At 71.4% G+C, this 111,947-nt stretch carries 77 protein-coding genes and 7 pseudogenes (1 of these 84 cut by a window edge); 35 read left to right on the plus strand and 49 right to left on the minus strand.

What is annotated here, in order from left to right:
- From DCW30_RS04210 to DCW30_RS04225, 4 genes are all read left to right on the plus strand, one after another.
- A protein-coding gene (locus tag DCW30_RS04210; protein WP_076681695.1) for a response regulator transcription factor crosses the window boundary here: on the plus strand, positions 1-585 show its 3' portion. Its footprint begins 105 nt before the window's first position; only the last 585 of its 690 coding nucleotides appear in the window; its start codon lies beyond the left edge, outside the window; its stop codon occupies positions 583-585.
- Between the two features lie 150 nt (positions 586-735).
- The gene (locus tag DCW30_RS04215; RefSeq protein ID WP_237283269.1) at positions 736-2,085 is read left to right on the plus strand and encodes an ATP-grasp domain-containing protein; all 1,350 of its coding nucleotides are present in this window, start codon (positions 736-738) and stop codon (positions 2,083-2,085) included.
- A gap of 94 nt (positions 2,086-2,179) precedes the next feature.
- A complete protein-coding gene (locus DCW30_RS04220; RefSeq protein WP_198501365.1) occupies positions 2,180-3,010 on the plus strand; it encodes a transketolase in 831 nt (276 codons plus the stop codon).
- Positions 3,007-3,996 (plus strand): transketolase family protein, encoded by a 990-nt coding sequence (locus DCW30_RS04225; RefSeq protein WP_076681698.1) that lies wholly within the window; start codon positions 3,007-3,009, stop codon positions 3,994-3,996. The genes DCW30_RS04220 and DCW30_RS04225 overlap by 4 nt, the downstream gene beginning before the upstream one ends.
- Before the next feature lie 75 nt (positions 3,997-4,071).
- Here the strand turns inward: DCW30_RS04225 and DCW30_RS04230 are convergent, their stop codons facing one another.
- From DCW30_RS04230 to DCW30_RS04250, 5 genes are all read right to left on the minus strand, one after another.
- Positions 4,072-5,331 carry an MFS transporter gene (locus DCW30_RS04230; protein ID WP_076681701.1) on the minus strand — a complete coding sequence of 420 codons (1,260 nt, stop codon included), beginning with the start codon at positions 5,329-5,331 and terminating at the stop codon, positions 4,072-4,074.
- Entirely contained in the window at positions 5,328-5,531 is a 204-nt protein-coding gene (locus tag DCW30_RS04235; protein WP_062771008.1) for an MbtH family protein, read from the minus strand. Before DCW30_RS04235 ends, DCW30_RS04230 begins: the two co-directional genes overlap by 4 nt.
- 25 nt (positions 5,532-5,556) lie before the next feature.
- Positions 5,557-6,747 carry a cytochrome P450 gene (locus DCW30_RS04240; protein WP_076681705.1) on the minus strand — a complete coding sequence of 397 codons (1,191 nt, stop codon included), beginning with the start codon at positions 6,745-6,747 and terminating at the stop codon, positions 5,557-5,559.
- A 65-nt stretch (positions 6,748-6,812) separates the two neighbouring features.
- Positions 6,813-16,136, minus strand: a complete 9,324-nt coding sequence (locus DCW30_RS04245; RefSeq protein WP_076681707.1) for a non-ribosomal peptide synthetase — start codon at positions 16,134-16,136, stop codon at positions 6,813-6,815.
- A 554-nt stretch (positions 16,137-16,690) separates the two neighbouring features.
- Complete coding sequence (locus tag DCW30_RS04250) at positions 16,691-17,410, minus strand: hypothetical protein (protein WP_062771005.1); 720 nt, start codon at positions 17,408-17,410, stop codon at positions 16,691-16,693.
- A gap of 646 nt (positions 17,411-18,056) precedes the next feature.
- On the opposite strand from DCW30_RS04250, the gene ccrA reads away from it, so the two are divergent.
- The 11 genes from ccrA to DCW30_RS04305 all read left to right on the plus strand — a co-directional run bounded on the left by ccrA (position 18,057) and on the right by DCW30_RS04305 (position 47,079).
- Positions 18,057-19,397 (plus strand): crotonyl-CoA carboxylase/reductase, encoded by a 1,341-nt coding sequence (gene ccrA / locus DCW30_RS04255; RefSeq protein ID WP_062771004.1) that lies wholly within the window; start codon positions 18,057-18,059, stop codon positions 19,395-19,397.
- A 358-nt stretch (positions 19,398-19,755) separates the two neighbouring features.
- Complete coding sequence (locus tag DCW30_RS04260) at positions 19,756-28,374, plus strand: type I polyketide synthase (RefSeq protein WP_261340870.1); 8,619 nt, start codon at positions 19,756-19,758, stop codon at positions 28,372-28,374.
- Positions 28,371-31,658, plus strand: coding sequence for a type I polyketide synthase (locus DCW30_RS04265; protein ID WP_076681713.1), 3,288 nt, complete (start codon positions 28,371-28,373; stop codon positions 31,656-31,658). The genes DCW30_RS04260 and DCW30_RS04265 overlap by 4 nt, the downstream gene beginning before the upstream one ends.
- Entirely contained in the window at positions 31,655-34,981 is a 3,327-nt protein-coding gene (locus DCW30_RS04270) for a non-ribosomal peptide synthetase (RefSeq protein WP_076681716.1), read from the plus strand. Before DCW30_RS04265 ends, DCW30_RS04270 begins: the two co-directional genes overlap by 4 nt.
- A 5-nt stretch (positions 34,982-34,986) precedes the next feature.
- Positions 34,987-40,698 (plus strand): type I polyketide synthase, encoded by a 5,712-nt coding sequence (locus DCW30_RS04275; RefSeq protein WP_103557568.1) that lies wholly within the window; start codon positions 34,987-34,989, stop codon positions 40,696-40,698.
- Positions 40,695-41,462 (plus strand): 3-oxoacyl-ACP reductase FabG, encoded by a 768-nt coding sequence (gene fabG / locus DCW30_RS04280; RefSeq protein WP_076681720.1) that lies wholly within the window; start codon positions 40,695-40,697, stop codon positions 41,460-41,462. The genes DCW30_RS04275 and fabG overlap by 4 nt, the downstream gene beginning before the upstream one ends.
- A 49-nt stretch (positions 41,463-41,511) precedes the next feature.
- Positions 41,512-42,300, plus strand: coding sequence for a thioesterase II family protein (locus tag DCW30_RS04285; protein ID WP_076681723.1), 789 nt, complete (start codon positions 41,512-41,514; stop codon positions 42,298-42,300).
- Between the two features lie 74 nt (positions 42,301-42,374).
- The gene (locus tag DCW30_RS04290) at positions 42,375-43,346 is read left to right on the plus strand and encodes a beta-ketoacyl-ACP synthase III (RefSeq protein ID WP_062770997.1); all 972 of its coding nucleotides are present in this window, start codon (positions 42,375-42,377) and stop codon (positions 43,344-43,346) included.
- A 57-nt stretch (positions 43,347-43,403) separates the two neighbouring features.
- A complete protein-coding gene (locus tag DCW30_RS04295; RefSeq protein ID WP_076681726.1) occupies positions 43,404-44,630 on the plus strand; it encodes a thiolase family protein in 1,227 nt (408 codons plus the stop codon).
- A complete protein-coding gene (locus tag DCW30_RS04300) occupies positions 44,631-46,187 on the plus strand; it encodes a class I adenylate-forming enzyme family protein (protein ID WP_076681729.1) in 1,557 nt (518 codons plus the stop codon). It begins immediately after the preceding gene.
- Positions 46,188-46,227: 40 nt separating this feature from the next.
- Positions 46,228-47,079, plus strand: a complete 852-nt coding sequence (locus DCW30_RS04305) for an SDR family NAD(P)-dependent oxidoreductase (RefSeq protein ID WP_062770994.1) — start codon at positions 46,228-46,230, stop codon at positions 47,077-47,079.
- Here the strand turns inward: DCW30_RS04305 and DCW30_RS04310 are convergent.
- From DCW30_RS04310 to DCW30_RS04340, 7 genes are all read right to left on the minus strand, one after another.
- Positions 47,074-48,057, minus strand: coding sequence for a ScbA/BarX family gamma-butyrolactone biosynthesis protein (locus DCW30_RS04310; RefSeq protein ID WP_079249791.1), 984 nt, complete (start codon positions 48,055-48,057; stop codon positions 47,074-47,076). The two genes, DCW30_RS04305 and DCW30_RS04310, sit on opposite strands and share 6 nt — an antisense overlap.
- Before the next feature lie 132 nt (positions 48,058-48,189).
- Positions 48,190-48,804: a ScbR family autoregulator-binding transcription factor gene (locus DCW30_RS04315; protein WP_076681733.1), complete on the minus strand. Its 615-nt coding sequence runs from the start codon at positions 48,802-48,804 to the stop codon at positions 48,190-48,192.
- A 207-nt stretch (positions 48,805-49,011) separates the two neighbouring features.
- Positions 49,012-49,680: a ScbR family autoregulator-binding transcription factor gene (locus tag DCW30_RS04320; protein WP_335755795.1), complete on the minus strand. Its 669-nt coding sequence runs from the start codon at positions 49,678-49,680 to the stop codon at positions 49,012-49,014.
- 123 nt (positions 49,681-49,803) lie between these two features.
- Positions 49,804-50,892: a ParB/RepB/Spo0J family partition protein gene (locus DCW30_RS04325; protein ID WP_232626522.1), complete on the minus strand. Its 1,089-nt coding sequence runs from the start codon at positions 50,890-50,892 to the stop codon at positions 49,804-49,806.
- Between the two features lie 101 nt (positions 50,893-50,993).
- The gene (locus DCW30_RS04330; RefSeq protein ID WP_076681742.1) at positions 50,994-52,616 is read right to left on the minus strand and encodes an AfsR/SARP family transcriptional regulator; all 1,623 of its coding nucleotides are present in this window, start codon (positions 52,614-52,616) and stop codon (positions 50,994-50,996) included.
- Between the two features lie 443 nt (positions 52,617-53,059).
- Positions 53,060-53,662, minus strand: coding sequence for a response regulator transcription factor (locus tag DCW30_RS04335; protein WP_062770989.1), 603 nt, complete (start codon positions 53,660-53,662; stop codon positions 53,060-53,062).
- A gap of 301 nt (positions 53,663-53,963) precedes the next feature.
- Complete coding sequence (locus tag DCW30_RS04340; protein ID WP_062770988.1) at positions 53,964-55,412, minus strand: MFS transporter; 1,449 nt, start codon at positions 55,410-55,412, stop codon at positions 53,964-53,966.
- Positions 55,413-55,587: 175 nt separating this feature from the next.
- Between DCW30_RS04340 and DCW30_RS04345 the strand changes: the two genes are divergently transcribed.
- From DCW30_RS04345 to DCW30_RS04375, 7 genes are all read left to right on the plus strand, one after another.
- Positions 55,588-56,235, plus strand: coding sequence for a TetR/AcrR family transcriptional regulator (locus DCW30_RS04345; RefSeq protein ID WP_076681746.1), 648 nt, complete (start codon positions 55,588-55,590; stop codon positions 56,233-56,235).
- Positions 56,236-56,454: 219 nt separating this feature from the next.
- Positions 56,455-58,035 carry an acyl-CoA carboxylase subunit beta gene (locus DCW30_RS04350; protein WP_076681749.1) on the plus strand — a complete coding sequence of 527 codons (1,581 nt, stop codon included), beginning with the start codon at positions 56,455-56,457 and terminating at the stop codon, positions 58,033-58,035.
- Between the two features lie 200 nt (positions 58,036-58,235).
- Positions 58,236-59,303 (plus strand): ketoacyl-ACP synthase III family protein, encoded by a 1,068-nt coding sequence (locus tag DCW30_RS04355; RefSeq protein ID WP_063802716.1) that lies wholly within the window; start codon positions 58,236-58,238, stop codon positions 59,301-59,303.
- A gap of 8 nt (positions 59,304-59,311) precedes the next feature.
- Positions 59,312-60,307, plus strand: a complete 996-nt coding sequence (locus DCW30_RS04360; protein ID WP_237283270.1) for a 3-oxoacyl-ACP synthase III family protein — start codon at positions 59,312-59,314, stop codon at positions 60,305-60,307.
- Positions 60,308-60,332: 25 nt separating this feature from the next.
- On the plus strand, positions 60,333-61,367 hold the full coding sequence (locus DCW30_RS04365) for an aldo/keto reductase (protein ID WP_062770983.1): 1,035 nt from the start codon (positions 60,333-60,335) through the stop codon (positions 61,365-61,367).
- Between the two features lie 21 nt (positions 61,368-61,388).
- Entirely contained in the window at positions 61,389-62,318 is a 930-nt protein-coding gene (locus DCW30_RS04370) for an alpha/beta hydrolase (protein ID WP_076681754.1), read from the plus strand.
- 54 nt (positions 62,319-62,372) lie between these two features.
- Complete coding sequence (locus tag DCW30_RS04375) at positions 62,373-64,145, plus strand: fatty acyl-AMP ligase (RefSeq protein ID WP_237283271.1); 1,773 nt, start codon at positions 62,373-62,375, stop codon at positions 64,143-64,145.
- A 61-nt stretch (positions 64,146-64,206) separates the two neighbouring features.
- Here the strand turns inward: DCW30_RS04375 and DCW30_RS04380 are convergent, their stop codons facing one another.
- The 18 genes from DCW30_RS04380 to DCW30_RS04460 form a co-directional block, all read right to left on the minus strand.
- Entirely contained in the window at positions 64,207-65,172 is a 966-nt protein-coding gene (locus tag DCW30_RS04380) for a chlorinating enzyme (protein ID WP_076681762.1), read from the minus strand.
- A gap of 91 nt (positions 65,173-65,263) precedes the next feature.
- Positions 65,264-66,901: a pyridoxal-dependent decarboxylase gene (locus tag DCW30_RS04385; protein WP_076681765.1), complete on the minus strand. Its 1,638-nt coding sequence runs from the start codon at positions 66,899-66,901 to the stop codon at positions 65,264-65,266.
- A gap of 44 nt (positions 66,902-66,945) precedes the next feature.
- Positions 66,946-68,454 (minus strand): APC family permease, encoded by a 1,509-nt coding sequence (locus DCW30_RS04390; RefSeq protein WP_076681768.1) that lies wholly within the window; start codon positions 68,452-68,454, stop codon positions 66,946-66,948.
- Between the two features lie 111 nt (positions 68,455-68,565).
- Positions 68,566-69,069 carry a 4'-phosphopantetheinyl transferase superfamily protein gene (locus DCW30_RS04395; protein ID WP_076681771.1) on the minus strand — a complete coding sequence of 168 codons (504 nt, stop codon included), beginning with the start codon at positions 69,067-69,069 and terminating at the stop codon, positions 68,566-68,568.
- 73 nt (positions 69,070-69,142) lie between these two features.
- Complete coding sequence (locus tag DCW30_RS04400) at positions 69,143-69,400, minus strand: acyl carrier protein (protein WP_076681775.1); 258 nt, start codon at positions 69,398-69,400, stop codon at positions 69,143-69,145.
- The gene (locus tag DCW30_RS04405) at positions 69,393-70,265 is read right to left on the minus strand and encodes an alpha/beta fold hydrolase (RefSeq protein WP_076681778.1); all 873 of its coding nucleotides are present in this window, start codon (positions 70,263-70,265) and stop codon (positions 69,393-69,395) included. The genes DCW30_RS04400 and DCW30_RS04405 overlap by 8 nt, the downstream gene beginning before the upstream one ends.
- Complete coding sequence (locus DCW30_RS04410; RefSeq protein WP_076681781.1) at positions 70,255-71,256, minus strand: NAD(P)H-dependent flavin oxidoreductase; 1,002 nt, start codon at positions 71,254-71,256, stop codon at positions 70,255-70,257. The genes DCW30_RS04405 and DCW30_RS04410 overlap by 11 nt, the downstream gene beginning before the upstream one ends.
- The gene (locus DCW30_RS04415; protein WP_076681784.1) at positions 71,256-72,086 is read right to left on the minus strand and encodes a class-II aminoacyl-tRNA synthetase family protein; all 831 of its coding nucleotides are present in this window, start codon (positions 72,084-72,086) and stop codon (positions 71,256-71,258) included. Before DCW30_RS04415 ends, DCW30_RS04410 begins: the two co-directional genes overlap by 1 nt.
- Positions 72,080-72,325 (minus strand): acyl carrier protein, encoded by a 246-nt coding sequence (locus DCW30_RS04420; protein WP_232626526.1) that lies wholly within the window; start codon positions 72,323-72,325, stop codon positions 72,080-72,082. The genes DCW30_RS04415 and DCW30_RS04420 overlap by 7 nt, the downstream gene beginning before the upstream one ends.
- The gene (locus DCW30_RS04425) at positions 72,325-73,203 is read right to left on the minus strand and encodes a diiron oxygenase (RefSeq protein ID WP_076681788.1); all 879 of its coding nucleotides are present in this window, start codon (positions 73,201-73,203) and stop codon (positions 72,325-72,327) included. The genes DCW30_RS04420 and DCW30_RS04425 overlap by 1 nt, the downstream gene beginning before the upstream one ends.
- A gap of 42 nt (positions 73,204-73,245) precedes the next feature.
- Entirely contained in the window at positions 73,246-74,106 is an 861-nt protein-coding gene (locus DCW30_RS04430) for a hypothetical protein (protein WP_076681791.1), read from the minus strand.
- A gap of 675 nt (positions 74,107-74,781) precedes the next feature.
- The gene (locus tag DCW30_RS04435; RefSeq protein ID WP_076681794.1) at positions 74,782-75,612 is read right to left on the minus strand and encodes an AfsR/SARP family transcriptional regulator; all 831 of its coding nucleotides are present in this window, start codon (positions 75,610-75,612) and stop codon (positions 74,782-74,784) included.
- Positions 75,613-75,902: 290 nt separating this feature from the next.
- Positions 75,903-76,508 carry a ScbR family autoregulator-binding transcription factor gene (locus DCW30_RS04440; protein ID WP_076681797.1) on the minus strand — a complete coding sequence of 202 codons (606 nt, stop codon included), beginning with the start codon at positions 76,506-76,508 and terminating at the stop codon, positions 75,903-75,905.
- A 229-nt stretch (positions 76,509-76,737) separates the two neighbouring features.
- Entirely contained in the window at positions 76,738-78,213 is a 1,476-nt protein-coding gene (locus tag DCW30_RS04445) for an FAD-dependent monooxygenase (RefSeq protein WP_076681800.1), read from the minus strand.
- Positions 78,186-78,311, minus strand: coding sequence for a hypothetical protein (locus tag DCW30_RS37880; protein WP_257788557.1), 126 nt, complete (start codon positions 78,309-78,311; stop codon positions 78,186-78,188). The genes DCW30_RS04445 and DCW30_RS37880 overlap by 28 nt, the downstream gene beginning before the upstream one ends.
- Positions 78,308-79,153: an NAD(P)H-binding protein gene (locus DCW30_RS04450; RefSeq protein ID WP_076681804.1), complete on the minus strand. Its 846-nt coding sequence runs from the start codon at positions 79,151-79,153 to the stop codon at positions 78,308-78,310. Before DCW30_RS04450 ends, DCW30_RS37880 begins: the two co-directional genes overlap by 4 nt.
- Entirely contained in the window at positions 79,150-80,394 is a 1,245-nt protein-coding gene (locus DCW30_RS04455) for a cytochrome P450 family protein (protein ID WP_076681807.1), read from the minus strand. The genes DCW30_RS04450 and DCW30_RS04455 overlap by 4 nt, the downstream gene beginning before the upstream one ends.
- 114 nt (positions 80,395-80,508) lie before the next feature.
- Positions 80,509-81,207: a ScbR family autoregulator-binding transcription factor gene (locus DCW30_RS04460; RefSeq protein WP_076681810.1), complete on the minus strand. Its 699-nt coding sequence runs from the start codon at positions 81,205-81,207 to the stop codon at positions 80,509-80,511.
- Between the two features lie 367 nt (positions 81,208-81,574).
- Here DCW30_RS04460 and DCW30_RS04465 point away from each other — a divergent pair, with 367 nt between their 5' ends.
- The gene (locus DCW30_RS04465) at positions 81,575-82,531 is read left to right on the plus strand and encodes a ScbA/BarX family gamma-butyrolactone biosynthesis protein (RefSeq protein ID WP_076681812.1); all 957 of its coding nucleotides are present in this window, start codon (positions 81,575-81,577) and stop codon (positions 82,529-82,531) included.
- A 394-nt stretch (positions 82,532-82,925) separates the two neighbouring features.
- Positions 82,926-83,219 (plus strand): annotated as a pseudogene (locus tag DCW30_RS38070) (hypothetical protein); the annotation flags it as partial.
- Positions 83,220-83,510: 291 nt separating this feature from the next.
- Here the strand turns inward: DCW30_RS38070 and DCW30_RS04475 are convergent.
- Together DCW30_RS04475 and DCW30_RS04480 are read right to left on the minus strand one after the other, a co-directional pair.
- Entirely contained in the window at positions 83,511-83,711 is a 201-nt protein-coding gene (locus tag DCW30_RS04475; RefSeq protein ID WP_076688340.1) for a ferredoxin, read from the minus strand.
- Between the two features lie 5 nt (positions 83,712-83,716).
- Positions 83,717-84,667: a cytochrome P450 gene (locus DCW30_RS04480; protein WP_237283272.1), complete on the minus strand. Its 951-nt coding sequence runs from the start codon at positions 84,665-84,667 to the stop codon at positions 83,717-83,719.
- A 566-nt stretch (positions 84,668-85,233) separates the two neighbouring features.
- On the opposite strand from DCW30_RS04480, the gene DCW30_RS04485 reads away from it, so the two are divergent.
- The 5 genes and pseudogenes from DCW30_RS04485 to DCW30_RS04510 all read left to right on the plus strand — a co-directional run bounded on the left by DCW30_RS04485 (position 85,234) and on the right by DCW30_RS04510 (position 93,808).
- Positions 85,234-85,653, plus strand: coding sequence for a Mu transposase domain-containing protein (locus DCW30_RS04485; RefSeq protein WP_076681815.1), 420 nt, complete (start codon positions 85,234-85,236; stop codon positions 85,651-85,653).
- Between the two features lie 306 nt (positions 85,654-85,959).
- Positions 85,960-86,775 (plus strand): annotated as a pseudogene (gene istB / locus DCW30_RS04490) (IS21-like element helper ATPase IstB).
- A 538-nt stretch (positions 86,776-87,313) separates the two neighbouring features.
- Positions 87,314-92,503 (plus strand): DUF6531 domain-containing protein, encoded by a 5,190-nt coding sequence (locus DCW30_RS04500; RefSeq protein WP_076688344.1) that lies wholly within the window; start codon positions 87,314-87,316, stop codon positions 92,501-92,503.
- Positions 92,503-92,811, plus strand: coding sequence for a hypothetical protein (locus tag DCW30_RS04505; RefSeq protein ID WP_123985553.1), 309 nt, complete (start codon positions 92,503-92,505; stop codon positions 92,809-92,811). The genes DCW30_RS04500 and DCW30_RS04505 overlap by 1 nt, the downstream gene beginning before the upstream one ends.
- A 64-nt stretch (positions 92,812-92,875) precedes the next feature.
- Positions 92,876-93,808, plus strand: a complete 933-nt coding sequence (locus DCW30_RS04510; protein WP_205576693.1) for a hypothetical protein — start codon at positions 92,876-92,878, stop codon at positions 93,806-93,808.
- Here the strand turns inward: DCW30_RS04510 and DCW30_RS04515 are convergent.
- Positions 93,771-94,058 (minus strand): annotated as a pseudogene (locus DCW30_RS04515) (transposase); the annotation flags it as partial. The gene DCW30_RS04510 and the pseudogene DCW30_RS04515 sit on opposite strands and share 38 nt — an antisense overlap.
- A gap of 59 nt (positions 94,059-94,117) precedes the next feature.
- Entirely contained in the window at positions 94,118-95,620 is a 1,503-nt protein-coding gene (locus DCW30_RS04520; protein WP_076681829.1) for an MFS transporter, read from the minus strand.
- 111 nt (positions 95,621-95,731) lie between these two features.
- Here DCW30_RS04520 and DCW30_RS04525 point away from each other — a divergent pair, with 111 nt between their 5' ends.
- Positions 95,732-96,256, plus strand: coding sequence for a MarR family winged helix-turn-helix transcriptional regulator (locus DCW30_RS04525; RefSeq protein ID WP_076681832.1), 525 nt, complete (start codon positions 95,732-95,734; stop codon positions 96,254-96,256).
- Between the two features lie 351 nt (positions 96,257-96,607).
- Here DCW30_RS04525 and DCW30_RS36555 read toward each other — a convergent pair whose 3' ends face one another.
- The 4 genes from DCW30_RS36555 to DCW30_RS37290 are packed head-to-tail and all read right to left on the minus strand — an operon-like array spanning position 96,608 to position 98,085.
- The gene (locus DCW30_RS36555) at positions 96,608-96,850 is read right to left on the minus strand and encodes a hypothetical protein (protein ID WP_076681839.1); all 243 of its coding nucleotides are present in this window, start codon (positions 96,848-96,850) and stop codon (positions 96,608-96,610) included.
- Positions 96,851-96,889: 39 nt separating this feature from the next.
- Positions 96,890-97,132 carry an integrase core domain-containing protein gene (locus tag DCW30_RS37280; protein WP_076681841.1) on the minus strand — a complete coding sequence of 81 codons (243 nt, stop codon included), beginning with the start codon at positions 97,130-97,132 and terminating at the stop codon, positions 96,890-96,892.
- A 24-nt stretch (positions 97,133-97,156) separates the two neighbouring features.
- The gene (locus DCW30_RS37285; protein ID WP_079249795.1) at positions 97,157-97,789 is read right to left on the minus strand and encodes an IS3 family transposase; all 633 of its coding nucleotides are present in this window, start codon (positions 97,787-97,789) and stop codon (positions 97,157-97,159) included.
- The gene (locus DCW30_RS37290; RefSeq protein ID WP_076688346.1) at positions 97,786-98,085 is read right to left on the minus strand and encodes a transposase; all 300 of its coding nucleotides are present in this window, start codon (positions 98,083-98,085) and stop codon (positions 97,786-97,788) included. The genes DCW30_RS37285 and DCW30_RS37290 overlap by 4 nt, the downstream gene beginning before the upstream one ends.
- Positions 98,086-98,094: 9 nt before the next feature.
- Here DCW30_RS37290 and DCW30_RS04540 point away from each other — a divergent pair.
- Positions 98,095-98,784 (plus strand): annotated as a pseudogene (locus tag DCW30_RS04540) (ISL3 family transposase); the annotation flags it as partial.
- Between the two features lie 164 nt (positions 98,785-98,948).
- Positions 98,949-99,365, plus strand: coding sequence for a DUF4259 domain-containing protein (locus DCW30_RS04545; protein WP_076681844.1), 417 nt, complete (start codon positions 98,949-98,951; stop codon positions 99,363-99,365).
- A gap of 151 nt (positions 99,366-99,516) precedes the next feature.
- Here DCW30_RS04545 and DCW30_RS04550 read toward each other — a convergent pair whose 3' ends face one another.
- Positions 99,517-100,053, minus strand: a complete 537-nt coding sequence (locus DCW30_RS04550) for a GNAT family N-acetyltransferase (protein ID WP_076681847.1) — start codon at positions 100,051-100,053, stop codon at positions 99,517-99,519.
- A 171-nt stretch (positions 100,054-100,224) separates the two neighbouring features.
- Positions 100,225-100,478: pseudogene (locus DCW30_RS04555) on the minus strand (ATP-binding protein); the annotation flags it as partial.
- Between the two features lie 4 nt (positions 100,479-100,482).
- On the opposite strand from DCW30_RS04555, the gene DCW30_RS37295 reads away from it, so the two are divergent.
- Both DCW30_RS37295 and DCW30_RS37300 read left to right on the plus strand, forming a co-directional pair.
- Positions 100,483-100,815 carry a hypothetical protein gene (locus tag DCW30_RS37295; protein WP_237283273.1) on the plus strand — a complete coding sequence of 111 codons (333 nt, stop codon included), beginning with the start codon at positions 100,483-100,485 and terminating at the stop codon, positions 100,813-100,815.
- Positions 100,816-100,866: 51 nt separating this feature from the next.
- Complete coding sequence (locus DCW30_RS37300; RefSeq protein WP_076681850.1) at positions 100,867-101,250, plus strand: hypothetical protein; 384 nt, start codon at positions 100,867-100,869, stop codon at positions 101,248-101,250.
- A gap of 533 nt (positions 101,251-101,783) precedes the next feature.
- On the opposite strand, the gene DCW30_RS04565 is transcribed toward DCW30_RS37300, so the two are convergent.
- From DCW30_RS04565 to DCW30_RS04595, 6 genes and pseudogenes are all read right to left on the minus strand, one after another.
- Positions 101,784-102,191, minus strand: a complete 408-nt coding sequence (locus tag DCW30_RS04565) for an STAS domain-containing protein (RefSeq protein ID WP_162933529.1) — start codon at positions 102,189-102,191, stop codon at positions 101,784-101,786.
- A 1,067-nt stretch (positions 102,192-103,258) separates the two neighbouring features.
- Positions 103,259-103,735, minus strand: a pseudogene (locus DCW30_RS04570) (transposase); the annotation flags it as partial.
- A gap of 87 nt (positions 103,736-103,822) precedes the next feature.
- A complete protein-coding gene (locus DCW30_RS04575; RefSeq protein WP_076681857.1) occupies positions 103,823-104,740 on the minus strand; it encodes a cupin domain-containing protein in 918 nt (305 codons plus the stop codon).
- A 406-nt stretch (positions 104,741-105,146) separates the two neighbouring features.
- On the minus strand, positions 105,147-106,265 hold the full coding sequence (locus DCW30_RS04580; protein ID WP_076681860.1) for a YncE family protein: 1,119 nt from the start codon (positions 106,263-106,265) through the stop codon (positions 105,147-105,149).
- A 195-nt stretch (positions 106,266-106,460) separates the two neighbouring features.
- Positions 106,461-107,334, minus strand: a pseudogene (locus DCW30_RS04585) (IS481 family transposase).
- A 294-nt stretch (positions 107,335-107,628) separates the two neighbouring features.
- On the minus strand, positions 107,629-108,063 hold the full coding sequence (locus DCW30_RS04595) for a DUF6892 domain-containing protein (protein ID WP_076681863.1): 435 nt from the start codon (positions 108,061-108,063) through the stop codon (positions 107,629-107,631).
- A gap of 199 nt (positions 108,064-108,262) precedes the next feature.
- On the opposite strand from DCW30_RS04595, the gene DCW30_RS36560 reads away from it, so the two are divergent.
- Positions 108,263-108,433, plus strand: a complete 171-nt coding sequence (locus DCW30_RS36560; RefSeq protein ID WP_162933530.1) for a hypothetical protein — start codon at positions 108,263-108,265, stop codon at positions 108,431-108,433.
- A 388-nt stretch (positions 108,434-108,821) separates the two neighbouring features.
- On the opposite strand, the gene DCW30_RS04600 is transcribed toward DCW30_RS36560, so the two are convergent.
- The 3 genes from DCW30_RS04600 to DCW30_RS04615 form a co-directional block, all read right to left on the minus strand.
- The gene (locus DCW30_RS04600) at positions 108,822-109,121 is read right to left on the minus strand and encodes a DUF6342 family protein (protein ID WP_076681865.1); all 300 of its coding nucleotides are present in this window, start codon (positions 109,119-109,121) and stop codon (positions 108,822-108,824) included.
- Positions 109,122-109,659: 538 nt separating this feature from the next.
- Positions 109,660-110,531 (minus strand): IS5 family transposase gene (locus DCW30_RS04605; RefSeq protein WP_418346907.1). Its coding sequence is split into 2 segments (ribosomal slippage): positions 109,660-110,165 and positions 110,165-110,531, totalling 873 coding nucleotides; the frame shifts between segments, so codons are not numbered across the junction.
- Between the two features lie 174 nt (positions 110,532-110,705).
- Entirely contained in the window at positions 110,706-111,890 is a 1,185-nt protein-coding gene (locus tag DCW30_RS04615; RefSeq protein WP_076688319.1) for an IS701 family transposase, read from the minus strand.
- Between the last annotated feature and the right edge of the window lie 57 nt (positions 111,891-111,947).

Here is a 111,947-nt window from a genome sequence, read left to right on the forward strand (position 1 = left end):
CAGACCGGCCATCTGGCGGACCTGTTCACCCTGGTCGCGCGGACCCGTCCCGACCTTGTGGTGATCGACGTCCAGATGGTGCCGGCCGACGCCCGTGAGGCGACCGCCGCCCGGCTGCTGCACGGTGTCCCGTGCTGCCGTGTACTCGTGCTGTCCCTGCTGGAACAACCACGTCTCGTGCAGTCCCTGCTGGATGTGGGCGTGCACGGCTATCTGCACAAGAGCGTCGGCTACGGCACCGTCGCCGACGCCGTGCGGGCACAGCACGGGACCCGCTCCCACCAGACGGTGACCCTGCCGCTGCACCGGCTGCCGCCGCGCCTCGCGGGCAGCGGCCCCGTCAGCGGCTCGGAGCTGTCGGCCCGCGAGCTGGAGGTCCTCACCCATGCGGCGGCGGCTCTGAGCAACCGTCAGATCGCGGCGCGGCTGGGGATCGCGGAGGGCACCGTGAAGCGGCACCTGAGCAACATCTTCGAAAAGCTCGACGCGGTCAGCCGCCTGGACGCTGTGAACAAGGCGTCCTCGATGCGGCTCATCCACCCCGGTGACACCCGCGGCACGCACCGGTTGCGCGTCGCGACGTGAGCGCCGCGCGCCCGGCCGGGTGGCCCGCCCCCCGCCATGTGCCTTTGGGGGTGACCCCATGTGTCTCAAGTCGTATCGCCCCGTGCCCCGCGCTGCCCCGCTCCTACGTTGCTGAGCCCAGACCGCGATGACCCGAGGCGGGAGAAGCCGATGACCGAGCTGATGGTGGACAGGGGTACCGAGGAGCTGGACCGCTCCGCCAAAGCAGTGCACACGTGTGGGGGCCGCGCGATCGGCGCCCTGGTCGACGCGTACGGGACGGGCAATTATCTGCCCGCGGCGTTCAACCGGCTGGGCGTCGACGTGATCCACGTGCAGAGTGCCGCCGAGCCGATCTCACGCATGCAGCCGTGGGACCGGTCCGCGTATCTCGACTCGTTGGTCTACGACCCGGACGGCGCCACCGAGCGCGCGCTTGCGCGGGCCGGGGTGTGTTTCGTGCTGCCGGGCCAGGAGCCGGGCGTCCTGCTCGCGGACCGGCTGAGCGAGGCGCTCGGCGTGCGCAGCAACGGCACGGCACACTCCGACGCGCGGCGCGACAAGCACAAGATGATCGAGGCGGTCTCCGCGGCGGGGCTGCGCACCGCGCGGCAGCTGCGCACCGCCGACGTCGAGGAGGCCGTCGCCTGGGCCGAGGCCGGCGGGTACTGGCCGTGTGTGGCAAAGCCGCTGGCGTCGGCCTCCACCGACGGCGTCACCGTGTGCCGCACCGCCGAGGCACTGCGCTCCGCGTTCCGCACGGTGCTGTCCAGCACCACTGTGTTCAACGGCGCCAACACCGAGGTGCTCGTGCAGAGTTACCTGGAGGGCACCGAGTACATCGTCGACACCGTGAGTGTGGACGGCCGTTCCTTCGTCTGTGGTGTGTGGCGCTACGAGAAGCGTCTGCTGGCCAACGGCAAGCCCATCTACAACCGTGACATCCTGCTGCCGTCCGACACCCCGGTGGTCGCGGACCTGGTCGCCTACACCCGTGCGGCTCTCGACGTCCTGCACATCCGGCACGGCCCCGCCCACACCGAGATCATCGTGACCGACGACGGCCCGGCGCTGGTCGAGGTCGGGGCCCGGGTCAACGGCCATCTGCACCCCGCCTTCCACGACCGGGCCATGGGTGTGAACAGCGCCGACCTGACGGCGCTGGCCTACCTGCGTCCCCGGGACTTCCTGGCCCGCTACGCCGACGGGGTGTACGAGCGGCGCCAGCCCGCCGCCGTCTACAACGCTCCGACGCTGCTGTCGGGCACCGTCGTCTCGGTCGACGAGGACTTGGTGCGGGAGATCCGCAGCCGTCCCTCGGTGGTGGACCTCGTGGTCAAGCGGGGTCCCGGTGACGCCATCGTGCCCACCCACGATCTTTTGACCAGTCCGCTGCGGGTGTTCCTGACGCATCCGGACCCCGTCACGCTGGAGATCGACTACAGGTTCATCGAGTCCGTCCGTGAATCGGTCTTCCAGGTCCGCTCGGCCGGTCCCCGGGTCGCCTGCGGCCTGGTGTGAACTTCGGGCGCCGCCGCGGCGCCCCCCCTGCTCTCTCTTCTGCTGGATACCGCTGGTCAAGGCATCGGCCGGCTTTCGGAAGGACGCAACCCACATGCTCACACAGTCGCCCCCGCGGACCATGTCACGGGGACTCTCCCTGGAGATCAGGCGCAAGGTCATCGAGATGAGCGCCTCCCCGAACGGTGTGCACATCGGCGGCAGCATGTCGATCGCCGACATCCTGGCCGTGCTGTACGCCGATGTGCTGCGCGACCCGGCGGCCGAGGGCATGTCCGGCGACCGTGACCATCTGATTCTGAGCAAGGGGCAGGCTTCCGCGGCGCTCTACGCGGTGCTCGCCGCCACCGGGGTCATTCCGCAGGCGGAGTGCGCCACCTACGCCGAGGAGGGCAGCCGGCTGGGCGGCCACCCGATGAAGCGCCTTCCCGGAGTGGACTTCTCCACGGGCGCGTTGGGCCACGGGCTCCCCCTGGCCCTGGGGGTCGCCCTCGCCGGGAAGCGCTTCGACCACGGCAAGCGCGCCTTTGTGATCCTCGGCGACGGTGAGCTGCAGGAGGGCTCCAACTGGGAGGCGGCGATGGCCGCGGCGCATCACGGCGCCGACAACCTGGTCGCGATCGTCGACCGCAACGGCTGGCAGATCAGCGGCCGCACCGACGACTGCATGTCCCTGGAGCCGCTGGCCGACAAGTGGGCCGCCTTCGGCTGGCGCGTCCTCGGTGTCGACGGGCACGATCACGACGAGATCCGCACGGCACTGACCCGGCCCGTCGAGCCGGGCCGGCCGACGGTCGTCATCGCCCACACGGTCAAGGCGCGCGGTGTCCCGGGCCTTGAGGACACCAAGCAGAGCCATTCGGCGACCCTCGGCACGGCGGCCCGGCGAGCGGCACTCGCGGTCCTGGACGGTGACCGGGCATGAGCACCGACATCGCGACGCGCCGCACCGTGGCGCAGGTCCTCGACCACGTCTGGGAGAACCGCGCGAGGGTCGAGAGCCGCAACGCGTACGCCATGATGCTGCTCGCGCTGGCGCGGGAGAACCCGAACCTGGCATGTCTGACCGCCGACATGAACTTCGAGGACCACTTCGCCGGCGAACTGCCGCGGCAGCACGTGGACCTCGGCATCGCGGAGCAGAACATGATCGGCGTGGCGGCCGGTCTGACGGTGTCCGCCCGACCGGTGTTCGCCAACGGCATGAGCCCCTTCGCCATCGCCCGCGCCTTCGAGCAGATCAAGATCGATGTTGCGGGCGCGAACCTGCCGGTGAAGATCGTGGGGACGCACGCGGGGCTCGCCTCGGGCCACTACGGACCGACCCACCACTCGCTGGAGGACCTCGGCGTGATCCGCATGCTGCCGAACATGACGGTGGTGGTGCCCGCCGACTCCTGGGAGGCGGCGCAGGCGACCGTGGCTGTCGCCGAGGACCCGGGGCCGGCCTACCTGCGGCTCGGGCGCCAGGCCACGGCCCCGCTGTACCAAGAGCGCGGGGCGTTCGTGCTCGGCAGGGCGCGGGTGCTGCGGGAGCCGGGCCGGGTGCTGTTCATCGCCACCGGGCCGCATCCCAACCTGGTCGCGGCCGGGGCGGCGCGGGAGCTCGCCGACCAGGGGGTGAGCGCCGGGCATCTGAACATGCACACGGTCAAGCCGCTCGACCAGGAGGCCGTGCTGCACGCCTGCGCCAACGCGGAGGCCGTGGTGACCATCGAGGACCACCGGGCCCTGGGCGGTCTGGGCGGGGCGGTGTGCGAGGTGGTGGCCGAGGTCGGCGGGCCGCCGGTGCGACGGATCGGCGTGCCGGACATCCACTACGACCTGGTGGGCGGGGAAGAGTACCTGCTGCACCACGCCGGGATCACGGTGAGCAACGCGGTCGCCCAGGCCCTGGACGCCCTGGGGTGAGGTGTTGCGCCGCGCCGCGCGGGCGGCGCGGCGCAACACCTCGGGGGCCCGGGGCCGCGTGCGGTTCGGGGGGCGTCAGGCCGGTTCGGCGGGTTGCCGGCCGGGGGGTGCGGCGGCCGTCACGGGCGTCTGGTGGGGGCGGCGGGCCAGGCAGAGCAGGAGCAGCGCGCACAGGCTCGCCCCCACCGCGACCGCTGTGAGGACAGTGCTCACGGCGAGGTGTTCGAACAGCACCCCGGCCACTCCGTAGGCGATCGGGCTCGCGACGAAGACGGCGGCGCCGAAGACGGGGACCACGTGGGGGCGCAGGTGCTCCGGTGGGCGCAGCATCATCAGCGCGACCGCAGGTGCGGTGACCGCGGGCAGGAACATGCAGCCGGCCGCCACGGTCACCGTCAGTGTGGTGACCGGCTGGTCCCACGGCAGGCACCACAGCCCGGCCGCCGCGCCCACACCGCCCGCGGCTGCCAGCCGGACCGGGGGGAACCGGTGGGCGAGCCGGGCGACGACCACGGTGCCGAGCGCCGTGCCGCCGCCCCAGGCCGCGAGCAGCCATCCGGCGACGTGCGGGTCGGCGTCGTAGCGGTTCTTGGCCAGTACGGGCAGGGCGAGCATGACGATGGGCATGAGCATCCCGTATCCGAGCGCGGCGAGTGCGAGGGTGCGCAGCACCCGGTCCCGGAGCAGCCAGCGGACGCCTTCGGCCATGTGGTGCGACGACGTCGGCTCGGTGGCCGGCGGGGTGCGGGGCAACCCGACCAGCAGCACGGCCGAGAGCGCGAACGACGCCGCGTCGACCCACAGCACGTTGAGCGCGCCGAACCGTGCGATCAGGAAGCCCGCGACCCCGGGACCGACCAGTCGCGCCGTCGAGGTCGCCGTCTCGAACAGGGCGTTGCCCGCGGTGACGACGCCCTCGTCGTCACCGATGGACTCGGTCAGCAGCAGGCGCTGGGCGGACAGGTAGGCCGACGTGACGCAGCCGATGAGCGCCACGATCACCAGGAGGGCCCAGAACGGGAGCATGCCTGCCACGTACAGGGTGGGTACGGCCGCGGTCAGCAGGGCGCTGGCCAGGTCGCCGGCGATCGTGACGCGGCGGGCCCCCCAGCGGGCCACCAGGAGCCCCGCGGGCATGGCGAGCAGCGGCACCGGCAGGATCTGGATGAGGAAGACCAGGCCCATCCGGGCTGGGGAGCCGCTGGTCATCAGGACGAACCAGGGCAGGGCGAGCGTGGTCATCTGTGTGCCGACCGATGAGGTGAACTCCGCGGCGATGACCCTGCGGAACCGCCAGCTCCGCAGCGGTGAGGGTGCTTCGGCGGCGCTCGTCACGGCGCCGTCCGTATGGAGGGTGGCCGCATGTCGCTCCAGTGGGTGTCCACGTGGGCGACGCAGGCGTGCCGGGTGTCCGGGCCGAACACCGGCGACCAACCGTCCGGGACGGGCAGGCCATCGGGCCACAGGCTGTGCTGGTGCTCCGCGTTGGCCAGGACGCGGTAGGCGGCGTCGGGGGCGTCGAACGGGTTCGTCATCGTGCGCTCCTCCTCGTCGGGGCGGCTACCACGTCACCGGCAGTCGGTGCACGCCGTAGACGGTCATGTCGGAGCGCATCGGGATCTGCCGCGGGTCCCCGTCGATGCGCAGGCCGGGGAAGCGCCGCAGCAGGGCGGTGTAGCCGATGCGCAGTTCGAGGCGGGCCAGTTGCTGTCCGAGGCACTGGTGGATGCCGTGGCTGAAGGTGAGGTGGCTGTGGCCGCCGCGTGTGACGTCGAGCCGGTCGGGGTCGGGGAACTGCTCCGCGTCACGGTTGGCGCTGGGCAGGTGGATCAGCACCGTCTCCCCCTCGCGCAGCGTCACCCCGTCGATCTCCACGTCCTCGGTCGGGGTGCGCTGCACGCCGACGTGCACGATGGTCAGGTAGCGCAGCAGCTCCTCGACCGCGCTGTCGATCAGTGACTCGTCCGCGCGCAGCAGCGCCAGCTGGTCGGGGTTGCTCAGCAGCGCGTATGTGCCGAGGGAGAGCATGTTGGCCGTGGTCTCGTGGCCGGCGACCAGGAGCAGCAGCGTGGCTCCGATGGATTCCTGGACGCTGATGTCGGAGCCGGTCACCAGCACGCTGAGCACGTCGTCGGCCGGTTCGGCCTTCTTGCGTGCGAGCAGTTCACCGGTGAGGCCCACCAGGTCCTTCAGCGAGGCCTGTGCCTGTCCCGGGTCGATGTCCAGGCGCAGCAGGTTCTCCGAGTCGTCGACGAACCGCTCCCTGTCGGCGACGGGGACTCCGAGGAGTTCGCAGATCACCTGGGAGGAGACCGGCACCGCGTAGTCCGCGACCAGGTCCGCGGGCGGTCCCTTGCGCAGCATCGCGTCGGCGTGCTGCGCGGTGATCTCCTCGATGCGCGCGCCGAGCTGGCGCATCCTGCGCACGGTGAACTGGCCGGCCAGCCGACGCCGGAACCGGGTGTGGTCCGGCGGGTCCATGTGCTCGAAGAGACCTGGTATGTCCGCCTCCAGGTCCGAGGGGCGGTCGGAGGGGAACGCCAGGTGCTTGTGTGAAGGGGCCGAGCTGAACCGCTTGTCGGCCAGGATCTGCCGGCCCTGGTGGTATCCGGTGACGAGCCAGCCCTCGTATCCGTCGGGGAAGGTCATCCGGCCGATCGGCCCCTGCTCGCGCAGGAGGCCGGGCGGGTCGAGGGGCCGCTCCCGCAGCGTGGGCAGTCCGTTGGTGAGGGGGCATGTGGTCTCGGTCATGCTCTCTGCATTCCGCCGTCGGTGGGAAACGGCTGGTGTGGTGGTGGATGAGGTCGCGGCGCGGTTCAGCGGTGGCCGTCCCGGCCGGGGGCTGCGTCCTGCTCGGACCGCAGGCGCTCGCGCAGTTGCGACACCGTGAGCTCGGGGTGCCTCGCCACCAGTTCGAGTACGCGCGGCCACTGCCGGACAAGCGCGCCCATGACGGGCGGCGCGATGGAGCGCGGGGAGTAGACCCACAGGCCGTGCAGTTCGCCCTCGACGTCGCGGGCCACCAGGTACAGGTCGAGGTTGTGCGGCTCGATGGCGGTGATCAGCTCGGGGAGCGGTGTCACATCGCCGACCCGCACGTCGAGCGGCGCCACCTCCAGGCCGGGCAGCGTCAGCGTCTTGGCGGGCACTCCGAGCAGGTTGAGCATGACGCGCAGGGGCAACTGGTTGCCGTCTCCGACGATTCCGTCGTGCACCAGCGCGCGCACCGGCACGTTCTGGTGCGAGTAGGCGTCGAGTTCGCCCTGCAGGACCCGCTGGACCAGTTCGTGGAAGGTGGGGTCGTCCGCCATGCGCGAGCGGTTGAGGATGATGTTGATGAACGGGCCGACCATCGACTCCGTCTCCGGCCTCTCGCGGCCGGCCAGCGGGTGGCTGACCGCGATGTCGGTCGCGCCCGAGTAGCTGTGCAGCAGCACGTGGAAGGCCGACATCAGCATCATGAACAGGGTCACGCCCTCGCGGCGTGCGGCCTCCTTCACCGCCGCCATGACCTCGGCGTCGACCACGACGCTGCAGCTGAAGCCCTCGATGAAGTCGTCGAGCTGGTGGGGTGGCGCCTCGAAGTCCAGCGTGCGCGCGGCTCCGTCCAGTTCGGTGCGCCAGTGCTCGATGTGCTCGTCGAGTGCGCCCTCGGCCAGCAGCCCCTGTTCCCAGGCCGCGTAGTCCAGGTGCTGGACCATGACCTCGGGCAGCCGCGGCGGGCGGCCCGCCGCGTGGGCCTCGTACAGCTTGGCCAGCTCGTCGAAGACGACGAGGAAGCCCCAGTGGTCCACCAGGATGTGGTGGGCGACGAGGACCAGCGCGTGTTCCTGGTCGGCCAGGCGCACGAGCAGACCGCGCACCAGGTCGCCGTCCTCGATGCGGAACGTCTTCTTGGTCTCCGCGGTGAGCAGGGCGTGCAGCCGCTCGCGCTGTTCCGCTCCCGCGAAGGCGCGCAGCTCGACGGTGTCGATCGGCCACTGGGGCCGGCCGTCGGCGAACTGCCGGGTCGCCGAGCCCTGCTGGACGTAGCGGGTGCGCAGGATGTCGTGGCGGCGCACGAGGTCGTCCAGGGCGCGGCGCAGGGCCGCGGTGTCGAGTTCGCCGCGCACCCGGAAGGCGGTGATGACGGCGTGGTGGGCGTGGTTGGGGCCCACCGGCTGGAGCAGGAACTCCAGTTGGCCGAAGGAGAGCCCGGCGCCCTGGCCGCGGTCGGCCCTCGGGATCGGGGCCGTCAGCAGGTCGGCCGCCCCGAAGGCCGCGGCGGGGGCGTCCTTGCGGCGGGGCAGTGTGACGGCGCCGTTGCGCACGCCGGCCGCGCAGCGGGTCAGGGCGCGCAGCGCGTCGAACCAGGCGTCCGCGAGGTCGCGGACCTCGTCCTCGCCGAGCAGCGAGGAAGCCCAGCTCCAGTTGGCCACCAGCCGTGGCCCGTCGGGGCCGTCCTGGGTGATGGCGTTGACTTCCAGGGGGTGGGACAGCGGCCGGAGGCCCGCGGTGCCGGGGGCGGTGTCGTCGCGCAGCGGGAGCCAGGGCCGTTCTTCGTCGGTGACGGGTACCCGGCCGAGGTAGTTGAACAGCAGTTGTGGCGCCGGCAGTGCCGCGAGCAGGGGCGCGGTCCGCGGGTCCAGGTAGCGCAGCAGGCCGAAGCCGAGGCCGTTGTCGGGGACGGCCCGTAGGCATTCGCCGGTGCGGACGACTGCGGCGGCCAGTTCGTCGCCTCCCTGGGTGATTTGCCGCCAGGGCAGTGCGGGGGCGTCGAGGCGCACCGGGTGGACGCTGGTGAACCAGCCCACCGTGCGGGACAGGTCGGCGCCGTCGGCCAGGTGTTCGTGCCTGCCGTGGCTCTCCACGTCCAGGACCACCGCGCCCTCGCCCGGTGCTGCGGGGCCGCCGGGCCGGGACCGCCACCGCCGCACGGCTAGGCCGAGGGCGGTCAGCAGCACGTCCTGGATGCTGCTGCGCAGCGCGGCGGGCGCCTCGGCGAGCAGCGGCGCGCAGTCCTCGGCGGACAGGGTGACCGACAGGCGTCCCTCGGTGCCGGTGACGTCGCGCTCGGGGTCCAGTTCTCCGGCGACCAGGGGTTCGGTGTCCCGCAGGACGTCCTGCCACACCGGCAGTTCGGGCCGGCGCCGGGCGACGGCGGAGCCGGTGGCGATCTGCTCGGCCCAGCCGCGCAGTGACGTCGTCACCGGCGCCAGGGCCGGCGGGTGTCCTGCGGACACCGCCTCCCACGCCGCGGCGACGTCGGACAGCAGGATGCGCCAGGACACGCCGTCGACCGCGAAGTGGTGGACCGCGAGCAGCAGCCGTCCCGCTCGTTCGGGTCCGGCGTCGAACCACACCGGCTGCAGCATCGCGCCCGCGGCCGGGTCCAGGCGCCGCTTGGCCGCGGTGGTCTCCTCGGTGATCAGGGCGTGCCGGTCCGCCTCGTCGAGGCCGGTGATGTCGACGCGGCGCAGGATGTCGGCGATGCGGGGGGCGCCGGCCGCGGCCGCGTGCAGCGACCACCGCCCGTCGGGCCCGGTGACCAGGCGGGTACGCAGGGCGTCGTGAGTGTCGACGACGGCCTGGAGCGTCGCGGTCAGCCCCGCCTCGTCGATGCCGGCGGGCAGGCCGACGGTGGCCGAGAGGTCGAAGCCGACCGGGGAGCCGCCCAGCAGGCGCTGGCGTTCCAGCACGGGCAGCGCGGCGATGGCGCCCGTGCCGACGTCGGCGACCGCCGTGGCGGCTTCCTCGTCGGCCGGCCGCGCCACCTGTGCGATGCCGGCCGCCGTCTGGTGGGTGAACACGTCGCGGACGGTGAAGACCAGGCCTGCGGTGCGGGACTGGGCGACAAGTTGGGTGGCCTGGATGCTGTCGCCGCCCAGGTCGAAGAACCCGGCCTCGGCCCCGACCTCGGGCAGTCCCAGTACGCGGGCGAAGACGGCGCACAGGGTCCGCTCGGCCGGTGTCCGGGCCGCGCGGGAGCCGGCGGCCGCGTTCAGGTCGGGTACGGGCAGCGCGCGGCGGTCGAGCTTGCCGTTCGCCGTCATCGGGAACGCGTCGAGCACCAGCACCGCGACGGGCACCATGTATTGCGGCAGCCGTTCGGCGACGAAGGAGCGCAGCTCGGCCGGGTCGGCGGTGGCGCCGTCGGCGGGCACGACGTAGCCGACGAGGTCCTTGCCGCCGGAGGGCTTGTCGTGGACCAGCACGGCCGCGTCCGCGACGGCCTCGTGGGCGCCGAGGGCGTTCTCGATCTCGCCGGGCTCGATGCGGAAACCGCGGATCTTGACCTGGTCGTCGGTGCGGCCGAGGTACTCGATGGTGCTGTCGGCGCGCCGGCGGGCGAGGTCGCCGGTGCGGTACATGCGTTCGCCCGGGGCGCCGTAGGGGCAGGCGACGAAGCGTTGCGCGGTCAGGCCGGGGTTGGCGAAGTAGCCGCGGGCCAGCCCGCGTCCCGCGAGGTAGAGCTCGCCGGGAACGCCGACCGGCGCCGGGCGGAGCCGCTCGTCCAGGACGTAGGCGCGGGTGTCGTCCATCGGGGTGCCGATCGGCACGGCGCCGTCGGTGACCTCGCTCATGCTGTGCAGCACGGCGAACGTTGTGGTCTCGGTCGGGCCGTACCCGTTGGTGAGTACGGTCCCGCGCCAGGCGGCCAGTGCCCTGGCGACCACGGGCGGCGACAGGGCCTCGCCGCCGGCGAGCACCTCGCGCATGCCCGCCAGGGCCGTGGCGTCGTACTCGACGAGCAGGTTGAACAGGGCCGCGGTGAAGAAGGCCGACGTCACGTCCCGCTCGCGGATGGTGCGCAGCAGCACGTCGGGGTCGAGCTCCCCGGCCGGCGCGACGACGACCTCGCCGCCGGACAGCAGCGGCACCCAGAGTTCGTAGGTGGAGGCGTCGAACGCGCTCGGGGCGTGCATCAGGACGCGGGAGTGGTTGCCGTTGCGCCAGGCGTGGTCGGCGGCCAGGCTCGCGACGTTGCCGTGGGTGACCGCGACGCCCTTGGGGCGCCCGGTGGAACCGGAGGTGAACATGAGGTAGGCCAGCCGGTCCGGGCCGCCCGGGGGCGGCGGGGCGTGGCCGGGCCCGTCCATCGCGTCGGCGGCCGGTTCGGCGCCCACGTCGAGTACGCGCATCCCGTCGACGGCGGGGTGTTGGGTCCCGTCCCCGTCGACGAGGAGTACCTCCGCTCCCGACTCCTCCATGATCAGCCGCATGCGGGACTGGGGGTAGCGGGTGTCCAGCGGCACGTACACGCCGCCGGCCTTGAGGACGGCCAGGATGGCCACGGGGACCCGCACCGAGCGCTCCATCAGCAGGCACACCGCGTCCTCGGCCCCTTCGGCGCCCACTCCCAGGGCGCGCAGCCGTGCGGCGAGCCGGTCCGCGGCGCGGGACAGCTCGGCGTAGGTCAGCCGTTCATCGCCGCCGCTGACCGCGACGGCGTCCGGGGTGCGGGCGGCCTGGGCCTCGAACAGCTCGGGCAGGCCGGCGACCTGCTCCGTGCCGCCGCTTCCGTTCCACTCCTCGAGCACGCGGTGCCGCTCGGCGGGGGTGAGGACGTCGACGTCGCCGATCGGCTGGTCGGGGTCGGCGATCATCGCGAGGACCACCTGGCGCAGCCTGCCGAGCATGGTGCGCACCGTCTCCGGGTCGAAGACGTCGGCGTTGTACTCGATGCCGCCGTCGATGCCGCGGGCGGTCCCCTCGGCCGTGAGGCGCTCGTGCAGCAGGAGGACGAGGTCCATGCGCGCCGTGCCGGTGCTCATCACCAGCGGTGCGGCCTCGACGCCGGGCAGCTCCAGGGTCTCGTCGGTGGCGCTCTGCCAGGACAGCATGACCTGGACCAGCGGGTGGTGCGACATGGACCGGGAGGGGCGCAGGCTGTCCACGAGGGATTCGAAGGGGATGTCCTGGTGGGCGAGCGCCTCAAGGGTCTGTTCCCGCACCTCGGCGAGCAGTTGGCGGAACGTCTGGCCCCGCGAGATGCGGTTCCGCAGGACCAGGGTGTTGGCGAAGAAGCCGATCAGCTGCTCGGTGGCCTCGTCGTCGCGGCCCGCGTTCGCCACCCCGATGGGGATGTCCTCGCCGGCGCCGAGGCGGTTGAGCAGTACCGCCAGGGCCGTGTCGAGGACCATGAACATGCTGACGTCGCAGCCTCGGGCCAGCCGGCCGAGCCCTGCGTGCAGGTCCGGCCCCCACTGGAAGGTGACCGTCTCCCCCCGGTGCGAGGCCTCGGCCGGGTGCGGCCGGTCGACCGGCAGGGCGATGCGTTCGGGCATGCCCTCCAGGGCCTTGCGCCAGTGGGCCAGCTGGCGTGACCAGACGCTCTCGGGGTCGTCCTGCTGCCCGAGATGCCGGCGCTGCCACAGCGCGTAGTCGGCGTACTGCACCGGCAGCGGTTCCCACGCGGGGGCGTGGCCCGCGCGGCGTGCCCGGTAGGCGGCGGCCAGGTCGTGCCGCAGGGGCGCCAGCGACCAGCCGTCCGCGGCGATGTGGTGCACGACGACGGCCAGGACGTAGGCGTCGGCGCCGGTCGTGAACAGCTCCGCGTGCAGGGGGATCTCACGGGTCAGGTCGAAGCAGTGCCGGACGGCCCGTGCCACCGCGTCGTCCAGGCCGGCCTCGGCGATGTCGGTCACCGGCAGCGCAGGGCGTGCCCGGTCCGGCGGGAGGATGTGCTGGCGGGCGGCTCCGCCGGTGTCGGGGAAGACGGTGCGCAGCGACTCGTGGCGGGCGACGACGTCGGCCAGGGCGGCCCGCAGGCAGTCCACGTCCAGCGCCCCGGTCAGGCGCAGCACGACGGGGAGGTTGTACGTGGGTGAGGGGCCCTCCATCTCGTGCAGGAACCACAGCCGTCGCTGGGCGAACGACAGCGGCAGCGGGTCGGGCCGGGTGGCGGGGCGCAGCGCGGGCCGCGCGTCGCCGCCGCCCCGGCGCACCAGCTCCGCCAGTTCGGCCACGCTCTGCTTCTCGAACAGTGCGCGGACGGGCAGTTCGACCCTGAGCGTGGCGCGGATGCGCGCGACCAGCCGGGTGGCGAGCAGTGAGTGGCCGCCGAGGGCGAAGAAGCCGTCGTCGATGCCGACCCGGGGCACCGTGAGCACCTCGGCGAACAGGTCGCACAGGGCCTCTTCGGAGCTGTCGCGGGGCGCGACGTAGGTCGCCGCCGTGCGGGACTCCTGTCCTTCGGGCGCGGGGAGCGCGCCGCGGTCGGTCTTGCCGCTGGGGGTCAGCGGCAGCGCGTCGAGGAAGACGAAGGCGGAGGGGACCATGTAGTCGGGGAGTTTCTCGGCCAGTGCCGAGCGCAGCCGGCGGCGTAGGTCGTCGCCGGCGCCCGCGGACTCGGCGGGGACCGCGTAGGCCACCAGGCGGTGGTCACCCGGTTGGTCCTCGCGGACGACGACCACGGTGTCCGTGACCTGGTCCTGGCGCATGAGCACCGATTCGATCTCGCCGAGCTCGATCCGGTAGCCGCGGAGTTTGACCTGGTGGTCGAGGCGTCCGAGGTAGTCGATGGCACCGTCCACCCGGCGGCGCACCAGGTCGCCGGTGCGGTACAGCCGGTCGTCCGCGCCGGACGTGAACGGGTTGCGGATGAACTGGCGTTCGGTCAGTTCGGGTCGGTTGAGGTAGCCGCGGGCGAGGCCGCTGCCGCCGATGCACAGTTCACCGGGGACGCCCGAGGGCACCGGGCGCCCCTCGGCGTCGAGGATGTGTATCTCGGTGTTGGCGATGGGCCGACCGATGGTGATCGTCTCGTCCACGATCCGCGTGCCCAAGGAGTAGATGGTGGTCTCGCTCGGGCCGTACATGTTCCACAGCTCGACGCCGCCGTCCAGCAGGCGCCGCGCCACGTCGGGGGGCAGGGCCTCGCCGCATATCAGCCCGCGCAGTCCCGGGCGGCCCGGCCATCCGGCGTCGAGCAGCATCCGCCATGTCGAGGGGGTGGCCTGCATCATCGTGGCGCCGGTGGCGGCCATCTCGGCGGCCAGGAGCTTGCCGTCGGTGGCCACGTCACGTGTGGCGAGCACCACGCGGGCGCCTTCGACGAGCGGCAGCAGCAGCTCCAGGGTGGCGATGTCGAACGACAGGGTGGTGACGGCGAGCAGGCTGTCGCCGGAGTCGATGCCCGGCCACTGCTTCATCGCCCGGAAGAGGTTGCGCAGCGCCCGGTGCGGCAGTTGGACGCCCTTGGGCCGGCCGGTCGAGCCCGAGGTGTAGATGACGTAGGCCAGGGCCTCGCCGTCGACCGGCGTGTCGAGGGGGGCCGCGGATTGGGCGGCGAGCTCGGCGCGCAGCTCGTCCACGCACAGGGTCGTGGCCGCCGATCGCGGCAGCCCCACAGCCACCGAGCTCTGGGTGATGATGACGGGCAGGCCGGCGTCCTTGGTCATGAACGCGATCCGGTCGCGGGGCAGTTGGGGGTCGACGGGCACGTAGGCGCCGCCGGCCTTCAGCACGGCGAGCACCGCGACGACCATGTCGAGCGAGCGTTCCAGGCAGACCCCGACCAGTACGTCGCGCGAGACGCCGTGGTCGCGGAGCCTGCGGGCCAGCCGGTTGGCGGCGGCGTCGAGCTCGGCGTAGGTGAGGGACTGGCCGCGGCAGTGGACCGCCTCGGCGTCGGGCCGCAGCACCGCCTGCCGCTCCACGCGCTGGTGGGTGAGCAGGTCGTCGGGCCACTCCACGCGGGTGTCGGCCCGTTCCTGGTCCTGCGCCGCCTGCTCGGCCGCTGTGAGCAGGGGGATGTCCAGGATCGGCTGGTCGGGGTCGCGCAGCACGTTGTCGAGCAGCACCGCGAGGTGACCGCCCATGCGGTCGACCGTGGCCGCGTCGAAGAGGTCGGTGTTGTACTCGAACCAGCCGCCGAGCGTGTCGCCCTGCTCGAAGACCTGCAGTTCGAGGTCGAACCGCGCGGTGGAGCTGGGCACGTCCATCAGCTCCAGGCGCAGGCCGCCCGCGCCGAACTCCGGGACGGGGATGTTCTGGTAGACGAACGACACCTGGAAAAGGGGGGAGCGGGACAGGTCCCGTTCCGGGCGCAGTTCCTCCACCAGGCGCTCGAAGGGCAGTTCCTGGTGGGCGAAGGCGCCGAGGGCGGCCCCGCGCACGCGTGCGAGCAGTTCGGTGAAGGTGGGGTTGCCGGAGACGTCGTTGCGGATCGCGAGCGTGTTGACGAAGTAGCCGATGAGCTGCTCGACCTGGGCCTGGCCGCGGTTGGCCACCGGCACGCCGACGACGACGTCCTCCTGCCTGCTGTAGCGGTGCAGCAGGGCGACGTAGGCGGCGAGCAGCGTCATGAACGGGGTGACTCCCGCGCGCCTGCTCAGCTCGCGCACCCCGTTCATCACCGCGGCGGGCAGCCGGAAGGGCCGGGAACCGCCGCTGCTGCCGAGGACCGCGGGGCGGGGGCGGTCGGTGGGCAGTTCGAGGATGGGTGCGGCGCCGTCGAGGGTCTTCGCCCAGTAGTCGAGTTCGGCGGCGAAGCCGGGACCCGCGAGCTGTTTGCGCTGCCACGCGGCGTAGTCGGCGTACTGGACGGGCAGCTCCGGCAGCTCGGCCGCGGCGCCCCGCAGATGGCTCTGGTACAGGGTGACCAGCTCGCCGAAGAGCACGGACGTCGACCACAGGTCGGCGACGATGTGGTGCATGGTCAGGAGCAGCACGTGCTCGTCGGGCGCCAGCCGGAGGAATTTCATCCGCATGAGCGGCCCGGCGCCCAGGTCGAAGGGGCGGGCGAACTCGCGGCGGGCGAGTTCCTCAATGCCCCTCTCGCCCTCGGGGCCGCGCAGGTGCTCGCAGGGCTCGACGGCCAGTTCGATCTCACCGGTCGGGTGCACGACCTGGACGGGCTCGCCGTCAGCCTCCTCGAAGGTGGTGCGCAGGGACTCGTGCCTGCGGACGATCTCGGCGAGGCCGCGGCGCCAGATCTCCACGTCGAGCGGGCCGTGCACGCGTAGGGCCGCGGGGATGTTGTAGGCGGCGCTGCCCGGGTTGAGGCGGTCGAGGAACCACATGCGCTGCTGGGGGAACGACGCGGAGAACCGGCGCTCGCGTGCCGGGGGCCGTTGGGCGCTCTTGCGCCGCAACCGCTCTGCCAGCAGCGCGCGCTTCTGCTCCGGCGTGAGGCTGGTCAGGTCGATGTCGGTCATGCGCCAGTCTCCTGATCGTTGAACTCGGCGGGGAGGAGGTTCGTTGCACCTGCGCTGTCGTCTTCGCGGGCCGCGGTGCCGACGTCCGGTGGGGCGCCCTGCCTCTCGACGATCAGTGCCCGCGTCCGAGGTGGCGCGCCGCCCTGACGGCGAGCGGCCGGTCCGCTCGCGGCGTGCCGGGTCGTGTCGCGTCTCGGCGCACGGGCATGCGGCCCGTCGGCCGGCCGGTGAGGGCGGGTGTTCTGGGGAGGGAAGCCGCGGACCGGGACGGGCCGCCACGATCGGCCTCGTGCCCGGGCTTCGGTCGCCCTTGTCTACCGACCGCCGCCGGGGCCTGTCCATGTTCGGCGCCGTATCGCCCCGGGACGGCTGTGCTCGGGGGGCGTGGGCCGGTCGGGCCACGCCTGAAGGATGGTCACCCGGCGGACGCGCTGAGGCAACCACGTGCGCCGGCGGACGCGTCGCCGTGACCGGGCGCAGACCTCTTCGGAGCAGCGAAGAGGCGCAGGCACGGATCACCGTGCCTGCGCCTCGTCTTCCGTCCGCCGCCGCGGTCAGGCGGTGCGCCCCCGCGCCCGGCGCAGCGGACGCACGATCAGCAGCGCCGACCCGACGAGCAGCAGCAGGCCGGCGACCAGCGACGCGGCGCCGATCCAGGGCAGCCATCCGATCTTCGCCGCCACGGTCACGTGGCCGGAGGGTCCGCGCGAGCCGTCGGCCTTCATGGCGACCGCGGTGACGTCTTTCGAGGTCACCGGCCAGTCCAGGGTCTGGGCCCCCTGTCCGCTGGCCTTGGCGATCCATCCGTCGGCCTCGGCGGGCGGTGTCTTCGGGGTGCCGCCCGGGTGCTTGCTCTTGGTGTCGCCCTTGTCGGTCGAGTCGTGGATGGTCACGTGCTGGACGCCGTCCAGGTACTGGCGCATCTGCTCCTTGCCCGCAAGGCCGATGAACACGGCGTCGGAGTCGCGGTCCGGCTCGAAGGTGAGGCGGAGGTCGTCGTAGAGACCGCCCAGCTCCTTGTCGGCGCGCCAGCTCTCGCTGGTCATCGCGTAGGTGTCGGTGCGGTGGGCGTACTTGCTGGTGCCGAGGTCGATGTAGCCGTCGTCCTTCGAGGCGTAGTACACGGCCGTGCCGCCCACGCCGACGAGTGTCAGGGCCACGAGTGCCAGGAACGCGCCGACCACGACGGATGTGACACGGCCGGCCGTCCAGCCCTTGGCGGTGGTGCGCACGTCCGCTCCCTTCAGGAGACCTTTGGTGTCGCTGTCGGTCACGATTTCCTCCTCGGTCTGGTCACCCGGCCCGGAGAAAGCGGGCGAGCGCTGTGTTTTCTTGTGCGGACGATGCGTTCCGGGCACTGCCGCATCCCTTGCCCGCCCGCGTGGCTCACGGTAAGCGGAAGAAAGGCATCCGGCATCGGGGACATCCCTGAGACCCGGCTCAGGGAAATCCCTGAGAAGCCCGCGGCAGAGCGACAGGGACGCGGAAAGCGGGTGTTCAACTGGTTTTTTCGACCACTTGAACGCTGCACGGAATCCCCTCAAATGCCTGTTCACGCGCCCGGTTTCCCGCTCTGCCCCCCAATTCCCCGGCCCCCGCCCCGGAAACGCCCGGCCCGGCCCGCCTTGAGCCGGCCCCTACCGTTCCTCGATCCGGGCTCAGGCCACCGTGTTCAGGCCACTCGGGCGTTCAACCGGCCGAATCAGTCGGTTGAACGAGGGAGGACATCCCGGCATCGAATTGCCCCGGGCGCCCGCCCGGGAACGGTTCACCGCTGGACTGGGTCGCGAGCCAAGTGCCAGCATTCGTCCCGCACTTGCCTCCACGACTCGGCAAGGCGGCCATGGCTTTTGTTGCGCAGAAATGCCGAACAAATGCGTCCGTATTTCACAGACTGAGCCGGAAAGAGGCCCGGAGACAATGCAGAAGATCCTTGACGCGATCTGTGCGGGTGAACTCGACGAAGTGGCGCACTTGCCGGTCCCCGAGTTCTACCGAGGAGTGGTGCTGCACGCCGATGAGACGTCGATGTTCGAGGGCGTGGCGAGCCGGGACAAGGACCCGCGCAGGTCGCTGCATCTGGAGGAGGTGGCCACCCCCGAACCCGCCGCGGGCGAGGTTCTGGTGGCGGTGATGGCCAGCGGGATCAACCACAACACGGTGTGGTCCTCGATCTTCGAACCGCTGCCGACGTTCGGCTTCCTCAGCCGCTACGGCCGCACCTCGCCGCAGGCCGCCCGGCACGACCTGCCCTACCACGTGCTGGGCTCCGACCTGTCCGGCGTGGTGCTGCGCTGCGGCGAAGGCGTGACGGGCTTCCGGCCCGGGGCCGAGGTGGTGGCGCACTGCCTGTCCGTGGAACTCGACCACCCCGACGGGCACTCCGACACCATGCTCGACCCCGAGCAGCGGATCTGGGGGTTCGAGACCAACTTCGGCGGACTCGCCGAACTGGCGCTGGTCAAGGCCAATCAGCTCATGCCCAAGCCGCGCCACCTGACCTGGGAGGAGGCGGCGGCCTCCGGACTGGTCAACTCGACCGCGTACCGGCAGTTGGTCTCCGCGAACGGCGCCCGCCTCAAGCAGGGCGACACCGTGCTGATCTGGGGCGCCTCCGGCGGTCTCGGCTCCTACGCCACTCAGCTCGCCCTCAACGGCGGCGCCACACCGGTGTGCGTGGTCTCCAGCCCCCAGAAGGCCGAGGTGTGCCGGCGCATGGGAGCGGAGCTGGTCATCGACCGGAGCGCCGAGGGCTATCGGTTCTGGAAGGACGAACACACCCAGGACGTGGGCGAGTGGCGCCGGTTCGGGGCCCGGATCAGGGAGCTGACCGGAGGCGAGGACCCCGACATCGTCTTCGAACACCCCGGGCGCGAGACCTTCGGCGCGAGCGTGTACGTGGCCCGCCGCGGCGGCACCATCGTCACCTGCGCCTCCACCTCCGGCTACGAGCACACCTTCGACAACCGGTATCTGTGGATGCACCTCAAGCGGATCGTCGGCACCCATTTCGCGAACTACCGCGAGGCGTGGGAGGCCAACCGCCTGATCGCCAAGGGACAGGTGCACCCCACGCTGTCGCAGGTGGTGCCTCTCGACGGCACTGCGCAGGCGGTCCACGACGTGCACCACAACCTGCACCAGGGAAAGGTCGGGGTGCTGTGCCTGGCCCCCCAGGAGGGCCTCGGCGTCACCGACCCCGTACTCAGGTCGCGGCACGAGTCCGCCATCAACCGGTTCCGCACGCCGAACGTTTCTTGACGGTCCGAGGGAATCTGGTGGATGCTGGCCGACGAATAGCGGAAATGGAATGGGAATTGGGCAGAATTACTGGCCCGCGTTTCCCCCCGCCGCTCCCCCGGCCACCGCATCCGGACTCCGGACATCCGCTTCTTGGTTCCCTTCTCGGAACGGCCCATTCGCCGATGGCGGCGGACAGCACAACGGGTCACGGTCCCACGCACGGCGCTTGAGGCACTTCGGCCGCGGCGTCCGCATCACTGGAATCGGCGGCCGGTCCGCCCATTTTCTCGATAATTCACGCAGGCTTCAGCATGGAGAGGACGGTCGGATGTCGGGCCGGGACGCACGATCGCTTGTCGACCATTTCCGCACGGTATTGGGCGAACACGCACAGGAGCAGATCTTCCGCTTTCTCGTGGACGGCGAGGGCGAACCGCAGGCCCTCGGCAACGCCGACCTCGATCTGCGGGCCCGCACGATCGCCGCGGCACTGCAGGAACGATTCCCCGCCGGAGAGCGGGCCCTGATCATGTGCCCGGCCGGACTGGACTACGTCACCTCGTTCTTCGCCTGCCTCTACGCCGACGTCGTCGCCGTGCCCGTCTACCCGCCGGACCCGGCCTTCCCGATGCGCACCCTGCCGCGTCTGACCGCCGTCGTGGAGGACGCGGAGCCGGCGGTGGTCCTCGCCCCCGCCGCGACGATCGCCATGCTCGACCGCTTCGCCGAACACGCCCCGGCGCTGCGGGACATCGTCTGGCTCGCCGTCGACGACATCGACACCGCCGCCGCCGACGGCTGGCGCGACCCCGGCACGACCCGCGACGACCTGGCGTTCCTGCAGTACACCTCCGGCTCCACCAGCAGCCCCAAGGGGGTGATGGTCAGCCACGGCAACCTGATGCACAACATCTCGGAGATGAACCGGCAGTTCTTCGGCAACGACCCCGGCCAGCACATGGTGAGCTGGCTGCCGCCCTTCCACGACCTCGGTCTGATCATGGGCCTGCTCACCCCGGCGTACGGCGGATACCCGGTCACCTTCATGTCCCCGTACTCGTTCCTGAAGCGGCCGCTGCGCTGGCTGCGGGCGATCTCCGACACCGGCGCCACCGCGAGCCCCGCCCCGAACTTCGCCTACGACCTCGCCGTGGCCAAGGTGACGGAGCAGGACCGGCGGACGCTGGATCTGAGCACGTGGCGTGTCGCCCTCAACGGGGCCGAGCCGGTGCGCAAGCAGACCATGGACCGCTTCTCCCGCACGTTCGCCGAGTGCGGTTTCCGGCCCACCACTCACGCCCCGTCCTACGGACTGGCCGAGGCCACCCTGGTGGTGTCCACCGGGGATCCGGCCGCCGAACCCGTCCACCGCGACCTGCGCGCCGAGGCACTCCTGGGCGGCGCCGCCCAGGACGCGGCGCCGGGCGAGGCGGCGCGCAACCTGCCCAGCTGCGGCGTCTCGCTGCGGGACCAGAAGGTCGTCGTGGTGGACCCGGACACCCACGCCGCGCTGCCCGCCGGACGGGTGGGTGAGCTGTGGGTCGCCGGACCGAGCGTCGCGCGCGGCTACTGGCGCCGCCCCGAGGCCACCGAGGCCACCTTCCGCGCCCGCCTCGGCACCGGCGAGGGCCCGTTCCTGCGCACCGGCGACCTCGGCTTCGCCGACGGTGAGCAGATCTACGTCACCGGCCGCATCAAGGACGTCGTCATCGTCGCGGGCCGCAACCACTACCCCCAGGACATCGAACGCACCGTCGAGAGCGCCGACCCGGGCCTGCGGGAGGGCTGCGGGGTGGCAGGCGCACGCGAGATCGACGGCGAGGAACGCCTGATCGTCGTGCAGGAGTACCGCGGCAGCCGCTCGCCCGAGGACCGCGCCCGCGTCATCGACGCGATACGTGCCGAGGTCGTCCGTGAACACGGCCTCCAGCCCCACATCGTCGCCCTGGCCCGGACCGGCACGGTGCCGAAGACCTCCAGCGGCAAGCTGCAGCGCGCGGCCTGCCTCGACGCCCTGCTGTCGGGCCAGGCGCAACCGCTCGCGCTGTGGCGCGCGGACGAGGCCGGGCCCGGCCCGGCGGAGCGGACGGCGCCGGACGCGGGCGTCCCCGCGCGGCCCGCGCCGGACGCCGCGGAGGTCACCGCGTGGCTGCGCGAGGCGCTGGCCGCCACGACCGGCCGCGAGGCCGCCTCCGTCGACCCCGACCTGCCCTTCGCCGCCTTCGGGCTGCGCTCGGTCGAACTCGTCTCCCTGGTCGGGGAGCTGGAGCGCCGCTTCGGGTTCTCACTGGACTCCGGCATCGTCTGGGAGCACCCCACCGCCGCCAAGCTCGCCGCCCACCTGGCGGGCACGGCCTGTGCTTCCCCCGCGCTCCCCGCCGCCGAGCCCGCGACCACGCTCACGGCCCCCACGCCCGCCACCCCCTCCCCCCGGGCCGCCGGGCCGGGCGCGGACGAGCCGGTCGCCATCATCGGGATCGGCTGCCGCTTCCCCGGCGGCGTGAACGGACCGGACAGCTTCTGGACCCTGCTCGGCGAGGGCCGCGACGCGGTCACCGAGGTGCCCGCCGACCGGTGGAGCACCGAGGAGTTCACCCACGACGATCCCGCGGCCCCCGGGCGCACCACCAGCCGCTGGGGTGGTTTCGTCGACGGCGCCGACCGGTTCGACTCGGAATTCTTCGGCATCTCGCAGCAGGAAGCCGCCCGCATGGACCCACAGCAGCGGCTGCTGGCGGAGGTGTCCTTCGAGGCCCTGGAGAACGCGGGCGTGCCCACCGGGTCGCTGGCCGGCTCGCGGACCGGGGTGTTCATCGGCATCTCCACGTTCGACCACGCCACCGGTCAGCTGAGCGAACTCGACGCCATCAACGCCTACACCGGCACCGGCAGCGCTCTGAGCATCGCCGCGAACCGGCTCTCGTACCTGCTGGACCTGCGCGGTCCCAGCATGGCCGTGGACTCCGCCTGCTCCTCCTCGCTCGTGGCCGTGCTCCAGGCGTGCGCGAGCCTGCACCGGGGCGACTGCGACCTGGCCGTCGCCGGCGGCGTCAACCTGGTGCTCTCCCCCGCGTTCGCCATCAACTTCAGCAAGGCGGGCGTCATGTCCGCCGAGGGCCGCTGCAAACCGTTCGACGCGAGCGCCGACGGTTACGTGCGGTCCGAGGGCGTCGGCGTGGTGATCCTCAAACCGCTCGCCCGGGCCCTGGCCGAGGGCGACCCGGTGCACGCCGTGATCCGCGGCGGCGCCGTCAACCAGGACGGGGCGAGCAACGGGCTGATGGCGCCCAACCCCCGGGCCCAGGAGGCCGTGGTGCGCGCCGCCCACGCCAGGGCCGGGGTGCGCGCCGCCGACATCGCCTACGTGGAGGCGCACGGCACCGGCACCATCCTCGGTGACCCCATCGAGGCCAAGGCCCTCGGCGCGGTGCTCGGCGAGGGCCGTGCCCCGGGCCGGCCCTGCCTGATCGGCTCGGTGAAGTCCAACCTCGGTCACATGGAGGCCGCCGCGGGGATCGGCGGGCTGATCAAGACCGCCCTCATGGTCCGCCACCGCACGGTGCCGCCGACCCTGCACTACCGCGCGCCCAACCCGCACATCCCCTTCGACGACCTTCCGCTGCGCGTCGCGCACACCCCTCAGCCCTGGCCCGACACGGCCGGTCCCGCGCTGGCCGGCGTCAGCTCCTTCGGATTCGGCGGCACCAACGCTCACCTGGTGGTGGAGGAGCCCCCGCCGCCCGCCGCGCCCGCCGGCCCCGCGGCCGAGGGCTCCACACTGCTGACCGTCTCCGCCCGGGACGAGGGGGCCCTGCGTGACCTGGCCGCCCGCTACGCCGACAAGCTCACCGCCACCACGCCCATGGGGGCCTTCACGGCCGCCGCCGCCGTGCGCCGCACCCACCACGAACACCGGTTGGCCTGCGTGGGCGCCGACGCCGCCGGACTGCGGACCGCGCTGGAGGCGTTCGGCCGCGGGGAGAGCGTCACCGGACTCAGCACCGGGGTGCGCCGGGCCGGCCTGGAGTCCAAGCCGGTGTTCGTCTTCTCCGGGCAGGGGCCCCGCTGGTGGCCGCTGGCCGCCGAGTTCCTCACCGGCGACCTCGCGGGAGAGCGGGCCTTCCGCGCCGCCCTGGAGCGGGCCGACACCCTGCTGCGCCGGCACACCGACTGGTCCCTGCTGGACGAGCTGGCGGCCGACCCGGCCCGCTCCCGGCTGCTGGACACCGCGGTCGGCCAGCCCGCTCTCGTCGCCGTCCAGGTCGCGCTTGCCGCCCTGTGGCGCTCCTGGGGCATCGAGCCCGCCGCTGTGGTCGGGCACAGCGTGGGCGAGATCGCGGCCGCTCATGTGGCGGGCGCGATCTCCCTGGAGGACGCCCTCCTGATCGCCCTGCACCGCGGCACCGTGCTGCACGCCGCCACCGGCAAGGGCCGGATGGCCGTCGCCGGCGTCTCCCTGGAGAAGGCCCACACCCTGCTGGCCGAGCACGCCCCGGGGCCGGTGTGGGTCGCCGCCGCCAACAGCCCGGGCTCCACGGTCTTCTCCGGTGAGAACGACGCCTTGGTGGAGTTCGCCAAGTCCCTGGCCGACGACGGCTTCTACTGCAAGGTCCTGGAGTCCGTGGGGTTCGCCTCGCACTGCCCCCTGATGGAGCCCGTCGCCGCCGAACTGGGCCGGGTCCTCGCCCCCTTGCGGCCCCGGCCCACCACCATCCCGATGATCTCCACGGGCACCGGCGAGTTCGTGCCCGGCGACCGGCTCGACGCCGGGTACTGGGCCGCCAACCTCACCCGGCCCGTGCTGTTCGACACCGCCGTCAGCACGCTCGCCGACGCCGGCCACAACGTCTTCGTCGAGGTGACACCGCACCCCATGCTGACCGACGCCGTCACCGAGCGCCTCGCCTCGTACGACGACGGTGTCGCGGTGTCCTCCCTGCGCCGGGACCAGCCGGGGCGGGCCGCCGTGCTCGCCGAGCTCGGCCGCCTGTACACCGCGGGCCACCAGGTCGACTGGACGCGGGTGCACGGCCCCGCGGGACCCATGGCCGACCTGCCCACCTACCCCTGGCAGCACGGCCGCAACTGGCGCGAGGAGCGGCCGGCGCGCCGGTCCGCGCACCGGGGCCATCCGGTCCTGCGGGCGCGCACCGAGTCCGCGCTCGCGCCCCACGCCGTGCACTGGTCGGCCCCCCTGGACCTCGCCGAGTTCCCCTATCTGCGGGACCACCAGGTCGGCGGCAGCCCCGTGCTGCCCGCCGCCCTGATCCTGGACGCGGCGCTCGCCGCAGCCCGCACCCACCTCGGCCCCGGCGCCGTGCTGCACGACGCCGCCTTCACCCGGCTCTCCGTACTGCCCGAGCAGGCCGACGAGGCCACGCTGCAGCTCGCCCTGGTGCCCGCGACCGCCGACACCGCCACGGTGAAGCTGTTCACCCGGTCCGGCGCCGGGGAGGAATGGGCCGAGGCCGCGTCGGCGGGCCTGCGCCGCACGGGGCCCGCGTGCACCGCCGAGCCGCTCGCCGCCGTCCGCGCGCGCTGTGCCACCCCGGTCCCGGCCGAGGAGCACTACACCGCCCTGCGCCGCGCCGGACTGGCGTACGGGCCCGCCTTCCAGGGCATCGAGGAGCTGTGGCGGGGGCGGGCCGAGGCCGTGGCCCGGCTGCGCGAGCAGAGCGCCCTGACCACCGACCGCGGCGAGCACCCCGTGCACCCGGCCGTCCTCGACAGTGCCGTACAGGTCCTCAGCTCCGCCCTCGACGCCCAGGACCAGCCCCTGGAGACGACATACGTGCCGGTGGCCGTCGGCGGCTTCACCCTCGTCGGCGACCGCACCGCCCCCCGCTGGGCGCACGCCACCGTCACTGCGCCGCACCCCGCCGCCGACACGATCACCGGCGCCCGCGTGGTCCTGTACGACGCCGAGGGCGCCGTCGTGGGCGAGGTCACCGGCATCACCCTGCGGCGTCTGGACCCCGCCGACGCCTCGGACCCGCGCGACGAGGCGCTGCTGGATCTCGTCTGGCGCCCCGCTCCCCCTCCCGCCACCGGCCGCCCGCCGGGCGACTGGCTCCTTTTCGCCGACCGGGGCCGCACCACCGCCGGCCTCGGCGACGCGCTGCGCGCGCACGGCGCCACCTGCCGGACCGTCACCACCGGGCCCGCCTACCGCAAGCTCGACGCGGACCACTACGAACTCGACCCCGGCAGCCGGGAGGCCATCGCCGCCCTGCTCGCCGATCTCGCCGCCTCGGGCATCCGCCCCGACGGGATCGTGCACGCCTCCTCGCTCGACGCCGGCCCGCCCGGCGACGGCGGCGAGACGACCCCGGCGAGCGCGACCGGGGACACCTGCCTGCCGGTGCTCCACCTCGTGCAGGAACTCGGCCTGGCGGGACAGGACCCCGCCCCCCGTCTCGTCCTGCTCACCCGGGGCGCCCAGCACGTCGCCGACGGGGACGAGGTGAACGTCGGGCACGCGCCGCTGTGGGGCCTGGCCCGGGTGATCGCGCTGGAACACACCGAACTGCGCAGCTCCGTCATCGACCTGGACCCGGCCGCGCCCGCGGAGGAGGCCGGGCTGCTGGTCGCCGAGGTGCTGGGCTCCGACGACGCCCAGGTCGCCCTGCGCGGCACCGCCCGGCTGACACCCGCCCTGCGGCCCTGGGAGCACACCGGCGACGCCCGGCGCCCGCGCCCGACGTGGGACTTCGACGCCACCCGCGACGGCAACCACCATCTGCTGGCCGCCCGCCCCGGCAGTCTCACCAGCCTGCGCCCCACGTGGTGGCACCGCACCCCGCCGGCCGCGGGCCAGGTCGAGGTCCAGGTCACCGCCGCGGGCCTGAACTTCAGCGACGTGCTCAAGGCCCTCGACTCCTACCCGGGCGCCGAGGGCGTCGTCCCCCTGGGCGCCGAATGCGCGGGCCGGATCGTCGCCGTCGGCGACGGCGTCACCGGGCACCGGGTGGGCGATCGCGTCATCGCCGCCGCGCCCGGCAGCATGGCGGCCTTCATCACCCTGGACGCGCAGCTGGTCGCCCCCGCTCCCGCGGGCCTGGAGGACGAGCAGGCCGCCGCCGTGCCCATCGCCTTCCTCACCGCCGTGCACGGCCTGGAACGGCTGGCGCGGCTGGGCGAGGGCGAGAGTGTCCTCATCCACTCCGCGACCGGCGGTGTCGGTCTCGCCGCGCTCCAGGTCGCGCGCCGCCGCGGCGCCCGGGTGTTCGCCACCGCGGGGACCGCGCCCAAACGCGAGCTGCTGCGCGGGCTGGGCGTCGAGCACGTGATGGACTCCCGCACCCTCGACTTCGCCGACGAGATCAGGGCGCTCACCGGCGGCCGCGGCGTCGACGTGGTCCTCAACTCCTCCTCCGGCGAGACGCTCGTTCGCTCCCTGGAACTGGTGGCGCCCGGCGGCCGCTTCGTGGAGATCGGCAAGCGCGACATCTACGACAACAGCCCCATCGGCCTGGAGTTCTTCAAGGGCAACCGGGCCTTCCTCGCCGTCGACCTCGAACAGACCATCCGCGAGGAGCCGGCCCGGGTCGCCGACCTGCTCGCCGACCTCGTGCGGGGCTTCGACCGCGGGGAGTTCACGGCGCTGCCCGTGACCACACACACCTTCGGCGACGCCCCTGCGGCCTTCACCGCGATGGCCAAGGCCCGCCACACCGGAAAGCTCGTCCTGGCACCGGCAGCCCACGAGGCGGTGACCACCGCGGCGGACGCCGCGCCCGTACGCCCCTCGGGCACGTACCTGATCACCGGCGGGCTCGGCGCGCTCGGTCTGGAGACGGCCCGCTACCTGGTGGACCAGGGCGCCCGTCACGTGGTCCTGGCCGGACGCAGCGCCCCCGGGCCGCGGGCCGAGCAGGCCGTCGCCGCGCTGCGCGAGCGGGCCCAGGTCGTCGTGGCCGCCGCCGACCTGTCCGAACGCGGCGCGGTGGAGGACCTGCTGGCCCGCCTGGAGGACTCGCTGCCGCCGCTGGCCGGCGTTGTGCACGCCGCGGGCGTCCTCGACGACGGCCTGCTCACCGGGCTCGACCGGGAGCGGTTCCGGTCCGTCTTTGGTCCGAAGTCGGCCGCGGCCTGGCATCTGCATCAGGCCACCCTCGGACGTGACCTGGACTTCTTCGTGCTGTACTCGTCGGCCGCCGCCGTTCTCGGCTCGGCCAGCCAGGGCAACTACGCCGCGGCGAGCGCCTTCGTCGACGCTCTGGCCCACCACCGGCGCTCCCTCGGTCTGCCCGCGCTGAGCATCGACTGGGGCCCCTGGGCGCGGATCGGTCTCGCCGCCCGCCCCGAGCGCGGCGGCGCCCTGGCCGCCCGCGGCATCGAGAGCATCACCCCCGAGCGGGGCATCGCCGCCCTCGACCGCATCCTGAGCAGTTCCGCGGCCCAGGTGTGCGTCCTGCCCCTGGACCGGGCGACGGTCCGCGACCACCACGGCGGCGGCCTGCTGAGCACTCTCGTCCAGGACCAGGACGGTCAGGCGCAGAGCGCCTCGGGCCCCGGGGAGGAGATACGGCGCTCGATGCTCGCGGTCGAACCGGGCCGCCGCCGCAGGGCCGTGCTGAGCGAGCACTGCCGGACGACCGCCGCCCGCCTCATCGGGGCGGACCCCGCCCGGGTCGACACCAGCGCCCCCCTCACCGGCATGGGATTCGACTCGCTGCTCTCCCTGGAGCTGCGCAAGTCCCTGGAGTCGTCGCTGCGCGTCACGCTGCCCTCCACCGTCACCTGGCGCTTCCCGACCCTCGACGCCCTCGTGCCCTACCTGGCCGACCGGATGGAGATCGCGCTCGATCCGGGCCGGGTCGCGGACGAGGGCCGGGCGGCCCCTTCCGGCGGCGCGGCCGGACCCGCACCGGTCCGGCCGGCCGCCGAGAACGCCCCGGACGCGGCCGTGGACCTCGACGCGATGTCCGCCGCGGAACTTCAAGCACTCCTGATGGCCAAGACCACACAGATCGACGAGGGGGCCCAGCGATGACTGCGGGACAGGACCTGACCGCGACCGACGCGCTCAAGCGCGCCTATCTGACGATGGAGCGCCTCCAGCGGCAGGTGGCGGAGTACGAGCGGGCACACGCCGAGCCCGTCGCCATCGTGGGCGCCGGCTGCCGCCTCCCCGGCGGCGTCACCGACACCGACTCCTACTGGCGGATGCTGGCGCGGGCCACCGACGCCGTGGGGGAGATACCCGCAGGGCGCTGGGACCACGAGGCGTTCTACGACGAGGAGGCCGGGAAACCGGGGAAGATCTACACCCGCGCCGGCGCGTTCCTCGACGACCTCGACCACTTCGACCACGACTTCTTCGGCATCTCCCAGCGCGAGGCCGTGGCGATGGACCCGGCCCAGCGGCTGAGCCTCCAGGTGTGCTGGGAAGCCCTGGAGGACTCCGGGCACGCGCCGTCCGGGCTGGCGGGCAGCCGCACCGGGGTGTTCATGGGCGCGGCCTCCTGGGACTACATCACCGCCCAGCTGCGCCACCCCGACGACGTCAGCGCGTACACCAGTTCCGGCGCCGCGATGTCCTTCATCCCCGCCCGCATCGCCTACCTCCTCGACCTGCGCGGCCCGAACCTCGCCGTCGACTCCGCCTGCTCCGCCTCGCTCCTCGCCGTCCACCAGGCCTGCCAGAGCCTGCGGCTCGGCGAGTGCGACATGGCCCTGGCCGGCGGCGTCAACGTGGTGCTCTCGCCGATGCTGATGATCTCCCAGTCGCAGTTCGGCTCGGTGTCCCGGCAGGGCCGCGCCCGGTCCTTCTCCGACAGCGCCGACGGTTACGTGCGCGGCGAGGGCTGCGGGGTGGTCGTGCTCAAGCGGCTGTCCGACGCCCTGCGCGACAAGGACCGCGTCCTGGCGGTCGTGCGCGGCGGCGCGGTCAACCAGGACGGACGCAGCGCGGGCATCACCGCGCCGAACGGCGCCGCGCAGCGCGACGTCTTCCACCGCGCGCTGCGGGCCGCGGGGGTGAGGGCCGATCAGGTCGGCTACATCGAGACCCACGGCACCGGCACCCGCCTCGGCGACCCCATCGAGGCCGAGGCCCTGGCCGACGTGTACGGCCGCGACCACGGATCGCCCCTCTACCTCGGCGCCGTCAAGACCAACATCGGTCACCTGGAGGCGGCCGCGGGCATTGCCGGACTCATCAAGGCCGCCCTGTGCGTCGACCGCGGCGAGATCCCGCCGAACCTCCACTTCGACCGGCTCAACGCCAACATCTCCTTCGACGGCACGACCTTCCGAGTGCCCACCGCCGTGACGCCGTGGCCGCACACCGACGGCCGCCGGACGGCCGCGGTCAGCAGCTTCGGGCTGAGCGGCACCAACGTCCACCTGATCCTGGAGGAGGCGCCCGCACCGCGGGTGGCGCCCGCCGACAGCGACCGCAGGCCCGCCTCTGTGCTCGCGCTGTCCGCCCGCAGCGAGAGCGCGCTCACCGCGCTCGCGGGACGCTACGCCGCACGTCTCACCGCCGATGACACCGAGCTGGCGGACGTGTGCCACGCGGCGGGCGCCGGGCGCTCCCACTTCCGCCACCGGCTCGCCGCCGTCGGCGCCAGCCGCCAGGAGGTCGCCGACCGGCTCACCGCCTTCGTGAACGGCGAGGAACCCCCGGGCCTGGTGCGCGGTGAAGCGGACAGCCCCGAGATCGTGTTCGTCTTCACCGGGCAGGGGGCCCAGCGCCCCGGCATGGCCCGCGGGCTGTACGACACGCAGCCCACCTTCCGGCGCGCGGTCGACGAGTGCGCCGAGATCCTGCGCCCGCTCCTGGACCGGCCGCTGCTGTCCGTCCTGTTCCCCGACGACCCCGAGGACCGGCGGATCAACGACACCGCCTACGCCCAGCCCGCGACGTTCGTCGTCGAGTACGCCATGGCCGAGCTGTGGCGCTCCTGGGGCATCACGCCCGCCGCCGTGCTCGGCCACAGCTTCGGCGAGTGCGTCGCGGCCTGTGTGGCGGGCGCCATGTCCCTGCAAGACGGGCTGGCGTTCGCGGTGGAGCGCGCGCGCCTCATCCAGGAGTTCTCGCTGCCCGGCGCCATGGCCGCGGTCTTCGCCTCCGAGGAGGAGGTCGCCGCGGAGCTCGCCGCGCATCCGGGGCGGATCGCCGTCGCCGCGGTCAACGGCCCCGCGAACGTCGCGGTCTCCGGTGACGGCGGCCTCGTCGACGCCGTGTGCGCCGCGTTCGACGCCCGCGGGGTGAAGACCAAGCGGCTGCACATCGCCTCGGCCGGGCACTCCCCCCTGATGGACCCGGTCCTGGAACCGCTGCGCCGTGCCGCCCGGCGGATCACCTTCACCGCCCCGCGCATCCCCCTGGTCTCCAACGTCACCGGGCAGCTGTGGTCCTGGGACGAGGCGCCGGATCCCGACTACTGGTGCCGGCACGTCCGCGGGACCGTCCGGTTCACCGACGGGGTGCGGACCCTGCGGTCCATGGGGCACCGCACCTTCGTCGAGGTGGGCCCCGCCCCCACCCTGCTGGGGGTGATCAGTGACGCCCTGCCGCCGGGCCACGACGACCTGCTCCTGCCCAGCCTGCGGCCCAAGCAGGACGACTGGGAGGTCCTGCTCGGCACGGTGGCCGAGTTGTACGCGGCGGGCGCCCCCATCGACTGGGCGGGCTTCGACCGCGACTACAGCCGCGCCAAGGTGGCCGTGCCCACGTACCCGTTCGACCCGGTCCGCTGCTGGCAGCCCCCGCGCCCGTGGGACGGCAGCGCGGCGGCGCCCGCCGAGGACGCGGCCGGGCCGTCGGCCGAGAACGGCTCAAGCGGCCGCCGCACCCGCTCCGCCCGCCGCTCCTCGCGCGGCCGGCGCCGCGCGAGCCGTATCCCCACGGCGGCCGAACTGCTGGAGCTGGGTGAGTCCGAGCGTCTCGACACCCTGCGGACACAGTTCGTGCTCAGCGTCAAGGACGTCCTCGGCTCCGCCTCCACCGACGTCGGCGTGGACGAGCCGCTGACCGGCTTCGGACTCGACTCCCTCATGGCCGTCGAACTGCGCAACGAGATCCAGAGCAGGCTCGGCCTGACCCTGCGGGTCACCGATTTCCTCGGCGGCGCGACCATCGCGAGCGTCGCCGAGGGCATCGTCAGGGAGCTCGCCGCGAGCGGCGCCAGCGGCCCGGCGGGGTCCGACGGCGGGGCGCCGGCCGCCGCGATCCAGCGCCAGCCCCGGGCCGTCGACGCCGCCACGGCGCTCCTGGACGAACTGGCCGGCTCCCCCGCCCTCGTGCCCGACCGGGAGAAGCAGTCGTGAACGACGATCTCGCCGAGCGCCTCGCCGCCCTCACCCCCGAAGACCGGGCCCGCTTCGACGCCCTGCTCGCCGAACACTCCGCCGACATCACCTTCCCCCTGGCCGTCCTGCAGCGCGGCACCTGGTTCCTCGAACAGCTCAGGCCCCGCAACCCCGGCTACATCGTGCCCGGCGCGGTGCGTGTCGAGGGTCACCTCGACGCCGGTCTGCTGCGGGCCGCCGTCGCCGAGATCGTCCGCCGTCACGAGGCCCTGCGCACCACCTTCCGGTCGCGTGCCGGGGCCCCGGTCCAGGTCGTCCACCACCACCTCGCCCTCGACGTGCCGGAGACCGATCTCAGCGGCCCGCGCCACACGGACGCCGACCGCCGCAAGTGGATCGACGACGCCCTGGCCGAGCCCTTCGACATCGGCGCCGGCCCTTTGCTGCGGGTGCGGCTGCTGCGCACGGGACCCGACCGGTCGGTGCTCGTCGTCGCCATGCACCACCTGGTGTCGGACCGCTGGTCCATCGCCGTCTTCCTCAACGAACTGTCCGAGCTGTACGAGGCGTTCGCCTCGGGACGGCCCTCCCCGCTGCCCGAACTCGCCATCCAGTACGGCGACTTCGCCTCCTGGCAGCAACGGCAGACCGCCAGCGCCGACTGGGAGCGGGGCCTGGCCCACTGGCGCGAGCACCTCGCCGGCGCTCCGGCCGTGCTCGACCTGCCCACCGACCGCCCCCGCCCGGCCGTGCAGGGCTTCAACGGGGGCTCGGTCCCCGTCGACCTGCCGCCCGCCCTGGTCGGCGAGCTGGCCGCGCTGGCCGGACGGCACGGCGCGACGCCGTACATGGCGCTGCTCACCGCCTTCAACATCCTGCTGCACCGCTACACCGGTCAGGACGACATCGTCGTCGGCGTGCCGACCGCGCTGCGCGGGCACGCCGAGGTCGAACCCCTCATCGGCTACTTCGTCAACACCCTGCCCATCAGGACGGACCTGTCCGGCGGCCCCGGCTTCGAAGCGGCCCTCACCCGGGTCCGCGACGCCTGCCTCGGCGCCTACGCCCACCAGGACATCCCCTTCGAGCTGATCGTCGCCGACCGCAACACCCCGCGCGACCTCAGCCGGCCCCCGCTGTACCAGGTCAGCTTCAGCTACGGCCGGGAGCCGGTGCCGACGCTCGCCATGGCCGGCGCCCGGCTCACCCGGCTGCCGGTGCGGAGCGAGGGCGCGCGCTTTGATCTGGAACTCCAGGCGTTCGACACCGACGGCGGTCTCACCGGCTGGTTCGAGTACGACCGCGACCTGTTCGACGAGGAAACCGTCGTGCGCCTCGCCGGTCACTTCCGTCACCTGGTCGAGCAGATCGTCGCCCGCCCCGACGCCCCCGTCCACGACCTGGACCTCATGGACGGGCCGGAACGCCGTCACCTGCTGGAAGAACTCAACGACACCGGGCGGCAGTGGCCCGACGGCCTGGTGCACGAGTGCGTCGAGCGGCAGGCGCGCCGCACCCCCGACGCCGAAGCCGTCCGCTGCGCGGGCGCCTCGCTGACCTACGCCGAGCTGAACGAGCGGGCCAATCGCCTCGCCCACCTGCTGCGCGGGCGCGGCGTGGGCCGCGACGTCCTCGTCGGCGTGGCCATGGAACGCTCCTTGGAACTGGTCGTCGCCCTGCTCGCCGTCCTCAAGGCCGGCGGGGCGTACGTCCCGCTCGACACCGCTCTGCCGCCCGCCCGGCTGGCCGCTATCGTCGAGGACGCCCGGCCTCCCGTGGTGCTCACCCACGACGGGCCACAGGGCCGGCTGCCCGCACTGGACTGCCCCGTGCTGCGGATGGAGGACCTCGCCGGCGAGCTGGCGGCGCACTCCCCGGACGATCCGGACGCGGGCGTGGCCGGCGATGACCTGGCGTACGTCATCTTCACCTCGGGGTCGACGGGCCGGCCCAAGGGCGTGATGAACGTGCACTCCGCCCTGCGCAACCGGCTGCTGTGGATGCAGGACGCCTACGGTCTCGACGCCGATGACCGGGTGCTGCAGAAGACGCCGTTCTCCTTCGACGTGTCGGTGTGGGAGTTCTTCTGGCCCCTCATGAGCGGTGCCGTCCTGGTGATGGCCCGGCCCGGCGGGCACCGCGACACCGCCTACCTGGCCGACACGATCGCCGCGGAGCGGATCACCACGATCCACTTCGTGCCGTCCATGCTGCGCCTCTTCCTGTCCGAGCCGCCGGGGCGCTCGGCGTCCCTGCGGCGCGTCTTTTGCAGCGGCGAGGAGCTCTCGCGCGATCTGCACGACCGCTTCCTCGCCCTGCACACGGCCGAGCTGCACAACCTGTACGGTCCCACCGAGGCCGCCATCGACGTCACCGCCTGGCACTGCCGTCCGCAGGACGACCCCCGCCCGGTGCCCATCGGCCGCCCCATCGCCAACACCCGCATGTACGTGCTGGACCGCCACGACCGGCCGGGTCCCGCCGGGGTCGCCGGAGAGCTGTGCATCGGGGGCCTGGGGCTGGCCCGCGGCTATCTCGGCCGCCCCGACCTGACCGCCGAGCGCTTCACGGACGACCCGTTCGTGCCCGGCGCCCGCATCTACCGCACCGGCGACCTGGCTAGGCACCGGGCCGACGGCGCGCTGGAGTTCCTCGGCCGCCTCGACCACCAGGTCAAGCTCCGCGGCCAGCGGCTGGAGCCGGGCGAGATCGAGGCCGTGCTGACGCGGCACGCCGCCGTGCGCGAGGCGGTCGTGATCGCCCACGAGCCCGCCCCGGGCGATGTCCGCCTGGCCGCCTACGTCACTTCCGCGGCCTCCGCCCCGCCCGGCGCCGCAGAGCTCACCGCCCATCTGCGCGAGCACCTGCCGCAGTACATGGTCCCGGCGTCCTTCACCGTGCTGGACGCCCTGCCGCTGACCCCCAGCGGCAAGACGGACCGCAAGGCCCTGCCCGCGCCGCGGACCGGCCGGCCCGACCTCGGGACCCGGTTCGTCGCCCCCGGGGCTGGCCTGCAGCAGACCCTCGCCGGGATGTGGCGCGAGCTGCTGGGCGTCGAGCGCGTGGGGCTGCGCGACAACTTCTTCGACCTCGGCGGGCACTCCCTGCTCATGGCCGAGTTCCAAACCGCGCTCGCCACCGTGCTCGGCCACGAGCTGACCATGGTCGAGCTGTTCCAGCACCCCACGGTCGAATCCCTGGCCGCCCGCATCGGCGGCCCCCACAACGCCCCCGACACCGCCGGCCGGAGCGCCAGGCAACGCGCACAGAACCGACGTCAGTCCCGTAACCGGCGGCAACAGGCGGCCGAACGCCGGGCTTCCTCTCGCGGAGACAGGTGATCCACGTGTCACAGCACCACCAGGACCAGGACCAAGTCCTCGATCGCGTCGCCGTCATCGGCATGGCGGGCCGCTTTCCCGGCGCCGGCGACGTGGAGACCCTCTGGAGCAACCTCGAAGAGGGCCGCGAGGGCATCACCGTCTTCACCGAGGAGGAACTCGCCGAAGCCGGCGTCGACCCCGCTTCCCTCGCCCGTGACGACTACGTCCGGGCCAAGGGCGCGCTGGAGGACGCCGACCTGTTCGACGCGGGCTTCTTCGGCTTCAGCCCCCGCGAGGCCGAGCTCCTCGATCCCCAGCACCGCGTCTTCCTCGAATGCGCCTGGCACGCGCTGGAGTCCGCCGGCGTCGACCCGGCCCGCTTCGAGGGCCGCATCGGTGTCTTCGCGGGCGCGGGCCTCAACACGTACCTGCTGTTCAACCTCATGAACAACCAGCAGGTGCTGGAGAGGTCCGGCATGTACCAGGTGATGCTCGCCTCGGACAAGGACTTCCTGGCCACCCGCACCGCGTACAAGCTGGACCTGAAGGGTCCCGCGATCACCGTGCAGACGGCCTGCTCCACCTCGCTGACCGCGGTGCACCTGGCCTGCCAGAGCCTGCTCAACGGCGAGTGCGACATCGCCCTGGCCGGCGGCGTGTCCGTGAGCGCCCCGCTGCGCGCCGGCTACGTGCACGAACCCGGCGGCATCCTCTCCCCGGAAGGGACCTGCCGGGCCTTCGACGCCGACGCGCAGGGGACCGTGCCCGGCAACGGCGCCGGCATCGTCGTCCTGCGCCGCCTCGCCGACGCGCGGGCCGAGGGCGACAGCGTCGACGCGGTCGTCCTGGCCACCGCCACCAACAACGACGGCTCCCTGAAGGCCGGTTACACCGCGCCGAGCGTCGACGGCCAGGCCGAGGTGGTGACCGAGGCGCTGGAGCTGGCCGGCATCGACCCCGCCACCGTCGGTTACGTCGAGACCCACGGCACCGGCACCCCGCTCGGCGACCCCATCGAGCTCGCCGCGCTCACGCGTGCCTACGGCGCGGACGCCGACGGCGGTGACCGCTGCGCGATCGGCTCGGTCAAGAGCAACGTCGGCCACCTCGACGCGGCCGCCGGTGTCACCGGGCTCATCAAGGCGGCTCTGGCGCTCAAGCACGAGGCGATCCCGCCGACCCTGCACTGGGAGCGGCCCAACCCCGGCCTGCGGCTGGAGTCCGGGCCGTTCTACGTGAACACCGCGCTGCGCGCCTGGCCGCGCCAGGATGTGCCCCGCCGGGCCGGCGTGAGCTCCTTCGGCATTGGCGGCACGAACGTCCACGTGGTCCTGGAAGAGGCGCCCGCCGAGGAACCGGCCCGCCACCGCGAGGGAGCAGACGGCGCCGCACGGCCCCATCTGCTGCCGCTCTCGGCGAAGTCGGCGCCCGCGCTCGCGGAGGCCGCCGGACGGCTGGCCGACCGGCTGGAGAGCGGCGCGGAACTCCCCCTGGACGCCACCGCGCACACCCTGGCCCGCCGCAGGGCCCAGTTCGCCCACCGCGGCGCCGTCGTCGCCCGCACCAATGGCGAGGCCGTCGCCGCGCTGCGCAGGCTGGCGCAGGCCCCGCCCGCGGCCGCCGCCGCGGACGACGCCCCGGTCGCCTTCCTCTTCCCCGGGCAGGGCTCCCAGTACCCCGGCATGGCGCGCGGCCTGTACGAACGGCGGGGCGTCTTCGCCGCCGAGTTCGACCGCTGCGCCGAGCTGTTCAACCCGTATCTGGGTGAGGACCTGCGCGCCCTGGTGCTCGACGGGGACGATCCGCGCGGCGCCGAACGGCTGCGGGGGACCCGGCTCGCCCAGAGCACGCTGTTCTGCGTCGAGTACGCCCTCGCGCGGCAGTGGCAGTCCTGGGGCGTCGAGCCGCGCGCCATGGCCGGTCACAGCATCGGCGAGTACGTCGCCGCCTGCCTGGCGGGCGTGTTCTCGCTCCGGGACGCGGTGCGTCTGGTCGCCGCCCGCGGCCGTCTCGTCCAGGAGATGCCACCCGGCGCGATGCTCAGCGTCTTCCTCTCGGAGGAGGAGACCGCCGCCCGGCTGGGCGAGGGCCTGGCCGTCGTCGCCGTCAACTCCACGGCGCTCACCGTGGTCGCCGGTGAGCCGGGGGCCGTCGACGCCTTCGAGCGGCGCCTCAAGGACGAGGGGGTGGGCTGCCGTCGGCTGCACACCTCGCACGCCTTCCACTCCCCCGACATGGACGGCGCCGTGGCCCCGTTCGTCGAGGAGGTCCGCGCCGTCACCCTGAACCCCCCGGTCATCCCGTTCCTGTCGAACGTCACCGGCACCTGGATCACCGACCAGGAGGCGACCAGCCCGGAGTACTGGGGTGCGCATCTGCGCCGACCCGTCCGGTTCTCCGACGCGCTCGACGTACTGCTCGCCGACCCCTTCCTCGTTCCGCTGGAGGCCGGCCCCGGCCAGAACCTGGCCAACTTCGTGCGCGCCCACCGGTCCTGGTCGCCCACGCGCACCGTCGCGGGCTCCCTGCCCCACCCCGGCGATCGCGCCGACGCCGAAGCCCACCTGCTGACCGGCCTGGGGGCCGTCTGGGGCGCGGGGGTCTATGTCGACTGGGCATCCGTCCTGGGCACCGGCCACCGGCCGCCCGTGCCCCTGCCCGCCTACCCCTTCCAACGGCGGCGCTTTTGGGTCGAGCCCTCCGGGCGGCCCGGCGCGCCGCGGCAGACCGGTCCCGAGCGCACCGACGCGGACGACTGGTTCTACGCCCCCGTCTGGCAGCGCCTCGCCCTGCCGTCCCGGCGAGCGGCCGCCGCCACGGGCGACACCTGGGTCGTCCTGGGCGCGGAAGTCGCCCTGGGCGAGGCCGTCGCGGCCCGTCTGGCGAAGGCCGGGGACCACGTCGTGCGCGTCACGGCCGGCGCCGGCCCGCGGCAAAGCGGCGAGGACGCCTGGGTCCTCGATCCCGCCGACCGGGACCACCTGTCCGCGCTCGCCTCGTCCCTGGCCGCGTCCTCCTCCGCGGCCGGGGACGGGCGGCGCATCCGCTTCGTCCACCTGTGGAGCATGGCCAAGGGGCCGGGCCGCGCCGCATCGGCCCACGCCCGGCTGGACGCCGCGCGCCGCGCCGGCTTCGACAGCCTCCTGGCGCTCGCCCAGGCCCTCGGCTCAAGAGGGCTGCCCGCGCCGGTCACCCTCGACGTGCTCTGCGAGGGGGTGTTCGACGTCACGGGCGAGGAGGCGCTGACGCCCGAGAACGCCCTCCTGCTCGGGGCGGCCACGGTGATCCCGCAGGAGACCGCGGGCACGAAGTGCCGCGTCTGGGACGTCACCGGCGCCGCCGTGGACCGGGCCGCCGACACCGTCCTCGCGGCTCTCGACGGCACCGGCGCCGGCACGGAACTCGCCGTGCGCGGGCGGCACGTGTGGGTCCGCGGCTTCGACCGGGTGGACTGGGTCGCCGGCGCGGAGCCCGGGCGCACCGCGCTGCGCGACGGCGGCGTCTACCTCGTGACCGGCGGCCTCGGCGGCGTCGGCCTCGCCCTCGCCGAGCACATCGCCGCCACGGTCGACCGGCCGGTTTTGGCCCTGCTGGGCCGCTCCGCGTTCCCCGCGCCCGGGACCTGGGATGCCCACCTCGGCGCGCACGGCGACGCCGACCCCACCAGCGTGCTCATCCGGCGGCTGCGCCGTCTGGAATCGGCCGGTGCCCGTCTGGTCCTGCCGCGCGCCGACGTCACCGACGAGGCGCAGATGCGCCGGGCCGTCGGTGAGGTGCGGGCGGCGGCAGGGCCCCTCAACGGCGTCATCCACGCCGCCGGCCTGCCCTCCCAGGGCATGATCCTCACCAAGTCCCCGGACGACGCGGCGCGGGTCCTCGCCGCCAAGACGCACGGCGTGCTCGTCCTCGACGAGGTCTGCCGCGACGACGGGCTGGACTTCATGTTCCTGTGCTCCTCCGTGACTGCCGTCCTCGGCGGGCCGGGACAGAGCGACTACGCGGCCGCCAACGCCTTCCTCGACGCGTGGGCCCAGGACAAGCGCCGCAGAAGCGGACTGCCGGTCACCGCTGTCGGCTGGGACACCTGGCGCGAGGTGGGCATGGCCGCCGGCCTCGGCTCCCGGTTCGGCCTCGGCTCGGGGACGCCGCTCGAGGGCCACCCGCTGCTGCGGCGCCTGGTGCGTTCCACCCCCACATCCCGCACCTACAGCACGGTCCTGAGCACCGAGGACAGCTGGATCGTGGCGGACCACCGGATCGAGGGCCACGGGCTGGTCCCCGGCACCGCCTACCTGGAACTGGTACGGGCCGCCGTCGCCGAACAGGCCGCCGGGCGGGACATCGAGATCGGCGACGTGCAGTACATGATCCCCGTCGTCGTCCCCGACGGGCAGAGCCGGGAGGTCTTCACCACCATCGAGGAACGCGACGGCCGGTGGCACTTCGCGGTGCAGAGCCAGAGCGGTGCGCCCGGCGCCGCGGCCTGGATCGATCACGCGCGCGGCACCGTCGCCTTCCCGGAACGCGCGCCGGAGACCGTAAGGGACCTGGAGGAACTCCGTGCCGGCTGCGCGGTGACGAAGGTCCTCGACACCGAGGAGTCCATCAAGCTCGGCCTGCGCCTGGACCGGTTCGAGAAGGGCGGGCCGATCGCGTTCTCCTTCGGGCCGCGCTGGAAGTGCATGCGGGAGATACAGGTCGGCCCGCGGCGGGTGATGGCGACCCTGCGCCTCGACGAGGCCCACCACGCCGACCTCGACGACTACCTGCTCCACCCCGCGCTGCTCGACGCCGCGGGCGGCACCGCGCGGGTCCACGCCCCCGACACCTTCTACCTGCCGTTCAGCTATCGCAGCCTGCGCTTCTTCCACGGCCTGACCAGCACCGTCCACGCCTATGTGGAGGTCAAGGGCGCGGCGGACTCCGCGGGCGAGACCAGTACGTGCGACATCGAGCTCCTCGACCCGGACGGCCGGCTGCTGGCCCGCATCGGCGATTTCACCATCAAGCGGATCAACGACCCTGCCGGCCTGCGCGATCAGATCCTGCGGTCCGCCGAGCCCCCCGCCGACGGCGGGAGGGCGGAGCAGGAGGAGCCCGCCGCCGGCGCCCTGCGCACCCTCGCCGAGGGGATCACCGAGGAGCAGGGCAAGGAGGTCTTCGCCCGTCTCCTGGGCGCGTCCGGCCTGCCCGGCCAGGTCCTCGTCAGCCACCGGGACTTCACCTCCGTACGCGAACTGGCCAGGTCCCTGACCCCCGAGCGGCTGCAGCGGGAGATGGAGCAGTTCGCCCCGCCGGGCGCCAGCCATCCCCGCCCCGAGCTGGACACGCCCTACGTCGCGCCCCGCACGGATCGCGAGCGGGCCGTCGCCGAGGTGTGGCAGGACCTCCTCGGGGTGGAGGGGGTCGGCGTCGACGACGACTTCTTCGCCCTCGGCGGGCACTCGCTGGCCGCGGTCCAGATCGGGGCCCGGCTCAAGGAGCGGCTGGGAAGCGAACTCGACCTGCGGACCTTCTTCGACCTGCCCACCGTCGCCCACACCGCCGCACTCCTGGAGGCGGGCCCGGCGGCCTCGGCGGAGCCCAGGAACACCATCGAGGTGCTCAGCCGCGCCGAGTCCGCAGAGGACCTGGACCCGCTCGCCGAACTGACCGACGACGAGGTGGAGGAGGAGCTGCGCCGGCTGCTGGCCTCGGAGGAGCTGGCCACGGAAGACCAGGAGGGCCGGGCATGAGCACGAGCGCCCCGGCCGGGGCGCGGCAGGCCGCCCCGGTGGCGCTGGTGGCGGGCGGCACGCGCGGCATCGGCCGCGCCGTCGCGGTGCGGCTGGCCCGGGACGGTTTCGACGTGGCGGTGTGCTACGCCTCCGACTCCACCGCCGCCCAGAGCCTGGTGGAGGAGATCGAGGCGCTGGGCCGGCGCTCCTGCGTCCGCCGCACCGACGTCGGCGACAGCCTGGCGGTGGAGGAGTTCGTCGACGTGGCCGAGGACAGGCTCGGCCCAGTCTCCGCCGTGGTCACCTCGGCGGCCGTGCTGCGCGACGGCCCGCTGGCGGCGATGGAGGACGACGACTGGGCCGCTGTGCAGCGGGTCAACCTCGATGGCACCTACTACGTCTGCCGCACCGTCATCAACGGCATGATCGAGCGCCGCAGCGGTGCGATCGTGACGATGTCCTCCATCGCCGGTCTGTACGGCAACGCCGGGCAGACCAACTACGCCGCGTCGAAGGCCGGGATCATCGGGTTCACCAAGTCCCTGGCCCGGGAGAGCGGGCGGTACGGGATCAGGGCGAACGTCGTCGTGCCCGGTTTCGTCGCCACCGACCCCGTCATGGAGCTGCCGGGCGACCTGCGGGAGCAGTTCCGGCAGCGCATTCCGCTGGGCCGGTTCGGCGAGCCGCACGAAGTGGCCGACCTGGTCTCCTTCCTGCTCTCGGACCGGGCCGCGTACATCACCGGCGCCACCTTCCAGATCGACGGCGGCGTGGCCGTCTGACCCGCGCGGGCGCGCCACGCGCCGGAACACGACCAGAGAGAGGCACACCATGCGCAACCCGTGGTTCGTCCAGTCGGAGCCGGCCGACGAGCCGGGCATCCGTCTCTTCTGCCTGCCGTATGCGGGCGGGAACGCGTCGGCGTACCGGACCTGGCGCGATCTGGCCCCCGAGCATGTGCGGGTGCATCCGCTGGAGCTGCCCGGCCGCGGCACCCGCTGGAACGAGACCCCGGTGAGCAGGATGCCCCTGGTCACCGGGATGCTGGCCGACGTGCTCGCCGGGCACCTGGACCGGCCCTACGCCCTGTTCGGCCACAGCATGGGCGGCCTGATCGCCTTCGAACTGGCCAGGACGCTGCGCGAGCGGGGGCTGCCCCAGCCGGCGCACCTGTTCGTCTCCGGTTCGGCCGCCCCCGACGTGCCGCGCACCCGGCGGCCGATCCACGCGGCGCCGGACGCCGAGGTGATCGAGGAGCTGCGTTTCCTCGGCGGCACCCCGCCCGAACTCCTCGCCGACGCCGCGCTGATGGAGCTGGTCCTGCCCGCGTTGCGCGCCGACTTCTGCCTTTTGGAGACCTACGAGTACCGGGCCCTTGCGCCGCTGACGGTGCCGTTGACGGTCTTCGGGGGCCAGGCGGACCCGCTCGTGGCGAGCGCGCAGCTGCACCTGTGGCTGCGGCAGGCCCGCGACCACTCGCGTCTCGTCATCCTGCCCGGTGAGCACTTCTTCCTGCACTCGGCGGTCCGCGACGTACTGGCCACGGTCACCGACGCCCTGGCCGGCGCGGCTTCGCCGGTCCCGGCACACGCTGTCGGGTCGTCGCCGAGCTCCATTTGAGCTGCGCCGTGCGATGCCGCCCGGGGCCGCCGCAACGCCCTCGTCTTTCGCAACGTGACCCTTTTGGAGGACCCGTGACCGCCACCACCGCCGGCCGCATCCTGTCGATCGCCCACCATCAGCCGACACGCGTGCTGGCCAATGACGAGCTAGCCGCCATGGTCGACACCTCCGACGAGTGGATCAGGTCCCGCGTCGGCATCACCACACGTCACATCGCCGCCGAGGACGAGAGCGTCGCGGACATGGCCGTCGGGGCCGCCGCCAAGGCCGTCGCCCGGGCGGGTGTGGACGCCGCGGACATCGACCTGGTGCTCGTCGCCACGTGCACGGCGGTGGACCGGATGCCGAGCACCGCCGCCCGGGTCGCCCACCAGCTGGGGGTTCCGACCGCCGCCGTCTTCGACCTCAACGCCGCCTGCGCCGGGTTCACCTACGCGCTCGCCACCGCCGATCTCGCCATCCGGGGCGGCGGCAGCCAGACCGCGCTGGTGATCGGCGCGGACAAGATGAGCGACTTCCTGGACTGGACGGACCGGACGAGCTGCGTCATCTTCGGCGACGGGGCCGGCGCCGCGGTCGTCACCGCGGCCGACGCCTCCCGGGGCGACCTGATCGGGCCGGTGGTGTGGGGTTCGCAGCCCGAACGCGGCTCGGCCATCACCTTGGGCACCACGGGGCCGGCCGGCCCGCCCGCCCTGTTCCGTCAGGACGGGCACGTGGTCTACCGCTGGGCGATGACCTCGCTCGCGCCGGTGGCGCGCCGCGCCTGCGAGCGGGCCGGTGTCGCCCCCGCCGACCTGGCCGCCGTCGTGACGCACCAGGCCAACCTGCGGATCATCGAGGCCGTGACCCGGCAGATCGGCGCCACCGGCGCGGTCGTCGCCCGCGATGTCGTCGACTCGGGCAACACCTCGGCGGCCAGCGTCCCCCTGGCCCTGTCCAAGCTCGTGGAACGGGCCGAGGTCCCCAGCGGCGCGCCGGTCCTGCTGCTCGGCTTCGGCGCCGGTCTCTCCTACGCGGCCCAAGTGGTCGGCTGCCCCTGAGCACCATTCGGACGGGCCTCCTCGCGCGGGAGGCCCCGGGACACAAGGAGTCGCTCCATGTCGGAGCAGGTATGGATCGCCGGGGTGGGGATGACGAGATTCGCCCGCCACGACGGCCGCGGTGTGCCGGACCTGGCGGCGGAGGCCGTGCGCGAGGCGCTGGCCGACGCGGGGCTGGAGCGCCGGCACGTGGAGGCGGCCTTCTTCGGGAACACCACCCAGGGGGCGCTGCAGGGGCAGCTCATGGTGGGCGGTCAGATCGCGCTGCGGGGCATGGGCTTTGAGCGGATACCGATGTACAACGTCGAGAACGCCTGCGCCACGGGTGCCTCGGCGCTGCATCTGGCGGCCGATCAGGTCCGTGCCGGCGCCGTGGACATCGCGCTCGCGGTGGGTTCGGAGAAGATGAACGTCGCCGACAGGGACCGGACCATGGCGGTCTTCGAGGGCGCGTACGACGTGTCGGACCCCGCGGGGCTGACGGCGTCGCTGACCGCGCTGGGCGGCGAGGTCGATGACGCGCACGCGGGCCGGCGCAGCGTCTTCATGGACATCTACGCGGCCATGGCACGCGCGCACATGCGGCGCTTCGGCACCACGCAGCGGCAGTTCGCCGCGGTCTCGGCCAAGAACCACCGGCATTCCGTGCACAACCCCAGGGCCCAGCACCGCAAGGACTTCACCGTCGACGAGGTCCTGGCCGCGCGTGCCCTGTCGTTCCCGCTGACCGTTCCGATGTGCGCGCCAGTCACCGACGGGGCGGCGGCCGTGGTGGTCTGCGGGCAGCGGGGGCTGCGGCGGCTGGTGGGGCGCGGCCGGTCGGTGCGCGTCCTGGCGAACGTGGCCGGCACCGGCGTCGTCCGCGCGCAGGACGCGTGGGAGCAGCACATCAGCGGGCTGCTGGCGGGCCGGGCGTACGAGCGGGCCGGGGTGGGGCCGCAGGACATCGACGTGGCCGAACTGCACGACGCCACGGCCTTCGGGGAGATCCAGCAGTGCGAACTGCTCGGCCTGTGCGAGCCGGGGGCGGGCGGCGCGGCCGCGGAGGCCGGGGAGACGGCGCTGGGCGGCCGTATCCCGGTGAACCCGTCGGGCGGCCTGGAGGCCAAGGGGCACCCGCTGGGTGCGACGGGTCTTGCCCAGGTGTACGAGCTGGTGCAGCAGTTGCGCGGCGAGGCCGGTGTCCGGCAGGTGTCCGGGGCCCGTGTCGCGCTGGCGGAGAACAGCGGCGGCTTCTACGGCGGCGAGGAAGCGGTCGCCGCGATCACGGTGCTGGGGGCGTAAATGGCGATCATCGATTTCTTCGACCGCGGCCGGCGGCGCGCGCCGGGCTCCGTCGCCTATGTGTGCGGCGCGGAGTCCTGGACGTTCGACGAGGCGGGCGAGCTGTCGTGCCGGATCTCGCACGCCCTGGCGCGGGCGGGCTGCGGCCGGGGGGTAAAGGCGGGCGTGCTCTCGCCCAATGACGCGCGGGCCTGGATCGGCGTCCTCGGCATCTGGCGGGCCGGTGTGACCTGGGTGCCGCTGAACCCGACCACTCCGCCTGCGGACCTGCGGCGCGTGATCGACGCGTTCGACTGCGAGGTGCTGTTCTTCCACAGTTCGACGGCGTCGGCCGTGGCCGAGCTCGCGCCGTCGCTGCCGAAGGTCAGGCAGTACGTGTGCCTGGACGCAGCGGCGGCCGGCGCCCCGTCTTTGGCGCAGTGGACGCACGGCCTGCCGGTGACGCCACCGCGCACGCGCTACGAGATGGACGACGTGGTGGCGATCTCCTCGACCGGCGGCACGACCGGCGCGCCGAAGGGCGTGATGAACACGCACCGGTCCCTGTCCACCTGCCTGGCACATCTGATGATGGCCTTCCACTACGAGTGCGACGACCCGGTCGTCGACCTGGCGGCGCTGCCCCTGAGCCACGCCTCCGGTGTGATCAGCCTCGCCGCCACGGCGCGCGGCGGCACGGTGGTCTTCCTGCCGGGGGCCGAACCGACGGCGATCCTCGACGCCATCGAGCGGCATCAGGTCACCGAGCTCTTCCTCGCCCCCACGGTCGTCTACCGGCTGATGGAGACGCCGGGGCTCACCGAGCGCGATCTGTCCTCCTTGCGCTATCTGCTGTACGCGGCGGCGCCCATGTCGGCCGAGAAGCTGCGGCGGGCCATCGAGCTGTTCGGACCGGTTCTGATGGAGTGCTACGGGCAGGTGGAAGCGTTCGCGGGGGTGTCCTTCATGCGTCCCGACGAGCACTTCACCGACGGCTCCATAGCGCCTGACGCACGGCTGACGTCGTGCGGCCGCCCCTATCCGCTGGTCTGCGTCGAGATCCGCGACGGCGAGGGGCAGCAGGTCCCGGTGGGCGAGTCGGGGGAGGTCTGCGTCCGCGGTGACCTCGTGATGAAGGGCTACTACGCGGATCCCCGCAGGACGGCCGAGACGGTCGTCGACGGCTGGCTGCACACCGGCGACATCGGCCACTTCGACGCGGACGGCTATCTGTTCATCACCGACCGCAAGAAGGACATGATCATTTCTGGCGGGGTGAACATCTACCCGAGCGAGATCGAGCAGGTCATCTGGGGCCACCCGGCGGTCCAGGACTGCGCGGTCATCGGTGTTCCGCACGAGGACTGGGGAGAGGCGGTCACCGCGGTGGTGGAGCTCAATCCGGGCGCCCGGCCGTCCGGTGAGGAACTGATCGCGCTGTGCAAGAAGACGCTCGGCAGCATCCGCGCGCCCAAACACGTGGACTTCGTCACCGCCCTGCCCCGCAGCGCGAACGGCAAGGTCCTCAAACGCGCCGTACGCCAACGCTACTGGGCCGGCCGCACCCGGCAGGTCTGAGAGCCCCCGTGTCATCCCCGTTGCGGAAAGGCAGGGCAGCATGTCCATCGACTTCGGTCTCAAGGGCGCGGTCGCGATCGTCACCGGCGGCGGCTCGCGTGCGTCGGGCATCGGGAACGGCAGGGCCGCGGCGGTGCTGCTCGCCGAGGCCGGGGCGCACGTGGTGGTGGTCGACTCCGCCGCGGGGAACATGGCCGAGACCCGGGACCTCATCGCGGCACAGGGTAGGGACGCCCTGCTGGTCACCGCCGATGTGACCAGCCAGGAGGAGTGCGCCGAGGTGGTCCGGCGGACCTGCGAGACCTTCGGCGGGCTCGACGTCCTGGTCAACAACGTCGGTGTCGCGGGCCCCGCGGGGACCGTGGTCGATGTGGACCCGCTCGCCTGGGAGGCGTGTCTGCGCCTGAACCTGACGTCGATGATGCTGATGTCCCGGGCCGCGATCCCCCGCATGCGCGCGAGGGGCGGGGGATCGATCGTCAACATGTCCTCCGCGGTCGGGCTCGTCGGCGGCCACCCGCAGGTGGCCTACCCGACGACGAAGGCAGCGGTGATCGGCTTGACCCGGACCATGGCCGCCCACCACGGTCCCGAGGGAATCCGCGTGAACGCGGTCGCTCCCGGCTACGTGCACACCCCGATGGTCTCCTCCCAGGGCATCGACGAGGGCGCCCGCGAGCGGCGGCGGCACGCGGCGCCGCTCGCCGTGGAAGGCACGGGCTGGGACGTCGGGGAGGCCGTCCTGTTCCTGGCCGGCCCGAGGTCCCGGTGGATCACGGGGGTCGTGCTGCCCGTCGACGCGGGGCTCACCGCCACGCTCGGTTCCGGCGGCGCCCCGTCGGTGACTTCACCGCCCGGCCCTGCCCCCTCCTCCCGCGAGCCCCTGTCATGACGCGGCGCGATATCCGGCGCTCACGCCGCAGTGCCCCGTCAGCCGGGCGCTGAAGACCTCCTCGCCCTCCTGGTGTCCGGTGACGTGGACGCCGGTCAGGCCGGGCAGCGTGGACGGCGCCGTCACCGCGTCGATCCAGCACGGTGTGTCGAACTCGGTGTAGCGGTGGAACTGGGTGGCGACCCGGACCGGTACGAAGACGTCGCCCTGCAGGCCGCAGGCCGCCTGGCGCGCCGCCTCGATCAGCACCATGCCCGGCACGTGGTCGCCGCCGTGCTCGAAGAGGACGGGGTGGCCGCGGTCCGGGCTGAGCAGCCAGTGGCCGGGTCTGCCGGTCGGCGCCAGGACGACGTCGGCGTGGCCGGAGCGGCCCACGCGCTGCGGCTCCAGGGTGAGGAAGCGGGGCTTCGGCGTGGCCTCCGCGGCGACGCGCTCCGCTCCGCGCAGCCGGCGGTAGGCGGCGGGGGCGAGGCAGGAGAAGTGCCCGCTGCCGTCGGCCACGTGCCGTCCGTCGCGTTCGATGGTGATCGCCATGGCGAACTGCGTGACCCGCTCGCCCCTCCACTTCACGTCGGTGCAGACGGCCTGGAGGGTCAACTCGCTGGGGCCGGCGCCTATCTCCAGCTCGTCCAGGGAGACGGAGTATTCCATGTCGCGCAGCAGGAACTGGTGTCCCAGGGGCACCCCGAACTCCGAGTGGGCGAGGAGCAGTCCGACCTGACGGATCGTCTCCGCCGCCTGCGTGGGGTCGTGCCGCGTGCCGTCGGCGTCGGTGAAGAAGGTGTGGGCGCGCGGCCACTGGCCGGTGAGGGCGAACCGGTCGCCCTTAAGGCGCCGGCAGCCGGTGAGGAACACTTCGGCGTGTCCGGCCCGGTGCACGTACTCCCGGGGAACCGTGGTGGTGAGCCGCGGCAGGTCCTGTGGGGCCTGCGGTGCGGATGTGGCGGTGTGCCCTTGCTGGTGAACGAGCAGGGTCATGGGTTTCCCTCTTCCCGGCAGCAGTTCAACGATGGGTGAGCGTGGTGCGAAAGGGTGCCACAAAATATACGGGTCCACCGGTTTCTTTTCCGACACATAAAGGTTGAACACTCGCCCCCGAACGCGCCGCGTTCAGGAGCCCGCGGCGTCCAGGCCTCTGTGTCCGGCCGCGATCTGCGGGAGCACCAGGGCCCAGAAGCGGGTCTGCATGCGCCGGGACACCCAGGCCGGGTCCCGCCGGCCGAGCATCTGGAATCCCACCGTGCACGCGAACACGGCCCGTGCCACCTGGTCGGCCGGCAGCCCCTGCCGCAACTCCCCCGCCCGGTCCGCCCTGTCCAGCGTCGCAGTGATCCACCGGCCCAGAAAGGAGCTCACCTCCCCGATGCCCCGGGGGCACCCGGGGTCGCCGTCGAGGTCGAACCCGGCCCGCAGGACCGCGTCCTCCCGCATGGCGAGGGTCAGCTCGTGACCGACGTCGACGAGCAGTTGCAGCGCGTCACCGGAGCGCGTCCGCGTCTCGCAGCGCTGGACCACCTCGCGCAGCCGTTGCGCCGCGGCCGCCATGACCGCGGAGGCGAGCGCGGCCTTGGTGGGGAAGTGGAAATGCAGCGCCCCGCTGGTGACGCCGGCCTGCCGGCTGATGTCGAGAAGCGAGGCCGGCGCATAGCCCTCGCGGCTGAAACCGTCGGCCGCGGCGCCGAGCAACGCCTTGCGGGTGCGCACGGCACGTTCCTGCTTGACCATTTGGGCGCTCTCCCAAGCTCCGTGCCGCCCCATGGCCCCGTGCGCCGCATGGCCCGTACGCCTCATGGATATGGCTTCGCCGGCGCAGCGGCTCCGTCCGGGAAGGGGAGAACTCGCCCGCCAATACGTACTCCACAGTACAAACCGCACCAGCGGTTTTCCATGCTGGGCCGGGGGGAGGGGGAAAGGGGATCCCGCGCGGACGCCCTACGCGGGGCGCCGGTGCGCCACGGCACGGGCCGCGAGCCTGGTCGCCTCGTGCACGCGGGCCCCCCGGTCCTCGGTGACGTCCAGTTCCACCAGGACGCCGGGGACGGCGATTCCGGCCAGCAGGACGCGGTAGAGGGCGACGACGCGGGCGTTGAGGTCCGTCCGCCCCGACAGGGCGTGGGACATGAGCTGCGTACCGGCGAACGCCCCGACGAACACGTCGGAGAGCTCGCGGGGATCGATGTGGGGCTGCAGCTCTCCGGCCGCCCTGGCCTGCACGAGCAGGCGCAGGCTCTCCTCGGCCCAGTCCTGGAACGGCACGCTGCGGTCCAGCTGGTCCTGCCCGACCCTTTCCAGAGCGAGCCGGACACCGCCGCGCAGCACCGGGTCGCGCACCATGAGGTGGGCGAGCAGCAGACCCTGGTCGACGGCCTCCTGGAGCTTGAGCCGCTGCGGCGGAACGGCCGGCACCCGGGCGTTCTCCTGCAGGACCTCGCGCGCGAGCTGCTCCTTGGAGGTGAAGTGGAAGTACAGCGCGCCCTTGGTGACTCCGGCGCGCCGCAGGATCTCCGACATGGTCGCGGCCTCGTACCCGAAGTCGTCGAAGAGTTGCGCCGCTGCCGTCAGGATCACACGTCGGGTACGGAGCGCCCGCTCCTGTTGCACCAAGGCAAGCTCTCCTTCGTGGAAGCCCCCGTCTTCACCAAACAAACCGTCAAGTTCGTATGCTAACAGCCTCTGTGTACCGTCGTGGGCGATTGGGCGGCAGCGTGCCGGAACCGGGCCGGCTCACACCGCCCGGCCGTCGCGCACGGCGCCGCCGTGTTCGAGCCCGTCGGCGAAGCTGAGCCACCGCTCCCCGCAGCGCCGGGCGGCGCGGGCGATGTCGGCGTGCCGGTGTTCGGGGACCGCGCTCATCAGCCAGCGCCACTTCTCGTCGTCGAGCACGTTGCTCGACAGGAGCTGCAGGAGCGTCCTGCCCGCCTCGGAGAAGCGCAGGGAGGGGTCCTTGCGGAGGTTGGCGAACCGGTCCGTGTCGGAGACGCCGGCGCTCTCCAGCCGCGCACGGCCGGCGCGCCCGGCCGTGTCCGCCTCCACCCGTCCGCGCGCGGCGCGCCGGTCCCCGAGCACGACGTCCTTGGCGACGTCGCGGAGTCTCGGCGGGACGGGGTCCTTGCCGTCCCGGACGCGCAGCCGCACGTCCCGCGCGGTCGCCAGCGCGATGCCCGCCTCGTGGGCGATCTCGCGCAGCGAGGCGTTCGGGCGCTCGGCGATGATCTGGCCCGCGCGCCGGCGGCCGACGGCGCTGTTGACCGGGCGTGAGCGGCCGTCGCGTCCGGTGCGCGCGTTCAATTGAACGCCTTGGCCGGTTGAACGCCTGCGCAAGGCGGCGACCGTGGTCGGCGAGAGCCCGGTCACCTCCGCGATGCGCCGGTCCGACCAGCAGGCGTGGCTGCCGATGATGCGCTCGGCGGCCGCCGTCCTGTCCCTGCGCGACAGGGGCATGCCGTGTTCGGCGTTGAGCCGGACGGCCAGGACGAAGGCGTCCTCTGTCGAGCCCTCCACATAGCGGACCTCGATGTGGTCCTCGCCGCGCTGCACGGCCGCCCTGAGCCGGTGCAGGCCGTCGACGAGGCGCATGGTCGGGCGGTGGACCACCACGGGCGGCAGCGGCTTCTCCGTCTGCGCCAGCAGGTCGACGTGTTCCGCGTCCTCCCCCGCGACGCGCGGCGAGTCCGAGGTGACCAGGGCCGCGATGGGCACCCGTTCCGTCATCGGCGGACGCGTGGCACCAGACGCTGGTGACGCGGGCTGGGCTGCTGCCGTCAACACGTCGAGCATGAGCGCCTCCTGGGGCATCTCCAGTTCCGGATTCACGGAGCAAGACGATACCCACAAAGAAACCGACCGCCCTGTTTATACTAGTCGGGCTCAAGTGGCGCTGGAGCGGAATTCGTCCATGTGGTCTTATGGCCTGGTCACGACGTTTCGATGACGTGGAATTGGCCCGTGGGCACACCGTCCGCGGCCTCTGCCGGCCCGAACCGGGTGCGGAGGGCCGGGTGCTGTTCGAGCAGAGCGCCCAGCGGCGCGCCGGGGTTGGCCGCCAGCCACTGGGCGACGACGCGCAGCGGCAGCGGGAGCCCGCCGCACAGCGCCACCAGCCGCTCGGCGGCCGGACCGCGCTCGTCCAGCCGCCGCCCGCTGAGCATCGCCAGCAGACGTGTCCCCTCCCTGGCCGTCAGCGGCCCGACCGTTTCCAGGCGCGCCCCGTCGCGCGCCGCGAGCTCGCCGAGGTATCGCCGGCTCGTCGCGAGGACGCCGGAGGGCCCCCGCGGGATGAGCGGGCGCACCTGCTCGGCGCTGTGCGCGTCGTCCAGCACCACCAGTACCCGCCGCCCGCGCAGCAGGCTCCGGTAGAGGGCCGTCCGGGCGGCCGAGTCCGCGGGCACCCGTGCGCCGTCCACGCCGAGGCCGCCCAGGAGCTGTTCCAGTGCGTGGGCGGCGCTCGCCGGGCCCCGTTCCGGGTCGGCGCCGCGCAGGTCGGCGTACAACTGGCCGTCGGGGAAGCGGTCGACGAGGCGGTGGGCGAGCTGCAGCACGAGCGCCGTCTTGCCCACGCCCGCCGTGCCGCCGACCACGACGACGGGCGTCGTCGGGCCGCCGCGGGCGCTCTCACCGCGCATCACCTCCTCCAGCCGGGCCAGTTCCTCGGTCCGGCCCACGAAATCGCGGCCCACGGGCGGCAGCCGGACCGGTCCCGGCGTGCCCGGCGGCAGGCCGCCGGGGTACACCGGGAGCGGTGAGCCGGCGCCGGGGGCCAGAAGTTCCGGATGGCCGGTCAGGATGTGCTCATGGAGCGTGCGCAGGTCGGCACCGGGCTCTATGCCGAGTTCCCTGGCCAGCAGGTCGCGGGTCTCCTCGTACAGCCACAGGGCGTGGGCCCGGCGTCCGCTGCGGTAGAGCGCGAGGATCAGCAGCCAGCGCAGCTTCTCGCGCAGCGGCTCCTCGGAGACCGCTGCCGGCAGTTCGGTGACCAGCTCGGCGTGGTGGCCCGCCGCCAGCATGTCAGCGGCCCACTCCTCCACCACCGTCAGCCGCAGATCCCGCAGCCGGTCGCGCTCCATCGTGGCGAAGGGGCCGGGGACCGCGGACAGCGCCTCGCCGCGCCAGTACGACAGGGCCTGCCCGTACAGCCGCAGCGCGGCGCCGGCCTCACCCTGGCCCCGTGACCTGCGCGCGGCGTGCAGAGCCCGGTGGAAGAGCGTGACGTCGACGTCCGCGGGGTCCACCCGCAGGCAGTACCCGCCGGACTCGGAGGTGAGCACCGCGCCGGAGGACCGGCCGGCCCGGCCGGGCTCCAGCGCGCGGCGCAGCCCGGCCACATAGGTGTGCACACCGTTCACGGCCGTCCGCGGGACGTCGCTGCCCCACACCGCGTCCACGATGTTCTCCACGCCCATGACGTCGCCCGGCCTGCTCGCCAGCAGGCTGAGCACCGCCCGCTGCTTGGGCGGGCCGAGCGCGGTCTCCGCCCCGTCGCGCCAGGCGCGCACCGGTCCGAGGAGCTGAATGCGCAGGACCGCTCCCGTGGTCGCCATGGATCACCACCTCCTGAAGGACGTGACGGACGTGACGGTTCGTCGATGGGCTCTCCTCGGCGACGAGGTGGCCTGGGCGCACGCGCGGTCATGCCGGTCGGGCGCCCGGCGAAGGGCCGGGCAGCCGTGCGGCGCGATTCGCCGGGGCGCGGTGAATACGGGAGAAGACGCCCTGGGGCGCGCACGCCTTTCGAACCGCACGCAGCGTTTTACGACATGGGTGGCCGGCGCACATCCCGGCGAAGTCTGCACCCATTAGACACACACCCGTGACGGCTTCTCCAGCCCCGTCGCACCGGCCATGCGGAGGCAGACGTTCAACTGCTTGTCGCTGAATGGTTGAACGCCCGCGAAGGATTGGTTGAAGCGCATACGGAGTTGTCAGCGGCTCCCGGACCGTGTTCCCTTCCCGGGTATCCGATGCCGGCCACAGCGACGGCCTTTCAGATCCAGCGCGAGTCCCGCGCGAGGCGCAGTGCGTCAATGCGGTTGCGTGCGCCCAGTTTTGTCACCATGGAGGAGAGGTAGTTGCGCACGGTGCCCTGGGAGAGGTGCATCCGGGCCGCTATCTCGGGGACCGTGTCGCCCCGGGCGACGTGTTCGAGCACGGAGAATTCGCGCGGGCTGAGCGGGCAGTCGCTGTTGTTCAGCGCCGCCACGGTCAGCTCCGGGTCGAAGACCCTCTCCCCCTGGTGCACACGGTGGATGGCCTCGACGAACTGGCGGGGTGACACGCTGCGCTCCACGATGCCGGCGATGCCGCCCGCGAACGCCTGGCGCACCACCGATCGCGTCACCGCGGTGGCCAGCAGCATGCTGCGGCAGCCGAGTTCGGCGATTTTCTCGGCGACGGAGATCGCGTCGCCGTCCTCACCCTCGAAGCTGATGACCGCCACATCGGGCCGGTACGTCTCGGCGGACCGCAGCGCCGCATAGTTGCATTCCACGGGGCCGACGACGCGGACTTCCTCGTGCCGTTCGAGAAGTGCGGCCAGTGCGAAGCCGGACAGATGCAGGTCATCAGAGACCAGGACATCGATTCCCATGCATGCCCCCTGAGTAGTTCCTCGGACAACTCGTCATTGTGGGCAGGGCGACTGGGCGAACTCTGTATGCCGTCTGTAGAAGCAACTGGATTCCCGTCGCGCGGCGCGTGACCGCGTCGCGGGAAGGGACCGTGTCCGTTCGCGGTGCGGGAGCGGGCCCTGGAAGTCGGTGGCACACGAAAATGCGGCCTCTGTGGAGCGGGGGGGAGGAAAACCCGCTCCACGGAGGCCGCTTCGGCGATGCTTCAGAGAAAACACCGGGCGAGTGCCGCGATCCGGGCCCGCCGCGCGAGCCGCCACGTCACGGCTTGGGGGCTTCCTCGGTGACGGCCCGCTCGGGCCGGGGCAGAACGAGGACCACGATGAGGACGGCGCAGACGAGGAGTCCGGCGCCGGCGAGCATACCGAGCGCGTACCCGTCGGTGAGGGTGCCGGGTGTGATCGTCTCCCCGGTGCGGTCGTTGGCGGCGGTTCCCAGGGCGGCGAGGCCGAGCGCGGCGCCGATCTGGCGCGTGCTGTTGAGCACGCCGGACGCGGCGCCCGCCTCGTGGGGCGCGACGCCGCCGGTGGCGATGGAGACGGTCGGCGCGAGGCAGAGCCCGATGCCGACGCTGGCGACGACCGACGGGCCGAGGGCGTCGACCAGGAACGAGCCGTCGGCGCGGATGAGGCCGAACCAGGCGAAGCCGGCCGCGGCGAGCGTGCCGCCGGTGATCAGGACGTGCCGGGGGGCGAACTTGTAGCCCAGCCGGACGGCGAGGGTGGAGCCGATGATGACGCCCAGCGTGAACGGCAGGAACTCCACGCCGGTGCGGGCGGGGCTGCTGTCGAGCACCCGCTGGAGGTAGAGGGAGACGAAGTACAGCAGGGAGGCCATGGCGCCGCCGAACAGGAGCGCGAAGAGGTTGGCGCCCGCGAGCGAGCGGTTGGCCAGCAGGCCGAGGCGGATCAGGGGGTCGCGCTTGGTGGTCCGCTCGACCTGGACGAACGCGGCCAGCAGGACGACGGCGACCGCCAGAGTGGTCAAGGTGGCCGTGGAGGTCCACGGGTGCTGTTCGGTGCGCACCACGCCGAACACCAGCAGGGCCGCGCCGGCCGTGGCGAGCACGGCGCCCAGGACGTCCGGGCGGCCTCGGCGCGTCGAGGGGCCGTCCTGGGCGATGCCGCGCCAGGCCAGGGCCAGCGCCAGGGCGGCCATCGGCAGGTTGATGTACATCACCCACTGCCAGCCCGCGTACTGGGTGAGGAGGCCGCCGGCCAGAACGCCGGCGGCGCCGCCCGCGGCGTTCACCCCGCTCCAGATGCCGAAGGCCCGCACCCGTTCCTTGCCGCCGGGGAAGGTGGAGGCGAGCAGGGCCAGCGCGGCCGGCGCCAGCGCGGCGGCGCCGACGCCCTGGGCGGCACGGGCGGCCACCAGTTGCCCCGGCGCCTGTGCGAGGCCGCCGACGAGCGAGGCCAGCCCGAACAGGCCGAGCCCGGTCAGCATCACGCGCTTGTGCCCGTACCGGTCGGCGATCTTGCCGCCCAGCAGGAGCAGGCCGCCGAAGGTGAGGGCGTAGGCGTGGATCACCCACGTCAGGCCCACCTCGCTGAAGCCGAGCCCGCTGCCGATGCGGGGAAGCCCGACGTTCACCACCGTCAGGTCCAGCGACACCATGAACTGCACCACGGAGACCGCGGCGAGGGTGGTGCCGGGCCGGGCGCCGCTCGCGGCGAGTGTCTTCTGACTCGTGAATTGCGTGCTTGCCACCGCACCCAGCCTCTCTGCGTCTGCCGACCGGTCGAATTTCCGGACAGTGCTCAGAAATTAGCAGCGCAGGCGGTGAGGTGTCGACCGGACCGGTCGCACACCGGCTCTCACCAGGGGGCATGATGGGGCGATGCCCCGATCGAACACATCGCGTCGGCCTGTCGGACGACCTCCGGTGACCTCCCGCAAGCAGATCCTGGCCGCGGCCCGCGTGCTCATCGACGAGCACGGCTGGGAGAAGCTCACGATCCGCCGGCTCGCGGCGGAGATGGGCCTCGGATCGACGACCCTGTACACACATGTGCCGGGCAAGGAAGACCTGCTGTTCCTGCTGATCCACGAGTACGCGGAGCAGATCCCGCACCCCGAGCTGCCGAGCAGGCCGCAGGACCGGATCGTCGCGGCCGCCGTCGCGATCCACGACGGCCTCGCGGCGTGGCCCTGGGCGGCGGAGGTCCTCACCACGGACGGGTTCATCGCCCGGCTCGGCGACTCGTTCCTGTCGCTGGTGGAGACGATCCTGGCCGGGGTCGTCGACGCCGGCCGCACGCCGGACGACTCCGTCCGGATCTTCCGCAGCATCTGGTACTACACGGTCGGCGAGATCCTGGTGCGCACCCACACCCGCCACCGCGAGATGGACGAGCGCGACCCCGCCCGCCTCAACGCCTACTTCGGCAACGCCGACGGCGGCCAGGCCCGCCTCCCGCACCTGGCCGCCGTCGCCGACCGGTGGGGAGCGCTGGCCGGGCAGGACACCTTCGCCCAGGGGCTGCGCGCGTTCGTCGACGGCCTGCTCGCCCATCCCCCGCAACCGGCCTGATCGTTCAACCGTCCCGCCCGGGCAGTTGAACGACCGGTCGGGCCCGCGACCGCACGGGATTCCCTCCGCATACGCCTGCATGAATTCTGCACAGCCTTTTATGAATTTCTCAGGCGTCCGTATTCGTCATTCATTTTCACGCACTACCGCCACCTCCGAGATATATCATCCGAATCCCCGTCATGACTGGGGCATTGATGACCCGGTTGAGGAGGCAGAATGGGCACCATGCGGGATGCGGTCGACGACCTGCATCGACGCTGTGAAGCCATTGACGCACGTACGGTCCGGATGGCCGAGAAGCAGCATTCACAGGGCAGGATGACCGCTCAGGAACGCATAGATCTTCTTCTGGACCCCGGTTCCTTCGTCGAGATCGACCGGTTCGCGCGCCCCGGGTCCGAAGCGGACACGGACGGCGAGTACGGCGACGGCGTCATCACCGGATACGGGGAGATCGACGGCCGCACCGTCTGCGTCTTCAGCCAGGACGCCAGCTACAAGGGAGGCTCGCTCGGCAAGGTGCACGGCCGCCGCATCCTGAAGATCATGGAACTGGCGATGAAGACGGGGCGGCCCCTGATCGGCATCAACGACGGGGGCGGCGCCCGCATCCAGGAGGGTGTGGAGTCCCAGGCGATGTACGGGGAGATCTTCCAGCGCAACGTACAGGCGTCGGGCCAGATCCCGCAGATCTCGTTGATCATGGGCTACTGCGCGGGCGGCGCCTCGTACTCCCCCGCGCTCACCGACTTCGTGGTCATGGTCGACCAGACCTCACACATGTTCATCACCGGCCCCGACGTGGTGAAGACGGTCACCGGCGAGGACGTCGGCTTCGAGGACCTCGGCGGCGGCAGGACGCACAGCACGAAGTCGGGCAACGTGCACTACCTGGGCGCCGACGAAGAGGACGCCCTCTCCTACGTCAGGGTGCTGCTCTCGCACCTGCCGGACAACAACGCCTGCGAGGCCCCCGTCTTCGACGCCATGGACTGGACGGGCAGGCCGCTGGTCGACCGGGCCCCGCTGGACCTGGAGAAGAAGCTGAACTCGCTGATCCCGGACTCGCCGACCGAGCCGTACGACATGCACGAGGCCATCGAGGGCGTGGTCGACGACGGTGAGTTCCTGGAGGTCCAGGAGCTGTTCGCGCGAAACATCCTCGTGGGGTTCGCCCGCGTCGAGGGCCGCAGCGTCGGCATCGTCGCAAACCAGCCGCTGCACTTCGCCGGCTGTCTCGACATCGACGCCGCCGAGAAGGCGGCGCGCTTCGTGCGCACCTGCAACGCGTTCAACGTGCCGATCCTGACCTTCGTGGACGTGCCCGGCTTCCTGCCCGGCACCACCCAGGAGTGGAGCGGCATCATCCGGCGCGGCGCGAAGCTCATCTACGCCTACGCCGAGGCGACGGTCCCCATGGTCACCGTGATCACGCGCAAGGCGTACGGCGCCGGGTACGACGTGCTGGGCTCCAAGCACCTCGGCGCGGACGTCAACCTGGCCTGGCCCAGCGCGGAGATCGCGATCATGGGGGCACAGGGCGCGACGAGCATCGTGCACCGCCGCCGGCTGGCGAAGGTGCGCGAGGAGGGCGGGGACGTCGAGGCGGTCCGGGCGGAGCTGGAACGGGAGTACCAGGACCGCTACTGCACGCCGTACGTGGCGGCCGAACTCGGCTACATCGACGGGGTCATCACCCCCGCGGACACCCGCAAGCACGTCGCCGGAGCCCTGCGCGCGCTGCGCAACGAAGCGGTCCCCGCGCCACGGGCGCACCGGGGCAACATCCCCCTGTGATCCCGCCCGGGGAAAAGGACCACGGCCGCGGTCACGGCACCGTCGAATAATGCGGCCGGCCGCCGCATCACGCCTGTGCACTCTTGAGCGCAAGGCGTGAGAATTTAATATGCGGACCATCCGGGCGGCGCTGGTAGCGTGAAATCCATTCCGGCGGAGGAATTCTATCCGCGGGCATCGAAACTCGGAGGAAGTGAAGAATGACCGCTCCTGTCTACATCACGTCGGCAGCCGCCTGGATTCCGCCCGCCGAATCGGCCAGAGAAGCAGTGGCCGAAGGCAAGTACGCTGCCGAGGATTTCGAAGAGAACAAAATGCTCTGCCTGCCGGTCGTCGCGGACGAGACCTCGGTCCCCGACATGGCGGCCTACGCGGCGCGGCGCGCGCTCGACCGTGCCGCGCACGTGGTCGGCGGCAGACTCGACGCGCTCGTGCACGCCTCCGTGTACCACCAGGGCCGCGACTACTGCTGGACCTCGGGCCCGTACATCCAACGGGAGCTGGGCATCACCGGCGCCTTCGCGGTGAACGTGCAGCAGCTGTCGAACGGCGGCATGGTCGCGATGGACCTGGCGGTGTCCCAGCTCCAGGCCGGCCGCGGGACGAGCGCCATGGTCACCACGTCGGACCGGTTCTGCCTGCCCGGCATGGACCGGTGGCGGGGCGCGTACGGCATCGTCGTCGGCGACGGGGCCACGGCCATGGTGCTCTCCACCGCCGGCGGCTTCGCCCGCGTACACGCCATCGGGTCCTACACCGACGCCTCGCTGGAGCCGCTGCACCGCGGCAACCACCCCTTCACCACGTCCCCGCAGCCCAAGGTCGACGACCTGCGCGCGCCCAAGAAGTCCTACCTGGCCAAGGTCGGCAAGGAGTCGGTGATGCAGCGCGCCGAGGTGGCGCTGCAGGACATCGTCGGCTCGGTGCTGGACAAGACCGGCCACAAGCTCGACGACTTCGCCAAGATCCTGATGCCCAACATGGGCCACGGCCTGATGACCGCCCAGTTCCTGGAGCCGCTGGGCATCACCGCCGACCGCTCGCTGATGGACTGGGGCCGCTACACGGGGCACCTGGGCGCGGGCGACCTGCTCGCGGGAGTGGCCCGCGTGGTGGAGAAGAAGCTCGTCCGCGAGGGCGACCTGGTTCTCCTGGTCAGCGCCGGCGGCGGTTACTCACTGACCGTGGCGGTGCTGGAGATCGAGTCGGTTCCGGAGTGGCCCGAGGCCACCACGGACTTCGCCCTGCCCGCCGACGTCACGGAATGAGGCCGCCCATGACCGTGCCCTCAGCACATGTCGCGATACTCGGCACCGGGGCCTACGTCCCGGACCGCGTCGTGTCCAACACCGAGGTCGGCGCGCCCGCCGGGGTCGACGACGCCTGGATCGCACGCAAGACCGCCATCCGCGAGCGCCGGTGGGCCGCGCCGGGGCAGGCCACCTCCGACCTCGCCACCGGCGCCGCGCGCAGGGCCCTGGACGCGGCGGGGATCACGGCGGACCAGCTGTCCACCATCGTGGTCGCCACCTCGACCCCGGACCACAAGCAGCCGGCCACGGCGGTGTTCGTGCACCGGAACCTGGGCGGGGCCGCGCCCGGCGTCTCGGCGTTCGACGTGAACGCGGTCTGCGCCGGCTTCACCTTCGCCCTCGACGTGGCCCACGGGATCATCGCCAAGTCCGGCGGCTACGGGCTGGTCATCGGCGCCGACCTGTACTCCCAGATCCTGGACCCGGCGGACAAGAAGACCGTGATCCTCTTCGGTGACGGCGCCGGCGCCGCGGTCATCGGCGCGGGTGAGGCCGGCCACCACATCCGTACGACGGCGTTCCACATGTACAGCGACCTGTCCGACCTCGTCGTCGTGCCGGCGGGCGGCAGCAGGCTGCCGCACGACCCGCAGACGCACGCCGCGGGCCTGCAGTACTTCTCGATGGAGGGGCGCGCCATCCGGGACTTCATCATCAACACGGTGCCCGGGCTGGTGAAGCAGTTCCTGCACGACTGCGAGGTGCTGCCCACCGACATCGACCACCTGATCCCGCACCAGGCCAACGGGGTCATGCTCGACGACCTGTGGGCCAAGCTCGACCTGCCGAGCGCCACGCTGCACCGCACGGTCGGCGCGTTCGGCAACGTCGGCTCCGCGTCGGTCCCGCTCACCCTCGACCAGGCGGCCCGCTCCGGGGAGCTGCGCCGGGGCGACCGGGTGCTGATGCTCGGCATGGGCGGCGGGTTCGCCGTCTCCCTGACGCTGATCGACTGGTGACCAGGTCGCTGGAGAGGAGACGGTCATGGAATACCGACGGCTCGGAGCCTCCGGTCTGCACGTCCCGGTCCTGAGTCTGGGCGCGGCCACGTTCGGCGGCCGCGGCAGCCTGTTCAGCGCCTGGGGCAACACCGACGAGCAGCAGGCGCGGGGCATGGTCGACATCTGTCTGGACGCCGGTGTGTCGATGTTCGACACCGCCGACGTCTACTCGGACGGGGAGTCGGAGAAGCTGCTCGGCGCGGCGATCGCCGGGCGCCGGGACCGGGTGCTGCTGTCCACCAAGACGGGCACTCCCACCGGTGACGGGCCCGGCGAGATGGGCTCGGGGCGGGCCCGGCTGATCAAGGCGGTCGAGGGGTCGCTGCGCCGTCTGCGCGTGGAGCACATCGACCTGTTCCAGTTGCACGTCTTCGACTCCGGCACCCCGGTCGAGGAGACGCTCGCGGCCCTGGACGACCTGGTCCGCTCGGGCAAGATCCGCTACGTGGGCGCGTCGAACTTCGCCGGCTGGCAGCTGATGAAGTCCCTGGCCGCCGCCGACCGGCGCGGCTTTCCCCGCTATGTCGCCCATCAGGTCTACTACTCGCTCGCCGGCCGTGACTACGAGTGGGAGCTCATGCCGCTCGCCCACGACCAGGGCGTGGGCGCGGTGGTGTGGAGCCCGCTGGGCTGGGGCCGCCTGACGGGGAAGGTCCGCCGCGGACAGCCGCTGCCGGAGGCGAGCCGACTGCACCGTACGGCCGCGGCCGCACCGCCGATCGACGACGAGCGGCTGTACGACCTGGTCGACGTGCTCGACGACATCGCCGCGGAGACGGGCCGGACCGTGCCTCAAGTGGCGCTGAACTGGCTCCTGACCCGGCCGACAGTGGCGACGGTCATCATCGGTGCGCGCAACGAGCAGCAGTTGCGGGACAACCTGGGCGCGGTCGGCTGGCAGCTGGACGCCGAGCAGTTGTCCCGGCTCGACAAGGCCAGTTCGGTCACCGCGCCGTACCCGTACCACATGTACAGCCGGCTGCGCGGATTCAAACCGTTGAGTCCTTCGCTGGTGTGACGCAAGGAGAGTTCCTTGGGCATGGACCGTTTCGTCCGCGCATTGATCAAGTGGCAGGCCGGCGGGCGACCCGAACCGGCGCGCACCCTCCCCGTGGCGCAGGTGCGCGCCCGCTACGCCGCGCAGGCGGCTCACGCGCGCGGCGGCGCCGCGCGGGATGCGGGCATCGAGACGAAGGACCACGTGCTGGACGCCGTCGACGGCGAGTTCGGCGTCCGGACGTATCTGCCGCCCACCGACCGGGGGCGTCTGGTGACGTATCTGCACGGGGGCGGGTGGGTGGTCGGTGACGTCGACACGCACGATCCGGTGTGCCGTCGTGTCGCCGGCGTCCTCGGCGCGGTCGTCGTCTCCGTCGGCTACCGGCGTGCGCCGGAGCACCCGCACCCCGGGCCGCTGCGGGACGGCATCGCCGCCTCGGAGTGGGCGGACCGCGCCTTCCCCGGCCGCCACCACGTGATCGCCGGGGACAGCGCGGGCGGGGCCCTGGCCGTCGGGACCGCGATGCACCACCGTGACCACGGCGGCATCCGGTTCGCCGCGCAGCTGCTGGTGTATCCGCCGGCCGACCCCTACCTTCGGTCGCCGTCCGTCCGCCGGTACGGCACGGGGTACCTGTCGGAGGTCGACGACCTGCGCTGGTACTACGACCAGTACGTTCCGGACCCGGCACGCCGCGCGGACCGGGAGATCGACCTGCTGGGCGCCGATCACCGGGGGCTGCCGCCCACCGTGGTCGGCACGGCCGAGTTCGACCCGTTGCACGACGAGGGTGTCGAGCTCGCGGTGCGCCTGGCGGCCCACGGCGTCGAGGTGCACCACGTGCCCGCTCCGGGGCTGGTGCACGGATACCTCCTCATGGCCGACATCGTCCCGGCCGCCGCGGTGGCGACGAAGAAGGTGCTGACGGCGGTGGAACAGATGCTGGCCCCGATGCCCATGGCGCAGTAGCGCCGATGACCCCGTTCCGCTCGAAATCCCCGCATGCATGAGGAGATCCGACCCGTGACCAGCACCGGACCGAATGTGACCGTGGACGTGCGCACCCTGGCGGACGCCCTGCAGTTGCGCGGCGAGACACAGCCCGGCCAGACCGCCTACGTCTTCCTGCGCGACGGCGAGGAGCCCGGTGAGACGCTCACCTACGGCGGCCTGCACCGCGACGCCGCCGCGCGGGCGGCCACGTTCGCCGCCCAGGGGCTCTCCGGGCGCGGCGCCGTGCTGCTCTATCCGGCCGGGCCGGAGTTCGTCCGCACCCTGCTGGGGTGCATGTATGCGCGGGTGGCCAGCGCGCCCGTGCAGGTGCCGCGGCGCCGCGAGGAGGTGGAGCGGCTGCGCCGGATCGCCGACGACGCCGGGACCTCGACCGTCCTGACCACCGCGGAGGTCGCGGGCGAGGTGCGTGCCCGCTTCGGTGACATGCCGGAGTTGCACGGGCTGAGGTGGGTCGCCACCGACACGCTGCGCCACGACCCCGATAGCGTCGCCCCGGCCCTGCCGGGCCCCGAGGACATCGCGCTGCTCCAGTACACCTCCGGCTCGACCGGCAGCCCCAAGGGCGTCATGGTCAGCCACGCCAACTTCCTCGCCAACGTCATCGAGACCGATCAGCTGTGGCCGTGCCGGCCGGGCAGCGCGGTCGTCAACTGGCTGCCCCTCTTTCATGACATGGGCATGCTCTTCGGGGTGGTCATGCCGCTGTGGGCGGGCATCCCCTCGTATCTGATGGCGCCGGAGGCCTTCATCCGCCGCCCGGCCCGCTGGCTGGAGGCCATCGCCCGCTTTGGCGGCACGCACGCCGCCGCGCCCAGCTTCGCCTACGAGCTGTGCGTGCGGGCCGCGGCGGAGGGCAGGACCGGGGGCGTCGGTGACCTCTCCCGGTGGCGTGTGGCCGCCAACGGGGCCGAGCCGGTGCGCTGGAGCACCGTGCGCGCGTTCACCGACGCCTTCGCGCCGCACGGCTTCGACCCGCGTGCCATGTGCCCCGGATACGGCCTTGCGGAGAACACGTTGAAGGCCACGGGCTCCCGCCGGGACCGGGAGCCCACCGTCTTGTGGCTGTCCGCCGAGGCCCTGCGCAACGGCACCGCGCAGCCCGTCGACGACCGTGCCGCCGACGCCGTCCCGCTGGTCGGCAGCGGCGGCACGGTGGGCGGCACCCGGGTGGACATCGTCGACCCCGCCACGCACCGCCTTCTGCTCGAGGGGCAGGTCGGCGAGATCTGGATCAGCGGTCCCTGTGTGGCGCGGGGCTACCACGGGCGCGCCGAGGCGAGCGAGGAGACCTTCCGGGCCCGCCTCGCCGGCCCCAAGGCGTCCGGCGCGCCGCGGTTGCGCACCGGGGACCTGGGATTCCTGCACGGCGGGGAACTGTTCGTCACCGGGCGTCTGAAGGACGTCATCATCCGCAAGGGGCGCAACCACTACCCGCAGGACATCGAGCTCTCCGCCGAGCTCGCGCTGCCCGGCTCGCACCCGAACTGCGCCGCCGCCTTCTCCAGCGAGGACGGCGAGCGGGAGCGGCTCGTGGTGGTCGTCGAGGCCGACGGCCGGCTCCTGAACTCCCTGGGCGCAAAGGAGGTGCGCCGCCGGGTGCACGACGCCGTACGGGAGCGGAACAGGATCGTCCCCGACCAGGTGCTCGTCGTCCGGCGCGGCGCCGTGCCCAAAACCTCCAGCGGCAAGGTGCAGCGCCGGGCGTGCAAGCGGCGCCACGAGAGCGGCGACCTGCCCGTCATCGGCGTGCCCGCGGCGTCGGCGGCCACGACACCGGCGTGAGGGGGGCGCGGCGGCCCGTCGGCCAGCCGCGCCCCCCCTTTTCCTGGGGCGGGTCCGGAGCTCAGGAACGGGCGGGCGCGCCGTCGCCGCGGCGGCGGAAGGCACGGCCGGTGGTGGTGCCCGTGGCGAGGCGGTTGTGGCCGAAGCGGTCCTCGCCGCTGACCAGGACCGTCCCATACCGTTCGAGGCTCGCCCGACCGCCGTACTCCTCGACCTCCGAGGCGCCGGGGTAGACCCGCACGCAGGTGGGGACGTAGCGCGCCGAGAAGCCCATGCGCATGCGTCTGGTTCGGCCGGCGTGCGGGTGCGAGGCGTGCAGCAGACGCGAGGAGAAGAGGACGAACTGCCCGGCGCGCATGTCCACGGACACGGCCTGTGACTCGTCCGGCTGCCAGCCGGGGTCGATCTGGAGTTCGCGGTAGTCGTAGCCGAAGAAGCCGCGCCGGACGCCGTTCTTCTCCACGGAGATGTTCCGGTCGGGGTCGTAGCGCATCGGCTTGGTCTCGTCGTAGTACATGGTGCGGTGTGTGCCCGGGATGAACTGCAGGCCGCCCATGTCGGCGGTGGCGTCGGTGAACGCGCACCACACCGTGAGGGAGCCGCTCTGCTCCGAGCCCCGCGGCCACTGGATCTGGGGCCGGCCGCAGGCGTTGGCGAAGGTGGCCGCCTGGTGCCAGTCCGTGCCCTCGTTGCCCGGGTACTTGGGGAAGAAGTCCGAGCGCCAGCACAGCACGTCCTCGCCGAGCACGGAGGCGACCCGGTCCACGATGCGCGGCTGGGTGATGTGCTCGGCGAGGAAGGCGTTGTCGAGGTGCCGGTCGTAGTTGGACAGGTTCGCCGCTCCCGACCCGTCGGATTCCTCCCGGTACACCGCGGCGCTGCGGTCGGCGAGGGCCTGGCGGGCCCTGGCCCATTTCCGCTCGATCTCGTCGGGCTGGTAGAGCGTGAAGGGGCCCGCGTAGCCATTCCGGTGGAAGTTCGCCAACTCCTCGGCGGTGAGCCGGAAGCCGTGCTGTGGAGCGGACATGTCTCTCCTCGGTGATGGCTCGGGACGGTTGCGGGGCCCTGTCAGGGGGCCCCGGAACACATCGCGGACGTCGGTGGCGGATTCGTGTGGGTCAGGGCGAGCGGGGGAAAGCACCCGGCTGCCGCAGCTCGCCGATGAGTTCGTCGACGCGCTGCCTGGTGAGGTGGCGCATCGCGTATAGGTGGACGTAGGCGCGTGCCGCGCCGTCGGCGTGCACGGTTTCGCCGGAGAGGGAGTAGCGGCGCACGATGTCCGCCCGCGGCTGGCGGAACCGCACGGTCAGCGACTGCGGGCTGCGCGCCACCCACAGGTCGCGGCCGAGCTGTTCCTGCAGCGCGAGCAGCCGCGCGTGGGTGTAGGCGGCGAGGTCGTCGCACCGGGCCGCGAGCCGGACCAGGTCGTCGTAGGAGTGACGGGCCAGGTAGTCCCACATCAGCAGTGCGGAGAAGCCGTTGCGGGAGCCGGCGAAGGTGGTGTCGGCGGCGCCGATGTACTCCGATGCTCCGGGCGGGGCCATCTGCAGTCCGGTACGGGTCATGAACACCCCGCACGCCCACGGCGTCCCCATCCACTTGTGGCCGCTCATGGTCAGCGAGTGCACGTCGGGGAGCCGGAAGTCGAAGGCCGGCGGCGCCTGTTGGACCATGCCGACGTCCCTGGCCATCTCCAGGTAGGGAGTGTATCCGGCGCCGAGGGCCCCGTCGACGTGGACCCAGAATCCCGACCGTTCCTCGGGGCCGCCGCTCTCGCCGCGGACCCGCCGGCTGTCCAGGCCGTACTGGGCGCAGATGCCGCGCACCGTACGGGCGACCGCCTCGACGTCGTCGTAGGCGCCCTTGAAGGTGGACCCGTGGTTGAGGCTGACCAGGATGGGGTGGCCGCGGCTGGCGAAGAACCGGACCAGGACGGCGAGCTGTTCGACGTCGATGGCGCCGTGCTCGGTGGAGGGCACCTGCCGCGGCCAGGGGGTGCCCGGGGCGAGGGGGTTGTCGTCGGGGTAGCGCGTGGAGCCCAGGGCGTGGAAAGTGTCGATGTCCAGCGCCCGTACCGCCTTGGTCAGCGAGTAGTGGGTGTCCTCGGAGAAGAACGCCACCGGGTGGAAGGCGTGCGCTCCCGCGCCGCGCGGCGTCTGTCCGGCGGCGGTCTCCCGGCCCGGTTGGCGGGGGTCGGCGCGCAGGGGCCTGCCCGACAGGTAGTCCCGTGCGTTCCACAGTCCGTACAGGTTCCCCTCGCTGGAGCCCATGGTCAGGACGTAGCCCCAGTAGGATTCGGGGTCCTTGGGGTCGTGCGGCCACTTCGCGTGCCACAGCGAGGCGAAGTAGTCCAGCACGGCCCGCTCCAGGACCTTGGAGTTGAGCGTGTAGGAGCCGGACTGGTAGGGGTCTCCGACGTTGTTCAGGTGCCGGTTGAGGTAGTGCCCGAGGCGTCCTTCGTAGTCGAGCGCGCTGGTGACCTGGTAGCCGGCGAAGTTGCGTGTCTGGGTGTCGATGTGGCTGCGAAAGAGCGCCTCGGCCTCGGTGTACTGGTTCGCGTCCAGTCCGGTGGGCGGCAACTGCACTTTGTGGTGGGGTACTTCGGGCACCGCGATGTAGGCTTCCCGGGGGTCGGAGGACGGCGGGGTGCCGTAGGGCCGGCCGCCGACGACCCGCAGGCCGCTGAAGGTCTTCTGCCACGGTGTGTCTTCGGGACCGAAGGGTATGTCGGCGTGCGTTTCGGCTTCACGGGCCATGGGGGCTGGTCCTTTCGCTGCGTGGTCCCCGGGGCGGGCCGCGGTCACGGCGCGGCTCGGGAGAGGCTGCCGGAGGAGTCCCCGGCCGGGACGGCGGGCGCCGGCGCGGGCGGTGGTGGCGATGCCGGCGTGGACGCGCCGCCCAGGCGCGCGTACCGGCCCGGGCGGGCCGAGCGCAGCCAGGAGGCGAGGGCGACGCCGAGGCCGGCGACCAGCAGCAGGAGCCATGGCAGGGCGGTGACGAGCGGCTCGTCGGTACCGGTCAGCACGTCGAAGTTGGACAGCACGAGTACCGCCGCGGAGATCAGCCCGAGGGCTCCGAGCGCGGGCGCGACGACGGTCTTCCAGCGTCCCTCGCGCTGGTGGCGGAAGTAGCCGATGACGGCCACCGAGGCCACGGCCTGCAGCAGGATGATGCCCAGGGTGCCAAGGCCCAGCATGCTGGTCGACATGTTCACATACGGGTCGAGGCCCGCGACCGCGAACAAGGTGACCACCGCCGCGCTGAGGACGGACTGGACCACGCTGGCCCGGTGCACGCAGCCGTGCCCGGCGTGGGTGGCGTGGAGTGCGTGCGGCAACAGCCCGTCGCGGCTCAGGGCGTACATGTACCGGTTGGCGGCGTTGTGCAGTGCCAGCCAGGCGGCGAACAGGCTGGTGCACAGCAGGATCTGCATGGTGACGGTGGCCGGGTGGCCCAGGTAGTCGTCGCTGAGCAGGAAGAACAGGTCGCCGAGGTGGCTCTCGGCCTGGGCGCGCACCCGTTCCGTCCCCAGGGCGCCGACGGCGGCCCAGCTGGTCAGGGCGTAGAAGGAGGCGACGGTGAGCACGGCGACGACGGTGGCGCGGGGCACGCTGCGGTGCGGCGCCTTGGCCTCCTCCCCGTACAGGGCGGCCGATTCGAAGCCGAGGAAGGAGGCGAAGCCGAACATCACGGCGACGCCGAGCCCGGGGGCGAGCATCTCGTGGGGGGTGAAGGAGGCGGCGGGCAGCGCCGCGCCGCCGTGGCGGACGAGGATGGCGATGTCCAGGGCGATCAGGATGGCGATCTCGCACACCATGCACAGGGACAGCAGCCGGGCGCTGAGGTCGGCCTCGCGGTAGCCGAGCATGCCGACCAGGAGCAGGCCCAGGCCCGCCCACAGCTGCCAGGGCAGGTCCAGGCCGTGGGCGGCGGCCACGTTCTGGGTGAAGTAGGCGAAGGCGCCCAGGACCCCGACCGTGGCGGCGTTGTAGGCGAGCACCGCGAGCAGTCCCGAGCCGGCCGCCGTGCGGCGGCCGAGGCCGTGCGCGATGTGGGTGTAGAAGCCGCCCATGTGGCTGATCCGCCGGGCGATGGCGGCGTAGCCGGCTGAGAAGCACAGCAGGGTCAGGCCTGCGAAGAGGAACATGGCCGGTACGCCGGGACCGGTGCCGATGGCGAAGGCGAGCGGGACGGTGAACACCATCGCGGCCAGCGGGGCGGCCGCGGCGATGATGATGAACACGATCTTCGGGGTGGTCAGCGTGCGCGGGAAGCGTGCGCTCCCCTCGGGTGGAGGTGTGCTGGTCACGAAGGTCTCCAGATGAGGACGTCGGCCCGCGCCGGGCGGCGGAGCAGGCCCGTACGGGGGGGGCGGGTGGGTGAAGGGAGCGAGGTGTCGCGCTGTCTGCCTGCGTGGAGGTCAGCGCCGGATCGCCACGGCGAACGAGAGGTCCGCCTGCGAGCCGATCCACAGGGGCACCGTCTCGCCCCGGTAGGTCGCGCTCAGCGCGCCGGCGGCCTGGGCGAGGCCGATCTGCCAGAACAGGAACTCCCCCAGCGTGCCGATGCAGTTCATCGCCTTGAACGCGGCCTCCTTGGCGGCGAACAGGTCGCGCGCGGTGTAGGGGCCCGCCGGGGCGAGGAGCCGGCGTCGCTCCCCTTCCCGCAGGACGAAGGCGGCCACGCGCGGGGGGATGAGCGCGGACTCGATGTCGACGCCGACCGCTTCGGCGCCGGGGCTCACCACGGCGGCCGCGAGCCGGCCGGTGTGGGAGATCGAACCGGTGAACCCCGGGGGGAAGAGCGGTCTGCCGTCCCGGGCCCGCGGCACGGTCCGCTCGGCCGACCCGGCCGCGGCCAGTGCCGCGGCGGCCGCGCGGCGGCCTGCCGCGAACTGCTCGGCCGGCCCGTGGGGGGCGGGCACCGCAGACGTCGCCATTGACGTCCGCGGCGCCACCTGCCGCACAACGGCCTGTCCGGCGGGGACGGCGAGGCCCTCAGCCGCGCAGCGCCACGACATGGCCCGCCAGCGAGTCGATCGACCGCAGCACCTCCGGCCGGACGTCGTCGTCCCACTCGAAGCCGAACGCGTCCTCCATCGCCACCAGCAGGGCGACCAGCGCGGTGGATGGGACCCCTGCCTCGCGGAGCGAGACGGCGTCGGGCACTTTGCCGACGAAGGAGGGGCCGCCGAACACCTCGACCAGCAGCTCGCGAATGCGCTGGCGCACCTCCCCCACCGCCGTGTCAGACATGCGCTTCCGCTTCGTCGATGAACTTCCGTACCAGCTCCTGGAAGCCGGCGGGGTCGTCGAGGAAGGGCACGTGGCCGGCCTTGGGCATGATCTCGCAGCGGCCGTTGGGGAACAGCGCCGCCAGCTCGTGGCCGGCCGTCGGGCTGAGCAGGATGTCGTCGTCGCCCAGGGCGATCAGCGTCGGCGCCTGGATGCGGGTCAGCAGCTCGGGACTGGAGTCGCCCTTCTGCGCCAGCGTCAGGCCGTTGTTGAGCTCCTCCGGCGTCGACATGGCGAGGAAGCTCTCCCGGAGGCCGAGGTAGCCCGCCGCGCCGTACTCCTCGTTCATCTGCGTGCTGATGAACTCGGGGTACATGTGGCTGAACAGGGTGGGGATGTCGTGGTCGTTCAGCGTCCGCAGCCACGCGCGCTGCAGGCCCCGGTGGCGCCGCATGCCCTGCGGGCCGAGGACCGGCCCGGCCAGCACCAGGCCCCGTACCCGGTCGGGGTGGGCGAGGGCCACGTCGCGGGCGAGCTGGGTGGAGGCCGACGAGGCGAGCAGGTAGGTCGAGTCGATCTCCAGGCCGTCGAGCAGCCCGATCACATCCGCCGTGTGCTCCTGCCAGGTCGGTTCCTGCGGCAAGCGCGTGGAGCGGCCGTGATTGCACAGGTCGTAGCTGACGACGCGGTAGTGCCTGGCGAGTTCGTCGGTGTAGTCCCGCCAGAACGGGGCGGAGAAGAAGAAGTTGTTGAGCGTCGTGATGGCGATGCCCTCGCCCGTGGACTCGCAGTACAGCTCGACGCCCTGGCGGGTGCGTACCGGCGGTACGCCCTCGCGGTAGCTCAGGTCGTGGTGGTACTCGTCGTGTGCTTCGTCAGCCGGCATGGCTTTTCGCCCTTTCTCGATTCTTGGCCACTGCGGCCCCCGGAAGGACCGGTGCGTAGGCGGCGACGACGTCGGCCGCCGGAACTTCGTCGGTGATCGCCCCGCAGGAGTTGCCGCAGTACAGCGCCATCTCCTCGATGCGGCCGCTGGTCGCTTCCGTGGGCACCGCGGCGCTGAAGCGCGCCACCAGGTAGGGCTTGCCCTCGACCACCGTCCTGCCGATGAACTTGGCGGGCTGGTGCGGGTCGGCGGTGACGGCCGTGGCGAGGACGCGGTGCCGTCGGCCCGGCCATCCGATCTCGTACACGTCGGTGATCACGGTGTCGCCGGCCTCGGCGCCGGTCACCGCCGACTTGAAGCGGGCGTGGGCCCGCGACTCGCGGGCGACGACGAAGGCGGTGCCCAGCAGCACCCCGTCGGCGCCGGCGGCCACCGCCCGTGCGGCTTCCTCGGGCGAGCCGATGCCGCCCGCGGCGACGAGGCAGGCCTCGGGCGCCAGGGTCCGCAGCGCGCCCACCAGGTCGTCGCGGAGCGAGGCGCCCAGCAGGTGGCCGCCCGCCTCGATGCCCTGGGCCACCACCACCGTGCTCAGCGCGGCCGCGCGCACCCCGTCCTCGACCGTGCCCACTTGGACCACCGTGCGGCGCCCCGCCGCGGCGAGGCGGGCGAGCACCGCGTCCTTGGGCATCCCGAAGAAGGACAGGTACACGCGCTGCGGTGTCTCGTCGAGCACCTGCGCCACCTGCCGGTCGAGCGCGGCGGGCTCGACGACCTCCGGGATCAGGTTCACGCCGACGGGCCGGTCGGTGCCCGCGGTCAGCCGCTCCAGCATGGCCGACAGCGCGCCGCCGACGAGCTTGTAGCCGCCCGCGCAGCCGGCCGCCCCGGCCTCGGACACCGCGCAGGCCAGTTCTGTGCCCGCGACACCGCCCATGCCCGACTGCAGCAGGCTCGTCTCCAGGCCGAGCGCCCCGGCCGCGGTCGTCCGCATCAGCTCAGGCTCTCGACGGCGGACGCCGCGGCGTCCGCCCCGCCGAACCGGTCGGTCAGGGTGTGCACCCAGCGTTCCAGTCCGAAGGCCAGGCAGCTCGTGTGCGCGGTCTCGGCGCCGGCCCTGATGTCACACCGGTCGCCGAAGAAGTTGCGGTGGTAGTTGACCGAGCCGATGGCCAGGCCGCCGACGACGAACTCCTCCTTCACCGGGAAGAGCCGCTGCATCTTGGCCTTGCCGCTGTTCTTGTCGAAGAACGGATCGGTGGCCGTCTCGATGTGCAGGTCGAGTCCGAGCTCGGTGCACAGGGCCACCACGGCTTCCTTCGCCCGGACCAGATGGTGCTTGGCCGCCTGCTCGGGTCCCACGCACACGATCTCGCGCATGGAGAAGCCCAGCAGGCGCTGCAGCCCCTCGTAGTGGTCCTCGTTGCGGAAGCAGGTGCCGACCGTGGTGCGCAGGACGCCCTCGTCGGGCAGGACGGAGCCGGCCAGGTCGACGTAGAGGGGGTAGCAGGCCGCGGAGGGCAGGGCGAAGGCGGTCGGCTCCATCACCTGGGCCGGTATCTGCTCGGTCGGCCGCGGCGTCGTGGCCAGTTCGGCGGCCAGGAGCGCGGGGTCGAGCCGGGTCGCGGCGAGGCCCAGGTGCGGGAAGTTGTCGTAGTAGTCGAAGGTGTCGAGGTCCTTGCACCGCATCAGGAACGGGAACCGGAACTCCGGGGCCTGCCAGTCTCCGGCCAGGCGCAGGAACGTCGCGTCGATGGCCCGCAGCAGCCTGAGCTGGCTGCCGTCGAGAACCCCCAGGCCGTTGTCGGTCGTGGTCGTCAGCATGCCGCTTCCTTCATGAAGAATCGGTTTTCGAGTGCCTTGAGGGTGCGGAAGTCTTCGAGGTCCACATCCTCGGGGTCGATCGATTCGCCGCTCAGCTCCTCCAGCAGGAAGATGAACTCGACGAACGCGAGCGAGTCGATGGCGCGGCTGTCGATCAGGTCGAGCTCGTCGGTGAGCGGCCCGACCTTGGGGTTGCGGCCCTGGATGAACGCGCGGACCGCCCGCATCGGTTCGGACATCACGTGATCGCCTCCCGTCCCACGCCGGCCTTGGTCAGGAACTTCCTGGTGCGCTTGAGCACCTGGTCGTGCGCCTCCACCCGTGCGGGGTGCTCCAGTGCCCTGCGCCGCAGGGCCAGCGCGTCGGGGATGCCCGCGTCGCGGTAGGCGGCGGGGTTGTAGAGGGTGCTGATGCTGTACTGCAGGTAGTTCTCCAGGTATTCGGCGACCAGCGGCACCTCCTGCGGGTCCCGCTCGGCGACCTGGCCCAGGAGGTGGGTGAAGATCATCCGGCCGAACGCGACGTGCCGGCTCTCGTCCTGGTGGTGCACCCGGTTGATCTCGCGGGCGATGGGCGGCAGCGACTGGTCGGTGGCCATGTGCGCGTTGAAGTAGTCGACGATCTCTTCGAAGATCAGGATGCGCGCGAACACGATCAGCTCGCGGGCCACCGGGGAGAGGTGGTCCACCGAGTCGGCCTTCAGGGTCGGCTGGGCCGGGTAGAGCTTGCCGCCGTAGCGCAGGCAGAACTGCGCGAAGAACCACATGTGCTCGTTCTCTTCGCCGATGAAGTGGTGCAGGAATTCCGAGACGTCCGCGTACGTGCGCTCATGGATACGCATCACGACTTCACTCATCAGTTCACGGATACCGTGAATGTTGAGGCTGAAGAAATTGATCGCCTCGTACCGGGTGAGGGCTATCTGCTGTTCGCGGGTGAGTTCATCCCACATCGGGGTGCCGGCGAGCGTGGTCAGGCTCTCGGACATCCAGGGCAGGTCCGGTTCGATGGAATCGGGCCAGTCGAACATCGTGTACGGGTTGTAGTAGCCGGACTCGGCGAGATTCTCCAACCGGTCCAGGTCGAGGACGACCGGTTTTATCTCACGTACCGCCATTGACACTCGTCCTTCCAAACTGAGTGACGCGGGAATGGGGGGTCAGCGCAGCGAGCGGATGTCCGCGCGCACGTGCACCGGCGTCCGCGACCCGCAGCCGTGGGTGGCGAAGGCCGCGTTTCCGGACGCGGTGGAGGGGATCACCTTGTTGTAGACCGAGCCGAGGCAGAGCTCCTGGAAGGCCTCCGTGTCCGCCGAGAGGCGGGCGGCCAGCTGCGCCTTGGCGATGTCCACGGTCTTGAGCACGCCGTCGTCGTCCTCGACCTCCACACTGGCGTGGGGCAGGTCGAGCGCGCCGCCGAGAACGCCGCAGAACCAGCCGCGTTTGGCCTCGGCGCGGTGGCCGGCCTCGCGGAAGCGCTCGGCGAGCAGCAGGCTCGCCGCGATGCAGCTCGTCGACCCCAGGGCGTGCACCAGCCGGTAGTCGGCCTGCATGGCGACCGGGACCATCTGCCAGCGGTAGCCGGCGGCGAGGTAGTCACGGGTCAGGCGCCGCAGTGCGGGGGAGATCAGGGGGGTGCGCACGCCCGTCGTGGTGACGGTCGCCGTGTACGCGGCCTCTCCCGCGCTCTCCCGCGCCGGCGCGGCCACCTCGGTGACGCTCCCGCCGAAACGGCCGGCGTCGGGCGCCTCGAAGTGCCAGGGCGCGGCGGTGCGGCAGTCGGCGCACTCCAGCCGGACCTGGAAGTCCCATGTCCTTGGGCGCAGCAGGTCCTCCACCGGGCGTCCCGCGAAGCGGAACAGCATTTTGAAGGCGAGCTCCGGCTGTGTGTTCGACCTGCCGGAATACATTCCGAGGTTGTACAGGTCATTGACGTCGAAGTGCCGTACCCCTGATTGCACATCGAACGGCAGACCCGCGGCGATCAGTGTCTCGATGTCGTCCGGACCGCACCTCAGCATTTCCTGCGCCGCTGACTCCGGCCGGGTCTTGCTGGAGTACGCGGCGGGAACGAATTCGATCGAATCCGCGACGTCCTCCCAGGCACGCGCATCTGTTTTCACTGCTTGAGGTGACACAGACCGTCCTTCCAGGCAAAGACCGAGCCGACTGCCCGGCGCCGACGGTCCCGAAGCTAGCAGCCGCGGTTTGCCTCACGGAACGGTGTTTCCGCATGCCTGTTCGTGCGTTTCCCATATGCGGTCTTGAGAAATAAATACCGCCGGGTGACGCCCTTGTTCAGTCCCTCCCCCGTACGAGCCGGGGTCCGTCGCTGGTCTCGTCTTCCTCACCGGGGCACGGCCGGGGCCTGGGGGCGCGGCGTGCGCACCTCGTGCTCGTCCGATGATGCGCGTGTTCATGGGGTCCCTCCTGCGGGCCGGCCGGTGCCGGCGTGGGGCGTGCGCGCCTCCCTCCCCCGCGCGGCTCTCCGCTGAAGGGGGGTGGCGTGAGCGGGCCGCCGGCGAAGCCTTCGCGCGAGGACCTGCTGACACCCGCCAGGGGTGGGGATGAGTGCAGGTCCTCGCGCGGGGCGGCACGGAATCCGCGCAGCCCTTGACCGCCCCGCGGGTGGGCCGCGGGTTTTTCTGCGAGCGCCCCTTCGGGCGGACGGCGCCGCACGGGGCGGGCGCCTGGGTTCAGCTCACCGCGGCCGGCGCCGTGCGGCCGTCGAACAGCGCGTCCTGTGTGACGTCGGAGGAGGCCTTCAGGATCGAGCGCTGCAACCGCCGCACCGGAGCGCTGGGTTCGAGCCCGAGGTTGCGCACGAGGGTGCCGCGCAGCCGCTGGTAGACGTGCAGTGCCTCGCCGCCCCGGCCGGAGCGGTACAGCGCGAGCATGAACTGGCTGTGCAGGCTCTCGTGCATGCTGTGGCGCTCGACGAGGACGGTGAGCTCGGAGAGCAGTTCGCGGTGGCGTCCCAGGCCGAGGTCGGCTTCGATCCGCTGGTCGAGGGCGCACAGGCGGGCCTCTTCCAGCCTGCGTGCCTCCATGTCGAGGTGGATTCCCGCGTTGACGTCGGCCAGCGCGGGCCCCTGCCACAGGGCGAGGGCCTCACGCAGGGCCCGCGCCGCGCCGGTGTGGTCCTCGTTGTCCATCGCCCGGTAGCCCTCGTTGCTCAGGCGCTCGAACTCGCCGAAGTCGCGGACGCCGCCGCCGGTCTCGAGCCGGTAGCCGCCCGGGGAGGTGACCAGGACGTCCTTGCCGGTGCGGCCGGGGCGCGGGCCCGCCTCGCGCGCGAGGGCCTCTCCGATCAGCTCGCGCAGCTGCAGGATGTAGGTCTGCAGCGTGGCCCGCGAGCTGCGCGGCGGCTGGGCGCCCCACAGTTCCTCGGTCAGCGTGCGCAACGGCACCGCCCGGTCCGCGTTGAGGGCCAGAAGGGCCAGGACCTGTCGCGGCTTGGGGGCCGTGGGGACCACCGGCACCCCGTTCAGCCGTACGGAGAAGCCGCCGAGCACTTGAATGTCCATGTCCGTCTCCCGGTCCACAGAGCCTGCACGGGCGCTGCCGCACGTGCCGCCGGGTGTGGATCCGACGTAAGGCCCCCGAATAAAAACAGCATAGTCGGTTTCTTGGCGGTTTCACAAGGGAGGCCGCAGCCGTCCGCGACGGGGCCGGGGCTGCGCATATAGGCCTTTTCAGGGGTGACCGGCCCAGCGTTCCAGAAAAAAACCGCCTGACTGGTTCTTTGCCGGGGGGTGGACGACCAGTCAGGCGGAGTCCGTGTTCGTGCGGCGGGGGCGGCACGGCCCCCGGGGTGTCACAGCGGCAGGTGCGCCCCCGCGGGAGCGACCTGCGGCAGGACCAGGCGCCAGAACGACGTGAGGGTGGGGTGCGAGAGCCACCGGGAGTCCCGCCGGCCGAGTTCCTCCAGGCCCGCGGTCACCGCCACGACGACCGCCGCCACGTGGCCGGGCGCGATCTCCGAGCGCAGCCGCCCGTCGCCGTGGGCCTGTTCGAGGGCGGAGGCGACCCAGCCCTGCCACAGGTCGCAGACCCTTCCGGTGCTGCTCAGGCCCTCGGTGTGCCCTCCGAGCTCGAAGCCGGCCCGCAGCACGCTGTCGCCTTCCAGCTGCTCGACCACGCGGTAGCTGGCGTCGACCACGAGCTGGATGGGCCCTTGCGGCTGTTCGAACATCTCGCAGCGTTCGATGATGGCGCGCAGGCGGTCGGCGGCCGCTTCTTCCACCGCGAGGGCGAGCGCCGACTTGGTGGGGAAGTGGAAGTGCAGTGCCCCGCTGCTGACTCCCGCGAGCCTGCTGATGACCGTGAGGGAGGACGTGCGGTACCCCTCCCGGCTGAAGACCTCAGCGGCAGCGGCGATCAGGGCCTTGCGGGTGCGTACAGCGCGTTCCTGTTTGACCATCGAGGTGCTCCATCGCTCCAGGCGGCCGCCGCTCGCGAGATGACGCGGACGACGGAGACGACACCCCCGCCATCGGCCCGCCCGCAGGAGAACCGACGCCCTTATGCAGCACCCTAACAAACCGCACAGGCGGTTTGTACCGTTGGGGGGCGCACACCTTTCATTTGGCGCAAAGTGCCATACCCCGGCGCGACACCTTCCCGCCGCGCCGGGCCCGCCTGGTGGCGGCTCAGCGGGGATCGCCGAACCACTGCCGCAGCACTCCCGCGAGCTCCCCGTCCCCGCAGGCCCACAGCACATGGCCGTCGGGGCGCACGACAGCGCAGCGCATGGTTTCGCCGGGGAGCGGGCCGGCCGCCCGCGCGGTGGTCAGGACATGCGCCCAGCCGCGGGCCGCGCGGGGGGCCTGTGCGGTGTCGCCGCCGAGCAGCAGCACGGCACGGCCGCGGGCCAGCAGTGCGGTGAGGTCCCTCTCCCCCGGTCCGGCCAGCGCGAGGTTCGGCATGAACGTTCCCCGCCGGCCCGCTCCCGTCGCGGCCGGGGCATAGGAGGTCTCCTGGGCGCTGAGCAGGTTCCCCAGGTGGGCGCTGACGTCCGGCAGCGGAAGGAGCTCGGCCACCAGCTCGCGCAGCGGGTCCAGCCGCGGGTCGGGGCGCATGAGGGCCAGCTGGGCCCGGGTGTTGTCGATGACCCGCTGTGCCGCGGGCCTGCGCTCCTGGCAGTAGGTGTCGAGCAGGTCCTTGCCGGCCGTGCCGCGCAGCACGTGGGCCAGCTTCCACCCGAGGTTCACGGCATCGAGCAGACCGGTGTTGAGGCCCTGGCCCCCGACGGGGAAGTGCACGTGCGCGCTGTCGCCGGCGAGGAAAACCCTGCCCTGGCGGTAGCTGCCGGCCAGGCGGGAGAAGTCGTTGAACCGGGACAGGTGGGCCGGTTCGGCCAGCGGGACGGCGTGGCCCACGATCCGCGCGGCCTCCGCGCCCAGCTCCTCCAGCGTGAGCGGGCGGCCGCGCTCGGGGTGCGGGCCGCGGCAGTCCAGGGTCATCAGCCTGCCATACCCCCGCGCGTCGAACTTGGCGGCGGTCCAGCCGCGTTCGGTGCGGTGCCAGCCCGGCGCCAGCGCCGCCGGGTCCATCAGCCGTACCTGCCCCATCAGCGCGGAGACCGTCGCGGGGTGGGTGTCCGCGCTGAAACCGCCGAGCTCTCGCACGGTGCTGCGCGCGCCGTCCGCCCCTATGAGGTATTCCGCGCGCACCCGCTCCTGGCCTCCCGCGGTCCGCACCGTCACCTCGACACCGTCTAGGTCCTGGGCGATCCGCACGGCCTGGCTCTCGCGCAGCACCCTGGCGCCGCGCCGGCGCGCGAGGGCCTCGAACCGCCGCTCCAGTTCGGCTTGCGGGCATTTGACCAGGACGGGGGGTTCGGTGGCCGGAGCGGTGATGCTGAGCCCCGGCAGGCCGGCGAAGTGGAACGGCTCGCGGTTGGCGCCCCTCCGCTTCGCGCGTCCCGCCTCACCGTGCGGGAGGCCGCGGCGGGCGAGGCTCTGCACGGTGCGCGCGTGCAGGGTGCCTGCCCTGGGCTCGTCGGTGGTACGCGGCTTGGCCTCGAGGACGCAGACGTCCCGGCCGTACGCCGCCAGGTCGGCGGCGAGCAGCATGCCGACGGGGCCCCCTCCGACGATCACGACCTCGGCGTGCCCTCTGCGCACGTCCCCCCCTGGTTCTCGATGGCGTTCTCGATGGTGTTCTCGGTGGTGTTCTCGGTGTGGTCGGGCCGCTGCTGGGCGCCGGCGCCCGGGGTGTTCATCCAAAGCGCTCCGCGTGGTCCTTGGCCCAGTCCCGGTAGGAGCGCGCCGGGCGTCCCAAGAGCTTCTCCACGGCGGGGTCCACGTGCTGCTTGGCGCCCTCGCCCTGGCGCCGGGCGCTGTCCAAAAGGGCCTGGGCGATGGGTTCGGGGTAGCGCCGCGCCCAGGAGAGGTAGGCGCGTTCCAGGGGGATCTCGCAGCAGCGCACGGGACGCGCCAGGACCTCCGCGAGGTGCTCGCACTGTTCGGCCGGCGAGATCGGCTCCGGGCCGGTGAGGGCGTAGTGCCGTTGTCCGTGGCCAGGGGCCGTCAGGGCCACTACGGCGGCCTCGGCGACGTCTCGGGGGTCGACCGAGGCGTTGCGGGAGTGCGGCTGCGGTGTCAGGACGGCGCCGCTGGCCCGGATCGACTCCGCCCAGGAGAGCGTGTTCGACATGAAGGAGCGGGGGCGCAGGATCGTCCAGGCCAGGCCGCAGGCGCGGACGCGCTCCTCGTTCTCGCGCTGCCAGGCGGTGATCAGGTCCGTGGCCCCCTCGTCGGTGACGGCGAGCGCGGAGAGCTTCACCACGTGCTCCACGCCCGCCGTGCGGGCGGCGGCGAGCAGATTCTCGTCGTGGTCGGGCCGCGAGGGATCGGTGGTGACCACGAACAGGGCCCGCGCGCCGTCCAGGGCGCGTTCCAGCGAGCGGCGGTCGGCGAAGTCGGCGCCGACGGCGTCGGCGCCGGGGGCGGCCTCACGCAACCGGCCCCGGGAGCGGCCAAGGACCCGGGTGGGGTGGTGAGCGCTCAGCAGGCGGGCCACGTGGCCCCCCACCGTGCCGGTGGCGCCCGTCACGACGATCACGCGGCGCTCTGCGGGTCCAGGAGGACGGGGATCTCCCGGAATCCGTTGGTGATGAAGGACGGCGTGGGTTCGAGCTCGTGCGGCGCCCGGGCCAGACGCATGCGGGGGAAGCGGGCGAAGAGGGCCGGCAGGGCCACCGCGGCCTCCAGCCTGGCGAGGGAGGCCCCGGGGCAGTGGTGGACACCGAACCCGAAGGCCAGGTGGTCCTTGCGGGCCGGGCGGTCGGCCCGGAAGGAGCGGGCGTCCGGACCGTGCTGCCGCGGGTCCAGGCCCGTCGCGGCGAAGGAGATGAGGATCGCATCGCCCTGGCGGATGACGAGGCCCTCCTCCAGGGCGATGTCCCGCACGGCGAACCTCATCGGCACGTAACCGGCGGGGCCGCGCGCTCTGAGGGTTTCCTCGATCACAACATCCCAGCCGATGGCCCCCTCGATGACCTGCCGCCGCTGGCCGGGGCTGGACAGGAGTTCCACGATGGCGTTGCCGAGCAGGTTCACGGTCGTCTCGTGGCCCGCGCCGATCATCAGCAGCAGGGTGTCGACCAGCTCCTGTTCGGTCAGCCGCGCGCCGTCGGTGTCGCGTGTCCACACCAGGGCCGACGCGAGGTCGTCGGTGGGCGCCAGGCGTTTGGCCGCGATCAGTTCGGCGAGCACCTGGTGGAGGCTCGCCTGAGCCGCGCGCACCTCGCCGGCCGTGGCGGAGGTGCGGAACGACTCGCTGAGCCCGTGCCTGAGCAGCGGCCGTTCGGACGGCGAGACACCGAAGAGTTCGCAGATCACCTGGATCGGCAGTTCGAGCGCGAAATGCGCGATGAGGTCCACGGCCTCACCGCCGGGACGGCGGGCCAGCGATTGCAGGAGCCCGGCCGCATACTCCTCCACCCGGGGGCGAAGGCCCTCGCTGCGCCGGTGCGTGAAGGCTCCCGCGATGAGCCGGCGCAGACGCGCGTGTTCCGCCCCGTAGGCGGAGAGCATGTTCTTGGCGGTGACCCAGTGGTACAGCGGCCAGTCGTCGCCGATGCGGCCTTCTCGCAGCGGGGGCCAGTGCTGCGGGGCGTCCTTGGACACGGCCGGGTCGCTCAGCAGGCGTTTGGCGGTGTCATGCCGGGTGACGGCCCAGGCCTGCACTCCCCCGGGCAGCAGGACGCGCGCGGCGGGGCCCTGGCGTTGCAGCAGGGCCGCTTCCGCGGCGAGGCCGCTTCCGGAGAGGTCTATCGCATACGGGCAGACAGAAGTAGCCATGTGGTGCGCTCCGTCCTGGAAAGTGACGTGCTGCTGAATACGCGGCTGCGGTTCTGACGTGCGAGGGCGCGCTGGGCACAGGTGCGGGCCGCGCCGTGCGGCACGGCCCGAAGGTCAGCCCCGGCCCACGAGAAAGGGCCGCTGCCCATGCGGGTCCGCCGGCTCCTGACGGCCCTGGTCGATGAGCGCCTGCACCCTGGCGCCGCGGCCCGCGGTGACGTCGAGCTGGACCAGGGCGCTGGGGACGGCGACGCCCGACATCAACACGCGGTACAGCACGGCGATACGCTCACACAAATCCTGCCGGTCGGTCAGAGCCTGGGACATCAGCTGGACACCGGCGAACGCCCCGACGAACACTCCCGCCAGCTCTTCGGTGTCCACATGCGGCTGGAGCTCACCGGCCAGCCGCGCCTGCTCCAGGAGCAGCTCACTCTCGCGGGTCCAGGCCTCGAAGGGGATCTTCCGGTCCAGACTGTCATTGCCCGACCGCTCAAGGGCCAGACGCACACTGCCGCGCAACAGGGGGTCGACACCCATCTGATAGGCGAGCAGCATGCCGCGGTCGACGGCCTCCTGAAGCTTCAGACGCTGCGCGGGCACCCGGGGAACGACCTGGGCGTTCTCCTGCAACACCCCCTGCGCGAGCTGCTCCTTGGAGGCGAAATGGAAATACAGGGCCCCCTTCGTCACCCCTGACCGCGTGAGGATCTCAGACACAGTGGCCGCTTCATAACCGACCTCGTCGAAGACCTGAGCGGCAGCCGCGAGAATCGCCTGCCGCGTGCGCACCGCGCGCTCCTGCTGGGCCACGCCTCACCTCCGGGAACTGACTCAGTGGAGCCTGACACCCCACCCAAAAAAACCGGCAGGTCCGTATGCTATCACCGAAGCGTCCCCCAGACCCCCGGCACACAGCCCCCGGCCGCGGGCCGACGCAGGCACCGGCAGGCACCGGCAGGCACCGGCAGGCACCGGCGGGCACCGGCAGGCACCGGCGGGCACCGGCGGGCACCGGCGGGCACCGGCGGGCAGGCCGAAGCTTTATATTCCCGCGGGTCTATTCCTGGCGAGGGTGCCGGAAATCCCTTGAACAAAACCGGTGGGTCCGTATCTTGGTGTCGCTGACACGTCACCTGTCCCCTGCCACCCCCCTTCGAACGGTCGCCCTGGAGATGCCATGACCGTGCTCACCCACCAGACAGCCGCGCCCACGAAGGCCCCCGGCCGCCCCGCCGTCTTCCCCGCCCAGCTCACCACCACCGTGCCGCGCGAATACGTCCACCGCGCCTCGCTGGCGGAGGTCTTCCTCACCGGGTGCCGCCGGAGGGAGGGCACGCAGTTCGCCCTCACGGGCCAATGGCCCCGCGCCCACACCTTCTTCACCAGCGGGGACGGGCTCAGCCACACCCCCATGCAGGCAGCCGAAACGATCCGCCAGGTCGGACTGCTCCTGGCGCACGCGCAGTTCGGCGTCCCGCTCGGCCACCAGTTCCTGCTGCACGACATGGAGTACTCCACCGACCCCGACCAGCTCCTGATCGGCCGGCGGCCGACCCACCTCGACCTCGAAGCGGACTGCACGGACCTGGTGTGGAAGAAAAACCGTCTCGCCCGGTTCGCCATGCACGTCCGGATCAGACGCGAGGGACACCTCGCCGCGTCCGGGAGCGGGCACTTCACGTGCGTCGCGCCCGCCACGTACCGCCGGCTGCGCGGTGAGACGCACACGGCCCGCAGGCCGCCCCACCCCCGCCCAACCCCCCTCACGCCGCAACTGGCAGGCCGCACACACCCCCGCGACGTCGTCCTCACCGGGACCGGCCGGCCCACCTCCTGGCTGCTGAACGCCGACACCCGCCACCCGGTCCTCTTCGACCACGTCGGGGACCACATCCCCGGAATGGTGCTCATCGAAGCCGCCCAGCAAGCCGCATGCGCCCTGGCAGCCCCCCGAACCTTCACCCCCGCCACGGCCGCGACGGTCTTCCACCGGTACACCGAGCACGACACGCCCTGCCAGATAGACGCCACACCCACACCCGGCACCACCAAAGAAGCAGCCCACATCACCATCACCGGAACACAGAACGGACACCAAGTCTTCAGCACACAACTGACCGGCCGGCTCTCCTGACACGAGCCTGACGCAGCAGAACAGCCCCATCACCACAACACCCCCCGGAAAGCCGGACCAAGACTCCCCCTCGCGTTCCACCCCGGCCAACCCCGGGACACAGACCGCCCCACGCCGGCAACGGTTCTTGGCCGACACCCCCCAACCCCTCGCATCGCCACCACCGCCGCCTCCGCGGAGAGCGAGAACCACACAGACCACTCCCACGAAGAGGCCCACAACCTCCGAGCAAACCTGTGAGCCTACGGGCCTACGGGCCCGCAGGCCCATGAGCCCGCAAGCCGAGCAACGGTTACGGTCCGCGACCGGCCGGCTCAAGCGACCCCGCAAGGACCTCACCGCCCGTAGGGAACGCGAGGTCAGACGCCGCTGACAGCCGCAGGTCCGCGCCAGGGTGAAGCGGAAGGCCACCCCCACGGACGGCATCGCGGGCGTTCGCCGCGCGGACCTGCGAACTGGTGGGCCTGGGTTCGTCCAAGGAGATGATCCTGCCGGACCGGCGCAAACAGCGCCCCGGTATCGGCCTGCTCATCGGCCAGGCAGGGGGACACCACCTCATGAGCCCCTGATCACCGAGGATGAGACCACCCGCTACGAGAGCACCCTCATCTGGCTCCAGGACATCGACCGGCTCGACCGCATCCGCCAGAGCCCGGACCGCCCGCGCACCCGCAAGGGCAAGCCCGCCCGCCACCGCGAGGAACACGGCCGGCCCACGCGGTGCCCGGCCCCGCCGCCCAAGGGCCTCGCCGCGCCCCGGGAACCTTCCACCGCCAGGCCTTCTGACCGCTGCCCCACGCCCGCGACAGCCAGCCCGCAGGCCTGCACACCACCGGCGGCACCGCCGAAGCGGCGGACCCCCGCACCCCCGGGGGCCCCGCCTCAAAGGACGCGCCAGCGAGCACTCCGCGGGCGGCCCGCCCTCCACGGCAAGGCAAGAGACAGGCATGCCCCTGCCGCTGCGACCACGGCGGACCGGTCAGTCCTCGGCCCGCAGGGACACCGCGCCGACGGGACAGGCCCGTATCGCCTCCCTCACCGCCGGATGCGAGACCGCGGACGCGTCCTGCCGGGCGAGCACCGCACCGAACCCCGCGTCGTCCTGCGTGAACACAGCAGGCGCCGTCAGCGCGCACATGCCCGCGCCCACACAACGCTCCACATCCACCTCGATCCTCACCAAGCTCACCACGCGACCGGCAGTTCGCGCAGGCCCGTGACACCCGCGGCCGTCGGCCCTAAGCGGATATCCCCGACGGGAACATCCAGCCGCAACCCCGGAAACCGGCCGAACAGCCCTCGCAGGGCGATCTTCAGCTCCAGGCGCGCCAACTCCTGGCCCAGACACTGATGGACGCCGAGACCGAACGCCAGGTGAGGGCGCGCGGAACGCTCCCAGTCGAGCGTGTCGGGCCGCGCGAAGACCGAGCCGTCGCGGTTGATGAGCGGCGTCACGAAGACGACGTCCTCTCCGCAGCGGATCGTATGGCCCGCCACCTCGATGTCCTCGACCGCCACCCGCGCGACACCGTCCGACACCGACCCGTAGCGCAGGAGTTCTTCCACGACGGCGTCCATGGAGGCCCCCTCGGCCCGCACCACCGCCCACTGCCCCGGATGCCCCGGATGCCCCAGCAACGTGAACACCGCGAGCGAGATCATGCCGGCCGCCATCCCGTGCCCCGCCACCAGCAGCGTCCCTGCCAGCGCGACGAGCTCATCACGGCCCAAAGGCCCGGCCGGGGCGTCCGAACGCATCAGGTCATCCAAAAGGCCAACCCCCGGCTCCCGCCGCTTACGGTCGACCAACTCTTCCAGATAGCACCCCAGTTCACCCCTGGCCCGGGCGGCTTCGTCCGCCGTCCCTTTCTCCAGCAGCCGCCGAGCGCACGCCTGGAAGAACCCGTGCTCGTCCTCGGGCACGCCCAGCAACGCTCCGATCACCGACGCCGGCATCGGCAGGGCGAAGGAGGAGACCAGCTCCGCCGGAGGGCCCTGCGCCTCCACAGCATCCAGCAGCCGGTCCGCGATCCGTTCGACGCACGCCCCCAAGGACCCAAGGCGTCCAGGGGTGAGATGCCAAGCCAGCAGCCGCCGCACATCACGCTCCCGGCCGCCACCGGCGACCAGCGCCACCCCCTCCTCCCAGCCCCGGGCAGACCTCCCACCGACCACCGGGAAACCGCGCCCCGCACGCTCCCGGGACAGCCGCGGATCAGTCAGCAGTTCACACGCCAACGCATGCCCGGTGACGGCCCACGCCGACCGGCCGTCATAAAGAGTCACCTTGCCCAAAGGCGCGGAACCACGCAGCGGAGCGTAACCCGCAGGCGGACAGCAAGGACAGACACGGCCCAGCGGGAAAGGCACACGACCGTCCTGCGTAAGCAAAGGACGAGGATCTTCAACACTCAGTTCATCCATCACACACCGCATCAGACCAATGGCCTCACAATCAGACAGCAGCACCAAAGCCGTTGCTTCCAGCCCACACAACGATCGACGCACACATCACCCACACGAGCCACCCGATGACCAGCCACTCTTCACAACCACCGGGACACAACACACCTGCCAACAACTATGACGGACACAACACACCAACCCCACACCCCTCGACACCGCCTCCAGCAGCCCTCCAACACAAACCGAACACACCTCCAGCCACACACCACCCCAACCACAACCAGCAACACACCAGGATGCGGACGATCACGCAGGACTTTGCCCGCGAGGTGGGCCATCTGCTGCCGCTGCCGGACGATCCGTTCGCCACCGGGATTACGCTCACGCCCCGCGTCGACCGCTACGGCATGATCACCGTGAGAATGTGCCGGTACTCGGTTCCGGTCCGGTTCATCGACCGCAAGGTCACTGTCACCCTCACCTGCGATGACCTCACTGTCTATGACGGCCGGCGGGAGATTGCCCGGCACCGGCGGCAGACCGAACGTGGTGCCGAGCTCCTCGTGCTGGACCACTACCTGGAACGGGGGCGCTGGAACGCTCCGAGGCCCTCCACCAGGCCCGCGCCGAGGACACCTTCACGGCCGTCCATGCAGCCTTCTGGGCCGCCGTCAAGAAGGCTCTCGGCGACGCCGAGGGAACGAAAGCCCTGGTGAAAGTGTTGTTGCTGCACCGACATCAGCAGCACGGTCACGTGGTGGCCGGGATCCGCAGGGCCCTCGCGGCGGGCACCTTCAACGAGGACGTCATCGCCTGGAGGCCCGCAAGGCGGCCCAGACGGCAGGCCGGGCACCGACCGTCACCGCTGACACCCTCGCCCCGGAACCGTTGGACCTGGATCCGGCCCAGGTCACCCCGCTGACTCCGCGTCGCCTCGCCCGTGCTTTGCCTGCCGACCAGCGTCGGCTGCCCCGCCTGGAGCAGTGGGACGAGTTGTTGCAACTCCGCCCGAAGGACTCATCATGACGACCGCCCATCACGCGCTGACCTCACAGGCATCCGACGCGGCGATCGACACCGCCTGCCGCCTGCTGCGGCTGCCCACCATGCGAGCCCAGGCCGCCGACACGATCACCCGGGCCGAACGCGAGGGTCTGTCCTACGCCGGGTTCCTCGCCGAATTGCTGATGGCCGAGTGTGAGGACCGGGACCGGCGCAGGGCCGAACGCCGCATCCGGGCCGCTCACTTCCCCCGGCAGAAGTCGCTGCGGGAGTTCGACTACCGCGTCAACCAGAACGTCGATCCTGCGGTCATCCACAATCTCGCCACCTGCGAGTGGATCACCAAATGACACCCACTGTGTCTGATCGGGGACTCAGGCACCGGCAAGTCGCACCTGCTGATCGCACTGGGCACCGCAGCCGCCATGGCCGGCTACCGCGTTCACTACACCACCGCCGCGGCCCTGGTGAACGAAATGGTCGAAGCAGCAGACGACAAGCAGCTGGGCAAGACCATCGCCCGCTACGGACGCGTCGACCTTCTCGAAATCGACGAGCTGGGCTACCTCGAACTCGACCGCCGCGGAGCGGAAATGCTCTTCCAGGTCCTTGCTGAGCGTGAGGAAAAGAACAGCATCGCGATCGCTTCCAACGAGGCGTTCACCGGCTGGAGACGGACCTTTACCGACCCACGGCTCTGCGCAGCGATCGTTGACCGCCTCACGTTCAACGCCACCATTATCGAGACCGGAACCGAGTCCTACCGCCTGGCCCGCACCAAGGCGCAGCAGAACAACGACACGAAATCCACCATCACGGCGCAACGGAGTAACTGAGATCCGTCGCGGTGAACGAGGCAGGCACCAAACGCAGCCACATTGTGCCTCGTTCGCCTGGATCATCATGCAGGTAGTGCACGAAACGCTCGTCCCACAAAGCCTCGTCCGCACCCAAGTAGCGGGCAAGCTTGCGCCGCCCCCTCGGCATCACACGCCCCGGCCCCACCGGGCAGTTGTGTTCACGCCAAGTTGACCCCAGGCTCTCCGGAGCTCGGCTCCCCGAGCAGAAACGTTCCCCCTTCGCCCTCTCCGACCCGCCGTCGACATCCGGCCGAACCCGTTCTCGCGCGTTAGTGCGAACGGTTTGCGGACCAACATCACCGAGGCTCTGTCCACTGCTGCCTCACAGGTGATGACCATGCGCTCACAAGCGCGAAGACTCGTCCTGGCCTTCCTGGCCTTCGTCCTTCTCTCGACGGCGAACGCCGCCCCCTCCTGGGCGGTGTTCCCTGACCGGTCCGACGCCGCGCCCGCGGCGGGCGTCGCCCAGGTCGAGCCGCGTACGGCGCAAGACCTGCCCGACCCGCCCAAGGCCATGACACTGGCCGAGCGCCGCGCCCAGCTCACGAAGAAGCGGCACCAAGTGTCGCCCATGCGGGCCTACATGAACGCCCCCGAGCGGACGGCCAAGGGTGGCACACCTCACCGCCTCCCCGAACCGGTGCGCGGCAAACAGGGCATCGATCGCGGCCCCGCCGCCGAGGCGCCCGCCCGGCGGCTCGTGGCGGCGCCCGGGAACCCGACCTCGGTGTCGGCCTGGGCGAGCGCCTACCCCGGCATGCTGTCGATCGGCGGGCAGGTGAAGCTGCCGAAGCGGGGATCGACGTACAGCGGCCTGTGGCTCTACGTGATGGACGAGGCGGGCAAGCCCATCGTCCAGAAGGAGATCAAGAAGGCCACGGACAACCCCCAGGGGGACACCCCCGACTCCGGCGCCTGGTGCTACGACTGGTGGTCGAGCAACTCCTACCCGACCGACCAGTGCTTCTGGTGGGCGGGCAGCCAGCTGGGCGGCATCCTTCAGGACGGCAAGAAGTACTACGCCTGGGTCTTCCTCAACAGCTCCGACGGCTCCTCAAGCCCGGGCGGCACCAAGTCGCCGCTGGTGGAGGCGTTCTACACGCCCGGCATCCCGGGCGCGGCCGCGGGCATCTGCACCTGCTACGCCCAGGCCCACCGCGCAGACCCCGTCAACACGGCGACCGGCGTGTTCTACGAGCAGCTCACCGACGCCTCCCTGACGGGGCCCGGCGTACCGCTGACGCTGGAGCGCACCTACCGCTCCGACGTGACCGCCACCGGCCTCCTCGGGCGCGGCTGGACGACACCCTTCGACGCGCGGCTCACCCTCGCGACGGGCAAGGCGACGTACCGGACGGGGGACGGGGCGTCGTTCGTGTTCACGCAGGCGAGCGACGGCACGTACACCGCCCCCGCGGGCTCGGCGGCCAAGCTGGTCGAGGGCGCCGGCACATACACGGTCACCACGCCCGACCACACCGCGCGCACCTTCGACAGCGGCGGTCTGCTGACCTCCGTTGTCGGCGCGGCGGGCAAGGGCCTCAGCCTGACCTACGCCTCGGGCAAGCTCGCCTCCGTCAAGGACGCGGGCGGCCGCACCACCACCTTCACGCCCGGCACCGACGGCCTGCTGTCCGAGGTGAGGCTGCCTGACGGCACGTCGGTCTCGTACGGCTACACCGGCGGCTTGCTGACCTCGGTCACCGACCCGGCGGGCCGCAGGTCCTCGTACGCGTACTACGACACGGACAAGCGCCTGAAATCCTACACCGACCCCGCGGGCGGTGAGGTCAAGAACGTCTACGACAGCGCGGGCCGCGTGAAGTCGCAGACCGACCAGCGCGGCAAGACCACCACGTTCACCTGGGACGGCAAGAGCGGCGAGTCCCACACCACCGCGCCCGACGGCGGTGTGTGGACCGACGTGTACGCGGCGAACGTCCTGATGAAGACGGTCGACCCGTACGGCAAGAGCATCACCTACGACTACGACCGCAAGCTGCGCCCCAGCGCCATCACCGACCAGCGCGGCAACACCACCGAGATGACGTACGACGGCGCGGGCCGGATGGAGACCCGCACCTCCCCGGCCGCGCTCGGCTACAAGGAGAGCTGGGGCTACGACACCGCGGGCAACCTCACCAGCCACACCGACGGCCGCGGCCACAAGACGATCTACGGATACACCGCGAACCGGCTTACGTCGGCGACGGACCCGACGGGCGGCAAGACCCTCTACAAGTACACCGGGTTCGGTCAGCTGGAGACGGTGACCAGCCCGCGCGGCAAGGTCACCACGTACGGCTACGACTCCGCGGGCAACCGGACGTCGGTCACCACGCCCCTCGGCGAGAAGACGACGTTCACGCACGACAAGGCGGGCCGCGTCCTGACCAGGACCGACCCGCGCGGCAACGTCTCCGGTGCCGACCCGGACGCGTACACCACGACGTACACCTACGACGGCCGCGGCCTGCTCAGCACGGCCAAGGACGCGCTCGGCCGCACGACGGCCTACGAGTACAACGGCGCCGAGCAGCTCTCGTCGGTGCGCAACCCGGCGGGCGACACCGCCACCCTCGGCCACGACGACGCCGGGAACCTGACCCGCACCACCGACCAGGCGGGCAAGAGCCTCACCCGCGCCTACGACCCCAGCGGACGCCTCGCGTCGCGCACCGACGCCGAGGGCGGGAAGACCACCTACACGTACGACAAGGCGGGCCGTCTTCTCACCAGTGTCTCGGCGCGCGGCAACGTCTCCGGCGCCGACCCGGCCGCCTACACCACGACATACGAATACGACGCGGCCGGCAACCTGACGCTGACCACCGGCCCCACCGGCGCGAAGACGAAGACGACGTACGACGCGATCAACCGGCCGTCCGTGGTCACCGACCCGCTGGGCCACACCACCGGCTACGGCTACGACGCCAACAACAACGTCGTCAAGACAACGGACGCCGCGGGCAAGTCGACCACCGCCGTCTACGACAAGAACAACCGCCTCAGCAGCAGCACCGACCAACTCCGCAGGACCACGACCTACGCCTACGACCTCGACGGCAACCTGACCGGCCGCACCTCGCCGCTCGGTCACAAGTCGACCTGGACCTACGACGGCGACGGCCGCCGCGCCACATCGGTCGACCCGCGCGGCAACGCCACCGGCGCCGACCCCGACCAGTACACGACCACCTACGGTTACGACGAGGCGGGCAACCCCACCAAGGTCACCGACCCTCTCGGCGGCGTCACCACCACCGCGTACGACGCCCTCAACAAGGTCGTCGAGCGCAAGGACGCCGACGGCCGCACCACCGCCTACGGCTACGACGACCTGGACCAGCTCACCAAGGTCACCGCCCCCGGCGGCGCGATCACCGGCTACGGCTACGACAAGCTCGGCAACCTCACCGAGCGCACCGACGCGAACGGTCACGTCACCGCCTACGGCTACGACGCGGCGCACCGCCGCACCTCGGTCACCGACCCGCTGAAGCGGAAGACGTCCTACGCCTACGACGCGGAGGGGCACGTCGCCGAGAGGACCACCCCGCGCGGCACCACCGCCTACAGCTACGACCCGCGCGGCCTGCTCACCAAGACCGACTACTCGGACGGCACCCCCGACGCGACCTTCGGTTACGACGACGCCGGGCAGCTCACCGCCCGCACGAACGCCAAGATGTCCGAGGACTTCGGCTACGACCCCGTCGGCCGTCTCACCAAGACCCGCGGCTTCGGCTACACCTACGACGACGCCGGGCAGCTGCTCACCCGCAAGTACTCCGACGGCAACACCCTCACGTACACGTACGACGACGACGGCCGCACCGAGACCCTGGCCGCCGACGGCAAGACCACCACGTACACCTGGGACCCGGCGAACCGGCTGGCCAAGTCGGCGCTGCCGAACACCCAGACCGAGAGCCGCAGCTACGACCGGGCCGGACGCCTGACCGCCGTCACCTCCGCCAAGTCAGACACCACCGTCACCAAGACCTCCCTGACGCTGTCCGACGCGGGCCTGCCCGAGCGCGTCGACGTCACCCGGGCCGGTATCGGCACCGGCGGCTACGACCTCACCTACGACGCGGCCGGACGGCTCGCCTCCGGCTGCGCGCCCCAGCCCTGGGCGGCCGGATGCCCCGCCGCCCGCGCCACCACCTACACCTACGACAAGGTCGGCAACCGGCTGACCTCCACCCTCGGCGGGGCCTCCACCGGCTACGCCTACGACGACGCCGACCAGCTCACCTCCACCACCACCGGCACCACGACCACCGGCTACGAGCACGACGCCGAGGGCAACCGCACCAAGGCGGGCGCCGACACCTACACCTACGACCTGGCCGGACAGATCTCCGCCGCTACCGTCGGCGGCACCGCGTACAGCTACGACCACGACGCGAGCGGCAACCAGGTCACCACCCGCAAGGGCGCCGTGGTCACCTCCCGCACCCAGTGGGACCCGAACGCGCCGCTGCCGCTCCTGGCCACGGAGTACGACAGCGACTGGAAGATCCAGCAGTCCTACCGCTACGACCCCATAGGCCAGCCCATCGCCACCAAGAACGGCACCGGGGCGCTCTTCTTCTACCACCACGACACCCAGGGCTCCCCGGTCGACGTCACGTCCGGCACCGGCACCCTGCACCAGCGCTGGTCCTATGACTCGTTCGGCACCCGTGTCCTCGCCACCGCCACCGGCGGCGCGCCCGCGAGCACCCCGGGGTACACCGGTGCCCGGCACGAACCCACCACCGGCAACCTCGACCTGCACGCCCGCCAGTACGACACCACCACAGGGCGCTTCACCCGACCCGACCCGGCCGCCCGGGATCTGACGGCGCCGTACGTCTCCGCGTACGCCTACGCCGACAACGTGCCGAGCGCCCTCACCGACCCCAGCGGTCTGTCCCCGGACGACCCCGACAACGACCGGGTCGACAGCGTCGGCGAGGCCGCGGGCATCTTCAAGGACGCCTTCGTCGACGTCGCCAAGTCGCCGTTCGTGTTCCTCAAGGACATGAAAGACGCCGCCACCGGCGAGAACGGCGGCGCGGGCGGGTTCGTCGACAAGTACCTGCCCGTCCGTCCCGCGTACCGGCTCTACCGCGCCGAGAACATGCTCCGCCAGCAGGGCTGCGACGCCCTCGCCGACCTGTACTCCGACACCGCCGACGAACTCGTCCAGCAGCTCGTCCTCTCCGGTGTCGGCGGCCTCACGGGGTGGCGGCGGACCGCCGTCGCCACGGAGCCGGATCTCCAGTCCGGCGGCACGTCCTTCCGCAGGCCCCACAGCGAGACAGACTTCTGGATGGAGTGGGCGGACCACGCCTACGACGCGATCCGCGCCGACGCCCGGCTCGACCGGGTAGCCCAGTCCGCCGCGTCGCACGGCTACTCTGCCGCCGACATCAACCAGATCTACCGGCACCTGTTCATCGAGACGCACCAACTCGACGACGGCGTGCAGCGGTTCCACTCCAACCCCTATATCGCCAGGGCCTGGGAACGGCTCCAGGACGGAAACCCGCACCCCAGCGACTTCGACCTGCTGGCCCACGAGTTGTACGAGTCCAGCTGGATGCGGGAGCACGGCGATCAGAACTACCGCCGGGCTCACAAGGCGACCCTGGACGCGGGCCATGTCTGGGACGAGAACGCGCCCGCGGCCGACGGGATAGGGTTCCGGTGATGACAGCATCCTTCAGCTGCAAAATGATCGCTTCCCTGGACACCGGAGCGGGCGTCTACGCGTGGACGACCGTGGAGGGGATCACCGGGAACATCCTGATCGACCCGGAAGGGGTGATCGCTCGTCCTTGTACGGCGGCGGGAGATCCTCTCGGTGACACGCTGCTCGACAAGAGGGTCGGGAATGTGCAGAACCCCGACCCGGACCCGGGAGTCCGGACCGCTTTCCTGAAGATCGCGGCGGTGCTCTTCATGGAGAAGGAGCGGCAGGGGCGGCTGCCTGACGCGGTCACCCGCACCTACTGGTAGGAGTGGCACCTTCTGAGAGGCCGGGTCCCTGGCGGGCCCGGCCTCTCGGCGTGTGCGACGTCAGATGAACAGCATCGCCATGGCGCACACCGCGGGGGCCGTCGTGCCTGCCGACGGCCGCCGCTGGCTCATCACTCCTGGGAAACAAGACCGCCATGGCGGCGGAGGAGGCTCTTCCCGGCGAGCTGCTCGTCGCCCGCATCCGGGATGCGATGCTCGGCCTCGGCAACGCCCCCGACCCGTCATCGGCCGTGACGCCGATGCGGACTTCGCCCATACGCTCGCCGACCTCGACGCCTGCCGTTATGCCTCCCTCGCCGTCCGGCTGCCCCGGCTAATCCGCTCCGGACACGCGCTTTCCGGCAGCCGCGGCGAAACCCAAAACTGCCAGCTCCTGGCCAAGAGCTACCTGCTGGCCACCCGCATGCTCATCAAGATGGACGAGCAGCAGCTCGGCTGGACGGCCGTCGACCCTGCCCGCCAGTTGGCCGAGGCCGGCGGCGACATCCTCGCGGTCGCCGAGTCCGCCCGCCAACTCGCCGTCCTCGCACGAGGAGCGGGATGGCGTGACGAGGCCCTGTCGATCGCACTGTCCGCCGCCGACCACCCCGACCTGCGCGACACTGGGCGAGCTGGCGCCGCCGCGCGTGGACTGCTCATCCAATCCGCCACCTACACCGTGGCGCGGCGGGGCGACAAGGATGGGATGCGGCAGCTGACCGACGAGGCCGCGGGCATCGCCAAGGACCTCGGAGGGGAACGCTGTTGCGCGACCACGGCGAGGTTTCAGCCCGCTCACCGTGCAGCTCCGCCGCATCTCCGCCGAGAACTACGCCGGCCCCCCCTGGCAGCGCTCGCCGCCGCCCGTTCCATCTCGCTCAAGGAGCTGCCCAGCATCGAACGCCGCTCCCGCGCCCTAAAAGAGCGTTTTGTCCCGGCAGGGTTGTTTGGTTCGAGGTCCAGGTGTCGCGCCAGTTCGGGGTGGATTCTCGGGTGAGGCGTCTGCTTATGAGGTCGATCATGGCGACGTGGATCATGGCTTCGGATCGATGAGGGTGGGTTTCGTAGTCACGGGCGAGGCGGCGATGGCGCATGAGCCAGCCGAAGGTCCGCTCGACCACCCAGCGTCGCGGGATCACCTTGAAGCCTTTGGTTCCGGGTTCGCGTTGGACGACTTCCACGTCGATGCCGAGGCGGGCGCCGTGTTCGATGGCTCTGGTGCGGTAGCCGGTGTCGGCCCAGGCTTTCGCGGTTGCGTAGGACGTTGGCCCCGGGCTCCCTTGTCGTGCGCGTCCCCGGCCGGGGCTCAGATGGCGAGGTGCTGCTTGGCGCCGGAGCCGTCGGCGGTCGTCTCGGGGGTGACGCCGTGCTGCTCTTCTTCGGGGCGGCTCTTCTTGGGCAGCAGGAAGGTGATTGCGAAGAAGGCCCCCAGCAGGCACGCCTGGACGATCAGCGCGTGGTGGAAGCCGCCGCTGAAGTCACCGGTCTTGGCCTGGGCGAAGAACACCGAGCCGAAGACCGCGACGCCGATGGAGCCGCCGACCGCCTGGACCGCCGACAGGACGCCGGAGGCGGATCCGATCTCGTCGTCGTCGACCGCGGCCAGGATGAAGCTGAACAGGGCGGCGATCACCATGCCGGCGCCGATGCCCGCCACCGTCGTGCCGGGGACGATGTCCCAGATCGAGAACGAGGCTTCGTTGAGGCCGTGGAGCTCGAACCACAGCACGGCCGCGCCGGCCAGCTGGACCAGTGGTCCGATCTGGAGCACCTTGCGGCCTATCTTGTCGGCGAGGAACGCGCCGCTGATGGCGCCGCCGATCGCGGTTCCCACGGCGAGGGGCAGATTGCCCAGCCCCGCGTCACCGGCGGTGAAGTGCTGGCCGATCTGGAGGAACAGGGTCAGCACGAGCTGGGTGCCGATGAGCCCGCCGAAGAACAGGGTGATGCCGCCGAGGCCGACGGTGAAGGCGGGCTTGCGCAGCAGGCCCGGGGTCACCAGCGGCTCGCGGCCTGCGGCGGCCGTGCGGCGCTGCTGGAGGGCGAAGAGAGCGAGACCGATCACCGAGGCGGCCATGGACAGCCATGTCCACAGTGGCCAGCCCTCTTCCTGCCCCTGATTGAGCGGCAGCACCAGCAGGGCGCAGGACGCCACGATCAGAGCGGCGCCGGCCATGTCCACCCGAACCGTGCGGTCGCCCGCCTTCCTGGGCACGAACTCCGCGGCGACGACCAGCGCCGCGATGCCGATGGGCAGGTTGACCAGGAACACCGACCGCCAGCCCAGACCGAAGAAGTCGCCCTCGATGAGGAAACCGCCCAAGACCGGGCCGATGATGCCGCCCAGGCCGAGGACGGGGCCGAAGATCGCGAAGACCTTGGTGAGCTCGGGGCCGGAGAAGTTCTCCCGCAGCAGGCCCAGGCCCTGGGGCAGCAGCATCGCTCCGGCAGTGCCCTGCAGCAGGCGGAAGGCGATCAGCGACTCGATGTTCGGCGCGATCGCGCACAGCAGGGAGGCCGCGGTGAAGGTGGCGAGTCCGATCAGGAACATCCGGCGCCGGCCGTAGCGGTCGCCGAGGCGGCCACCGAGGACGAGCCCGGCGCCCAGGGTGAGGGCGTAGCCGCCGATCACCCACTGCAGTCCGACCGAGTCGGCACCGAGGGATTTCTCCAGGTCCGGTCCGGCGACGTTGACGATCGAGGCGTCCAGGAGATCCATGATCTCCGCGACGATCATCACCGTCAGGATCAGCCACCGCCACCGGTAGGGCTCGGTTGTCTCCTCGGGGGTGGGGGACGGATCACGCATTCCAGGTACCTCCATGGTGAAGCAATTCCACCATGAAGGTAAAGTGGTGGCGGTAGGTTGTCAAAGCGGAGTGGCAGCGCGGACCGCGTGACAGGAGAGAAGGGCGAAGGCGTGGAGGAAGCAGTGCGCGACGGTGTCGCGGAGCAGCGGGAGCGGCTGATGGAGTCGCTGAGGATCTACGGCGGCCACTACGCCGAGCTCAGTCGGCGCTTCGCCGCCTGGCTGGGCCTGCACTCCACGGACGCGACCGCGGTCCTGGAGATCGCCGCCGCCGAGGAGCGCGGTGCCCCGCTGTCGCCGGCGCGGCTGAGCGAGCGGATCTCCCTGTCCACGGGCGCCACCACCGCGCTGCTGAACCGCCTCGAAGCGGCCGGGCACATCACGCGAGCCCGCGAGCACTCCGACCGGCGCATCGTCACACTGCGCAGCGGCGGGCACATCCAGGAACGGGCGGACGAGTTCTTCGGCCCGCTCGCCCACCGCCTCGACGGCGCGATGTCGCACTACCCGCCCCGGTTCCTGGAACAGGTCGAAGCGTTCATGGCCGACCTGAACACCACCATGGACAGGCACCTCACGGAACAGGACGCGGTGACACCGCGCTCCCCCCACGTCCCAGAGGGACGAACTCCCTGACCGGCTCGCTCCCAGCCACGTTTCCCTCACCCGCTCATCCTCTTCGCCCGCGGCCCGCCCTACGCACTCGGGGGGGCAGCCGTCTTCGCTACGGGGCTGACCGGGGCCACTCCTCCTCGTCACCGTCCTCGGGCGCGTCCGGATCACGGAAGGGCCGCAGGCCCTGGTCCGGACCGCTGGCAGTGATGTTGAACAGGTACCGGCCCAGGAACCCGCTTCGGCGCCGTCCGGCTGCTCGTCGGGCCGGGGCTGTGGCCGGCTCGCCACTGCGCGGGCCGGACGCCGAAGCCGCCACGGCGGCGACGAGGTCCAAGTGGGAATTTATGTTCAGTTCGAACCGGCCGTACGGATTCACGTGCGTCCAGAACAGCGAGGGCAGGGCCGCCGGTCGGCGTCGGTGAGCTTCTTCTGCCATTTCTTCTCGGCGAGGATGTCCTGGAGGAGCTTGGTGTTGGCGTGCATCAGCCCGCTCCACTCATACCCGTCCAGCTCGGACGCGGGCACCCGTACCTGCCGGGCGACGAACTCCACCGCCTCGCCCGGCAGCTCGAACCGGCCCCGGGGTAACCGGCCGTATTGCGTGTAGGACTTCACAACACGGCGAAGGGCCTTGACCCGGGTCTTGGACGCGGGTTATGCGGCTGGGGTCAGCGTAGTTGGTGTTGTCCGGGGCGCTGCTTCGTGGGCGATAGGACTGCGTTGTCCGAGGCAGGAGTGACGGCGTCGGGTGTTGTAGCGGTGCAGCCAGCCGAAGGCTTCGAGGGGGGCATCGCGCTCGCTGGACCAGTGCTTGCGGCCCTGGAGCGTCTCGCGTGTGAAGGTCGCGTTGAAGGACTCGGCGAGTGCGTTGTCCGCACTGGAGCCGACCGCGCTCATCGACTGGCGGATGCCGACCTGACGTCAGGCAGCGGCGAAGGCCCGGCTGGTGTACTGGGCCCCGTGGTCGGTGTGCATGACCGCCCCGGTGAGGCTGCCGCGGGTGCGTTCGGCGGCGGCCAGGGCGTCGGTGACGAGATCGGTGCGCATGTGATCCGCGATCGCCCAGTCGGTCAGACGGCGCGAGGCGAGGTCGATCACGGTGGCCAGGTAGAGGAACCTGCCGCGCTCCAGCGGGAGATAGGCGATATCGCCTACGTACTTCGTGTTCGGCTCACTTGCGGTGAAGCGCGGCCGATCAGGTCCGGGGCCTTCGCTGCGGCCGGGTCCGCGGTCGTGGTGCGGTGCCTGCGCCGCAGCCGCACGCCTTGCCAGGCCGATGCTCCGCATCACCCGGACGATCCGCTTGTGGTTGATGCGCTCGCCCCTCTCTCGGAGTTCGGCGGTGATCCTGGGGACGCCGTAGGTGCCACTCGATTCGTGGTGCACGGCCCGTATCCGGGTGGCGAGACGGATGTCGGCGGCCTGGCGGGCGGCCCGGTCCTCCGCGGTCCGACGCCAGCAGTAGAAGCTGGAACGAGCGATGCCCAGGACGGCGCACAGCCGCTTCACGCCGTAGCGGCGCTGGTGGTCGGCGACGAACTGGAAGCGGTTCACCAGCGTGTCTCCCCGGCGAGATACTCGGTCGCCTTGCGCAGGATCTCGCGTTCTTCCTCCAGCTCACGGACCTTCATGCGCAGAGCGGCGTTCTCCGCCTCCAACGGCGTCGGCGGCTCGGTGGGCACCTCCGCCCGGCGTCCCCGCAGCCGGCTCACGCCAGCCGCCCGGACCCAGTTGCGCAAGGTCTCGGGGTTGATTCCCAGATCGGCGGCAACCTGCCGGATCGTCGCCTCCGGCCGCGACTGGTACAGCGCGACCGCGTCCGCCTGGAACTGCGGCGGACAGTTCTTCATGACCACGAGATGTCCGTTCTCAGAACCCAGGCTCCAGTGTCTCGTGTGTCCAAGGTCAGGGGTCAAGGCCCGTTCGCCAAACGCATCCGGGCCGGACACGCCACCGTCCACGCCCTGCTGGAAGCCGGCCACAGCCACCGCTCCATCGGGCGTCGGCTCCACATCACCCATCGCACCGTCAAGAGCCTCGCCGACACGGCCAGGCCGGAAGACCTCTTCCGCGGGCAGTGGCAGCACAACCGGACCTCCGCCCTGGACGAGTACAAGCCCTACCTGGACGAGCGCTGGGACGAGGGCTGCGCCAACGCCTGGAAACTGTGGGAGGAGATCACTCCGCTCGGCTACCGGGGCAGTTACGGCATTGTCAGCGCCTACATCAGGAAGAAGCGCACCTCTCCGGTCACCGCACAGCCGCCGGCACCCGGCGTGGTGACCGGGTGGATCCTCAGCCGCCCGGAATCCCTCACCGAGATCGGACAGCTCCAGCTCAAGGCCGTCCTGGCCGACTGCCCCGAACTCGACGCCCTGATCGATCACGTCCGGTCCTTCGCCCGGATGCTCACCGAGTGCCAGGGCGAACGACTCCCGCAATGGCTCGACGCCGTCCGCCAGGACGACCTGCCCAGCCTCCACACTCTCGCGGAAGGCATCGACCGAGACCGCGACGCCGTCATCGCCGGACTCACCTTGCCCTGGAACTCCGGAGTCGTCGAAGGACACGTCAACCGGATCAAGATGCTCAAGCGCCAGATGTTCGGACGTGCCGGCTTCGCACTGCAAGCGAGTCCTCCTCGCCCCATGACCTATGTCAGAGGCGCCTGGAATCCCGCCTCCATCCGAGACAGCCATACCAGGAGCCATGCATGGGAACGTGGGGAACCGGCCCGGTCGACAGCGACCTCGCCGCAGACTTCGTCGATGAACTTGAGGAACTCACCCACCAACTGGTCATCGACGTGCTTGAGCAGGCATTCCAACGAGTCACCAGCTCAGGAGCACGCGTCGGTGGCGGAGACGGCACCGAGGCCGTTGCTGCTGGTGCCCTCGTCGCCAGCACCATCCCGGACAACCCCATCGCGATGGATCCAAAGGACGACCCGAGGGAACCGCTTCCCAAACTACCGGCGGCACTCCGCGCGTCGGCCAGGCTCGCACTGGACCGGGTACGTCAGGCCGGATCAGAAATGGCGACGGGGTGGGTGGACAGTACCGACGCCGACCAGTGGCATCAGGAAGTGCAACGGATCTTCCAGGCACTCGAAGAACCCACTGGTCAGTAATCGTGACCACGTCACGGAAGGCGAGCCAGAACCCGAGTCTGGGCAGCGCTTGTCGATCGCAGAGCCGGAGAATGTTGGTGAGAACTGACACCGGCGCGAGATGGGCGAGCCCTGTGTCGCCGCGCTGCGCGGCTCTTGCTGAAGGGGCCCGTCACATGGGGAGTGAGAACAGCCGTACCGGCCCTGATGACCACCGGGCATCGTCGCACAGGGGCGTCACCATGGTCCGCAGCGGCATGGTCACGAGGCGGCCTCCGGGTTGTTCGACGAGTACGTCCTTATCGAGCGGGTGCCATCCGAGGCGCTGGTAGAGCGACACGAGGGGAGGCCGGCAGAAGAGGAGTGCGTGTTGAGGACCCATCGTTCGGGCATGCTCCAGGGCAGCTGTGACGACAAGGCGAGCGAGGCCCTGACCTTGCATGCCGGGTGAGACGGCCACCCCGCCGACGCCCACCACCTCTGTCTCGGCGTCACCGATCGCAACAGGCAGTCGCAGCAGGCCGGCATGTGCCACGAGGCGGCCGTGGTGCCGGATGCCGAAGTGGTTTTCTTTCGGCATCCAGGTCAGACCGGTCCAGGCGACACCGAAGGGATCATCGCTGTTGCCGAGGATCTCCTCCTGGTCCGCCTTCGTGTACTGGGCGAGCCGCACCACAGTCGGTGCCACAGTGGATCGGTTCTCAGACATTCCCACATGATGATCTCTCCGTCGAGCACGGGCCAAGCAATTCCCCAGCCGATCTGTGCCGTCCAGAGCAGGGAGTTCAGGCCAAGTGGGCATGGTTCGCCTCCGAGGCCGGATCCCTTCCTCGGTGCCGTGATGATGGCCGCACCTGTTCAAGAAGGGCCACGTATGACGTCAGCCTGCGGTAGCTGCCCGTGAGGCGGCCCGGGCCTGGGTGAGGGCACCAGGCGGTAGGATTCGGCGCCGGTTTGGATGAGGTTGCCGCCGAAGGTGAGCCGGTCGACGATGGCCGCGCAGAGCCGGGGGCCGGTGAACGTTTTGGTCCAGCCGCTGAAACTTTCGTTCGAGGCGATGGCGACGCTGTTCTTCTCCTCACGCTCCGTCAGCACCTGGAACAGCAGCTCAGCGCCCCTGCGGTCCAGCTCCATTTGCGTGCACCCCATCCCGTCTGAGGATGCCACCAAGTGGCGCGTCGGCCAGCACTACTCGCACACCATCAACGCCGGAACCAGCGGCCCCGACGCGAAGGTGAAGACACCGCAGACCACCAGCCGGGACGAACTGCAGGGCGTGTGGGACCGCGATCCACAATGGACGCTCACCTACACCTCACCCGACAAGGGCGCCTTCGACCCGAAAGACGATCAGCGCGTGGACGCTCTGATCACGATGGATCTGAGCGTGGACTCCCCCACGCCACCCCCTATCCCGACGGAGTCGGCGCCTACCGCTCCAACGCGCGCTTCGACTACGCCGGGCAGATAGCGGGCAAACACAAAGGCGCCGCCTTCACCCGAGGCCCGCTTCCATCTGACGATGAGCAGGAAGGATCCCGAAGTCAAGGAGAGCGCCCTGCAGATCTATGACGCCCAAAAGCGCCCTGAATGGACCTTCCCTTCCTTCGTCGGCAAGAGTGTGCCCGGCGAGAAGAAGCCCCTGCACCGACTGGTCGACAAAGACAAGCAGGACGAGAACCGGGCCAAGTCCATCAGCGAGTGCAAGAAGGTCTGGGGCAACTACACCGGCAGCGGCCTGGAAAGCGATGAGTACCCCTGCGCCTCCACAAGGGAGGGTCCACCAAGGGCGACAACGGCTTCTCCGTCCGCCTCATCGATGGCAGGGACAACGGTGCAGGCGGGAAACGGATCAACAAGATGTACACACGGAATCGCTTTCTTGACGGCGACCCCTTCTACGTGAAGATCACCGACTAGCCGGGAAACGACATGCCGCTCCTGCACGAGTACACCTGCACGGCCACACCGGGCCGCCGCCTCCTGGAGTTGACGGAGCGGGGATCTCCTGGCCCCTCGTCGGGCCGGCGGAAGGCGCGACCAGAGCGTGTTCGGGGGCGTGGACTTCGGCCTCAGAGAGCTTGTTGATGCGGGCGCCGTGGTCGTGGAGCGCGATGGTCGAGGTCCCAGGTCGCGGGCACGTGCGGTATCGGGCTGGGTGCCGGAAGCCACGGAACGTCGCTGGCGATCTGGGCTGCCAGGTGCGGGCGGGTGAGACGCCGGACGACTTCGGCGCGTCGGAACGCTTCGCCACCAGCACGAGACCTTGTGCAGAGCGGCCTCGATCCTGTTCCTTCCTGTGGCTGCGAGCACAATCCCAAGGAAGGCGGGCACCCCTCCCCGGTGCACAAACCCCCGGGCGGGTAGTACGGCCAGCCCGCCCCCTAGCAGTACAACCCCGCCAGCGCAGGGCGAGACGGTGCAGGAGCAAGGTGTTCGCTATGCCCGTCGAGAGAGGTCCTCACCTGACCAGGGCTGGTCAGGTGGACGCCGGCCCGAACGAGGCACAGCCGTCTGCGAAGCCAGCAGGATGCGGGTGCCGGTCAGGTCGAGGATACGTTCCATCGCCGGGCTCATCGCGCTGATGACGAGAGTCTTGCCCTGCTGTGTGGCCTGCCGGTGCAGGCGCAGCAGGAGGTTGACTCCGGAGCAGTCGCTGAAGGTGACGGCGCCTAGGTCCAGGTCGAGGCCTGCTGCGGAGTGCAGGAGGACGTGGAAGAGGTCGGGCTGGAGGCGGGTGACGGAGTCGATGTCGAGTTCGCCGTACAGGATCCTGCGCGTTTGCTCCCCTGGCGTCGTGCCGGCGGCCTTGGACGTCCAGGGGGCAGCGGAATGAGCCAGGGGCATGCACATTGCTGGGCTCGCCGTATCCACCATGGCCGTCTCCTCCTGGTCCCGCGGCACCTGTCAGGGTGCTGCCCCGGAAGCACACGCGTCAACCAATGCACGAATCATCGTACGCATTTCGTGGCCTGCGGCCTGCAACGGCCACCGCCACGCCGCGACGGCTGCCTCGCGCCCTGGTCGTCCACACCGGTCGTAGGGCGCTCTGCGTGTCTCGCGCGGAACACCCCCCGAATGGACACGGCAGGAAGGGAATCGGGGAGGTGACGTGCAGATGGTGGTGACTGCCGACAGCCACCACCATCGCTCTGCGGCGCGAAACCCGTTGCCGCAGGGGCTGGGCGGCCGCCAGGCAGACGGCTCTTGACCGCCGCCTCCACGAGCCTCGCCGCACCAGCATCCCGCGACCGCAGACCTCGCCGCAGGGAAACGAGCGACTACCTGAGCCCGGACGGCCACCGCAGTCCACCGTCCTTGATCGTCACTCCGAGGCAGGCGGGCGGCCGGCAACCCGCTGCAAGTTGGTCCCGTAGAAGATTCGAGTGCCTAGACACGGCCCGGGGTGATTACGCACCGGACATCCTCGCGGCCGACAAGGCCACAGCAACAGCCCCGTCCTCGGGTACCTGCGACGGGGAATCCACTACACCGTCCCGCAGAAGACCGACAGCCAAGCCGCCCGAGGGGTCAGCCGCAGGTGCAGCCGGTCCCACGCCTGCGCGGTCGCTTTCCCGTCACGGCTTGCTTCGGCGCCTCAAGTTGCGGAATCGCCGAAGACGAACTCGCCACGTACTTGGGTGGCGGTGAACGCACACCGGCCTCCACCACTTCGCCGCCACTGCTAGCGACCGGTGCGCGCTCATCGGCGTGTTCGAGGTGGAGCCGAGAGCGGTGTGCTCCGACCTCGACGCGCGGGTGACGCGGCTGGGACGGCAGGGGCGGCACCCGCTGCCGCCGCTGCGCCGCACACCGCTTCCGTACCGATTCGCACCAGTATCCGACCTTCGCCGTGGATGCCCCCTACGCATCGCCTCTCATGATCTTTTCGGTGAGGGAGGCGAAGTCGAGCGCGCCGGATATATCACCGAACGGTGGGCCTGCACCTCGCCGGCGGTCAGGCCCTTCGCGGCCAGCGAGATGACTATCTCCTCGACGCCTGTCAGGCCCTTCTGCCGCTTCTTGACGATCTTCGGCTCGAAGGAGCCGTCGCGGTCGTGGGGCACGACGATCTCCACCGGGCCGACATCGGTCAGCACGGTCTTGGAACGTGTGCCCTTGCGGGAGTTGCCGTCATTCCTGCCCGCCGGATCGTGCTTGTCATAGCCGAAGTGGTCGGTGATCTCGCCCTCCAGGGCGGACTCCAGCAGTAACTTGGTCAGCTGCTGCAACAGACCGCCCTCGCCGCTCAGCTGCACTTCCTCGGCCCGGGCCCGGCTCACCAGCTCGTCGATCAGCTGGTCATCCACGGTCTTCGCCGACCCAACCGCCGCGGACTCGGCAGCATCCCGCTCGGCCACGTTCTCACTGGCCGTCGATGCATCCTCCATGATCGGGAGTTACACCGAACGGTTTACAGTCCCGAACCCTCTCCGTCCGCGAAGCCGCGCCAGAGGGGGGTGGCGTCCTCGCTGGACTCAGGTCAGTGGGGTGTTGGCCAGGACCCGGCGCAGGATGGCCCAAGAGAGGTCGGACTCGGTGGCGAAGGGGCGCTGCTCCTTGGACTCCTCGTCGATGTAGTTGAAGGTGTCACGGCTGTAGCTGTCACCGTCCTGGTCCTCGACGGCGGTCTGCTCCGGGTTGAGGTAGACGTGGAAGCTGGCGCCGAAGTCGGCGGAGGCGTTCATGTAGCCGGGGCCGGTGGTGCCGCCGCCACCGTCCATCGGGCAGTACACCCGGTGCACGGCGTAGTTGTCCCTGGACAGCCAGGCGCACTGGCCGGGGGTGAGGGTCAGCAGGCCGAGTTTGCGTGCGTCCCAGTCGAGGTGCTCGTAGACCATGACGTCGAGCTGGCCGGCGAGGCAGAAGACGATGCCGGTGGTGTGGCCGTGGGAGTGGATGGGCGAGTAGTGCTGGGCGGGCCAGATCTCCAGGACTACGGGTGAGCCGATGTCGCCCTTGGGGTGGTCGTCGGGGTGGAGGTGCCCGTGTTCGGCGGCCAGGTGGTCGTAGTCGCCCCGGCCGGTGCAGGCGACGCGGATGTACGGCGGGTGAGTCTTGTCGTGGTTGTACTTCTCCACCATGATCTGGCGCAGCAGTCCCACCTTCTCGCCGGGTGCGGTGGCGGGGGCGAGGTGTTTGCGCATCGCCTCGATCTCCCACGCCGACAGGCGCAGGTCCTCGGCCTTGCGCGCGAGGTCCATGACGGCCGGGGGGATCATCAGCTGGCGGGCGTACTCGTCGAAGGACGTGGCCTGCCCGATCACGAGGGACGGGGCGGCCTCGGCACCCCTGATACGCAGCTGCCGTTCTTCTTCTTTGGTGATGTGGAAGGGGTACTGTGCATCGCCGTATTCCGGTTGTCCGGCGGGCGTCTGGGCGGCGGTCAGGCTCATCAGTGGGGCCTCCTTTGTGTGTATGTGTGCCGCTGTGTGTATGGGTGCCGCGGCTCGGCGCGGCACCCATACACACAGCGCGCTGAGCTGGGGCTGGACTGGAGAGGCGGGTGTTCGGGGTTGACATACCGGTGTGGGTGTACTGGGGCGGCGCACTCCGTCCGGGCGGTGTGACGCAGGTGCGGGCACAGATGGCGGCTCGGGCACATGGTGGGGCAGCTTGCACCGGCTGCGACGCGATGCGCTCGGCAGCCCGTGGGTGATCTGGTGTCCGCGCTTACGGATCCGGTGGTGTTGACGCCGCTTCGGTGGCCGCCGGCCACTGCGAGGGGGCGGCTGCGCGCGAGTGAGGCGCCGCCCTGCGCAGTGGGTGCGCGCCTTGTGGGGAGGTGTCTCTGGTGTCGTGTCAGTGGCTGGGCAGACGGGTGGCCCTGAGGCCGTCGAGGGGGTATTCCTGGGGCAAGCGAGCCGGGTCGCCCGGCACGATGATCAGCACGGTGATGGGCCGGGACGTGCCGGCAGCGAGGAACTGGTCGCCCACCGAGTCCAGGTATGCCTTGCCATCCTGGGCGATGACCTCCACGCCGGATGCTTCGGCTTTCGCGGCCTTGACCGTCGGCAGGTCGAAGGAGATGCGGAACTTCCTGACGTCCTCCGCCGTGCCGCTGTCCTTGCCAATGGCGGTGAGCGTGAGGTCGAAGCTGTAAACCCGGCCCCGGGGCTCGCTGTTCTCCCATGTCCGGTTGAACTTCTTCGTCACGGTGATCTCGTCGTAACTGGGCGGGACGGGCAGAGGGGTGATGCTCCCGGCGCCGTTCATGATCTCCAAGTTGCCGACGGGCACCCTGCCCCGTCCGATGCGCTGCGAGTGGTCGGGGATCGTCTCCGTGGTCAGGTCGAGGTGGTTGACGTTGCCGGCGGAGTCGACGGCGTAGAAGTTGCCGTCCTGGTCGAAGAAGGTGGCCGAGTATGCCTTGCGGGAGCCTGCCGCGGTGCTGGCTTGCGCGGGCGGGAAGACACCCTGCTTGAGGACGGTCTTCATGGGCTGGCGGCTCGGGTCGATGAGCAGCAGGTCGCCGTTGTCGCCCTCCACTGAGTACAGTCGCCCGTTCGTGGGGTGGTAGGCGAAGTCGTCCCACCGGCCGCCTCCCGGTGCGTTGCGGGGGGTGGCCTTGCCGACTGCCACGTCGATGGCGTAGCTGGGTGTGCCGGGGTTGCTGACGGCGAAAAGAGTCTTGCCGTCGGGATCCATGTCGCCGTCGAACCAGGGCCCGTCGGGCAGCCCGTCGATGACGTGTTCCTTCAGAGTGCCGGCCGCCACGTCGATGGTGATGAGCTTGTTGCGACTCACCGCCAGCAGCAGGGGCTCGGTGTCGTCGCCGCGGTACTGCGCCCCCATGGCGGTGTAGCCGGCCTCGTAGGGCCGCACGTTCTCGACGACACGGGTGTCACCGTCGATGGGGTCGAAGCGGTAGATCCGGGTGCGGGTCCGGCCGACGGCGAGATACACCTTGCGGTGAGCCATGTAACCAAGCGTCCTTCCATGTGACTTCGGAACGCTTCAAGGACTGCCCCTGATTCACACGGGCAAGCACGCTAGGTATTCGTTCGAATACAATAAGCCACAACGGTCAGCAGCGGGAGCACCATTGGTAAGAGCGACGCTGCGTCTGGTCAACCAGGGGTACCGGGTGGGCGTCTTCCTCAAGGACCGCGCGGGCTAGCTGTATTGCCCTGTGAGGTTGGGGACGCGACTGGCGGGTGGTTTGCCTGCGAGCGGGATGTCTCCACGGTGGTGATTGTAGGTGTGCAGCCAGTGCGGGAAGGCGTCGCGTCGTTCCTGCTCTGACTGGTAGGGGCGGGTGTAGGCCGATTCGTCGAGCAGGGCGCGGTTGAGGCGTTCGACCCTGCCGTTGGTCTGGGGCCGGTAGGGCCGGGTCCGCTTGTGAGTGATCCCGGCCGCTGCCAGGACATCGCGCCAGGTGCGGGAGCGATGGCAGCTGCCGTTGTCCGTCAGGACGCGTTCGATGGTGATGCCCGCGTCGGTGAAGTAGGCGTGGGCCCGCTGCCAGAAGCCGGTCGCTGTGTCCCTCTTCTCCTTCTCGTCGGTGTGGATCTCGCTGTAGGCGCGGCGGGAGTGGTCCTCGACGGCGGTGTGGATGTAGCTGTAGCCGGCGTTGTTGCGGGTCTTGCGGCCCGCCTGGCGGCTCAGGGCTTTGTGTCCGCCGCCGTCGGGGGATGTTGCCGAGTTTCTTGATGTCCACATGCACGAGTTCGCCGGGCCGTTCGCGTTCGTAGCGGGCCGGCCGGTAGCGGGTCAGTACTCGGTGAACGGTGGAGGGCACCAGGCCGAGCAGGTGTGCGATGCGGGCCGGTCCCCATCTGCGCAGGACCCGGACCTTGATGATCCGGCGTTCGGTGCGGGTCGGTGTCCGGCGCGGGCTTGTGGGCGGGCGGGAGGAACGGTCGGACATCCCGGCTTCGCCGAACTGCCGGTAGCGCTTGGCCGTGGTGGGTGAGACCTGGAAGCGTTCGGCGGCCCGCCGCAGCCGCCAGCGGTCCTCGACCACGCAGCGGGCCACTGGGGACTGGATCGGGAACCAGCGCAGCCGAACCGCGACACTGTCCCCAGAGCGGATGGAGCAGTTGTCCGCGATCGGGACGCGGTGGTCGTAACAGGCATGGCATAGCGCCCTTCCCGACCGCACGACGCGCGTCCGGCCACGCGGCTCACTTCAAGGCCGTGGCGGGGCCCCGCAGATCCACCAGGTTCTGCACATTCGTGTCCAGGCACCGATCTTCAGCAGCATGACGAAGTCAGGCTCCCGCGGAGTAGCGGGGCTGGGCTGGGCTTCGAGATTCATTCAGCGCTGCCGAAGTGACAGGGCTCATTCGGTGTCGATGCCGCGCGCGGCGAAGATCTTGGCCGCGTTCGGCACGGCCAGAACGCCGTCCTCTACGAAGGTGACCTCCTGTAGGTTGGGCAGCAGGGCGAGGTCGTCGAGCGAGCGAACGTCGAACAGGTCGTCCTCGCCGTCCCAGGCGGGAGCGCAGTGCCGGAAGACTTCCGCCCCGGCGTCGAAGCACAGTTTTTCGACGTCGGCGAGCAGCTCCGCCGGGATCTCCAGGGCCTCGAAATGGGCCCGGGACTCGGGCAGCACCTCGGTGTGGAAGCTGTTCTCCAGGACATGGGACGCGGGGTCGCCGATCCCCTGTTCGGCCAGCCGAGCGGGCAGGTCGTAGACCGGGAGGAGCGGCTCGGGGCAGTACATGAGCTCCTCGATGACGAGCAGCTTGAGGTTGAAGTCGCGGAACTGGTTCATGGGAGATGAGTACCACGGCGTTAAGACACTGGGCCCCTGCACCCGCTGTCCCTCGGACGCCGGGGTGGTGGCCGGGGATTGCACCTGGAGCTCCGAGAGCCGCCCCGGACAGTTCTGGCGGGCGTTTCAAGGACGGTTGCTTCACCGGCGTCCGCGACGTCGCCCTCTACCTCTGCGCGTCGCCGATACCAGCGCCCGGATGCAGCACGGGCGCGCCGCCTCCAGCGCCATGCTGCTCGTCCACCTCCAGCAACCCGCCTCCCCCACCCCGCAGGAGACTCCGGTAAAAGATCCCGTCCCGGCCCCGGTCTCGGTGCCGCCGCTGGAGGCGAAGGACATCCTGGCGGCCGTAGAACGCGGACGGCGGTGACTTCCTGGACGTCGCTCTGAGCGCGGCACGTCGCCGAGAAACGCGAGGGGTACATCGAGCGCCTGGAGGCGTTCGTGGTGCAGCACCGCGCCCGCCTGGAGGGGATGGGGACGCACGGGCCGGGCAGCAGGCCCGCCTCGCACGGCCGGTACACGCTGATCGGACAGTCCGAGACCTGGTCATCCTGGAGCGGATGGAGACCAACCCGTTCGGTCTGCGCAGCCAGCGGACCGCTCTCAACTGAGTGACTCCGTCGTGTCCGCCGACCCCCGTGCACGGGGGTCGGCGGGGCCGGCTCCTTGAAGCCGTACCCCTCAAGCGCGAGCAGGCCGGACTGCACGGCATCACCGCCGTGCTGCCCGGCCGTTGCGCGCCGTCGGAACGAAAACTAGAACTGCAGGTTCTTCTGGTCCGTGAGGAGCTTCCCGGCGATGCTCAGGTTGCCGTTGGAATCGAGCACGGCGATGACCTTCTTCGTGCTGCCGTAGTGCGTGGTGAAGTAGACCTTGTCCGCTTCCTGCGAGCTGGAGAAGTCCGAGTTCAGCTCGATCTCGACGCTGTGCGGCGAGGTGATCGCCACGTCCTTCTTCGGTGAGCCGGGGTAGGCCCGGTTCGGCACCAGCTTGACGCGGCCGTGGGTCTCGCCCTCGTCCCAGTCGGTCGCAAGTCCGAGATCGACGTCAGGCATGTGGATTTCCCCCTCCAGTTCGGTAGGGCGCTCCCCTCGCACCGGCTGTTGCACATGGCCGTCCAGCCTGACAGGAAACATCCCTTGAGCAGCTAAAACACCGGACAGGGGATATGGAACAACCCGTCCGCTTGAGGAGCCTATGCGGGAGAAGTGTGCGAAGGAGACCGTTCCGCAGACAGTGACCACATCTGATCACAACGACCTGAACCGCCCTCTTGAAACCAGAGTCACGGTTGTGCCATCGGGAGACCGCTTCAAATGCGGGAAGAGCAGGGCCGCCCACTCCGTCCGGTTGTTCCGAAGCGCGCTGTATAGCGAGGACACGCACGTGGGACGCGGGACGTCCAGTGACGTCCTGGCCGTGCTCGCGCTCGGCAAGGCCGTCCCCCCGCGACGTCGAGAACGGGCGGGCCGCCTTATCCGGGAGCTCGGCGTTCCCAAGCTGGGCGCGGGCCGGGCAAGGCCGATGACGGTCACGCTGATCTGTCTCATCGAAGGTGGGCTGCAGGCGCGCGACTAGGCGGTTTCGTTTGGATCAGCGGGCGGACCAGAGGAAGATGCCCGCGATGTGAAGTCCGGCGAGGTAGACGGTCGCGGTTTTCTCGTAGCGGGTGGCGATGCCGCGCCACTGCTTCAGGCGGTTGATGCACCGCTCGACGGTGTTGCGCTGTTTGTACGCTTCACGGTCGAAGGCCGGTGGTCTGCCGCCCGTCTGTCCGCGCTGGCGCCGGTTGGCCTGCTGGTCGGCCCGTTCTGGGATCACCGCGCGGATGCCGCGTCGGCGCAGGTGGTCGCGGATCGCGCGGGAGGAGTACGCCTTGTCGGCCAGGACCAGGTCCGGCCTGGTGCGGGGCCGTCCTCGTCGGCGGGGAACGCGCAGGCGGGCCATGACGTCGGTGAAGGCGGGTGCGTCTCCGGCCTGACCGGCGGTGAGGACGAACGCCAGCGGCCGGCACCGGCCGTCGGCCGCGAGGTGGATCTTCGTGGTCAGTCCGCCGCGGGACCGGCCGATGGCGTGGTCTTCCGGCTCGCCGGCCGGGGCCCCTTTTTGCGGGCCCCGGCCGCGTGCTGGTGAGCGCGCACGATGGTGGAGTCGACGGAGACGGCCCAGCTGACGTCTTCGTCCGCGTCGGCCTGAGCCACCAGGGCGGTGAACACCCGCTCCCACGTGCCGTCGACGGCCCACATCCGCAGTCGGTTGTAGACGCCGCGCCAGTTGCCGTACTTCTCCGGCAGATGCACCCACTGGGTACCGGTCTGGAACTTGAAGGCGAGCGCGTCGATCACCTCACGATGGTCACGCCAGCGGCCACCCCGCCTCGGCGTCCGGTCCGGGAGCAACGGCTCGATCCGCGCCCACTGCGCATCAGTGAACGGCACACCCGGACCAACGACCGACTGATCCAAACGAAACGCCCTAGTACTGCAACGGTGCTTGCCGTGACTGGTGGCCAGGTCAGGGGATGTGTCCGCGTTGTTTGTAGTGACTGGTGCGGGCCTGGTGCTGTCGTCGTCGGCGCCAGGTCGACCAGTGCAGGATGTGCTCGACGGGTGTGGGCCGGCGGTTGGTGAGGCGGGTGATCAGCCGTCGTACCTCGGCGAGGCTGAGGTGGATGAGCTGGGAGGATCCGTTTCTGCTTTCCCTGCGTCCAGCTCTCGGGCTCGCAGGACGGTCAGGCAGGCACGGGCGGCCATGGCGAGGGTGATGTGGCGGTGCCACCCGGGATAGCGGCGGACTTGGTAGTCATCCAGTCCGCATTCCTGCTTGGCGCTCTGGAAGCACTCCTCGATGGCCCACCGGCTGCCCGCGATGCGGATCAGGTCATCCAGCGTGGTTCCGGCGGGGCAGTAGGCGATGTAGTAGGAGATCTCCTGCGGTCGGGCGATGCTGCGGCGGGCGATCACCCAGTGGCGGCGGTCGGGCCGGTGCCACGGTCGCACCTCGACGCGTGCCCAGTCATAGATTCGCAGGCCGTGAGCCCCGTTGCCGCAGGAACGACGTTTCCATTTCTGCCGGGCAAGGCCGTTGAACAGGTCGTGGACGGGATGGTCGATGGCCCAGCGGGTGACCACGGTGTCGTGCCGGGTGGTCGCCATGACGTGGAAGACGTCCGCCCGCTCCAGCTCGGAGCGCCAACCTTTGCTGAACCCGTAGGCGGCATCCGCGGTCACCCACCGAAACGGGATCTTGTCCGCGATCGCGCGGCGGACCATCGCCTTGGCCATGGCCACCTTGGTCTCGAAGGCGACCTCGTCGCCGATGCCGGCCCCGTGGCATCTTTCGCGGTCGTCGGTCCAGGAGGTGGGCAGATACAGACGCCGGTCGATCAGCGTCCGCCCGCGGTCGGTGGCATAGGCGAGGAAGACGCCGACCTGGCAGTTCTCCGTTCGCCCGGCGGTTCCGGAGTACTGCCGCTGCACCCCTGCCGACTGCGTGCCCTTCTTCAGGAAGCCCGTGTCGTCCACGACCAGGACGGCGCCGGGGTCGCCGAGGTTGTCGACCACGTACTGACGCACATCGTCGAGCACCTCGTCAGCGTCCCAATCGATCCGGTTCAGCATCCGGTGGATGCGGTCCGGGCCTGCGTGGCCGGCTTCTTCCGCCAGCGTCCAGCCGTTTTTCCGCTGCAGCGGAGCGATCAGGCCCCGCATATAAGCCAGTGCGGACTCCCGCGGCTCCGACCTGCTGAAACGGTGCACGAACCGCCCATGCACAGCTTCCAGTTCGCCCGCCCACAACCTGACATCAGCAAGGTCCCCACCCATAACCACACCAACGACCAACCTGGCCACCAGTCACGGCAAGCACCGTTGCAGTACTAG

This window comes from Streptomyces alfalfae (assembly GCF_004127445.1).
Lineage (GTDB): Bacteria > Actinomycetota > Actinomycetes > Streptomycetales > Streptomycetaceae > Streptomyces > Streptomyces alfalfae.

What these genes read in the sequence shown, in the direction of transcription:
- DCW30_RS04215 (WP_237283269.1), top strand. Translation starts at nt 736, where the DNA reads ATGACCGAGCTGATGGTGGACAGGGGTACCGAGGAGCTGGACCGCTCC.
- DCW30_RS04220 (WP_198501365.1), top strand. Translation starts at nt 2,180, where the DNA reads ATGCTCACACAGTCGCCCCCGCGGACCATGTCACGGGGACTCTCCCTG.
- DCW30_RS04225 (WP_076681698.1), top strand. Translation starts at nt 3,007, where the DNA reads ATGAGCACCGACATCGCGACGCGCCGCACCGTGGCGCAGGTCCTCGAC.
- DCW30_RS04235 (WP_062771008.1), bottom strand. Translation starts at nt 5,531, where the DNA reads ATGACGAACCCGTTCGACGCCCCCGACGCCGCCTACCGCGTCCTGGCC.
- DCW30_RS04240 (WP_076681705.1), bottom strand. Translation starts at nt 6,747, where the DNA reads ATGACCGAGACCACATGCCCCCTCACCAACGGACTGCCCACGCTGCGG.
- DCW30_RS04245 (WP_076681707.1), bottom strand. Translation starts at nt 16,136, where the DNA reads ATGACCGACATCGACCTGACCAGCCTCACGCCGGAGCAGAAGCGCGCG.
- ccrA (WP_062771004.1), top strand. Translation starts at nt 18,057, where the DNA reads ATGCAGAAGATCCTTGACGCGATCTGTGCGGGTGAACTCGACGAAGTG.
- DCW30_RS04265 (WP_076681713.1), top strand. Translation starts at nt 28,371, where the DNA reads ATGACTGCGGGACAGGACCTGACCGCGACCGACGCGCTCAAGCGCGCC.
- fabG (WP_076681720.1), top strand. Translation starts at nt 40,695, where the DNA reads ATGAGCACGAGCGCCCCGGCCGGGGCGCGGCAGGCCGCCCCGGTGGCG.
- DCW30_RS04285 (WP_076681723.1), top strand. Translation starts at nt 41,512, where the DNA reads ATGCGCAACCCGTGGTTCGTCCAGTCGGAGCCGGCCGACGAGCCGGGC.
- DCW30_RS04295 (WP_076681726.1), top strand. Translation starts at nt 43,404, where the DNA reads ATGTCGGAGCAGGTATGGATCGCCGGGGTGGGGATGACGAGATTCGCC.
- DCW30_RS04300 (WP_076681729.1), top strand. Translation starts at nt 44,631, where the DNA reads ATGGCGATCATCGATTTCTTCGACCGCGGCCGGCGGCGCGCGCCGGGC.
- DCW30_RS04305 (WP_062770994.1), top strand. Translation starts at nt 46,228, where the DNA reads ATGTCCATCGACTTCGGTCTCAAGGGCGCGGTCGCGATCGTCACCGGC.
- DCW30_RS04310 (WP_079249791.1), bottom strand. Translation starts at nt 48,057, where the DNA reads ATGACCCTGCTCGTTCACCAGCAAGGGCACACCGCCACATCCGCACCG.
- DCW30_RS04315 (WP_076681733.1), bottom strand. Translation starts at nt 48,804, where the DNA reads ATGGTCAAGCAGGAACGTGCCGTGCGCACCCGCAAGGCGTTGCTCGGC.
- DCW30_RS04330 (WP_076681742.1), bottom strand. Translation starts at nt 52,616, where the DNA reads ATGGCGACCACGGGAGCGGTCCTGCGCATTCAGCTCCTCGGACCGGTG.
- DCW30_RS04335 (WP_062770989.1), bottom strand. Translation starts at nt 53,662, where the DNA reads ATGGGAATCGATGTCCTGGTCTCTGATGACCTGCATCTGTCCGGCTTC.
- DCW30_RS04350 (WP_076681749.1), top strand. Translation starts at nt 56,455, where the DNA reads ATGGGCACCATGCGGGATGCGGTCGACGACCTGCATCGACGCTGTGAA.
- DCW30_RS04355 (WP_063802716.1), top strand. Translation starts at nt 58,236, where the DNA reads ATGACCGCTCCTGTCTACATCACGTCGGCAGCCGCCTGGATTCCGCCC.
- DCW30_RS04360 (WP_237283270.1), top strand. Translation starts at nt 59,312, where the DNA reads ATGACCGTGCCCTCAGCACATGTCGCGATACTCGGCACCGGGGCCTAC.
- DCW30_RS04365 (WP_062770983.1), top strand. Translation starts at nt 60,333, where the DNA reads ATGGAATACCGACGGCTCGGAGCCTCCGGTCTGCACGTCCCGGTCCTG.
- DCW30_RS04370 (WP_076681754.1), top strand. Translation starts at nt 61,389, where the DNA reads ATGGACCGTTTCGTCCGCGCATTGATCAAGTGGCAGGCCGGCGGGCGA.
- DCW30_RS04380 (WP_076681762.1), bottom strand. Translation starts at nt 65,172, where the DNA reads ATGTCCGCTCCACAGCACGGCTTCCGGCTCACCGCCGAGGAGTTGGCG.
- DCW30_RS04385 (WP_076681765.1), bottom strand. Translation starts at nt 66,901, where the DNA reads ATGGCCCGTGAAGCCGAAACGCACGCCGACATACCCTTCGGTCCCGAA.
- DCW30_RS04400 (WP_076681775.1), bottom strand. Translation starts at nt 69,400, where the DNA reads ATGTCTGACACGGCGGTGGGGGAGGTGCGCCAGCGCATTCGCGAGCTG.
- DCW30_RS04405 (WP_076681778.1), bottom strand. Translation starts at nt 70,265, where the DNA reads ATGCCGGCTGACGAAGCACACGACGAGTACCACCACGACCTGAGCTAC.
- DCW30_RS04410 (WP_076681781.1), bottom strand. Translation starts at nt 71,256, where the DNA reads ATGCGGACGACCGCGGCCGGGGCGCTCGGCCTGGAGACGAGCCTGCTG.
- DCW30_RS04415 (WP_076681784.1), bottom strand. Translation starts at nt 72,086, where the DNA reads ATGCTGACGACCACGACCGACAACGGCCTGGGGGTTCTCGACGGCAGC.
- DCW30_RS04420 (WP_232626526.1), bottom strand. Translation starts at nt 72,325, where the DNA reads ATGTCCGAACCGATGCGGGCGGTCCGCGCGTTCATCCAGGGCCGCAAC.
- DCW30_RS04425 (WP_076681788.1), bottom strand. Translation starts at nt 73,203, where the DNA reads ATGGCGGTACGTGAGATAAAACCGGTCGTCCTCGACCTGGACCGGTTG.
- DCW30_RS04430 (WP_076681791.1), bottom strand. Translation starts at nt 74,106, where the DNA reads ATGCTGAGGTGCGGTCCGGACGACATCGAGACACTGATCGCCGCGGGT.
- DCW30_RS04435 (WP_076681794.1), bottom strand. Translation starts at nt 75,612, where the DNA reads ATGGACATTCAAGTGCTCGGCGGCTTCTCCGTACGGCTGAACGGGGTG.
- DCW30_RS04440 (WP_076681797.1), bottom strand. Translation starts at nt 76,508, where the DNA reads ATGGTCAAACAGGAACGCGCTGTACGCACCCGCAAGGCCCTGATCGCC.
- DCW30_RS37880 (WP_257788557.1), bottom strand. Translation starts at nt 78,311, where the DNA reads ATGAACACCCCGGGCGCCGGCGCCCAGCAGCGGCCCGACCACACCGAG.
- DCW30_RS04455 (WP_076681807.1), bottom strand. Translation starts at nt 80,394, where the DNA reads ATGGCTACTTCTGTCTGCCCGTATGCGATAGACCTCTCCGGAAGCGGC.
- DCW30_RS04465 (WP_076681812.1), top strand. Translation starts at nt 81,575, where the DNA reads ATGACCGTGCTCACCCACCAGACAGCCGCGCCCACGAAGGCCCCCGGC.
- DCW30_RS04485 (WP_076681815.1), top strand. Translation starts at nt 85,234, where the DNA reads ATGCGGACGATCACGCAGGACTTTGCCCGCGAGGTGGGCCATCTGCTG.
- DCW30_RS04500 (WP_076688344.1), top strand. Translation starts at nt 87,314, where the DNA reads ATGACACTGGCCGAGCGCCGCGCCCAGCTCACGAAGAAGCGGCACCAA.
- DCW30_RS04505 (WP_123985553.1), top strand. Translation starts at nt 92,503, where the DNA reads ATGACAGCATCCTTCAGCTGCAAAATGATCGCTTCCCTGGACACCGGA.
- DCW30_RS04510 (WP_205576693.1), top strand. Translation starts at nt 92,876, where the DNA reads ATGAACAGCATCGCCATGGCGCACACCGCGGGGGCCGTCGTGCCTGCC.
- DCW30_RS04520 (WP_076681829.1), bottom strand. Translation starts at nt 95,620, where the DNA reads ATGCGTGATCCGTCCCCCACCCCCGAGGAGACAACCGAGCCCTACCGG.
- DCW30_RS37280 (WP_076681841.1), bottom strand. Translation starts at nt 97,132, where the DNA reads ATGAGCGCGGTCGGCTCCAGTGCGGACAACGCACTCGCCGAGTCCTTC.
- DCW30_RS37290 (WP_076688346.1), bottom strand. Translation starts at nt 98,085, where the DNA reads ATGAAGAACTGTCCGCCGCAGTTCCAGGCGGACGCGGTCGCGCTGTAC.
- DCW30_RS04545 (WP_076681844.1), top strand. Translation starts at nt 98,949, where the DNA reads ATGGGAACGTGGGGAACCGGCCCGGTCGACAGCGACCTCGCCGCAGAC.
- DCW30_RS04550 (WP_076681847.1), bottom strand. Translation starts at nt 100,053, where the DNA reads ATGTCTGAGAACCGATCCACTGTGGCACCGACTGTGGTGCGGCTCGCC.
- DCW30_RS37300 (WP_076681850.1), top strand. Translation starts at nt 100,867, where the DNA reads ATGAGCAGGAAGGATCCCGAAGTCAAGGAGAGCGCCCTGCAGATCTAT.
- DCW30_RS04565 (WP_162933529.1), bottom strand. Translation starts at nt 102,191, where the DNA reads ATGCCCCTGGCTCATTCCGCTGCCCCCTGGACGTCCAAGGCCGCCGGC.
- DCW30_RS04575 (WP_076681857.1), bottom strand. Translation starts at nt 104,740, where the DNA reads ATGAGCCTGACCGCCGCCCAGACGCCCGCCGGACAACCGGAATACGGC.
- DCW30_RS04580 (WP_076681860.1), bottom strand. Translation starts at nt 106,265, where the DNA reads ATGGCTCACCGCAAGGTGTATCTCGCCGTCGGCCGGACCCGCACCCGG.
- DCW30_RS04595 (WP_076681863.1), bottom strand. Translation starts at nt 108,063, where the DNA reads ATGAACCAGTTCCGCGACTTCAACCTCAAGCTGCTCGTCATCGAGGAG.
- DCW30_RS36560 (WP_162933530.1), top strand. Translation starts at nt 108,263, where the DNA reads ATGCAGCACGGGCGCGCCGCCTCCAGCGCCATGCTGCTCGTCCACCTC.
- DCW30_RS04600 (WP_076681865.1), bottom strand. Translation starts at nt 109,121, where the DNA reads ATGCCTGACGTCGATCTCGGACTTGCGACCGACTGGGACGAGGGCGAG.
- DCW30_RS04615 (WP_076688319.1), bottom strand. Translation starts at nt 111,890, where the DNA reads ATGGGTGGGGACCTTGCTGATGTCAGGTTGTGGGCGGGCGAACTGGAA.